General features: G+C 58.4%; 103 protein-coding genes and 1 pseudogene (1 of these 104 only partly in view). 36 read left to right on the forward strand and 68 right to left on the reverse strand.

Features of this window, described 5'->3' with window-relative positions; all coding sequences use genetic code 11:
• Window positions 1-75 precede the first annotated feature (75 nt).
• Window positions 76-1,503, reverse strand: coding sequence for an argininosuccinate lyase (gene argH / locus NHU87_RS19875; protein WP_253551811.1), 1,428 nt, complete (start codon window positions 1,501-1,503; stop codon window positions 76-78).
• Window positions 1,504-1,808: 305 nt separating this feature from the next.
• Between argH and NHU87_RS19880 the strand changes: the two genes are divergently transcribed.
• Window positions 1,809-2,774, forward strand: coding sequence for a LysR family transcriptional regulator (locus NHU87_RS19880; RefSeq protein WP_253551812.1), 966 nt, complete (start codon window positions 1,809-1,811; stop codon window positions 2,772-2,774).
• A 2-nt stretch (window positions 2,775-2,776) separates the two neighbouring features.
• Here NHU87_RS19880 and NHU87_RS19885 read toward each other — a convergent pair whose 3' ends face one another.
• The 5 genes from NHU87_RS19885 to NHU87_RS19905 form a co-directional block, all read right to left on the reverse strand.
• Window positions 2,777-3,295 carry a GNAT family N-acetyltransferase gene (locus NHU87_RS19885; protein ID WP_253551813.1) on the reverse strand — a complete coding sequence of 173 codons (519 nt, stop codon included), beginning with the start codon at window positions 3,293-3,295 and terminating at the stop codon, window positions 2,777-2,779.
• Window positions 3,296-3,469: 174 nt separating this feature from the next.
• Window positions 3,470-4,849 (reverse strand): UDP-glucose dehydrogenase family protein, encoded by a 1,380-nt coding sequence (locus NHU87_RS19890; RefSeq protein ID WP_253551814.1) that lies wholly within the window; start codon window positions 4,847-4,849, stop codon window positions 3,470-3,472.
• Window positions 4,846-5,259: a 4-amino-4-deoxy-L-arabinose-phosphoundecaprenol flippase subunit ArnF gene (arnF, locus tag NHU87_RS19895; protein WP_253551815.1), complete on the reverse strand. Its 414-nt coding sequence runs from the start codon at window positions 5,257-5,259 to the stop codon at window positions 4,846-4,848. The genes NHU87_RS19890 and arnF overlap by 4 nt, the downstream gene beginning before the upstream one ends.
• The gene (arnE, locus tag NHU87_RS19900; RefSeq protein ID WP_253551817.1) at window positions 5,256-5,600 is read right to left on the reverse strand and encodes a 4-amino-4-deoxy-L-arabinose-phosphoundecaprenol flippase subunit ArnE; all 345 of its coding nucleotides are present in this window, start codon (window positions 5,598-5,600) and stop codon (window positions 5,256-5,258) included. The genes arnF and arnE overlap by 4 nt, the downstream gene beginning before the upstream one ends.
• Entirely contained in the window at window positions 5,597-5,722 is a 126-nt protein-coding gene (locus NHU87_RS19905) for a hypothetical protein (protein ID WP_437180845.1), read from the reverse strand. Before NHU87_RS19905 ends, arnE begins: the two co-directional genes overlap by 4 nt.
• Before the next feature lie 182 nt (window positions 5,723-5,904).
• Here NHU87_RS19905 and NHU87_RS19910 point away from each other — a divergent pair, with 182 nt between their 5' ends.
• Window positions 5,905-6,843 (forward strand): site-specific integrase, encoded by a 939-nt coding sequence (locus NHU87_RS19910; RefSeq protein ID WP_437180844.1) that lies wholly within the window; start codon window positions 5,905-5,907, stop codon window positions 6,841-6,843.
• 19 nt (window positions 6,844-6,862) lie between these two features.
• Here the strand turns inward: NHU87_RS19910 and NHU87_RS19915 are convergent, their stop codons facing one another.
• From NHU87_RS19915 to NHU87_RS19945, 7 genes are all read right to left on the reverse strand, one after another.
• Window positions 6,863-7,417 carry a PqiC family protein gene (locus tag NHU87_RS19915; RefSeq protein WP_253551819.1) on the reverse strand — a complete coding sequence of 185 codons (555 nt, stop codon included), beginning with the start codon at window positions 7,415-7,417 and terminating at the stop codon, window positions 6,863-6,865.
• A gap of 17 nt (window positions 7,418-7,434) precedes the next feature.
• Window positions 7,435-9,090: an intermembrane transport protein PqiB gene (locus tag NHU87_RS19920; RefSeq protein WP_253551821.1), complete on the reverse strand. Its 1,656-nt coding sequence runs from the start codon at window positions 9,088-9,090 to the stop codon at window positions 7,435-7,437.
• Window positions 9,071-9,727 carry a paraquat-inducible protein A gene (locus NHU87_RS19925; RefSeq protein ID WP_253551824.1) on the reverse strand — a complete coding sequence of 219 codons (657 nt, stop codon included), beginning with the start codon at window positions 9,725-9,727 and terminating at the stop codon, window positions 9,071-9,073. Before NHU87_RS19925 ends, NHU87_RS19920 begins: the two co-directional genes overlap by 20 nt.
• Complete coding sequence (locus NHU87_RS19930) at window positions 9,724-10,320, reverse strand: paraquat-inducible protein A (protein ID WP_253551826.1); 597 nt, start codon at window positions 10,318-10,320, stop codon at window positions 9,724-9,726. The genes NHU87_RS19925 and NHU87_RS19930 overlap by 4 nt, the downstream gene beginning before the upstream one ends.
• Before the next feature lie 213 nt (window positions 10,321-10,533).
• Window positions 10,534-11,835, reverse strand: coding sequence for an NAD(P)/FAD-dependent oxidoreductase (locus tag NHU87_RS19935; protein WP_253551828.1), 1,302 nt, complete (start codon window positions 11,833-11,835; stop codon window positions 10,534-10,536).
• Window positions 11,832-12,920, reverse strand: coding sequence for a polyamine ABC transporter substrate-binding protein (locus NHU87_RS19940; protein ID WP_253551830.1), 1,089 nt, complete (start codon window positions 12,918-12,920; stop codon window positions 11,832-11,834). Before NHU87_RS19940 ends, NHU87_RS19935 begins: the two co-directional genes overlap by 4 nt.
• A 124-nt stretch (window positions 12,921-13,044) precedes the next feature.
• A complete protein-coding gene (locus NHU87_RS19945; RefSeq protein ID WP_253551832.1) occupies window positions 13,045-14,403 on the reverse strand; it encodes a glutamine synthetase family protein in 1,359 nt (452 codons plus the stop codon).
• A gap of 160 nt (window positions 14,404-14,563) precedes the next feature.
• On the opposite strand from NHU87_RS19945, the gene NHU87_RS19950 reads away from it, so the two are divergent.
• Together NHU87_RS19950 and NHU87_RS19955 are read left to right on the forward strand one after the other, a co-directional pair.
• A complete protein-coding gene (locus NHU87_RS19950) occupies window positions 14,564-15,490 on the forward strand; it encodes a helix-turn-helix domain-containing protein (protein ID WP_253551834.1) in 927 nt (308 codons plus the stop codon).
• Entirely contained in the window at window positions 15,487-15,810 is a 324-nt protein-coding gene (locus NHU87_RS19955) for a hypothetical protein (protein ID WP_253551836.1), read from the forward strand. The genes NHU87_RS19950 and NHU87_RS19955 overlap by 4 nt, the downstream gene beginning before the upstream one ends.
• On the opposite strand, the gene NHU87_RS19960 is transcribed toward NHU87_RS19955, so the two are convergent.
• Genes NHU87_RS19960 through NHU87_RS19970 form a run of 3 tightly spaced genes read right to left on the reverse strand, consistent with a single transcriptional unit; the run spans window position 15,795 to window position 19,502 of the window.
• Entirely contained in the window at window positions 15,795-16,844 is a 1,050-nt protein-coding gene (locus NHU87_RS19960; protein WP_253551838.1) for a DUF2955 domain-containing protein, read from the reverse strand. The two genes, NHU87_RS19955 and NHU87_RS19960, sit on opposite strands and share 16 nt — an antisense overlap.
• A complete protein-coding gene (locus NHU87_RS19965; RefSeq protein WP_253551840.1) occupies window positions 16,834-17,973 on the reverse strand; it encodes an HlyD family secretion protein in 1,140 nt (379 codons plus the stop codon). Before NHU87_RS19965 ends, NHU87_RS19960 begins: the two co-directional genes overlap by 11 nt.
• Entirely contained in the window at window positions 17,970-19,502 is a 1,533-nt protein-coding gene (locus NHU87_RS19970) for an efflux transporter outer membrane subunit (protein ID WP_253551842.1), read from the reverse strand. Before NHU87_RS19970 ends, NHU87_RS19965 begins: the two co-directional genes overlap by 4 nt.
• Before the next feature lie 305 nt (window positions 19,503-19,807).
• Here NHU87_RS19970 and NHU87_RS19975 point away from each other — a divergent pair, with 305 nt between their 5' ends.
• Window positions 19,808-20,329: a transporter suffix domain-containing protein gene (locus tag NHU87_RS19975; protein ID WP_253551844.1), complete on the forward strand. Its 522-nt coding sequence runs from the start codon at window positions 19,808-19,810 to the stop codon at window positions 20,327-20,329.
• A 7-nt stretch (window positions 20,330-20,336) separates the two neighbouring features.
• Here NHU87_RS19975 and NHU87_RS19980 read toward each other — a convergent pair whose 3' ends face one another.
• Window positions 20,337-20,969 (reverse strand): response regulator, encoded by a 633-nt coding sequence (locus NHU87_RS19980; RefSeq protein WP_253551847.1) that lies wholly within the window; start codon window positions 20,967-20,969, stop codon window positions 20,337-20,339.
• Between the two features lie 33 nt (window positions 20,970-21,002).
• The gene (locus tag NHU87_RS19985) at window positions 21,003-22,364 is read right to left on the reverse strand and encodes a cache domain-containing protein (protein ID WP_253551849.1); all 1,362 of its coding nucleotides are present in this window, start codon (window positions 22,362-22,364) and stop codon (window positions 21,003-21,005) included.
• Window positions 22,365-22,742: 378 nt separating this feature from the next.
• On the opposite strand from NHU87_RS19985, the gene NHU87_RS19990 reads away from it, so the two are divergent.
• Window positions 22,743-24,800: a carbon starvation CstA family protein gene (locus NHU87_RS19990; RefSeq protein WP_253551851.1), complete on the forward strand. Its 2,058-nt coding sequence runs from the start codon at window positions 22,743-22,745 to the stop codon at window positions 24,798-24,800.
• A 15-nt stretch (window positions 24,801-24,815) separates the two neighbouring features.
• Window positions 24,816-25,013: a YbdD/YjiX family protein gene (locus NHU87_RS19995; RefSeq protein WP_007900300.1), complete on the forward strand. Its 198-nt coding sequence runs from the start codon at window positions 24,816-24,818 to the stop codon at window positions 25,011-25,013.
• A gap of 347 nt (window positions 25,014-25,360) precedes the next feature.
• On the opposite strand, the gene NHU87_RS20000 is transcribed toward NHU87_RS19995, so the two are convergent.
• Window positions 25,361-26,263 carry a LysR family transcriptional regulator gene (locus NHU87_RS20000; RefSeq protein ID WP_253551853.1) on the reverse strand — a complete coding sequence of 301 codons (903 nt, stop codon included), beginning with the start codon at window positions 26,261-26,263 and terminating at the stop codon, window positions 25,361-25,363.
• Window positions 26,264-26,413: 150 nt separating this feature from the next.
• On the opposite strand from NHU87_RS20000, the gene NHU87_RS20005 reads away from it, so the two are divergent.
• Genes NHU87_RS20005 through NHU87_RS28505 form a run of 3 tightly spaced genes read left to right on the forward strand, consistent with a single transcriptional unit; the run spans window position 26,414 to window position 28,800 of the window.
• Entirely contained in the window at window positions 26,414-27,652 is a 1,239-nt protein-coding gene (locus tag NHU87_RS20005) for an MFS transporter (protein ID WP_367399041.1), read from the forward strand.
• Between the two features lie 58 nt (window positions 27,653-27,710).
• Entirely contained in the window at window positions 27,711-28,565 is an 855-nt protein-coding gene (locus tag NHU87_RS20010) for an SDR family NAD(P)-dependent oxidoreductase (protein ID WP_253551855.1), read from the forward strand.
• Window positions 28,525-28,800, forward strand: coding sequence for an NAD(P)-binding domain-containing protein (locus NHU87_RS28505; RefSeq protein ID WP_367399042.1), 276 nt, complete (start codon window positions 28,525-28,527; stop codon window positions 28,798-28,800). The genes NHU87_RS20010 and NHU87_RS28505 overlap by 41 nt, the downstream gene beginning before the upstream one ends.
• Here NHU87_RS28505 and NHU87_RS20015 read toward each other — a convergent pair.
• Window positions 28,682-29,716 (reverse strand): bile acid:sodium symporter family protein, encoded by a 1,035-nt coding sequence (locus NHU87_RS20015; RefSeq protein ID WP_253551857.1) that lies wholly within the window; start codon window positions 29,714-29,716, stop codon window positions 28,682-28,684. The genes NHU87_RS28505 and NHU87_RS20015 overlap by 119 nt on opposite strands.
• 83 nt (window positions 29,717-29,799) lie before the next feature.
• Here NHU87_RS20015 and NHU87_RS20020 point away from each other — a divergent pair, with 83 nt between their 5' ends.
• Both NHU87_RS20020 and NHU87_RS20025 read left to right on the forward strand, forming a co-directional pair.
• Window positions 29,800-30,591 (forward strand): AraC family transcriptional regulator, encoded by a 792-nt coding sequence (locus NHU87_RS20020; protein WP_253551859.1) that lies wholly within the window; start codon window positions 29,800-29,802, stop codon window positions 30,589-30,591.
• Between the two features lie 190 nt (window positions 30,592-30,781).
• Window positions 30,782-31,918, forward strand: a complete 1,137-nt coding sequence (locus NHU87_RS20025; protein WP_253551861.1) for a metallophosphoesterase — start codon at window positions 30,782-30,784, stop codon at window positions 31,916-31,918.
• Window positions 31,919-32,038: 120 nt separating this feature from the next.
• Here the strand turns inward: NHU87_RS20025 and NHU87_RS20030 are convergent, their stop codons facing one another.
• The 3 genes from NHU87_RS20030 to NHU87_RS20040 are packed head-to-tail and all read right to left on the reverse strand — an operon-like array spanning window position 32,039 to window position 34,923.
• Window positions 32,039-33,628, reverse strand: a complete 1,590-nt coding sequence (locus tag NHU87_RS20030) for a gamma-glutamyltransferase family protein (RefSeq protein WP_253551863.1) — start codon at window positions 33,626-33,628, stop codon at window positions 32,039-32,041.
• Between the two features lie 17 nt (window positions 33,629-33,645).
• Window positions 33,646-33,978, reverse strand: coding sequence for an MFS transporter (locus NHU87_RS20035; RefSeq protein ID WP_367399046.1), 333 nt, complete (start codon window positions 33,976-33,978; stop codon window positions 33,646-33,648).
• On the reverse strand, window positions 33,979-34,923 hold the full coding sequence (locus NHU87_RS20040) for an MFS transporter (protein ID WP_253551865.1): 945 nt from the start codon (window positions 34,921-34,923) through the stop codon (window positions 33,979-33,981).
• 1,809 nt (window positions 34,924-36,732) lie between these two features.
• On the opposite strand from NHU87_RS20040, the gene NHU87_RS20045 reads away from it, so the two are divergent.
• The 5 genes from NHU87_RS20045 to NHU87_RS20065 all read left to right on the forward strand — a co-directional run bounded on the left by NHU87_RS20045 (window position 36,733) and on the right by NHU87_RS20065 (window position 41,219).
• Window positions 36,733-37,566 carry a phytanoyl-CoA dioxygenase family protein gene (locus NHU87_RS20045; protein WP_253551867.1) on the forward strand — a complete coding sequence of 278 codons (834 nt, stop codon included), beginning with the start codon at window positions 36,733-36,735 and terminating at the stop codon, window positions 37,564-37,566.
• 13 nt (window positions 37,567-37,579) lie between these two features.
• A complete protein-coding gene (locus NHU87_RS20050) occupies window positions 37,580-37,996 on the forward strand; it encodes a RidA family protein (RefSeq protein WP_253551868.1) in 417 nt (138 codons plus the stop codon).
• Window positions 37,997-38,173: 177 nt separating this feature from the next.
• Entirely contained in the window at window positions 38,174-38,839 is a 666-nt protein-coding gene (locus tag NHU87_RS20055; RefSeq protein ID WP_253552014.1) for a TetR/AcrR family transcriptional regulator, read from the forward strand.
• A gap of 215 nt (window positions 38,840-39,054) precedes the next feature.
• Window positions 39,055-40,545, forward strand: coding sequence for a flavin monoamine oxidase family protein (locus NHU87_RS20060; protein WP_253551869.1), 1,491 nt, complete (start codon window positions 39,055-39,057; stop codon window positions 40,543-40,545).
• Window positions 40,542-41,219: a c-type cytochrome gene (locus NHU87_RS20065; RefSeq protein ID WP_253551870.1), complete on the forward strand. Its 678-nt coding sequence runs from the start codon at window positions 40,542-40,544 to the stop codon at window positions 41,217-41,219. Before NHU87_RS20060 ends, NHU87_RS20065 begins: the two co-directional genes overlap by 4 nt.
• 101 nt (window positions 41,220-41,320) lie before the next feature.
• Here the strand turns inward: NHU87_RS20065 and NHU87_RS20070 are convergent, their stop codons facing one another.
• From NHU87_RS20070 to NHU87_RS20125, 12 genes are all read right to left on the reverse strand, one after another.
• Window positions 41,321-41,983, reverse strand: a complete 663-nt coding sequence (locus tag NHU87_RS20070) for a hypothetical protein (RefSeq protein ID WP_253551871.1) — start codon at window positions 41,981-41,983, stop codon at window positions 41,321-41,323.
• A 39-nt stretch (window positions 41,984-42,022) separates the two neighbouring features.
• Window positions 42,023-42,676, reverse strand: a complete 654-nt coding sequence (locus NHU87_RS20075) for a c-type cytochrome (protein ID WP_253551872.1) — start codon at window positions 42,674-42,676, stop codon at window positions 42,023-42,025.
• A gap of 9 nt (window positions 42,677-42,685) precedes the next feature.
• Window positions 42,686-44,170, reverse strand: coding sequence for a flavin monoamine oxidase family protein (locus NHU87_RS20080; RefSeq protein ID WP_253551873.1), 1,485 nt, complete (start codon window positions 44,168-44,170; stop codon window positions 42,686-42,688).
• Window positions 44,171-44,377: 207 nt separating this feature from the next.
• Window positions 44,378-45,757: an NAD(P)/FAD-dependent oxidoreductase gene (locus tag NHU87_RS20085; RefSeq protein ID WP_253551874.1), complete on the reverse strand. Its 1,380-nt coding sequence runs from the start codon at window positions 45,755-45,757 to the stop codon at window positions 44,378-44,380.
• A gap of 11 nt (window positions 45,758-45,768) precedes the next feature.
• Window positions 45,769-47,007: a thiolase family protein gene (locus NHU87_RS20090; protein WP_253551877.1), complete on the reverse strand. Its 1,239-nt coding sequence runs from the start codon at window positions 47,005-47,007 to the stop codon at window positions 45,769-45,771.
• A 17-nt stretch (window positions 47,008-47,024) separates the two neighbouring features.
• Complete coding sequence (locus NHU87_RS20095; protein ID WP_253551879.1) at window positions 47,025-48,584, reverse strand: AMP-binding protein; 1,560 nt, start codon at window positions 48,582-48,584, stop codon at window positions 47,025-47,027.
• Window positions 48,585-48,594: 10 nt separating this feature from the next.
• Window positions 48,595-49,728, reverse strand: a complete 1,134-nt coding sequence (locus NHU87_RS20100; RefSeq protein ID WP_253551881.1) for a saccharopine dehydrogenase family protein — start codon at window positions 49,726-49,728, stop codon at window positions 48,595-48,597.
• A gap of 55 nt (window positions 49,729-49,783) precedes the next feature.
• Window positions 49,784-51,067, reverse strand: coding sequence for an acyl-CoA dehydrogenase family protein (locus NHU87_RS20105; RefSeq protein WP_253551883.1), 1,284 nt, complete (start codon window positions 51,065-51,067; stop codon window positions 49,784-49,786).
• Window positions 51,068-51,312: 245 nt separating this feature from the next.
• Complete coding sequence (locus NHU87_RS20110) at window positions 51,313-52,257, reverse strand: WD40/YVTN/BNR-like repeat-containing protein (RefSeq protein WP_253551885.1); 945 nt, start codon at window positions 52,255-52,257, stop codon at window positions 51,313-51,315.
• A 9-nt stretch (window positions 52,258-52,266) separates the two neighbouring features.
• The gene (locus NHU87_RS20115; RefSeq protein ID WP_253551888.1) at window positions 52,267-54,681 is read right to left on the reverse strand and encodes an efflux RND transporter permease subunit; all 2,415 of its coding nucleotides are present in this window, start codon (window positions 54,679-54,681) and stop codon (window positions 52,267-52,269) included.
• A gap of 8 nt (window positions 54,682-54,689) precedes the next feature.
• Window positions 54,690-56,333: a DUF1302 domain-containing protein gene (locus tag NHU87_RS20120; RefSeq protein WP_367399043.1), complete on the reverse strand. Its 1,644-nt coding sequence runs from the start codon at window positions 56,331-56,333 to the stop codon at window positions 54,690-54,692.
• 22 nt (window positions 56,334-56,355) lie between these two features.
• Window positions 56,356-57,780 (reverse strand): DUF1329 domain-containing protein, encoded by a 1,425-nt coding sequence (locus NHU87_RS20125; RefSeq protein WP_253551890.1) that lies wholly within the window; start codon window positions 57,778-57,780, stop codon window positions 56,356-56,358.
• A gap of 454 nt (window positions 57,781-58,234) precedes the next feature.
• On the opposite strand from NHU87_RS20125, the gene NHU87_RS20130 reads away from it, so the two are divergent.
• Entirely contained in the window at window positions 58,235-58,816 is a 582-nt protein-coding gene (locus NHU87_RS20130) for a TetR/AcrR family transcriptional regulator (protein WP_253551892.1), read from the forward strand.
• An 89-nt stretch (window positions 58,817-58,905) separates the two neighbouring features.
• Here NHU87_RS20130 and NHU87_RS20135 read toward each other — a convergent pair whose 3' ends face one another.
• Both NHU87_RS20135 and NHU87_RS20140 read right to left on the reverse strand, forming a co-directional pair.
• On the reverse strand, window positions 58,906-59,688 hold the full coding sequence (locus tag NHU87_RS20135; protein WP_253551894.1) for an SDR family NAD(P)-dependent oxidoreductase: 783 nt from the start codon (window positions 59,686-59,688) through the stop codon (window positions 58,906-58,908).
• Between the two features lie 163 nt (window positions 59,689-59,851).
• Window positions 59,852-61,963: a 3-hydroxyacyl-CoA dehydrogenase NAD-binding domain-containing protein gene (locus NHU87_RS20140; protein ID WP_253551896.1), complete on the reverse strand. Its 2,112-nt coding sequence runs from the start codon at window positions 61,961-61,963 to the stop codon at window positions 59,852-59,854.
• Window positions 61,964-62,586: 623 nt separating this feature from the next.
• Between NHU87_RS20140 and NHU87_RS20145 the strand changes: the two genes are divergently transcribed.
• Entirely contained in the window at window positions 62,587-63,192 is a 606-nt protein-coding gene (locus tag NHU87_RS20145) for a TetR/AcrR family transcriptional regulator (protein ID WP_253551899.1), read from the forward strand.
• A gap of 60 nt (window positions 63,193-63,252) precedes the next feature.
• On the opposite strand, the gene NHU87_RS20150 is transcribed toward NHU87_RS20145, so the two are convergent.
• Genes NHU87_RS20150 through NHU87_RS20160 form a run of 3 tightly spaced genes read right to left on the reverse strand, consistent with a single transcriptional unit; the run spans window position 63,253 to window position 68,983 of the window.
• Window positions 63,253-64,662: an efflux transporter outer membrane subunit gene (locus NHU87_RS20150; protein WP_253551901.1), complete on the reverse strand. Its 1,410-nt coding sequence runs from the start codon at window positions 64,660-64,662 to the stop codon at window positions 63,253-63,255.
• 4 nt (window positions 64,663-64,666) lie between these two features.
• Complete coding sequence (locus tag NHU87_RS20155; protein ID WP_253551903.1) at window positions 64,667-67,798, reverse strand: efflux RND transporter permease subunit; 3,132 nt, start codon at window positions 67,796-67,798, stop codon at window positions 64,667-64,669.
• Window positions 67,799-67,825: 27 nt separating this feature from the next.
• On the reverse strand, window positions 67,826-68,983 hold the full coding sequence (locus NHU87_RS20160) for a MexC family multidrug efflux RND transporter periplasmic adaptor subunit (RefSeq protein WP_253551905.1): 1,158 nt from the start codon (window positions 68,981-68,983) through the stop codon (window positions 67,826-67,828).
• 119 nt (window positions 68,984-69,102) lie between these two features.
• Between NHU87_RS20160 and NHU87_RS20165 the strand changes: the two genes are divergently transcribed.
• Window positions 69,103-69,699, forward strand: coding sequence for a TetR/AcrR family transcriptional regulator (locus NHU87_RS20165; protein ID WP_253551907.1), 597 nt, complete (start codon window positions 69,103-69,105; stop codon window positions 69,697-69,699).
• Window positions 69,700-69,702: 3 nt separating this feature from the next.
• On the opposite strand, the gene NHU87_RS20170 is transcribed toward NHU87_RS20165, so the two are convergent.
• A complete protein-coding gene (locus NHU87_RS20170) occupies window positions 69,703-69,849 on the reverse strand; it encodes a hypothetical protein (RefSeq protein ID WP_253551909.1) in 147 nt (48 codons plus the stop codon).
• 167 nt (window positions 69,850-70,016) lie between these two features.
• On the opposite strand from NHU87_RS20170, the gene NHU87_RS20175 reads away from it, so the two are divergent.
• Entirely contained in the window at window positions 70,017-71,018 is a 1,002-nt protein-coding gene (locus tag NHU87_RS20175; protein WP_253551911.1) for an AraC family transcriptional regulator, read from the forward strand.
• A gap of 5 nt (window positions 71,019-71,023) precedes the next feature.
• Window positions 71,024-72,076 (forward strand): AraC family transcriptional regulator, encoded by a 1,053-nt coding sequence (locus tag NHU87_RS20180; RefSeq protein ID WP_253551913.1) that lies wholly within the window; start codon window positions 71,024-71,026, stop codon window positions 72,074-72,076.
• A 145-nt stretch (window positions 72,077-72,221) separates the two neighbouring features.
• Here the strand turns inward: NHU87_RS20180 and NHU87_RS20185 are convergent, their stop codons facing one another.
• Window positions 72,222-72,899, reverse strand: coding sequence for a dTMP kinase (locus tag NHU87_RS20185; protein ID WP_253551915.1), 678 nt, complete (start codon window positions 72,897-72,899; stop codon window positions 72,222-72,224).
• A gap of 264 nt (window positions 72,900-73,163) precedes the next feature.
• Between NHU87_RS20185 and NHU87_RS20190 the strand changes: the two genes are divergently transcribed.
• The gene (locus NHU87_RS20190) at window positions 73,164-73,424 is read left to right on the forward strand and encodes a hypothetical protein (RefSeq protein WP_253551916.1); all 261 of its coding nucleotides are present in this window, start codon (window positions 73,164-73,166) and stop codon (window positions 73,422-73,424) included.
• Between the two features lie 114 nt (window positions 73,425-73,538).
• Here NHU87_RS20190 and NHU87_RS20195 read toward each other — a convergent pair whose 3' ends face one another.
• A complete protein-coding gene (locus tag NHU87_RS20195; RefSeq protein ID WP_253551918.1) occupies window positions 73,539-73,703 on the reverse strand; it encodes a general stress protein in 165 nt (54 codons plus the stop codon).
• Window positions 73,704-74,022: 319 nt separating this feature from the next.
• On the opposite strand from NHU87_RS20195, the gene NHU87_RS20200 reads away from it, so the two are divergent.
• Entirely contained in the window at window positions 74,023-78,855 is a 4,833-nt protein-coding gene (locus NHU87_RS20200; protein WP_253551919.1) for a M10 family metallopeptidase C-terminal domain-containing protein, read from the forward strand.
• Between the two features lie 288 nt (window positions 78,856-79,143).
• Here the strand turns inward: NHU87_RS20200 and NHU87_RS20205 are convergent, their stop codons facing one another.
• The 5 genes and pseudogenes from NHU87_RS20205 to NHU87_RS20225 form a co-directional block, all read right to left on the reverse strand.
• On the reverse strand, window positions 79,144-79,977 hold the full coding sequence (locus NHU87_RS20205) for a DUF2950 domain-containing protein (protein ID WP_253552016.1): 834 nt from the start codon (window positions 79,975-79,977) through the stop codon (window positions 79,144-79,146).
• Between the two features lie 80 nt (window positions 79,978-80,057).
• Window positions 80,058-81,533, reverse strand: a complete 1,476-nt coding sequence (locus NHU87_RS20210) for a DUF3300 domain-containing protein (RefSeq protein ID WP_253551922.1) — start codon at window positions 81,531-81,533, stop codon at window positions 80,058-80,060.
• A gap of 27 nt (window positions 81,534-81,560) precedes the next feature.
• Window positions 81,561-81,641 (reverse strand): annotated as a pseudogene (locus NHU87_RS20215) (polyphosphate kinase 2); the annotation flags it as partial.
• A gap of 16 nt (window positions 81,642-81,657) precedes the next feature.
• Window positions 81,658-82,113 (reverse strand): YMGG-like glycine zipper-containing protein, encoded by a 456-nt coding sequence (locus NHU87_RS20220; RefSeq protein WP_253551925.1) that lies wholly within the window; start codon window positions 82,111-82,113, stop codon window positions 81,658-81,660.
• Window positions 82,114-82,299: 186 nt separating this feature from the next.
• Complete coding sequence (locus NHU87_RS20225) at window positions 82,300-84,051, reverse strand: alpha/beta fold hydrolase (RefSeq protein WP_253551928.1); 1,752 nt, start codon at window positions 84,049-84,051, stop codon at window positions 82,300-82,302.
• Between the two features lie 177 nt (window positions 84,052-84,228).
• Between NHU87_RS20225 and NHU87_RS20230 the strand changes: the two genes are divergently transcribed.
• Together NHU87_RS20230 and NHU87_RS20235 are read left to right on the forward strand one after the other, a co-directional pair.
• Window positions 84,229-85,233, forward strand: coding sequence for an AraC family transcriptional regulator (locus tag NHU87_RS20230; protein WP_253551930.1), 1,005 nt, complete (start codon window positions 84,229-84,231; stop codon window positions 85,231-85,233).
• An 86-nt stretch (window positions 85,234-85,319) separates the two neighbouring features.
• Window positions 85,320-85,973, forward strand: coding sequence for an MliC family protein (locus NHU87_RS20235; RefSeq protein WP_253551933.1), 654 nt, complete (start codon window positions 85,320-85,322; stop codon window positions 85,971-85,973).
• A 9-nt stretch (window positions 85,974-85,982) separates the two neighbouring features.
• Here the strand turns inward: NHU87_RS20235 and NHU87_RS20240 are convergent, their stop codons facing one another.
• The 3 genes from NHU87_RS20240 to NHU87_RS20250 all read right to left on the reverse strand — a co-directional run bounded on the left by NHU87_RS20240 (window position 85,983) and on the right by NHU87_RS20250 (window position 88,384).
• Window positions 85,983-87,167: a patatin-like phospholipase family protein gene (locus NHU87_RS20240; protein WP_253552017.1), complete on the reverse strand. Its 1,185-nt coding sequence runs from the start codon at window positions 87,165-87,167 to the stop codon at window positions 85,983-85,985.
• 323 nt (window positions 87,168-87,490) lie between these two features.
• Window positions 87,491-87,832, reverse strand: coding sequence for a hypothetical protein (locus tag NHU87_RS20245; RefSeq protein WP_253551935.1), 342 nt, complete (start codon window positions 87,830-87,832; stop codon window positions 87,491-87,493).
• 147 nt (window positions 87,833-87,979) lie between these two features.
• Window positions 87,980-88,384: a RidA family protein gene (locus tag NHU87_RS20250; RefSeq protein ID WP_253551937.1), complete on the reverse strand. Its 405-nt coding sequence runs from the start codon at window positions 88,382-88,384 to the stop codon at window positions 87,980-87,982.
• A gap of 144 nt (window positions 88,385-88,528) precedes the next feature.
• Here NHU87_RS20250 and NHU87_RS20255 point away from each other — a divergent pair, with 144 nt between their 5' ends.
• On the forward strand, window positions 88,529-89,461 hold the full coding sequence (locus tag NHU87_RS20255) for a LysR family transcriptional regulator (protein WP_253551938.1): 933 nt from the start codon (window positions 88,529-88,531) through the stop codon (window positions 89,459-89,461).
• A gap of 53 nt (window positions 89,462-89,514) precedes the next feature.
• Here NHU87_RS20255 and NHU87_RS20260 read toward each other — a convergent pair whose 3' ends face one another.
• Window positions 89,515-89,850 (reverse strand): KGG domain-containing protein, encoded by a 336-nt coding sequence (locus NHU87_RS20260; RefSeq protein ID WP_253551941.1) that lies wholly within the window; start codon window positions 89,848-89,850, stop codon window positions 89,515-89,517.
• A gap of 287 nt (window positions 89,851-90,137) precedes the next feature.
• On the opposite strand from NHU87_RS20260, the gene NHU87_RS20265 reads away from it, so the two are divergent.
• On the forward strand, window positions 90,138-90,695 hold the full coding sequence (locus NHU87_RS20265; protein ID WP_253551944.1) for an ATP-dependent Clp protease proteolytic subunit: 558 nt from the start codon (window positions 90,138-90,140) through the stop codon (window positions 90,693-90,695).
• Between the two features lie 29 nt (window positions 90,696-90,724).
• Here the strand turns inward: NHU87_RS20265 and NHU87_RS20270 are convergent, their stop codons facing one another.
• From NHU87_RS20270 to NHU87_RS20305, 8 genes are all read right to left on the reverse strand, one after another.
• Window positions 90,725-91,009, reverse strand: a complete 285-nt coding sequence (locus tag NHU87_RS20270; RefSeq protein ID WP_253551947.1) for a hypothetical protein — start codon at window positions 91,007-91,009, stop codon at window positions 90,725-90,727.
• 115 nt (window positions 91,010-91,124) lie between these two features.
• Window positions 91,125-91,952 (reverse strand): DUF3618 domain-containing protein, encoded by an 828-nt coding sequence (locus NHU87_RS20275; protein WP_253551949.1) that lies wholly within the window; start codon window positions 91,950-91,952, stop codon window positions 91,125-91,127.
• Window positions 91,949-92,392 carry a phage holin family protein gene (locus tag NHU87_RS20280; protein ID WP_253551951.1) on the reverse strand — a complete coding sequence of 148 codons (444 nt, stop codon included), beginning with the start codon at window positions 92,390-92,392 and terminating at the stop codon, window positions 91,949-91,951. Before NHU87_RS20280 ends, NHU87_RS20275 begins: the two co-directional genes overlap by 4 nt.
• Complete coding sequence (locus NHU87_RS20285; RefSeq protein WP_253551954.1) at window positions 92,392-93,033, reverse strand: hypothetical protein; 642 nt, start codon at window positions 93,031-93,033, stop codon at window positions 92,392-92,394. Before NHU87_RS20285 ends, NHU87_RS20280 begins: the two co-directional genes overlap by 1 nt.
• A gap of 63 nt (window positions 93,034-93,096) precedes the next feature.
• The gene (locus NHU87_RS20290) at window positions 93,097-93,321 is read right to left on the reverse strand and encodes a hypothetical protein (protein WP_437180846.1); all 225 of its coding nucleotides are present in this window, start codon (window positions 93,319-93,321) and stop codon (window positions 93,097-93,099) included.
• A gap of 162 nt (window positions 93,322-93,483) precedes the next feature.
• Complete coding sequence (locus NHU87_RS20295) at window positions 93,484-94,992, reverse strand: tripartite tricarboxylate transporter permease (RefSeq protein ID WP_253551957.1); 1,509 nt, start codon at window positions 94,990-94,992, stop codon at window positions 93,484-93,486.
• A gap of 25 nt (window positions 94,993-95,017) precedes the next feature.
• The gene (locus NHU87_RS20300; protein WP_253551960.1) at window positions 95,018-95,509 is read right to left on the reverse strand and encodes a tripartite tricarboxylate transporter TctB family protein; all 492 of its coding nucleotides are present in this window, start codon (window positions 95,507-95,509) and stop codon (window positions 95,018-95,020) included.
• 1 nt (window position 95,510) lies between these two features.
• Window positions 95,511-96,476, reverse strand: a complete 966-nt coding sequence (locus NHU87_RS20305; protein ID WP_253551962.1) for a Bug family tripartite tricarboxylate transporter substrate binding protein — start codon at window positions 96,474-96,476, stop codon at window positions 95,511-95,513.
• A 238-nt stretch (window positions 96,477-96,714) separates the two neighbouring features.
• On the opposite strand from NHU87_RS20305, the gene NHU87_RS20310 reads away from it, so the two are divergent.
• The 4 genes from NHU87_RS20310 (at window position 96,715) to NHU87_RS20325 (ending at window position 101,257) form a co-directional block, all read left to right on the forward strand.
• On the forward strand, window positions 96,715-97,368 hold the full coding sequence (locus NHU87_RS20310) for a hydrolase (RefSeq protein WP_253551964.1): 654 nt from the start codon (window positions 96,715-96,717) through the stop codon (window positions 97,366-97,368).
• 48 nt (window positions 97,369-97,416) lie between these two features.
• Window positions 97,417-98,769: an OprD family porin gene (locus NHU87_RS20315; RefSeq protein WP_253552019.1), complete on the forward strand. Its 1,353-nt coding sequence runs from the start codon at window positions 97,417-97,419 to the stop codon at window positions 98,767-98,769.
• A gap of 192 nt (window positions 98,770-98,961) precedes the next feature.
• The gene (locus NHU87_RS20320) at window positions 98,962-100,116 is read left to right on the forward strand and encodes a MalY/PatB family protein (protein ID WP_253551966.1); all 1,155 of its coding nucleotides are present in this window, start codon (window positions 98,962-98,964) and stop codon (window positions 100,114-100,116) included.
• A 283-nt stretch (window positions 100,117-100,399) separates the two neighbouring features.
• A complete protein-coding gene (locus NHU87_RS20325; RefSeq protein WP_253551968.1) occupies window positions 100,400-101,257 on the forward strand; it encodes an SDR family oxidoreductase in 858 nt (285 codons plus the stop codon).
• A 210-nt stretch (window positions 101,258-101,467) separates the two neighbouring features.
• Here NHU87_RS20325 and NHU87_RS20330 read toward each other — a convergent pair whose 3' ends face one another.
• From NHU87_RS20330 to NHU87_RS20340, 3 genes are read right to left on the reverse strand one after another with little or no spacing between them, the layout of a single operon-like run.
• A complete protein-coding gene (locus NHU87_RS20330) occupies window positions 101,468-101,914 on the reverse strand; it encodes a DUF421 domain-containing protein (RefSeq protein WP_253551971.1) in 447 nt (148 codons plus the stop codon).
• Between the two features lie 7 nt (window positions 101,915-101,921).
• Window positions 101,922-102,440 carry a hypothetical protein gene (locus NHU87_RS20335; RefSeq protein WP_253551972.1) on the reverse strand — a complete coding sequence of 173 codons (519 nt, stop codon included), beginning with the start codon at window positions 102,438-102,440 and terminating at the stop codon, window positions 101,922-101,924.
• On the reverse strand, window positions 102,437-102,946 hold the full coding sequence (locus NHU87_RS20340; protein ID WP_253551974.1) for a CinA family protein: 510 nt from the start codon (window positions 102,944-102,946) through the stop codon (window positions 102,437-102,439). The genes NHU87_RS20335 and NHU87_RS20340 overlap by 4 nt, the downstream gene beginning before the upstream one ends.
• A gap of 169 nt (window positions 102,947-103,115) precedes the next feature.
• Here NHU87_RS20340 and NHU87_RS20345 point away from each other — a divergent pair, with 169 nt between their 5' ends.
• The 3 genes from NHU87_RS20345 (at window position 103,116) to NHU87_RS20355 (ending at window position 105,828) form a co-directional block, all read left to right on the forward strand.
• Window positions 103,116-103,727 (forward strand): Yip1 family protein, encoded by a 612-nt coding sequence (locus NHU87_RS20345; RefSeq protein ID WP_253551975.1) that lies wholly within the window; start codon window positions 103,116-103,118, stop codon window positions 103,725-103,727.
• 55 nt (window positions 103,728-103,782) lie between these two features.
• The gene (locus NHU87_RS20350; RefSeq protein ID WP_253551977.1) at window positions 103,783-105,129 is read left to right on the forward strand and encodes a cation:proton antiporter; all 1,347 of its coding nucleotides are present in this window, start codon (window positions 103,783-103,785) and stop codon (window positions 105,127-105,129) included.
• Window positions 105,130-105,351: 222 nt separating this feature from the next.
• On the forward strand, window positions 105,352-105,828 hold the full coding sequence (locus tag NHU87_RS20355) for a hemerythrin domain-containing protein (RefSeq protein WP_253551979.1): 477 nt from the start codon (window positions 105,352-105,354) through the stop codon (window positions 105,826-105,828).
• Window positions 105,829-105,961: 133 nt separating this feature from the next.
• Here the strand turns inward: NHU87_RS20355 and NHU87_RS20360 are convergent, their stop codons facing one another.
• The 4 genes from NHU87_RS20360 to NHU87_RS20375 all read right to left on the reverse strand — a co-directional run bounded on the left by NHU87_RS20360 (window position 105,962) and on the right by NHU87_RS20375 (window position 112,977).
• Window positions 105,962-107,884, reverse strand: a complete 1,923-nt coding sequence (locus NHU87_RS20360; RefSeq protein WP_253551981.1) for a hybrid sensor histidine kinase/response regulator — start codon at window positions 107,882-107,884, stop codon at window positions 105,962-105,964.
• Between the two features lie 101 nt (window positions 107,885-107,985).
• Window positions 107,986-108,906, reverse strand: a complete 921-nt coding sequence (locus tag NHU87_RS20365; RefSeq protein WP_253551983.1) for a zeta toxin family protein — start codon at window positions 108,904-108,906, stop codon at window positions 107,986-107,988.
• Window positions 108,907-109,033: 127 nt separating this feature from the next.
• Window positions 109,034-111,313, reverse strand: a complete 2,280-nt coding sequence (locus tag NHU87_RS20370; protein WP_253551986.1) for a helicase C-terminal domain-containing protein — start codon at window positions 111,311-111,313, stop codon at window positions 109,034-109,036.
• Complete coding sequence (locus NHU87_RS20375) at window positions 111,310-112,977, reverse strand: VRR-NUC domain-containing protein (protein ID WP_253551988.1); 1,668 nt, start codon at window positions 112,975-112,977, stop codon at window positions 111,310-111,312. Before NHU87_RS20375 ends, NHU87_RS20370 begins: the two co-directional genes overlap by 4 nt.
• Window positions 112,978-113,186: 209 nt before the next feature.
• On the opposite strand from NHU87_RS20375, the gene NHU87_RS20380 reads away from it, so the two are divergent.
• Window positions 113,187-113,411, forward strand: coding sequence for a YgdI/YgdR family lipoprotein (locus NHU87_RS20380; RefSeq protein ID WP_253551990.1), 225 nt, complete (start codon window positions 113,187-113,189; stop codon window positions 113,409-113,411).
• Window positions 113,412-113,452: 41 nt separating this feature from the next.
• Here the strand turns inward: NHU87_RS20380 and NHU87_RS20385 are convergent, their stop codons facing one another.
• Window positions 113,453-114,615 carry the 3' portion of a DUF1624 domain-containing protein gene (locus NHU87_RS20385; RefSeq protein ID WP_253551991.1) on the reverse strand. The gene runs 43 nt beyond the window's last position, so 1,163 of the gene's 1,206 nt are visible here — the last part of the coding sequence; its start codon lies beyond the right edge, outside the window — the gene reads right to left on this strand; the stop codon is at window positions 113,453-113,455.

The following is a 114,615-nucleotide window of genomic DNA, read 5'->3' on the forward strand; positions in this document are numbered from 1 at the left end:
GGGCAGTTGTAATCAGTGTTGACTGACCCACCGCCTTCGCGAGCAAGCTTCGCTCCTACAGGGTTTCGCCGTGAATCAGAGGCGGAAACCCTGATAGTTCTCGGTCCATTGCTGCTGGGCGGCGAGGGCAGTTTTCAGTCGGCCGATCTGCTCGCGCACCTGTTGCGGCGCGGTGCCGCCCCAGCCGCTGCGGGCGGCGATGGCGGCTTCGAGGGTCAGGCTGTCGCGCACTTGTGGAGTCAGGCGCGGATCGATCTCGGCCAGCAACGCCGGGGACGCTTCCCACAATTCGATGTCGTGCTTCTCGCAGGCCTGGACCAATGCGCCGGTGATTTCGTGTGCTTCCTTGAACGGCACGCCGCGCACCGCCAGCCAGTCGGCGACTTCGGTAGCCAGGGTGAAACCCAGCGGTGCCTGACGACGCAGTTCTTCGACGTTGACCTTCATGGTCGCTACCATTCCGGCCATGGCCGGCAGCACCAGTAGCAGGGTGTCGACGCTGTCGAGCACGCCGTTCTTGTCTTCACTCAAGTCGCGGTTGTACGACAGCGGCAGGGATTTGAGGGTCGACAGCAACCCCGTCAGGTTACCGATCAGGCGGCCAGCCTTGCCCCGGGCCAGTTCGGCGATGTCCGGGTTTTTCTTCTGCGGCATGATCGAACTGCCGGTGGCGTAGGCATCGTCCAGTGCCACCCAGCGAAATTGCCGCGACGACCACAGGCAGAATTCTTCGGCGAGGCGGGAAATGTTGATCCCGAGCATGCTGGCGATAAACAGGAACTCGGCAACGTGATCGCGGCTGGCGACGGCGTCGATGGAGTTTTCGCACACGCCGCTGTAGCCCATTTCCTTGGCCGACTGCTGCGGCAGACGAGCAATGGCGGAACCGGCCATGGCCGCCGCGCCGAGTGGCGACAGCGAGGTGCGCACATCCCAATCCACCAGACGCTGCACGTCGCGCAACATCGATTGAGCGTGGGCCAGCAAGTGGTGAGCGAAGACGATCGGCTGGGCCTGTTGCAAGTGAGTGAAGCCCGGGCAGATGCTCTCAATGTGCTGCTCGGCCTGATCCACCAACGCTTGCTGCAAGGCCAGCACTTCGACGGCCAGGGTGCGCACGTGATCACGCAGGAACAGGCGCAGGTCGTTGGCGGTCTGGTCGTTGCGCGAGCGGCCGGCGCGCAACTTGCCGCCCAGTGCGCCGAGGCGTTCGGTCAGCAGGCGCTCGATGAAGGTGTGGACGTCTTCGTCGTCCAGCGTCGGCGCGATGCTGCCGGCACGGAAGTCATCACCAATACGCTCCAGGGCGTCGAGCATGGTCTGGGTTTCCTGCTCGCTCAACAGCCCTGCGCGCTGCAATTCCCGGGCATGCGCCTTGGAACCGGCGAGGTCGTACGGGGTGAGGCGAAAGTAACGCTCGGGGCAACGGGACAGGGCCGCCAGAGCTTCGGACGGGCCGCTCTTGAAGCGGGCACCCCAGAGGCGGTCGGTGGTTTGAGACATTGTTGTTTTCCTCGTCGTAAAGCGAATTGAAATCGGTATGCCGAGCCCGGAACACCCGCCGAAGATCATTCGGGCGTGGTTCGGCTCAATCAATATTCAAGGGCAGGGGAAAGCGCAGTTGCTAAATGGCGAGAGCTGATCGAGGTGTCAGCTTTTAATGGTTCGAAATCAGTGAGTTGGCACTGATCTGCGGGATTTATTAACGGTTGCAAAGCCTTGTTTTCTGTGTTCATTATTATTGGCCGGCACTGTTTTTATTGTTGGGCACAGATTGTTGAATAGGGCGCCAGAGGTAAATAAGCATTATGGAAACCCCACTTTCCACTTCCGGAAACCCGCCGCCAAAAACGGTACATCGGGCACCCCTGGCGCTCAGCGGCCTGGACTTCAAACTGCTCAAAGTGTTCAAGGCCGTGGTCGAGGCCGGCGGCTTCAGTGCAGCGCAGAATGAGCTGAATGTGGGCCTGGCGGCCATCAGCAAACAGATCTCCGACCTTGAAATTCGCATCGGCATGCGCCTGTGTACCCGAGGGCGGGAAGGTTTTCACCTGACCGAAGAAGGGCGTCTGGTGTACCAGGCGTCGATCGATTTATTTACCTCGTTCGACAACTTTCGTGATCGGCTTAGTTCAGCTCAGAATGAACTTATTGGCGACCTTGGGGTGGGCGTTATTGATAATACGATCACCGACGATAATTCGCCGTTAGTTGCGGCGATTAGAAAGATAAACGAAGAGTCGCCAAAAGTAAGGTTTCAACTTCAGGCGTCTCAGTTAGATGAAGTAGAAAGAGGCGTAGTCGAAGGGCGGTTAGTAGCCGGGATCGTGCCGGTTTATCAGAAAAGGGAAGAGTTCGATTACTTCCCGCTTTATGAAGAACGCTCGTACGTATATTGCGCCGTCGGCCATCCATTGTTCTCTATGCCAGAGGCGGAGATGGGCAGCAATGTGCTGCAGGATTACGAGTGCATTAACCACCGTTACGCGATCCATCGGGACAAACTGAATTTTGCCCGCTACGACAGCTTTTCCGCCTCGGCGACTCAAGTGGAAGCCGTGGCGCTGCTGGTCAAGACCGGCCGTTTTGTGGGTTTTCTGCCCGAACATTACGCCGCAATACTGGTGGCTCAGGGGCAGTTTCGGGCGGTGCGTCCGGACCTGATCAACATCGTCACGCCGTTCAATCTGATCCTGCGCCACAACACCGTGCGCAGTCCGCTGGTGAAGGCGTTTGCCCAGGCGCTAGGGGTGGATTTGAAGGCGCCGGTTTGAGGCTATCGCAGTTTCAAGCGCATCGCACAGCGTCGCTCCCCAGGCAAACCGTGATTGACTTCGTTGTTCAACACCGTCGTTAAACGTAGGCCGATTTCATCCGGGCCCAATGTTTCAAAGCCGAACCGCCGATAAAACAGTTCATTCCAGGGCAAGTCGCGAAACGTGGTCAAAGTCAGACCGTGGAGTTCTCGTTTGCGTGCGTGTTCGAGTGCCGTTAACAGCAACTTGCGACCAGCGCCCAGGCCCTGAAACTGTTGGCTGACGGAAATTTCCTGAATATGCAGTTCATTGTCGACTTCAATGGCGCTGAGAAAGCCCATAAGTTCACCGTTGGCTGACTGGGTTACCCAAACGTCTGCCGTCTCTATTGCCCTCTGATGTTGCAGTGCGTCAGTCACCGGAGCGTCGGCGAGCCAGGCCAATGAAGGATCACAGCGAAACAGCGCTGCCGCCGAACGCTCGATGGCGGGGAGGGCGGTGGCGTCGGCAGATTGGGCACGGCGTACAGTAAAATTCATATGGGCCACTGTAGCAGCTGCCGAGCCTGCGAGGCTGCGTTCGGCTGCGCAGCAGTCGTGAAATCAGGCACGGTGGTGTTTCAGCTAAATCGCGGGTTCAGGGTTTGCGACGACTTCGTCGCCGAACGCAGCCTCGCAGGCTCGGCAGCTGCTACAAGGGATTGGAAACTGTGTTCACGCCACGACCGAGGCCGCGGGCCATTGCTGATGGGGAATCGGCAGGTTGCGCGATTCACCGCGGCCCATCGGGAAGTACAGGAAACCGCTGCGGGCCAGGCGTTCGGCGTCGTACAGGTTGCGCCCGTCGAAGATCACTGGCGCGTTAAGCCGTTGCTGGATCAGGTTGAAGTCCGGTGCCTTGAACTGCTGCCATTCGGTGCAGATGATCAGTGCGTCGGCCCCAGCGAGCACCGATTCCGGCGTGCCCATGAGCATCAGCTTCGATTCGTCAGGGTAAAGGTGTTGGGTTTCCTGCATCGCTTCCGGGTCGAACGCCCGCACATGGGCGCCGGCAGCCCACAGCGCTTCCAGCAGCACCCGGCTCGGCGCGTCGCGCATGTCATCGGTGTTGGGCTTGAAGGCCAGGCCCCACACGGCGAAGGTTCTGCCGCGCAAATCGCCTTTGTAGAAGGCGTTGATACGCTCGAACAGTTTGTGTTTCTGCCGCTGGTTGATCGCTTCCACCGCTTGCAGCAGGTCGCTGGAGCAGTGGGCCTGTTCGGCACTGTGAATCAGCGCGCGCATGTCCTTGGGGAAACACGAGCCACCGTAACCGCAGCCGGGGTAGATGAAGTGATAACCGATGCGCGAATCGGCACCGATGCCCAGCCGCACCGATTCGATGTCGGCGCCCAGGTGTTCGGCCAGCTCGGCGATCTGGTTGATGAAACTGATCTTGGTCGCCAGCATGCAGTTGGCGGCGTATTTGGTCAGTTCGGCGCTGCGCAGGTCCATGAACATGATGCGGTCATGGTTGCGGTTGAACGGGGCGTAGAGGTCGCGCATCACGTCGCGCACGTCATCGCGTTCACAGCCGATGACAATGCGGTCCGGGCGCCGGCAATCGGCCACGGCCGAACCTTCCTTGAGAAACTCAGGATTGGAGACAATATCGAACTGCAACAGCCGACCGACCTTGAGCAGGCATTTTTCGATATGCGCGCGCAGGGTATCGCCCGTGCCCACCGGCACCGTGGATTTTTCCACCAGAATCACCGGTTGTTCACGGTGACGCGCCACCGCTTCACCCACCGACAACACGTGGCGCAGGTCCGCCGAACCATCGTCCCGGGACGGCGTACCGACGGCGATGAACAACACCTGACCATGCTGCACGGCGAATTTTTCGTCGGTGGTGAACTGCAGTCGTTTGGCTTCCAGGCTTTCGCGCACCAGGCTGGCCAGCCCCGGTTCGAAGATGCTGACGTGGCCTTGTTGCAGCAACGCGACTTTGTTCTCGTCAATGTCCATGCACACCACGTCGTGGCCGACTTCAGCCAGAACGGCAGCTTGCACCAGGCCAACGTAACCGCTGCCAAATACACTGATTTTCATGGAGCTCTCCTGATAGTGGGCGCGTGAGCAGGTCGAGAGTTGATCGTGATGACACCGAGGATGACCAGCGCCACCCCCAGGGTTTTCGAAAGGCTGAAGGTTTCGTTGAACAGCGGCAGGCTGGCGGCCAGCACGTACACCAGCGCGTAGCTGATGCTCAGTAGCGAATACGCCCGACCCAGGGGCAAATCCCGCAGGACGGCGAGCCAGGTGAACATCGACACGGCATAGACGAGGATGGCGGCCAGCACGACAGCCACGGCGGTCGCATCGACGCTGCCGTTGCTCAAGGCGCTTATCAACTGTCCGGGATGGGGCAAGCGAGTCATGCTCCAGCGCATGCCCAACTGTGCGGCGCTGCCCAGCAGTACGCTGCCCAGGGCGAAGGCGAGTCCGCGACGCAGGCTCAAGCGTGTTGCCCCAGCAGCGCCACGCCCGCGATTACCAGCGCCACGCCCAGCCAGTGACGGCGGTCGATGGTTTCGTGGAAGACGAAGCGAGCGACCAGTGTAATCAACACGAAATTCAGGCTGAGCATGGGATAGGCGACGCCGACTTCAAGGCGCTGCAACACCAGCAGCCAGACCAGCAAGCCCAATCCCAGCGAGGCGAGCGCCAGCCACAGCCACGGCGAGCGCAGTTTCTCGCCCCAGCCCGACGTCTTGCCGCGCCAACTTTCCACGGCGTACTTCTGGGCGATCTGGCCCAGGCAGGTCAGCAGGCAGGCAGCCAATATCAGCAGCAGGCTCATGACACCCCCTGAGGAAAGATCAGAATCACTAGGTTGCCTTGTTCATAACGTTTGCCATCCTTGGACAGTCGCTGGTGGACTTCGAGCAGCCGCGGTTGCTGAGTCAGGATAGACGTGGCCATGTTTCAATTCGTCTATCGTGTTGTTTCCAGTCAAGCAGACGTTCGGTATTGGCGATGCCTGGTTTCGCCGACAACCCAAGAAGCCACCATTGACTTTCCAGTCCATGGTCGGCAGCGTGACGGCCCGCGGGCTCAATGAATGACGGGAGCCTGCGTATTTATCCATTTCAAGGCCCGTTTCATTGATTGACTTACCTGCTACTGAATCCCTCGTTTCAAAAGCCAACCCATTGACCCTGTACCTGGCGCGTCTGGCGCCGTCCAGCCAATTGACCATGCGTTACGTATTGCAGGACGCCGCTGACCGTCTGGACTTCGAAGACATGAACATCGAAGAGATTCCCTGGCATCAACTGCAGCCCGAGGATGTCGTTGCGCTGGTGGCGACCTTGCGCGAAGACGGCTACGCGCCGAACACCTCGTCGCTGTACGTGAACGCGGTGCGCGGGGTGATGAACGAAGCGTGGCGCATGAGCCTGATCAGTCAGGAGCACTTGCTGAAAATGCGCTCGGTCAAAGGCATTGCCGGCACGCGGCTGTCACAGGGGCGCAACCTCAAGCGCACCTTGATTCGCGACCTGATGGAGGTGTGCGCGGCCGATCCTCGGCCACAAGGGCTGCGGGACGCGGCAATTATCGGGATTCTGTACGGTTCGGGGATGCGCAAATCGGAATCGGTGAATCTGGACCTGGCCCAGGTGGATTTCACCGAGCGCAGCCTGTGCGTCACCGCCAAGGGCAACAAACAGCTGATCAAGTACGCGCCAGGCTGGGCTTTCGCCAAACTGGATGCGTGGCTGGAGTTGCGGCGTTCGCAGTTAAAAGAGGGTGAAACGGACGACCCGTTCCTGTTCAACCGCATTCGCCGAGGCAGCCACATTACCCGCGAGCGCATCACCAAGCATGCGATCTACTACATCGCCCGGCAACGCGGTGCGCAGGTCGGGGTGAAAATCATGCCGCACGATTTTCGGCGGTCGTTCATCACCCGTGTGATTGAAGAGCACGACCTGTCGATCGCGCAGAAACTGGCCCATCACAGCAACATCCAGACCACCGCCAATTACGACGTTCGCGACGACAACGAACGTCGGCGGGCGGTTGATCGGTTCGACCTTTGATAGCGTCATGCTGCTGTCGCTACTGGGCTGACGGACAGCCCCGGGAAGCTCCGGTTGCAGCCTGGCTGATGGCGGCAGCTAACCGTTTCACATTGCTCTGATGGGCCACCACCAGATCATCGATGCTCGGGCCGGAAGCGGTCTGCAACGTGCTGCGACAGTTGACCATCGCGGTATCGCCATTGCCGAGACTGCGCAGGCGCCATCTGACATCGATCAACGCATATTGGCCGGGAATCGAATCAAAACGCTGAACATCCAGACGCAACGACACTCTGCGTTGCAGGTTATTGTTGACCAATTGATCGACAAGGGCGCTGCGTAGTTCGTCCACCAGACTCGCGCCCCACCATTCTGTTTCGAGGATTGCGAGGCCGGCGTTGCCCTGGCGAATGACGATCTGCGGGCGGTCGACCTGGGGCGGCACGGTGATCGCTTCGATCTGGATTTCCGCGCTGCTGCTTGCGACGCCCGGTTGGACCGGGGTCAGGGTATGGAAATGAATCGGGTCGCTGCTGCACGCGGCGAGCAACAACAACGCAGTGACCAGTGTGATCTTCAGCGGAAAAACCATGGGTGTTGCTCCTGTGGTCAGTTGCGCGGTGGCGCCTTCATATCCATTGGTGCGGCATTGTCGGGACGACCGCGAATCAGCGATTCCGGGTTCCGGCCCAGATAATCTGAGAGCTCACGCAACGAGCGCGACATGCGCCCGAGTTCGTTCAGGGTGTCGTTCAGTTGTTCCCGTTGCGGCGAATCGTCGGCGAGGGTCGAACTCGCTGATTGCAAAGTCTTGCTGACGTCCGCCAGGGTGGTCTGCACGCCGGGCAGGGTCCTGGCGTTGAACTGTACGAGGCCTTTGCGCAGTTCAACGAGGTTGCTGTCGAGGTTGCCGGCAATGCGTTCGATTGGCAGTTGATTGATCTTGTTGACCATGCCTTCCAGTTTTTCCTGCAACTGCTCGAGGCTGCCAGGTATGGTGGGGACAATGACGGGACGGGCGGTCGGGTCGAACACGACTTTCTCCGCTTTGGGGTAGAAGTCCAGCGCGATGTAGAGCTGACCGGTCAACAGATTGCCGCTGCGTGCCTGGGCTCGCAGGCCGTTTTCGATGAAGCTGCCCATCAGCCTTATGCTTGCGGCTTCGTCGTCAGGATTATGCTTCAAGGTCTCAAGCATTTTTAAATGAGCCTGGCCGAGGCGTTGCGGGTAGATCATGATGCCGACATTGAGCGGGAAGCTGCGTTTTTTTGCGTCGAAATCCAGGTTGATCGACACGACTTTGCCGAATTCCACGCCGAGAAATTCCACCGGTGCATCGATCTTCAGCCCGCGCAAGGCCTGATCGAAACGCAGGCTCAAATACTGCCCCTTACCGTGGGGCGGGGCGAGGGCGGTTTGCTGATCCTCGAACAGGTCGAAGGTTTTATTCTCGTTGGCCGGCTGATCGTTGGGGCTGTATTCCGGTGCGCGGAACGCGATGCCGCCCACCAATAATGACGACAAGGACTCGGTACTCACCGCAAAACCGTTGGCGCCGACGTTCACATCAATACCGCTGGCGTTCCAGAACCGGGTGTTCTCGGTGACGTAAACGTCATTGGGCGCATAGACGAAGATTTCGATGTTCACCCCTTTACCCTCGGCGTCCAGCGCGTACGCCACCACTTGCCCGACCGGGATTTTGCGGTAGTAGACCGGCGAACCGATATCCAGTGAGCCGAGGTCCTGCGTGTGCAAGGTGAAGCGTTTGCCCGGCTCGCCATAGGTAATGGGCGGCGGGTTTTCCAGACCGATGAAGTGTTTGGAACGGGCATTGGCCTGACCGATGTCGGCGCCAATGTAGTCACCCGACAGCAGGGTATCGATGCCCGAGACTCCGCCAGCGCCAATGCGTGGCCGCACGACCCAGAACTGCGAATCTTCGCGGGTGAAGCTTTCGGCCTGTTTGTCGAGTTTGATCGTGGCGTTGACGCTTTTCTGATCGTCGCTCAGCTTTACTTCCGAGACATGGCCGATGACCACGTTTCGATACTTGACCTCGGTCTTGTTGGCCGTAAGGCCGCTACCGGTCTTGAACGTGACGGTGATGGTCGGACCTTCCTGCATCCAACTGTTCACCACCAGGGAAATCCCCACGAGCACTGCGACAATCGGCACGATCCACACCAGCGAAACGCTGAAGCGACGGGTCTTGATGCTGGCCTGACCGGGATCTTGCGGCCCATCAGTGGCTTGCGATTTCATCCATGACCTCCTCGTTTTGTGGTTTTTCCCGCGCATTATCCCAGATCAGCCGCGGGTCGAAACTCATGGCAGACAGCATGGTGAATACCACCACCAGACCAAAAAACAAAATGCCCAGGCGCGGTTGAATATCGCCCAGAGCCTGAAACTTCACTAACGCTGCGACCAGCGCGACAACAATCACGTCGAGCATCGACCAGTAGCCGATCAGCTCGACGAATCGGTAAAGCTTCGAACGCTCCTTGCGCGCCCAAAGGCTGCCGCGTTGCACCGTGATCAGCAGCAGGGAGAGGGCAACGAACTTGATGCCCGGCACCGCGATGCTGGCGATGAAAATGATCAGGGCAATGTCCCACGCACCGTGTGCCCAGAACTCCAGCACACCGCTCATGATGGTGCTGTCGGACCCGCTGCCGAACAGGCTGGTGTTCATGACCGGCAGCAAATTGGCCGGGATGTAAAACACCAATGCGGCCAGCAGATAGGCCCATGTGCGGGTCAATGAGTTGGCTTTTCGGGCATGCAATGGTGCGCCACAGCGTTGGCATTCGTGAGGGTTCTCGGTTATGTCGCAGGCCAGGCCGCAGCTATGGCACAGGCATAGATTGAGTTCGCTGGCGAGCGGCGGCCTGTTCATAGGACGTCCCACAAATCACGCACATCGCGCCCGGCGATGCGAATCAACATCAGGCTGAGAACGGCCAGGGCAAACAGGCCGATGCCGGGGATGACATCCAGCAACCCTGCGAGTTTGAACACCGCGACCATTGCGCCCAGCAGACAGACCTCGAGCATGCTCCAGGGCCTGAGGGTTTCCAGCCAGCGCATGCACACTTTGAAACCGGGCGAGCGCCGATGCACGAGGGCGAAGCTCAAGACCCAGATCAGCAACACAAGCTGAAAAAGCGGCGCGATGATGATGGAAATCGCTGCCACCAACGCGATAAAGGTGATCGGCCCCTGGCTCAATGCCAATACCGAGTCCCACAGCGTGGCACTGTTTTTCAGGCCCTTCATGCTGATGCTCATAACGGGATAGAAGTTGGCGAAAATCCACAGCATCATTGCCGTGAAAGCCAACGCCAGACGCTGCTCCACCGACAGTCCGTTATAGCGCTGGAGCACGCCGCCGCAGCAGGTGCACAGAGCTTTTTGATGTTTGGCGAGCGTGACTTTTTCATATACACAGTCGCAGTGCTCGCAGATGATCAGTTGGTCAGTCGTAGCCATAGGCCGCACTCGCCAGGAGACAGGAAAGTCAGAGCACCCCCTCAATATAGAGGTGACTTGCGATTGAGCAAATTAAAAAGGCGGGTAACGATCGTTCCCACGCTCTGCGTGGTAACGCCTCAATGGACGCTCCGCGTCCACTTCGGGACGCGGAGCGTCCCGGGCTGCGTTCCCACGCAGAGCGTGGGAACAATGAAGCCGTGACCAACAATCTCAACCGAGCAATTCACGCAGACGATACCAGAACATGCCAAGGGCCAGTAGCGGTGAACGCAGGGCTTTGCCACCGGGAAAGGTCATGTGTGGCACGGCGCTGAAAACGTCCAGCCCCTTGCTGTGCCCGGCATGAATCGCTTCAGCCAGCAACCGCGCGCACCAGTGGGTCACGTTCAGACCATGACCGGAATAACCCTGGGCGTAGAACACGTTCGGGTACTGACTCAAACGTCCGGCCTGGGGGAAACGGTTGGCGGTGATGCCGATCATGCCGCCCCATTGATAGTCGATGCGCACGTCCGCCAACTGCGGGAAAACCTTGAGCATTTTTGGCCGCATATAAGCGCCGATGTCCTCTGGATCGCGCCCGGAATAATGGCAGGCACCGCCAAACAGCAAGCGTCGATCCGCCGAGAGCCGGTAGTAATCGAGGCCGACTTTCTGGTCGCACAGCGCCAGGTTCTGCGGGATCAATTGCACGGCAACCTCAGGTGCCAACGGTTCGGTGGCGATGATGTAGCTGCCTGCCGGTAAAACCTTGCCGCTCAGGCGCGGTTCGAGTTCTTCCAGGTGCGCATTACAACCCAGCACCAGACTGCCGGCGCGCACCGTGCCGCCCGCGCAGCGAACCTGCACGGTGCTGCCGTGAATCAACTCCAGCACCGGGCTTTGTTCGAATATTCGCACCCCGAGAGATTCGGCCACGCGCGCTTCGCCAAGCACCAGATTCAGCGGATGCAAATGCCCCGACCCCATGTCGATCAGGCCGCCGGCATACACATCGGAGCCCACCACTTGCTGGCGGATCTGCTCGGGGCCGACAAGTCGGGTTTCATGGCTGTAACCCAATTCGGCGAGGCTTTGCTGTTCTGTCTTGAACGCCTCGAACTGCGCCGGGGTATTGGCCAGCTCGCAGAAGCCCCAACGCAGGTCGCAATCGATCCCATGCTCGCGGATGCGGTTGCCCACCAACTCCACGGACTCGATGCCTGCACGCTCCAGATAACGCACACCTTCCTGACCGACATAACGGGCGAAACCTTCGACGTCATGACCGATGCCGCGGATCAACTGCCCGCCATTTCGCCCGCTGGCGCCCCAGCCGATCCGCCGGCCTTCCAGCAGAATCACCGAAAGCCCGCGCTGCGCCAGTTCGATCGCGGTGTTGACCCCGGTATATCCGCCGCCCACCACGCAGACATCGGCCTGAAGGTCCGAGTCCAGCGTGGGGTAGGGTGTCATGCCCTTTGCCGACGCGGCGTAATAGGAATGAGTGTGTTTGTTGTCGTACTGATTCATTGGTTGGACTTCACTTTGCTCCAGGAGCGGGTCATCAGACGCATGATCGGCTGGGGCGGGGTGGTTGAGATGTAGAGCTTGTCGAGAACTGCCTGAGGAGGATAGACCTCTGGATTATTGACCAGCTCCGCGTCCATGTATTGCTTGGCCGCCGGGTTTGGATTGGCGTAACCGACCGAGGCGCTGACCTTGGCAATCACTTGCGGATCCAGCAGGTTGTTGACGAACGAGTGAGCCTCCTTCGGGTTGCTGGCGTCGGCAGGAATCGCCAACAGGTCGAACCACAGGTTACTGCCTTCCTTGGGGATCGAGTAGGCGATATTCACACCGTTCTTCGCTTCCTTGGCGCGGTTCGCCGCCTGGAACACATCGCCCGAATAGCCGAACGCGACGCAAATGTCGCCATTGGCCAGGTCCGATACGTACTTGGACGAATGGAAGTAGGTGATGTAAGGCCGGAGGGTCAGCAGTTTGGCTTCGGCCTTTTTAAAGTCCTCAGGATTTTCGCTGCGTGGGTCCATGCCCATGTAGTTCAGGACCGCCGGGAACACTTCATCCGCCGAATCCATCATCGACACGCCGCACTGGCTGAGCTTCTTCAGGTTCTCTGGCTCGAAGAACACCGCCCAGGAATCGATGCGATCGATTCCCAGCACTTGCTTGACCTTGTCGACGTTGTAGCCAATGCCGTTGGTGCCCCACAGATACGGCACCGAATGTTCATTACCCGGATCGTTTTTTTCCAGCAACGCCAATAGTTTCGGGTCGAGGTTTTTCCAGTTGGGCAGCTGCGAGCGATCCAGTTTGAGAAACGCGCCGGCCTTCACCTGGCGCGCGAGGAAATGGTTGGAGGGCACCACTACGTCATAACCCGTGCGGCCGGCGAGCAGTTTGCCCTCCAGGGTTTCGTTGGAATCGAATACGTCGTAAATCACCTTGGTCCCGGTTTTCGCCTGGAAGTCGGCGAGGGTGGTCTCGCCGATGTAATCGGTCCAGTTGTAGACGCTCACACTTGGCTGAGCCTGCACAATGGCGCTGAACAGCGACGCCAGCGCGACCGGAACCACGGATTTCAATAGACGCATATCGACACCTCTTTTAATTATTGGGTTTTTGTGGGAGCGGGCTTGCCCGCGATAGCGGTCTGTCAGTCAACGATGATGTCGAATGTGCAGGCCTCTTCGCGGGCAAGCCCGCTCCCACAGGGAATCAGACGCTTAGCAGCAGGAACTCCCGCTCCCAGGAGCTGATCACGCGCTTGAAGTTTTCGTGTTCGGCCCGCTTGACCGCGACGTAACCCCGCACGAATTTGCTCCCCAGATAACGTTCGATGGTTGGGCACTCTTCCATGCGCGTCAGTGCGTCTTCGATGGTGATCGGCAGACGCAGATTACGTCGCTCGTAAGCACGCCCCTGTACCGCGGCACTCGGCTCGACCTTTTCGACCATGCCCAGATAACCGCACAACAGGCTGGCGGCGATCGCCAGATAAGGGTTGGCGTCGGCGCCCGGCAAGCGGTTTTCCACGCGCATGGCGTCCGGGGTGGAGGTGGGTACGCGCAGGCCGACGGTGCGGTTTTCTTCGCCCCATTCAACGTTGACCGGTGCCGAGGTATCGGGCAGGAAGCGGCGGAACGAATTGACGTTGGGCGCGAACATCGGCAGCACTTTGGGAATGTACTTTTGCAAGCCGCCGATGTGGTGCAGGAACAACTCGCTCATCTGCCCGTCGGCATCGGCAAAAATCGGCTGGCCGGTGGCGATGTCCACCACACTTTGATGGATATGCATGGCGCTGCCGGGTTCGTCACCGATGGGTTTGGCCATGAAGGTGGCAGTGACGTTATGCTTGAGTGCCGCCTCGCGCAGGGTGCGTTTGAACACGGTGATCTGGTCCGCCAGATCGAGGGCGTCGCCGTGACGGAAGTTGATTTCCATCTGCGCCGGGCCGTCTTCGTGGATCAGCGTGTCGAGGTCCAGACCCTGGAGTTCGCACCAGTCGTAGACGTCTTCGAACAGTGGATCGAACTCGTTGGCGGCGTCGATGGAAAATGACTGACGACCGCTTTCCGCACGGCCGGAGCGTCCCAATGGCGCCTTGAGCGGCAAGTCCGGGTCTTCGCAGCGCTGGGTCAGGTAGAACTCCATTTCCGGCGCGACAATCGGCTTCCAGCCTTTGTCGGTGTAGAGCTGCAGCACTTTCTTCAACACGTTGCGTGGTGACAGTTCGATGGGATTGCCGAACTTGTCGAACGTGTCGTGGATCACGATGGCAGTCGGCTCGATGGCCCATGGAATGACGTAAACAGCATCGGAAACGGGCTTGCAGACCATGTCGATGTCGGCCGGGTCGAGCAGGTCGTAGTAGATGTCGTCGTCGACAAAGTCCCCGGTTACCGTTTGCAACAGCACACTTTCCGGCAGGCGCATGCCTCGCTCATGCAGGAACTTGTTGGTGGGTGCGATCTTGCCGCGAGCAATGCCGGTCAAGTCGCTGACCACACACTCGACCTCGGTAATCTTGTGATCTTTCAGCCACGTGAGCAACTGATCGAAAGGGACATTCATAAAGACCTCATCGTTGGTTTTATTGACGCCGGGGAAAACGGCTTCATCCACCGAACACTTCCCCTGTGGCGCGTTGACGACTATCTTGGGTGAGCCTTGCCGTTCCATCTATCCACTTTAAACAGCACAAAGCGCACCAAAAGAGTGCGTAAGGCGCCCCATGACAGCGTGCAATCCGTTACAGGTTCAAGCGTTCAACACCGCCGACGTGGCCGAACAAATCCGCGCCACGCCGGGGTGGGTGCAGCAGTATCAGCAAATGTCGCCGGGGCATTTCGCCGGACGGGTGCGCTATCTGGACCTGCAAGGCGTAGAGATTTACGAGGAACAGATGAACACCCGAGTCGAGCAGAATTTCAGCGCCCCAGAAGGCTCGCTGGCGTTCTGTTTCGATCGCAGCGACAACTCGCTGTACGTGTTGAACGGTGAAAGCCGCAACATCTGGATCACCCCGGAGAACTATCAGGAAATCGCCGTGGTGTTCGGTCCGGAATTCGTTCAGCGCCATGGCCTGGAGGTGGCGCGACTCGAAGGCTTGTTCATGTCGCCGCTCAATTCAGGGCAGAACGCGCTGTTCAGCCGCTGGTTGAGCGGGACATTGACGCGGCTGACGCAGTCGCTGGATCCGCCGAGCAAAGAGGCGTTGACCCAGCAGCTATTAGAGGACTGTTTGTACATCCTCGATAACGCCTGTGTGTGCCTTGATCGCGCAGGCTTGCAGCGCCGGGCAGACGAGCGAACCATCATGAAACGCGTCACCGAATGGGCCGCCGATACGCCGGAAGAAACCCTCAATTTGCTGGAGCTGTCCCAGGTGGCCGGGGTTTCGCTGCGTCAGTTGCAGCATGCATTCAAGGCGTATACCGGGATGACACCCACGCATTGGTTACGCTTGCGTCGACTCAACAGCGCACGCCGCGAACTGCTCAGGCGAACGGCCGGGGAAACGACGGTCGCGCAAGTGGCGATGAATTGGTCGTTCTGGCATTTGGGGCGGTTTTCCAGCAGTTATCGGGCATTGTTCCAGGAACTTCCCAGCCAGACGCTGGCCCGCAAACACAGTGGGCCGTGTCGGAGGTCATCATGAGTCGGTTATCGTCTTTCAGCCTGTGTGCCGTCATGTCGATGGTTTACACGCAGGTTCAGGCCGAATCGGTCGAGCCCTTGAACGGGCAGAACTCGCAACAAATCCAGCTGGATACCAATGAGTGCAGCAACGTCACGGCGAGCCAGAGCACTTCAAGCCCGCTACCCTCGGAGGGTGCTGCGGTAGATGCAGCTGCCGGGGCGACGGGGGCGGAGGTACGAGGACGTCAACATGACGAGTTTTATGAGCCGGTCGAGGACGATGTGAAACAGCACTATCACGGCTGCTTGCAAGGGCGGGGTTATCAGGTAACTCCATGAGTGTCAGTGATCGTACGCTGCCGCTGATCGAGTAGATAAACCATCAGGCAGGCATAGAGCGTGAGGGCGATAAACAATCCCATGCGCACCGCGAAGGCGGTATAGACGTCTTTTCCGGCGAGACTGTCCTGAACCGATTGACCCAGCAGGATGATCAGTGTGATCAGGCTGTTGAGCCAGAACCCCGGGGTTTGTCGGGTCGGGCTGAGGGCATAGAGCTTGCGCGCCAATAGCAGGCCGAACAGGAGCATCCAAAGAAAGAACATCCACAGGTGCACAAACAAGCTGAGCGCGCACCAGAATACAATCGCCAACAATCCCCCCATGAAGGTCGAACCGAGCAGTTCATGAGCAGCGTTGCGCGCCGTTGTCGTCGAACTCTGTTGGCCAAGGCTGACCGCTTTCAAAACGATCGGCAGATAGCTGGCCGGGTCGATCAGTGCCAACAGGAACGCCGGTATAACAATCAGGGTTGCACGCAGTGCAACCCGGTCCACTTCCTGCGCCGGCAGAGCGCTGGCTGCGGGTGGGGAGGGTGCATCGGCCGGCTCGGGAAACAACCAGTGACTGAACGCGACGACGAGGACGGCGAGAATCAAGCCCATGACCAAGGCGCCGATGACCATCATTGCCAGATCGAACTCGACGACGCCGGCTGAGGAGATCATGGTCAGGCCAATGATCAGGAAGGTCATGATCAAGGTGTTGCCACCGCGCAGGCCAAAGCCAAAGGCCAGGAACAGACTGACTCCAATCAGCAGCATGCCGGTGATCGGGTAATAACGCAGGATCGGAATCAACAACAGGCCGACGCCGGTGGTTAACATCGCAGCCAGTGCGAGAATCACCCCGGCCTTGAATGGCAGCGGCCGATTGAGCGAGGCCAATAGCAACACGGCGAGCACTGGCGAAATAAAGGGGATCGGCAGCGCCAGGCCGTAGCTGAAGGCCAGGCACAGCGCCGTGCCTGTGGCCAGACGCAGCGCCCGTTGAACACGAGGCGTGCGCTGAGTAGACACGCCCTTAATAGGCATAGCTCAACCAGCTCATCAGACCCACGAACAAACGACCGAGCAGGTTCAACGGATTGTCTTCGGTGGGGAACGCCATGACTTCAGCCTGCCCACCGGCACGGATGGCGCGGCTATCGAACAGCGTTTTCCTTGAGTCCTCCGAAAACTCGATAATCACCGGAAAGCGCTGGGCCGGACGCAGCCAGTCGCGGCTGTTCTGCACACTGGGGAGGCTGCCGGGCGCAGTGCTCGGACCGACGCTGACACCGTAACCGACACTGCGCACACGGCCTTCGAAAACCTTTCCGGGCAGGGCATCCAGAACGATCGAAACAGGTGTGCCGACCTCGACCAGGCCGAGGTTGTTTTCGGTCATGTCCGCGCTGATCCACACATCGTGGATGGCAATCAGGGTCATGACCGGGCTGCCGGCAGTGGCGAACTGTCCGACATCGGTGCGCAGATCGGTGACCAGCCCCGCCGACCGTGCGCGAATCTGCGTGTTGGACAGGTCCAGTTCGGCTTTTGACAACGCCGTGGCGGCGCTACGCAACAGCGCGTTGTCATCCTCGCTGCCGCCTTCCTGCTCCCGTGCCCGCTGGACTTCGGCATGGGCTGCGGCAACCTGACTGACGGCTTGTTCACGGTTGGCCCGAGAGACTTCGAGCAGGCGCACGGAAATGGTTCCCCGGTCTTCGCGGTACAAGCCTTCAAGGCGTTCATTATCCTGCCGGGCCTTGAGCTCGTTGGCCTGGGCCGCTCGCAATGAGGCTTGCGCGGAGGCAATGCCGGCGGTGCTGGCACCGATTTGTCGGCGTGTTGATTCCAGGTCGGCGCGTGCGCGATCGACGGCTATTTGATAGGGCTGCTGATCCACTTCAAACAGCACATCGCCCGCCTTGACGTCCTGATTGTTGCGCACATTCACACGGATCACCCGGCCGGCCACTTCGGATGCCACCGGAATGACAAAGGCGCCCACCCGGGCCTGTTGCGTATACGGCGTGAAGCGGTCAGCCAACAGGTACCAGGCCAAGCTCAGGACGATCAGCAGCATCACCCATTTGATGCCCTTTTTTGCAGGATCGGCGGCAGGCTCGGGTGCCTTGGGGGCGGGCGCCTCAGTGACGGGCGGCGAGGGTTCAGTCATCGGCTTTGACCTTCTGGCACGGGATAGGAGGCTTGTGATGGGACCGGCTCATTCAGCAGGTTGCCCCAGTCGGTGCGTTGTTCCATTTGCTGGCGGGTGTTTTGATCCACTGTCGGTTGCGCGCTGTACCACCCACCGCCAAGGGCTTTGTACAGGGCGATCAGGTTGCTCACCGCATTGCTGCGGCTGAGCAGGTAATTGTCCTGCTGTTCGAGCAATGCGCGTTGAGCATCCAGCACGCGCTGGAAGTCCGAGTAACCTTCCCGGTATTGGGTGCTGGCCAGGCTCAACGAACGCGCGGCGGCGACCTGCGCTTCACCCAGGATGCGCTCGCGTTCCAGTGATTTGATCAGGCTGCTGGCGGCATCATCGGCCTCCCGTGCGGCTTGGCGGACTTTGTCGCGATAGACCTCAATCAACTGCTGCAACCGCGCATCCTGTATACGCACGTTGTTGCTGATCTGGCCATGGTCAAACAGGTTCCAGCGCAAACTGGGGCCGCCGATCAGGTCCAGGCTGTTGGAGGTGCCGCTCAATGTGTCGGTGGTCCAGACGATGCTGCCCAGCAAGGTCAGCGACGGATAGAAGTCGGTTTGCGCCACACCGATCAGTGCCGACTGAGCAGCGACATTGAGCTCGGCGGCGCGCACGTCCGGGCGACGCAACAACAGGCTGGCCGGCACGTCTTGCAGCACGGCTTGATCCACCAGCGGAATCAGTCCCTCATTTTCGAGCAATTGGGGCAGGGCGCTGGGAGGCTGTCCGATCAGCACCGCCAACGCGTTACGGGTGCGCTGTACTTGCGCCTCAAAATCCGGAATGCTGCTCAAGGTGCCCAGGTATTGGGTCTTGGCTTGTTGCAAGTCGAGTTCGGCGCTCTGACCACTGTTGAACAGTTTTTCGGTGATCTCAAAGTTGCGTTTTTGCTGCTCGGCGTTTTCGCGGGCGACGCGTAAACGCGCTTCAGTGGTGCGCAACGAAAAGTAGGTATCGGCCACCTGAGCGCGCAGCAGTACAAGTACATCTTCATAGTTGGCTTGAGCCGCAAAGTAACTGGCATCGGACGACTCGATGGCGCGACTGAAGCGCCCCCAGAAGTCCAGTTCCCAGCCGACATCAAAACCCGCACTGTGTTGCCAGAAGTGGCTGTCTTGCGGGTTGTTGCCGCCGGACTGCTGGCGGTTGAAGTACAGGCTGTCGGCGCTGGCCTGTTGCAGTTGCGGATAGCGCCCGCTTTGCGCAATACCCAACCGGGCACGGGCTTCCATGACGCGCAGGCCGGCAATTTTCAGGTTTGAATTGTGCGCATCGGATTCGGCGATCAGCGCGTCGAGGACCGGGTCGGCGAACACTTGCCACCACTGGCGAATGTCGGGATTCAGGCTTCGTTGGCTGGCCTGCTCGAGCGCGGGGCTGCTCCAGAGTTTTGTCCAGGCTTCGCCAGGGGGCTGAAAATCGGGACCCAGGCGGACACAACCGCCAAGGCCAAGGACGACCAGCAGAAGCAACCGACCCGAGCGCGTCAGCATCGGTGCACTGCAAGTAGATCTTGGAAAAACGTCATTCGAGCGTCCCTAATATTGAATGCCAGGGCAAGATTCTGTAGGAGCGAGCGGTGCGGCGATCCGACTTGCCCGCGAAGAATGCACCGCGGTTTTCAGGTATCACGCGTCATCGTTCTTCGCGGGCAAGCCTCGCTCCTACAGGATTTGGTTTCGCTTAGGTTAGTACAGTCGGACAAATAAACGGTAAGGAAAATATGATCCGGGACCGACCAGATGCTACGCTTCTGACGTGTTATTAATTGCTGTTAAAAGAGAAGGTTAAGCACACCATGAGTAGCCCCCAGGACAATACTGCAGCCAGCTCCACCGGATGGCGTTTCAAAGTGGGTATCGCGATTATCTGCTTGATGCTGGGATCCTGGCTGATGGTGCCTCTCGCTGCCGCAGCGGATGTGTCAGGTTCAAAGATCGCGGCACTGACAGGCGTCTTGTTTATCAGTAACAAGATTCTGCTGATTCTCGCGATTGCCATTATGGGCAAAGCCGGCTTTCAGCAACTCAAGCGCAGCCTGTTTGGCTACGTCTCCACGCTTGCACCGGCAGACGTGGAAGTAGGCCCGGCGCGCCATAGAATCGGTCTCGTGATGTTTTGCCTGCCGCTGATTTCGGCATTTCTCGAACCTTACATAGACTCTCTTTGGCCGGGACTGAGACCGAATCTCTGGCAGCTCCAAGTGCTGGGCGATGCCATGTTGATCGGCAGCTTTTTCGTGCTGGGCGGGAATTTCTGGGACAAGGTACGCGCGTTGTTTATTCGCACGGCACGTGTCGTTAATACGAGTACGGTGTAAATCGCCTCTAACGCGAAATGATTCCGTGATCGATCGCGTACTTTACGAGGGCGGCGGGTTTGTCGATGTTGAGCTTGCGACGGATACTCAGGCGATGGGTTTCTACAGTCCGGACACTGATGTCCAGTTCGCGAGCCATTTCCTTGTTGTTCAGCCCCTGAGCCATCTTGTACAGCACCTGGCTTTCGCGCGGAGTCAGCTCGTTGTCGGTACTTTTATCGGCAATGAGCCGCTGTGCGATCTCGGCACTGTAGAAGGTCCCGCCACTGACAATGGCTTCGATCGCCGCAATGATTTCCCGTGAAGGTGCGTTCTTCAGCACATAGCCACTGGCTCCCGAGCGAACGGACTCACTCACGTATTCATAGTTGTCGTACATGCTCAGCACCAACACTTTGAGTGACGGGTACTGACTGCGTAACAACCGGGTCAGCTCGAGGCCGTTGATGTCCTTCAGGCTAATGTCGACCAGCAACAGATCCGGCTGGCAGCGCCCGACCATCTCGATGGCATCAGTGCCATTCTCGGCTTCTCCCACCACTTCCAGCTGCGCCATGACCGCCAGCAGCGATTTGATGCCGTCGCGGACCAGGGAGTGATCGTCGACCAGGGCGACGCGGATCGGGTAGGGCAGGTTCATCGCAGGTATTCACTCTAATTGTTATGGGGTGACTCAGCGTTCTGTACCGGGCAGTTTCATCGGCAGTAGCACGTCCAGCTCACTTTTTCCCGGCATCGAAGTCAGGTCGAATCGGCCGCCAAAATGCTCGACACGCTCGCGGATGTTGCGCAGGCCAATGCCGGCGTGACGACGTTCGACCTGGGCGACGTTGAAACCGACACCGTCGTCGACCACCGTCAACCGTACGGATTTTTCAGAACCGTGCAGGGTAATGATGACGTTTTTTGCGTGTGCGTGGCGTTCGATATTGGTCAGGCCTTCTTGCACGATGCGAAACAACGAGACGGCGGCGCCGTCGACCAGGTGACAGTCGAATTCGTTATCGTTGAAGGTCACGACCAGACCGCTGCGTTGCCCGAATTCTGCGGCCAGTTGACCGATCGCCGCTGGCAGGCCAAGGGTGTCGAGCAGCGACGAACGCAGGTCGTGAGAGAGGCTGCGAACCTCGCCAATCGCGTCCCCAAGGCGTTCCGTAGCGTCTCTTAAAATGTTCAAACCCTTGTCTTGCCCATTCTCCAGCACATGGCTGGCCAGTTCGAACTGAAACTTGATCGACACCAGGAGCTGGCTGATGCCGTCATGCAGCTCTCGGGAAACCCGCGACCGTTCCTCCTCCTGCAGGCTGACGATGCGTTGGGTCAGGCGCTGGAGTTTTTTGTCGGCCAGGCGATGTTCGCTGACGTTCAGCGTCATGCCGCTGGCGAACACAAACAGCACCGCCACGAGGGCCACCGCGGCAATTGCCAGCATGGTTTTGCGAATGCCCTGAGCCACCTCGTCACGGGCCTGCCGGGTGGCGCGCTCAACATCTTCAAGGTAGATGCCGGTGCCAAGCATCCAGCCCCAACGGTCCAGCATCACCACATAGGCGAGCTTGTCGGTTACTTGGCCGGAAGAGGGTTTGTTCCAGGCGTAACGTTGAAAGCCTTCGCCCGATTGCGCACTTTTAAGCAACGCCTGGATCACCGGCAGGCCGTGAGGGTCGGTCATGTCCCACAGGTATTTGCCCACCAGATCCGACTGACGCGCGTGCATCAGACTGCGGCCCTCACGGTCGTAGACGAAGAAGTAACCGTTAATGCCAAAGCTGAGCTTGCGCAGTTCTTCGAGCACTTGTTGCTGAGCGCGCGCGTCACCCCGGCCGTTGTCGTACAACGGCGCGATCAGACTCTGCGCCATTTCGACGTAGTTTTTCAGCTCTGCACGCTTGCTGGCCAAAATACTGTCTTCGATCAGTTGCGCCTGTTGATCACCCAGTTGGCGGTTCAGGGAAATCACCAGCGCGCAGATGACCGCGATCGCCAACACCAGCGGCAGAATCCCGAGCGCGACGATTTTGTGTTTGAGCTGCATCTCTACTCCTGGCCAGACCGAGGGAAGGCGAAGGCCCGGCATCATATGCCAAAGATACGCGCCTCCAGTAGCGGTGCTGGACCTACGGCCGTGATGAAACGCAAAAACCTGTGGGAGCGGGCTTGCCCGCGATAGCGGTCTGTCAGTCAACGGTTGATGTTGAATGTACTGGCCTCATCGCGGGCAAGCCCGCTCCCACAGGTTCTGCATTTCAACTCACAGATCGGTGGCGTCTACGTAGAACTACGTAGACGCCACGTACGTAGTAACGCGGATTTATTTGTCGACAGCATGGGCGGATATTGGGCCCGCTCCGCACTGCGGACACAATTATAATAATTACCGCCGCAGCCACTGGTTGTCGGCAGGAGACACGCTATGCCCCGTCTGGCTAAACACCTCGCCTGGTTTGCCGTGGCTGTCCTGGGAGCGTTTGCGCTAAGTGTCGTGGCCCTGCGCCGCGGCGAAGCCATCAACGCCCTCTGGATCGTAGTCGCAGCAGTCGCTATTTATCTCGTCGCATACCGCTACTACAGCCTGTTCATCGCCACCAAGGTGATGCAGCTCGATCCCAATCGAGCCACTCCCGCCGTACTCAACAATGATGGTCTGGACTATGTGCCGACCAACAAACACGTGCTTTTCGGTCACCACTTCGCGGCCATCGCTGGCGCGGGGCCGCTGGTCGGTCCGGTATTGGCGGCGCAGATGGGCTATCTGCCCGGCACGCTGTGGCTGATTGCCGGGGTGGTGCTGGCCGGTGCGGTTCAGGACTTCATGGTCCTGTTCATGTCCACCCGCCGCAACGGTCGTTCCCTGGGCGACATGGTCCGTGAGGAAATGGGCCGCATCCCCGGGACCATCGCGCTGTTTGGCTGCTTCCTGATCATGATCATCATCCTCGCGGTGCTGGCGCTGATCGTGGTCAAGGCCCTGGCCGAAAGCCCGTGGGGCATGTTCACGGTGATGGCGACCATCCCGATCGCGATGTTCATGGGCATTTACATGCGCTACATCCGCCCGGGTCGCATCGGTGAAATCTCGGTGATCGGCGTGGCGTTGCTGCTGGGTTCGATCTGGCTGGGCGGGCAGATTGCCGCTGACCCGGTCTGGGCCAAAGCCTTTACCTTCACCGGCATCCAGATTACCTGGATGCTGATCGGCTACGGTTTTGTGGCGGCAGTGTTGCCGGTGTGGCTGATTCTGGCGCCGCGTGACTACCTGTCGACCTTCCTCAAAATCGGCACCATCGTTGCGCTGGCCATCGGCATTCTGATCACCATGCCCGAGCTGAAAATGCCGGCATTGACCCAGTTCATCGACGGCACCGGGCCGGTGTGGAAGGGCGGTCTGTTCCCGTTCCTGTTCATCACCATTGCCTGTGGCGCGGTGTCGGGTTTCCATGCACTGATTGCATCCGGCACCACGCCGAAGTTGCTCGCCAGTGAAGGCCATGCCCGTTACATCGGTTACGGCGGCATGCTGATGGAATCCTTCGTCGCCATCATGGCAATGGTGGCTGCGTCGGTGATCGAGCCAGGCGTGTACTTCGCCATGAACAGCCCCGCAGCCCTTGTAGGCTCCGATGCTGTTTCGGTGGCTCAGACGGTCAGCAGTTGGGGTTTTGCAATTACACCGGAAGCGCTGCAAGCCGTGGCCAAGGACATCGGGGAAACCACCATCCTGGCCCGTGCCGGTGGTGCGCCGACCCTGGCGGTCGGTATCGCACAGATCCTGCACCAACTTATGCCGGGTGAAAACACCATGGCGTTCTGGTACCACTTCGCGATCCTGTTCGAAGCACTGTTCATCCTGACCGCAGTCGACGCCGGCACCCGTGCCGGGCGTTTCATGCTGCAGGATTTGCTCGGCTCCTTCGTGCCAGCGCTCAAACGCACCGAGTCCTGGACCGCCAACCTAATCGCGACCGCCGGTTGCGTAGCGATGTGGGGTTACCTGCTGTACCAAGGCGTGATCGATCCGCTGGGTGGCATCAACACCTTGTGGCCGCTATTCGGCATCTCCAACCAGATGCTGGCGGGTATCGCGCTGATGCTGGCGACCGTTGTACTGATCAAAATGAAACGCCAACGCTACATCTGGGTCACCATGCTGCCAGCCGTTTGGTTGCTGATCTGCACCACCACCGCAGGCTTCATCAAGCTGTTCGACGCCAACCCGGCAATCGGTTTCCTGTCGCTGGCGAAGAAATACGGCGATGCGTTGGCCAACGGTCAGGTCCTGGCGCCGGCCAAGAGCATCGAACAGATGCAGCACGTGATCTACAACGCCTACACCAATGCAACGCTGACGGCGCTGTTTTTGCTCGTGGTGTTCAGCATCCTGTTCTTTGCGCTCAAGGTCGGTATTGCCGCCTGGGGTACCAAGGAACGTACGGATAAAGAATCGCCATTTCAGGCTCTGCCGGATGCTTGATGGAGGAGGGTGCCCATGTTCAATGACCTGAGTCGCCTTGGTAAATACCTCGGTCAGGCCGCACGCTTGATGGTTGGCATGCCTGACTACGACACTTACGTTGAGCATATGCAAACCAAACACCCGGACAAACCGGTGATGAGCTACGAGGTGTTCTTTCGCGAACGTCAGGAAGCCCGTTACGGCAGCAAGGCGGGACCGAAGTGCTGTTGATACGAGACATTTAAGCGGCATTTTGCTTTAGGAGCCCGGCCTGCCGGCGATAGCGATCTTCGAGACGCTACCGTCGGCAAGCCGGGCTTTTTTCGTTGTACTTTTCTGATGCACGATAGATGCGGCGTACCCTCCTACGCAGTCGTCACCGCCCAGCAGAGCGGCGCAGTCAGAAATCCGCAATCCCAGTGAGAGGCTTAGCCAGTTGGGTGGGATAGCTGGCTGATGGTGGGTTTGGATAGAGTTCACTGCTCACGAATTGAGAAGTTGGCCATGTTCGAGACCTTTGATCAGTGCCGAATGATCCGATAATGAGCCCCTTGTGTAAGGGGCTCGTTCAAGGGGCGTTACAGGTGGGCCAATCTGATGACTTCGATCAGTTGTCGTAATCCAGGGTGGACCTGCCGGCGACTGGGGTAATACATAACCATGGGTTCACTGGTGGAGGCCCATGACGGCAATACCACCTCCAGGCGTCCATCAGCCAATTGCTGGGCCACGCGAAGTTCCAGACAGTAAGCGAGGCCCAGGCCATCGATGGCGGCGTCCAGGGCGATATCCGTTTCATTCACAATGACGGGGCCGGGAACATCGATTTCACAAGCGACATCGCCGTCGCCGAGTTCCCACTTGTAGATTGAGTTATCGCCAATCCGGATTCTTATGCATTCGTGCTGCAGCAGATCCTCCGGTTTTTCCGGGCGTCCATGTCGCTCCAGGTACAGCGGGGAGCCCACAACCACCCATTTCAAAGGTTTGGTCAGTGGCACAGCGACCAGGTCCTGAGGAACAGTCGCACCGTAACGTATGCCGGCGTCGAAGCCAGCCTTGATGATGTCGACCATGTTGTCGTCGACAATGATTTCAAGCTTGATGTCGGGATAGGTTTGGCAAAACCGGGTCACAATCGGCCCCAGCAACAAGCGCGATGCATCACGGGGCACATTGAGTCGCAACCTTCCCATGGGGGCATTGCGATACCGCTCCAGTTCACCCATGGCCGCTTCTATTTGCCCGAATCCTTGTTCCAGACCTTCTACCAGCGCACTGCCAGCAGCCGTCGGCACCACGGAGCGACTGGTGCGATTGAGCAGCTTGACGCCCAATCGATTTTCCAGATTACGCATGGCATGGCTGAGGGCTGACGTTGACACACCCAGTTCCGCCGCTGCGAAACGAAAACTGCGGCGCCGGCAGATGACGGCGAAGACATTCAAATCAGCTAGATCGGCTCTGGATAACGCTGGCATTCAGGCGACTTCTCGTGACAGGTACATGAGGGCGCGCGGAATGGCGCCTCATCGGCTCATTGAATTTTACTCAACGATACTTGCGTTATGATCATCTTGCACTGAATCGTTGAATTCAGCCTTCTGTTTTATCCAATCGCGCGAGTGTCTATGTCCCACGTTGATAGCGAACTGCTTGATGAATCTTCAGGCGATGAAGCGGCGTCGCCCCAGCAAAGACGCACGAATCAACGTCTCGCTATCCTGGCCCTTGGTATGGGGGGATTTGCCATCGGTACTGGCGAATTCGTGATTATGGGTTTGTTGCCTGATGCGGCAAAAGACCTCGCTATTACCATTCCAGAGGCAGGTCACCTTATAAGCTTCTACGCCTTGGGCGTGGTCATTGGTGCTCCCTTGCTGGCCGTTGCGGGAGGGCAATGGGCCCGTCGCAATTTCCTGATTGGGCTGATGGCGGTTTTCGCGATCGGCAACTTAGCCAGTGCGCTGGCACCTTCCTATCAGTCGATGCTCGTTGCCCGTTTACTGACAGGCTTTCCACACGGCACTTATTTTGGCGTGGCAGCGTTGGTCGCTGCTGGTTTGGTGGCGCGCGAGCGACGAACGCAAGCAGTAGCAATGGTGCTGATGGGCCTGACGTTGGCGACATTGCTCGGCGTACCGGCAACGGCGGCGTTGGGGCAGTGGTTTGGCTGGCGGACCGCCTTCCTGGTCGTAGGCGTCATAGCGCTGCTCGCGGCGGGACTGATCTGGCGTTTTGTGCCGTATGCTCCTGGAAATCGATCGTCCAGTCCTTTGCGTGAGCTTTCAGCGCTCAATCGCAGTCAGGTATGGCTGACGCTTCTCATCGGCGCAATCGGTTTCGGCGGGATGTTCTCGGTCTTCAGCTATGTAAAACCGACCATGATCGAGCTGACACATTTGCCCGAGAGGGTTGTGCCGATTGTGCTGGCTTTATTTGGTGCAGGAATGGTTGTGGGCAACCTCATCGGCTCCAGACTCGCCGACCGGGCGCTCTTGCCCACGATTGGTGGACTACTGGTCTGGGCGACTGCGGTTCTCACACTTTTTGTATTCACCGCCAGCAACCCATGGCTGGCTCCGATCAATGTGTTTCTGGTAGGCACTTTGATTGCCCTGGGCCCTTGTTTGCAAACTCGCCTTATGGATGTTGCAGGTGAAGCTCAGACGCTGGCGGCTGCCTTGAACCACTCGGCCTTCAATGCCGCCAACGCACTGGGTGCATGGCTGGGCGGGGTGACCATTTCCGCCGGTCTTGGCTGGGCTTCGACAGGCTGGGTGGGTGCGCTGCTGGCATTGGGGGGGCTGGGCGTATTTGCGGTTTCCATGATGTGGGCAAACGATACGGACAATCGCGTAGCAGTGTGAGCAACCAACTGTTTGTTCTCTTCCAACGCCGAAAATCGGCTCTAAACCAGGATTTCAAATGACTCATCCTGCATTGACTCCAGGCGCTGTTGCGGTGATTACCGGCGGTGCTGCCGGAATTGGCCTTGCTGCGGCCAAGAGCTTCGCTCGACAAGGGCTGCGCATCTGCATTGCCGATCTCAGGGCCCAGCGTCTCGCAAAAGCTGTCGAAGAAGTCAGCGTATTGGCTGCGAACGGCATTCAGGACGTTTTTGCTCTTGAAACGGACGTCAGTCGTGTCGAGGACCTGCTGCGCTTGCAAGCGGTCGTTCGAGCACGCTTCGGCGGTACGGATGTTTTGATGAATAACGCCGGTGTTCAGCCCGGCAGCGGGGTTTTCGGTCCCGCGCAAAATTGGCAGCGTGTCCTGGGCGTTAATTTGTTGGGTGCGATTCATGGCACGCAAGTGTTCGTACCCGAGATGATCAAGCGCGGTCGTCCGGGCCTCGTGATCAATACCGGTTCCAAACAGGGTATTACGAACCCGCCCGGTGATCCTGCGTACAACGTTTCGAAAGCAGGTCTTAAAGCGTTTACCGAAGCGTTGCAGCATCAATTGCGTAACACCGCGAGCGGACAGATCAGCGCGCATCTGCTGATCCCGGGCTTTGTGTTCACAGAGTTGTCTCGCAATGGCCGTAGCGAAAAACCCGCCGGCGCCTGGACGCCCGAGCAGACCGTCGACTTTATGATGGAGCGACTCGATGCGGGTGATTTCTACATCCTCTGTCCGGACAACGACGTCCTTCGTTCATTGGATGAGCGGCGCATTCTTTGGGCCGCAGGCGACGTTATCGAGAACCGCCCGGCGCTGTCGCGTTGGCATCCGGACCATGCTGCAGCATTCGACGGGTTCATCAAACAACAGCGCTGACGGCATCCGCATGACGACGCTCGCCAATGACGAAGCCGTCGAGAGCGTGGTCTACGACGAGGGCGGCGTGCTGGCGAGCCTGACTGAAGGCACGATCCACATTTGCGCGAGCACGATCAGCGTCGCCCTGTCGCGTCGACTTTCGCAGAGCCACGCATTAAAGGGACAGCGTTATGTTGCGGCGCCGGCTCTGGCCTTTTTGCATAGCGCTGTGCCAAGACGGCACAGACCATAAGTTGTATCTGATGAAACAGCATCAGCGGAAGAATGAGCACGCCGATGCTGCTGCCGGCGAACAGAACCTGTGCCATAGGAACTCCGGTGGCCAGGCTTTTCTTCGAGCCGCAGAAGAGGATGGTGATGCGGTCTTCCAGATTGAAGCCCAGCCATTTACCCAGCAGATGGGCGACCAGCAGGGCTAGAGCCAGGAGCAGGCTGCAGCCGAATATTACGCCTAGCAGTTTCAGGGCCGGGACCTGCAGCCAGAGTCCACCGATCACGGCGGAGCTGAACGCGGTGTAAACCACAAGAAGGATGCTTCCCTGGTCGACGTTCTTCAGCCAACCCTTGTTCCGGTGCACCCAGTCACCGATCCAGCGGCGGGCAATCTGGCCGGCGATGAAGGGCAGCAGCAGTTGGATGCTGATCTTGCGGATGGCCTCGATCGTTGAACTCCCGTCACTGTGAACGCCCATCAGTAGGGCGACCAGTACCGGCGTGATAAATATGCCCACCAGGCTGGAGGCAGCGGCACTGCATATCGCCGCAGGGATGTTGCCCCGGGCCAGGGAGGTGAAGGCGATGGCCGATTGCACGGTGGCGGGCAGGACGCAGAGGTATAGGAAGCCAGCATAGAGTTCAGGCCCTACCATCGGCATCAGTACCGGTTTCAGGGCAAGTCCGAGCAGTGGAAACAGGCCAAAGGTGCAGATGAATATAAGCAGGTGCAGGCGCCAATGGCCGGCGCCTGCAATCACAGCGTTACGAGACAGTTTGGCGCCGTGCAGGAAAAACAGCAGAGAGATGGCAATGTTGGTGATCCAACTGAAAGCGACAGCCACTTGCCCCTTTGCGGGTAACAATGTGGCAATAGCGACGACGGCGATCAGCGTCAGGGTGAAGTTGTCCGGGAGCAAGCGTGAGCGGGCCATGGCGTTTATCCAATAGTTGTCATTGAGGCTTTGGCTACTCTAACCTTGGCGATGGATGCCGACTAACGCGATAGGGGCAAAAAATGCCTGCAAACGGACAAAATCAATGGGGCGAGCGCCAGGTTCCCCAACTGCAACAATTGCCCCGTCCCCTGTTTGCCCGCAATGAGTCGCTGGTGAACGCAGTGGGAACTGCGCGCCACACCCATGCCTGGGTGCAGCTTTCATATGCCATCCGAGGCGTGTTGCATGTGCGCACCGCTGAGGGCAATTTCGTGGCGCCCCCGCAGCGCGCGATCTGGATATCGGCAGGGACGGAGCACGAGGTGTTCAATTCCCCTCATACCGAGATGCGCAGCCTTTACCTGAATGAAGTTTCCTCAAGCGGTGGGCTGGGTGGTTGCCGGGTCCTTGAGATTGATGCCCTCATGCGGGAACTGATTCGGCATTTCTGCGAGCTCCCAGTGGAATATGACGAGAAAGGTCCGGACGGTCGCCTGGCTCAAGTGCTGGTCGACCAGTTGCTGGTGGCCCGTGAGGTCAGCCTTTCGTTGCCCCTTCCCGGTGACCCGCGACTTCTGCGTTTGTGCCAGCGCCTGCTGGAAGCACCCGATGATTCCCGTACCCTTCTGGAATGGAGTCAGGATCTGGGCGCCTCGGAGAAGACGCTGAGGCGGTTGTTTTTGCGCGAAACCGGCCTGACCTTCCGCGCTTGGCGTCAACGCCTGCGTTTGCTCGGGTCACTGGAAGCCCTGGAACAGGGACAGCGCGTGACCCAGGTCGCCCTTGGTTGCGGCTACGACTCTACTTCTGCCTTCATAGCGGCATTCCGGCAGCACTTCGGCGTGACGCCGGGAGATTTCTTTCAGCGGTAGCCTGAAGCATTCGCTGCGGCAGTTGCTCGTTGCCCAATTCGTTTCGCGTGAGCCCACCAAGAGCCTGTTCGGCATAAAGGCGGTTGAATCTGGCTCAACGTTTCATACAGCAAAGCTAACCGGAAACGGATGTAACGCCGTGTACCATTAAGTAATTCAATGATCGTTGGTTTGCTGAGCGAGCTTTTCTGTGTTTCATCTGTACCTGGGCCTGGCCTATCTGTATGTCCTCTGGCGCTTCGTCGTCCCCCTACCTGTCTCGACAGGCTGGCGGATCCTGCTTGCCCTCATCCTGCTGGTTGTCTCCAAGTACCACCTGATCCAGATCTGGGTGTTCGGGACAATGTTCTCCCCAGAGATTCCCCGTTGGGCCGTACTGGTTGCGGGTTGGGCGTTCTGCGCATTTGTTTTGCTGTTCGTGTTTGTTGCAATCGCGGATCTTGCAAATGGCCTGCTGTCGATTCTCCGGCTACGTGCTGCCAGAAAGCTGGTAAGTGCGCACAGCCGGTATGTGATTGCGTTGCTCGCTTCGCTGTTGTCAGCGTTGGGGGTTTATCAGGCTGTACAGGTTCCTGATGTGCGCAGTATGGAGGTCAGGATCAAGAACCTGCCGCAAGCGATGGATGGGCTTCGGGTCGTTCAACTGACTGACCTGCATATCAGCCGGCTTTTTCACTCGCCCTGGGTGACGGAGGTGGTGGCTCGAACCAACGCTCTGAACCCGGACTTGATCCTGATCACAGGCGATCTCATCGATGGCACGACAACGGCCCGACGCCAGGACGTGGCAGCGCTTGGTGAGCTGAAGGCCGCTCTGGGCGTCGTCGCTATTCCCGGAAACCATGAATACTACTTCAACGAAGCTCAGTGGCACTCCGAGTTCGAAAGACTGGGCATGCGCATGCTGGTGAACGAGCACGTAGTGATCGAATCGGGCGAAGACGAGCTTGTTGTCGCCGGCGTTGCCGATGAGGCCGCTACTGCATTTGGCATGCCCGGCCCGGACCTTGACGCGGCTCTCGTGAATGCTCCCGAAAACGCTCCTGTGATCCTCCTGAAGCACCGCCCCTCTGGCGCCTTGCGCTCGGCTATAGCGGGCGTGGGACTCCAGCTCTCCGGGCATACCCATGGAGGAATGATTCGGGGTCTCGATCAGATAGCTCGCTTCGCCAATGAGGACTTCGTTTCCGGGGCATACGCGGTCGGGGAGATGCTGCTTTACACCAGCAATGGTACGGGGCTATGGAACGGCTTTCCGATTCGCCTGGGTGTGCCAGGGGAAATTACCCAATTCACTCTTCGGGCGGGTCCTGCGCCTGGACCCTGATCCTCTCGAACACGCCTGATCATCTCACTGCATTAAAGGTTCAAACCGAAAGTGGAGGTATAGCGGACTGGCTGAAGGTGATTGCATGAATCGGCCTTGAGCTAATCCGCCATTCAGTCGTCAGTACCCGGCAGCCGCTCCATTCCCTCTCGGGTCAAATGCACCTTCGAATGATCCGTTAACGAGTCGAACCGCTGCCCCCGCGTGGCCCATGGTTTCGGAGAACGGACTCAGTATTTCCACTTCGTGCCCTCGGGCGCTGAGTTCATTCAGGACCTTGTCATTGAAACGTGACTCCATTTTCAACGTGTCGGAACTTTCACCCCAAGTGCGCCCCAGCAGCCAGCGCGGCGCCGTCACGGCTTGCTGCAATGGCTGACCGAATATGGCATAGCGACTGAACACGGCGGCTTGCGTCTGCGGTTGGCCATCACCGCCCATTGTGCCGTAAACCAGAGTCCGTCCATCCTTCAGACGTGCCGCAGCAGGGTTGAGGGTATGGAAAGGCTTCTTTCCGGGCTTCAGGGCCAAGAGGTGCTGCGGATCCAGGCTGAACGAGGCGCCACGGTTCTGCCAGTTCAGGCCCGACTCCGGCAGCACTATGCCGCTGCCGAACTCGTGATAGATGCTTTGAATGAACGACACGGCCAGCCCGTCGTTGTCGATCACCCCCATCCAGATGGTATCGCCGGGGCCTTTGCCTTCGCCCCAGGGCGCGGCTTTCTGCGGGTTGATTTGTGCCGCGAATGCTTTCAGGTACGCTGGACTGAGGCAGCTTTGCGGATTGATCGTCATGTGGTCAGGGTCGGTGATATGGGCGTCGCGTACAGCAAACGCCAATTTTGTGGCTTCGACCAGGGTATGGATATGGTCGGCCCCGTCCGCGGAGAAGTCATTCAGACCGGCGTGGTCGGCAATGCCCAGAATCAACTGCGATACCAGTCCTTGGCTGGGCGGTGTCAGGTTGTAGACGGTGCCGGCGCTGTGTGCCAACTCCAGGGGGAGCACGCGCTTGGCTCGGTAGTTGGCCAGGTCCTCGCGGGTGACCGGTGAACCTGCTGCGTTCAGGTCACGGGCAATGGAGTCGCCCAGTGCACCTCGGTAGAAACTGTCCAGGCCTGTCTCGGCGAGTGTGCGCAAGGTGACTGCCAGACGCGGCTGTTTGAACAGGCTGCCGGCTTCGGGCGCAGCACCGTGGTGTAGAAAGGTTTCGGCAAAACCCGGGATGCCTTGCAGTTCGGCTTGTTTGCTGGAAGTGGCCATGTGTTGCGAAGGGGTGGTGGGGATCCCGGCGCTGGCGTAGTGGATGGCATCCTCCAGCAGCCGTGGCAACGGAGTTTGTCCACCCAGCTCAGCTGCTACGGCCAGCGCTTCCTGCCAACCGCCAACGGTGCCTGCGACGGTGAGTGCTGCGTCGGCACCACGTGTCGGGATCTTGCTCATGCCGTCGTAGCGGGCGAGGGTGGCCAGGCTGCCCGCCGGACCGCTGGCATCGATTGCGAGTGGCGCGCCTTGCGCGGGCACGATCAACCAGAAACCGTCGCCCCCCAGGCTGTTCATGTGCGGGTACACCACGGCGATCGTGGCAGCCGCAGCGACCATGGCTTCGATGGCGTTGCCGCCTTCGCGTAATACACCCAAGGCTGATTGGGCCGCCAGACTATGGGGGGCTACGGCAATGCCGCGTGCAGCAAGTGTAGTGTTCAACATACGATTTTCCCTTGTTATCAAGATTTCAGCGAATGCTTGGCGATCCAACTGGCACGCATGCGTTTGAGCACGAAAAAGGCGAGTAGGGCGGTAATGATGTCGAAGCTGATGGCAACGGCGAACACCGGGTACCAGCTATCGGTACTTTGGTGCAGCAGCGCGGCGACAGGGCCACCAAAAATCGAACCGATCCCTTGGGCCATGTACAGGAACCCATAGTTGGTGGTGGCATGACGAGTGCCGAAGGTGTCGGTGAGAGTCGAAGGGAACAGCGAAAATATTTCGCCCCAGCCCAGGAATACGACGCCAGAGAGCAGGACGAACAGTACCGGGTTATCGCTTGTCAGCAGCTAAAGGGTCATGGCGATACCTTCGAAGAAGAACGCGAAGGCCATGGTGTTCTCGCGGCCATAGTGGTCGGAGATCCAGCCGAACAAAGGGCGCGTCAAGCCATTGCAGACGCGGTCGATGGTCAAGGCCAGTGGCAAGGCGGCCATCCCCATCACCATCACGGTGGTCATTCCGAAGTCCTTGGCGAAACTGGCCATTTGCGAAGTGACCATCAGGCCTGACGTCGACATCATTGTGAACATGGCGAACATCAGCCAGAACACAGGTGTCTTGAGCACTTCTCGCGGCGGTACATCGACCACAACTTGATTCGGTTTCGACAGCGAATCAGCGCTCTGCGATGTCGGGGGCTGGCGCAGGAAGCGCGATGCCACGAGCCCCACAATGCCCAGCGCCAGGCCGAAGGTCAGCATTGTGGTTTCCATACCGACATTTTGCAGACTGTTGCTGATAGGGAAGGTGGTTATCATCGCTCCCATACCATACCCAGCGGCCACTGCACCGGCGGCAAGGCCGCGACGATCCGGGAACCAGCGCACCATCAGGCCGACGATCCCGACATAAACGATCCCGGTACCCAGACCGCCGACTACTCCGTAGCTCAGGTAAAGCATACTCAGCGACGAGGCTTGGCTGGCCAGCACCCAGCTAAGGCCGGACAGCGCACAGCCAAGGCCCACTAGCGTGCGAATGCCAAAGCGATCGACCAAGTAACCTTGCAGAGGCGAAAAGAAGGTTTGCAGGATAATCAATAATGAAAAGGTTATTTGAACCTGTGCCAGCGAAACGCCCAGTTTCGCGGTAAGTGGGGCGGTGAAAAGCGTCCAGACATATTGCGGACTGGAAATCGCCATCATGCAAATAATGCCAATGGCGAGTTGATACCCGCGTGCGCTCAATGATTTAATCTGGGCGCTTTCTATTAAATATTGTTCTCTGCTCATTAGGGATGCTCGCAACTACGTTAATATCATGATGATTGAGAGCAAGCTGCGTGCCAGAAACGAAGGTTTATTGCGACGCGTATTAATTTATAGCGGTACTTAGTTATAAGCGGGCACAACTTTCTCTTTCCGTTGAGGTCCGAAAAAATAAAGTCGAACTATATTGTTTAATAAAATAATTCATTGAGATCCTAGAGTTACACGGCAATATTATTGGCGTCTATCGCCAGGAGGTCGTCATATATCGCTAAACGGACAAGAGGATAAAGTGTAATTCCCCATCGATTTTTTTAAAGCGAACTTGTGGTGCGAATTGTTCTACCTCGCACCATTTTGGTACCTTTTGATCGAGTGTCCAGGGGAGTATAGCGATGTACGCAAGCCATACGGGAATGCCACAGGAAAAGCAGATTTTTGGAGAGTGCCTCAAGGATATGCACGCTTCTTGGCTTCGCAGGTTGATTGATTGAGGAAGTAGGGTTGCCGATTCAGTGAGCCTCACGCTTCTCTCAATTCGCGAAATCCAACCCAGTGATCGATCCAATTTAATTGTAATTTCGGTTTGTACGTGTCTTTTTTAACCGAAGAGTTATGGGGCGGAGAAGAAGCTAGTTGGAGAGTTGCGGCTCCCTTCAATACAAAGGTTGAATACAAATTAAGGTCAGTCTGGGCTTAACTTAACTAAAAGACTATTTAGTGTAGTTATATCGTTTTGTCATTAATGCGGAGTAGGGTGCGCCTAAACTCAAGATGACTTTCCAGCTTTTAATAGGGCTTGGAAAGCTTCCGTAGTGGCTTGTTCTGCTTCTTTTATTTGGCTCAGAACTGCCATAAGGAGCTGGGAAACTTCCTCTGCCATTGCCGAATTTGGTAGATCACCTAGGAGGCTCGACATCTTTGTTAGACGGTTCACTTGTGAGAAAGCATTGGCAAGCCTGTTGTTTACTGTCTCGCTGAAAATGTCAGCTTTATCTAAGAATTGAGATGGTAGAAGGCACTACATAGCATCTGAATTTTGCGATCTCTATCTGGGTGGCTCCAACGGGTGTTGTCATGATTTGTGCTAGCAGTTTGGAGCTTGCGGCTCGTTCACGTTTCCTTTGAGCTTTATCAAAGCTCCAGATAATAAGTGCGATGATTGCAGCAGCAGCCGTCGCCACAGTAGCTACAGTAGCTACAGTAGCTACAGCGTCCCAGTCAATTTTCCATTCTGTACAAAGCCCCATGCAATTTCTCCGTCAATTGGTGAGGCAACGTTTGTCGGGCAGCATTCAAGCATGCAGTGGCAAGCACCACCAAGCTGAAAGCAGGAGGCGCCGCCAGGCATTAAATCTGACCACCAGAGCCCCACAGCCCCGTATCGGACGGTACGCATAATGTATATTATGTTAAATGATGTGTCTGGGTGGAACTTTGCTATAAGCCATTCCCTATCAGCTCTCGGAACTAATGCTTTGTTCAGTTCTCACTGTGCAATGTGCCTGAAGCAATCCGTGATTTAGTAATACCCGATTGAAAACCTGAGAAGGCTCGTCGCAGATGCCAAGTGGCAGCTTTTGGTCGAGCTCTGCCGTTAGCTAGCCATCAACCAAGACCGGCTACCTGCACCCCCGTCTTTATGCCGCGGGTTCAAAGAATCTCCCGGTCACGCCACCACGCACGCAATTTACGATCGCCGGGGAGCGCACTTCAGCCCCCAGCGAAACGAGGCTATTGATGCTTCAAAATAAACATAACGATCGTTGTGTTAATCTTGGGTAATTGCTAGCATCCAGATCGCCAAGTGGCATTTTCGAGGAGAAAGCTATCATGCAACCCTCTGTGCGAAAGGCGTTCCTGGAAGACGGGGCCGTCCTGATCAAAGGTTTTCTGAACGAATTTCAATTGGCCAAGTGCCGGGCAGCCTACGACTGGGCTGTCGAGAATCATGGCCCTCATGCGACCCGAATGTTCGACGGAACTGAGCAACAATCGCACGTCGACAATGCGAATCCGGTCGCCAAGGCCTGCCTTGAAGAGTTGGTGACTTCCCTGCCCTTTGGCGAGCTGTTCGCACAGCTCTGGGGCTCGGAGCATGTGTGGTACTTCGCCGAAGAAGTGTTTCTCAAGGCCGGTGGACACGGATCTCGCACGCTTTGGCATCAGGACACGTCTTATCTGCCTTGGGCCGGAATGCAGTGGGCCAATGCCTGGATCAGTTTCGAGTCGGTGCCCAAACAGAATGCCCTGGAGATCGTCCGAGGTTCACACAAAGGACCGCGTTACGACGGCACCACGTTTCGCGACCCAAATGATCCGACGCAACCTTTGCATGGGGGCGATGCCTTGCCGCGTCTTCCTGACATTGAGGCTCTGCGCCAGAACAATCCCAAGGCGTTCGACATCATTTCGTGGGCCACCGAGCCCGGCGATATCGTCCTGCTACATCCTGGTTCGCTACACGGCGGTGCGCCGGTGGATGAAGCCTTCCCGGATCGCCATACCTTCGTCTTCCGTTTCTTTGGAGACGACGCAACCTTTCGACCTCTGCCAGAGCACAGCGCCGCCGGCTACCCGCAACAGGGCGTGCTGTTCAGTGAGGAACTGTCGACCCTGAAGGCCGGAGATCCTTTCCGCCACCCAACGTTCCGCCAATTAATATAAGAGGAGCAACGCCATGAGTACTCAAGACCTGCAGCGTCAATCGATCAACCCTGGTCACACCCAAGCCATCTACGACACCTTCCATTTTTCCCAGGCGACGCGTGTCGGGAACATGATCTGGGTGTCTGGCCAGGTTGGCATCGATGCGTCCATGATTCCTGCCGAAGGCATCCAGGCACAGTCCCATCTGGCTTTTAAGTCCTTGAAAACTATCCTTGAGGCCGCAGGGGCAAGCCTGGCCGATGTCGTTGAGCTGATGACCTTCCACACGGATCTACAGGACGAAATCCATGCGTTCGGACGGGTCAAGGACGAGTACTTCCCCGAGCGCTACCCGGCCTGGACTGCTGTCGGCATCTCGCAACTGGCCCTTCCCGATCTGCGGGTGGAAGTGCGAGCTGTCGCGGTGATCAACAGTGGTCGGGTCTGACAGGAGAACGATTGATCGCCACCCTGCCCCTGGCCCGCGTTTAGCAGCCAGGGTGCCTTGAAATCGGCAATTGTATGATCACGACATGCCACGCCAAAATGGCGTAACAACGGTATATTGACGACTCTCAAACAATCTCCAGCGGCTCAACCCTCAATCAGGGAATCACTTTCTCCCATGCATGACGCCCAAGCTCCTTCCACGGATAGCCAGCAACCGCCAAGTGACAGTGATTCCGGACACGTCGCTCGCCGAGGACGCCCCGTAGGCAATCGTTTGGAAAAACGCGGTGAATTATTGACCGCAGCCATCGAGGTGATTGCCCAGGAAGGTTATGCCGGGACCTCAATGCGCAAAGTGGCCAGCCATGCCGGTTGCACAACGGGTGCTGTGACCTACTACTTCGCCAACAAGGAAGAGATGATCACTGCTGCCGCGCAGAGCCTGTTCGACGAATTCGACAATCTGCTCAAGCCCAATCAGGAACAGGTCGATGTCCGCGCAATGATTGAGCAGTGGTTGAACCTGACGCAGGCCAATGACTCGGCCCGTTGGCTTGCCCTGTTTCAGATGCTGGCCCATGCCCGGCACGAGCCGGTTTTTGCGGACGTCATTCAGAAACGTTACTCGCGGTTCCGTCAGGATCTCGCAGTCATTCTGGCCAAGGGCCAAACCCAAGGCATCATCCGCAAGGACGTTCCTTCCGATTTGCTTGCTGATCAGCTCAGCGCACTGAGTGACGGCTGGATGATGATGCTGCCGATCGAGCCGGAACGATTTGAGCCAAAACGCAGCAAGGCATTGATGGATGCCGTCATCACACTGATCAGCCCTTCTCGATAAATTATCAGTTCCCCTACCCTGTCCTCGCACCACTAATCAGGTTCGCTTCACCGGCGAAGCGAACCCTCCCGCACCACCGACTTCTCTCCTGCTCAAGCCTCGCATCAGCTTTTAACCCCCTCCTCTTCATTTCGCTTTGCTGAATCCCGCTTCCGCTATATATTCACATAACATCTGTAATTATAAATAAAAGAACATCCTTGATGGAGGTGAAGATGGACTCGGATCTCGATCTGCTGTCGGCGCAAGCGCGCCAACGACGATTGTTGTTACAAGCGATTGGAGGCGCAGCACTGGCCGGGGGACTTGGTGTCAGTGGGCGTGGCATGGCCCAAACCGGGCCTGCTTCAGATGCCTCGATACTTGACGTGGTGATCATGGGGGCGGGGTTGTCGGGCCTTACGTCAGCCAGGGATCTGCAAGCTGCCGGCTGCGAGTCGTTCGTTGTGCTTGAAGCCCGGGATCGGGTCGGCGGCCGTACCTGCAACCATGACCTGGGCAACGGCATCGTTTCTGAAGCCGGTGGCCAATGGATCGGCCCCGGTCAGACATCCATTGCCGATCTGGCCAGGCAGCTCGACGTCGCGACCTTTCCGACTTTTTACAAGGGCAAGGCGGTCTATCTGATGGGCGATGAAAAGGTCGAAGAGGATGTCAGCGATGGCCCGAACTCCAACACCGAAATCGTCAGCAAACTAAATAAGCTGGCAGAAGGCGTTCCCAGTAAAGCCCCGTGGAAAGCAAAGGACGCTGCCGCCCTCGATAAACTCTCGGTTGGCGAGTGGCTGGCCAAACAAGGGATCAACAATGCAGACAAGATCGGATTCAACATGTCCGTGAGTCTGACCTTCGGCACGGCACCTGCCGGCATGGGACTGTTGCATTACCTGTCGATCATCAATTCCTCTGACTGCAGCCTCGAAAAACTCGAAGGCGTAGAAGGTGGCGCGCAAGAATCGCGACTGGTTGGAGGCTCCCAAGTCCTCAGTTTGAAGATGGCACAAGCCTTGGGGAATAAGGTCAGGCTGGCATGCCCGGTCCGCAAGATTGTCGGCTGGGATCGTGATGTCGTCGAGTTGCATACCGATCAGGGCATCATCCGCACGCGTCAAGTGATTGCGGCCTTGAGTCCGGCATTGTGCAATCAGATTACCTTCGAGCCACCTCTGCCCACAGGACGCGCCGAGTTGCAGCGCCGCTGGCCGGCCCATGCCCCGATGCGCAAGACCGTGCATGTGTATGAGCGGCCCTTCTGGCGAGACAAAGGCCTCAACGGGCAGATTGTGCAAGTGGACGGTCCGCTGATCTGGGCTTACGACAATTCCCCACCGGACGGCAGCCTGGGTGTCCTCAGCGGTTTCATCAGGACAGGTCAATTACCCCATGACCCCAAAGCCGCACAGGACACACTGTCGGCGATCTACGCCAAAGCCATGGGCGAGCAAGCACTGCACCCGATCCAGTTCCATGACCAGGACTGGGGCAAAGTCGACTCCTGGAGCCTGAGTTGTATTTCCCCGATGCCGCCTGGCTTCTGGACCCAGTGGGGTGAATACCTGACCCCGGCCGCTGGCCGGCTGATCTGGTCCGGCACCGAAACGGCGGACATCTGGGCCGGGGCCATGGATGGCGCGATCCGCGCTGGTCATCGAGCTGCGATGGAAGCGCTACAGGCGTTGGTTCAACTGGGGAGGAACGCCCGATGAAGCGAAGCATCGTTATCGGGGCAATCGTTGCGGCAACGGCGCTGGCTGGATCGGCAACGATCTATGGACCGGAGCTGTTGGCGGGATATCGTTTCATGAATGCCGTGGATCAGCATGACGCCGAGTACCAGGCCAATGGTGGTGCGTGGCCACAACTGCAGGACACGTGCGCACTCTGTCATGGCGCAAGAGGTCAGCCGCGGGACGCCCAGTACGCCGCCCTTGCGGGTCAGTCTGCGTCGTACATCGAAAGCCAGTTGCACGCGTTCGCTGAAGGACGTCGATACAGCGCGCAAATGAGTCCGCTCGCGGCGAATCTGACGGACGAACAAATCAAGCATCTGGCCAACTATTTCGCCGAGCAGAAGCCGGGAGTGACGCAAGTCACGATGAAAGATGATTCCCTTCAACAACATGGACAGCGCACAGTTGCCGCCAATGGATGTGCGGCCTGTCATGGCGAGAAACTCTCGGGGGGGCCGCTGGCTCCGCGTCTTGCAGGCCTGGGACAGCTATATTTGACGGATCAACTGACTGCCTTCAAGCATGGACAGCGCAAAGACCCGACTCAGGCGATGAATGCCCTGGCCGGTTCGTTGTCCGACGAGGACATCAAGGCCATGGCGCATTATCTGGCCAATCTGACGCCCTCCGCGATTTCTGGCGGTCAGTAATCCAAGCCTGCTCAGGGCGGGCAGGGATGCTCACCGCCCTCCTCCCCAAATACGCCAAAAGCCGCCAAAATGGCGGCTCCGGACTTCTGGGAACAGATCGTTCAACGTGCCTGCAAAAGCGCCATCGAGTCCTTCGAACGCTCCAGTGCGCAGTAGGCGTAGTACAGATGCACCAGCAAATAGGCCCAGGTAGTCAGTGCGAGAACGTAGAAGTTCAGTAGGACGTTGGTATCGTCCCCAGGGATTTTATAGAAGTCATAAATGCAGGCGATGGTTAACGAGGCGAGCATGCCAAACATCACCCCCATCGCGTGCAGTGACTCTCCCGCGCTCGCCAGTCTCACCGCGAAGTACACCATATAAACCGAAAAAACCCCCCACATCATCACGTAAAAATACGGCAAGAGCGTGGCCAGAACGCTGGTCGAAATCAACGCGAGTGTGCCCACCAAGGCGCCGGCAAACATCATCAGTTCCTTGCGCACCGAGGGCTTATAGGCATGCGTCACCGCCATCAACCCCAGCACCGTGATGATCGGGATTCCGAAGGCTCTGGAAAAGGCGTCGCAAAAGTACGAAATGAGATACGAATGCTCCGATCCTGTGAGGAAAAATATCAGGAAGTTTATCGCGGAAAATGCAACCACAAACCACTCAAGGGCCAGTAACAGGTTTCGCCTTTTAAGAAACCTGATTCCGTAAGTCAGTCCGCTCGCGAGCAGTAAAAAACAGGCAAGACAAAGAACGATATTTCGCAGTTCCATAACGGTAGCCTCAATGCATCTGACAGAAAATTTGATGAGTTACTTGTGTTGCGGAGTAAGCGCGGCGAGGTAGGTGGCGATCGCCTTGCGTTCATCTGGCGATAGCGCGGCGGCGATTGCTTTCATTGCACCGCTGGGGTCGTTTCGCTCACCATTGGCAAACGCGTTGAGCTGGGTCAAAAGGTAATCGTGCCCTTGTGCAGCCAGACGCGGAAACGCGTCATGTCCCATCAACTGTTCACCGTGGCAGGCCACGCATCCCCTCGTCTGCACCAGCTGTTTGCCCTTTTCCCGCAAGCCCTCGTCAGGGGCGAAAGAGGCATCTGCGCTGGTAGGCTGCCTGGCATAGAAATTCGCCAGCAGATCGATGTCGTCGTGACTGAGAGTCATCGCCAACGGCCCCATATTGGAAGCGACCCGTTGCCCACTGGCAAAACTGCGCAGCTGCGCAGAGAGATACGCGGCCGGCTGGCCCGCCAGGCTTGGATAAAGGGAATTGAGCGAGTTGCCCTTGTTGCCATGGCAACCTGTGCACGCATCGGTCAGATGCGGCCAGTTTCCGCGATCGGTCTGGTAGGCCTCAGCAGAGGTGGTGATGTAATTCTGCAGGCGATAGAGATCGACAAGGTCTCGGCCGAAAATCGCCAACAGCACGGCAACGACTGCAATGACGCCGAACATGATTTTTTTCATCTTCGTCCCCTATGCCCGACGCAAGGCGTTGAGCACCTGCAAGGCGCTGTGGTGACCGGCGCGGACGGCGCCATCCATGTAGCCTGCCCAGATGTCGGCGGTTTCGGTGCCCGACCAGAACAGATTTCCGCAAGGTGGACGCAGCGCCTCGCCATGTGTCGACCAGAAGCCTGGTGGAATTGGAGAAACGCAAGTGATCGTCCAGGGATCGAATTGCGCCCAGTCATGATCATGGTAAGAGACGGGATTGAGCGCCTCGTCCCCTAAGGCACGTGCATAGATTTCGGTCTGCACGCGTTTGGCGGCTTCAGGATCGGCAGGTGCCGCAGCATTCAAAACAAATGCATTGATGACCCCGATTTCGCCATTTGGAGGCGAATTGTCGTACGCCCAAATGATCGGCCCATCCACCTGGATGATGTGACCGTTCAAGCCCTTGTCGCGCCAAAAAGGCCGTGGGTAAACCATCGCGGTCTTGCGTGCCGGAGAGTGAGCGGGCCAGGCACGTTGCAATGCGGCCCGGCCTTCGGGCAGTGGCGGATCAAACTGCAAGCGTTGGCAGAGCGCGGGATGAATCGCCATGATGACCCGCCGGGCTCGTATCTCGCCCTGATCCGTTTGCACTCTGACGATGTCGCGGTTCCAATCGGCAATCTTGCGAACCGGACACGACAAGCGAACTTTATCGCCCAGCAGCTCGGCCATTTTGCTGCTGAGAATCTGCGAGCCACCGACGATGCGCGTTCCCTGCGCGCTGTCCTTGATGGAGTCGAGCCGCATGTACTCGCAACCGGCAGAGTTGATCATTGACAGGAAATGCAGAAAGCCCATCTTGGCGGGCGTAACGCCGCAGGTCAGGAGGAAACTGGCGTTCCACCCGGCCCGGTCCTCAGGCTTGATGTTCTGTTGAGCCAGCCATTCACCGGCCGAAAGCTTGTCCAGTTCGGCAGCCCTGGGTGATTTCCAAGGGGCTGCACTGGGCACATCGCGCGACAATTCGCTGAGCTTTGCCGCGACAGTTTCATCGGTGCCGAACGTGCCTTTCAAATCGACAGCGACACGTCCGTCACCGCCGAGGATGACTGTATCGCCCTCGTAGAAACTGGGAAACGTACCCACCTCAAGCTCGCGCGCAAGATCCGCTACGGCCGTTTGTCCCGGGCCGATCCATTGGCCTCCGACTTCAGAAATGTACCCTGAGCCCAGATCATGATTGAGGGTGCGCCCGCCTACGCGATCTCGCGCTTCGAGAACCAACAGAGATTGGCAACCCGCCATATGCAGATCGCGGGCAGCCGTCAGACCGGCCAGTCCGGCACCAATAATCACGACGTCCAGTACATCATCTGAGCTGTCTTTCAAAAGCGCATCGGTGGCATTGGCCAGGCCGATGTTTAATCCAATCGTTCCGACTGCCGCAGAAGCGCCGGCCAGTTTGAGCAATTGTCTTCGTTTTAAATCCGGCGGTGCGTCAATGCTGGACTTGATACCCATGCTCGATGCCTCACATAACTTTATTGTTGAATTAATCGCTCATTGCAGAGCGTCGATGCGGTAGTAAAAAAGCGGTGGCAGAAACGCAAAAATCCATTTTGACTTTCCGCAGATGAGCGACTGCCGGGCAAACTTCAAGGCCAGCGCCACCACTAAAAATCAGAGTGTTGTCTTCCGTTAACCCTTTATTCTTTCAGCCCGTAATCCCTAACGATGGGTCGCACGCTCAATCTTCGAAGCCTTGCGGTTTGTGTATCCGTCGAGGCTGTTTGCCAACCCCAACGCCAGGTTGACGGCGCACCATTGCAGCGGCTCCGGCAGTGTCTTGGGTGTCTTGTGGCGCAAGGCAGCAAGGAGCGGATGTTCGATGCCACCCACTCTTTCCGCCAACAGATGCCCGATCAGGGATTGGGCACCGATCCCGTGCCCTGAACATCCTGCTGTGTAGAGAATGTTGTGGTGGGTTCCGGTTTCGCCCACCACCGGCAACGCGTCGTACGCCATGCTGACGTAACCGCTCCAGCACGATTGAATGTCGATACCGCGCAAGGTCGGAAAACGTGTGTTCAGCGTGGCTGCCAACTCGCGATAGGCGATGTCATCGGGAATGTTCGGCGTTTGCGAGCCATATACGTAGCCGAGGTGTTTGGTGGTCAGCAACAACGTATTGCGTGCCGTTAAACGATGACTTTCCATAGTCCAGTGCGGCGTCACCAACCCCTCTCGTCCTGCCCAACCCAATGAAGCCAATTGCTGCTCGGACAATGGCTTGGTTTCGATTGCCGACACCCGAAATGGAACAATCTTGTCGCGCAGCAATCCGATTTGCGGCGTATAGGCATTGGTAGCGAGCACCAGCACCGGAGCCGTTGCCCGGCCGCGAGTGGTTTGGCAGGTAATCGCTGGCCCATCGCAATAGGACACCAACGTCGTGTTCTCATACAGTTTCACACCCGCCTGGAGCGCTGCCCGCCGCAGTCCCATCACATATTTGCCAGGGTCCAGCGTTCCTCCGTGTGCTTGCAGGCATCCAAAGAGAAACGCTGGCGGAATGCCCCGTGCACGTAACTGCGCCTGATCCAGAAACTCGGTGCGGGAACCGAGCTCATCGCCGACCTCCATGCTCTTGCGCAGCTTTTTCTCCTGAGAGGGATGAACACCCGCCCTGATGATCCCGGAGGCGTTGTAGTCGCAGTCGATATCCAATTCTCGCAGTCGACTTTCCACATAAGTGACACCTTCGTCGTAGAACCTGACGATGCTCTTCGCCTTATCGTGACCGACACGCTTGAGGAACAGTTCGAACTCAATGCCCATGCTACCGGCGAGATAACCTGCATTGCGACCACTGGCACCGAAACCGGCGAACTCTTGCTCGATGACGACGACGTTCGCACCCAGCGCCGTAAGCTCCAGTGCTGTAGACAGCCCGGCGAAACCGGCACCGATCACGATCACGTCAGCGCTGACATCGCCCTCGAGTTCTGGCTGCAAGTCAACGGGACTCTCGACCCACCCACCCAGGCGGCGAAAATGCCCGCCGGCAAAGTGGCTTTCCAGCTCTTGCGCTTGATAGGTCATGGACATGTGATGCGCTCCTATCGACTCAGGATGTGAATAGCGACTGCTGCTTCCTCAACACCTTGAAGACCGCCGCCGTTTTCCTGGATGGCATGCCGCGCGCCGTGTACCTGACGCGCCCCGGCTTCCCCGCGCAATTGAGTGGTCAACTCGTACAACTGACCGATCCCCGTTGCGCCGAGCGGATGTCCTTTGGATTCCAGGCCGCCGGAGGTATTGATCGGTATGCGGCCACCCAGGGTGAAATCGCCCTGTTCGGCGCAAATTCCACCCTCCCCCAGCGGCGCCAGTCCGAGATTTTCCGACTGGATGATTTCCCCCATTGCCGAAGCGTCGTGTACTTCGGCCACATGCATGTCCTGCGGGCCGAGTCCGGCGATCTCGTAGGCCTGGCGCGCAGCCAACAGGCTGACGTGCTTGTGCGGCTCATCCAGTCCACGCAAGGTGAAACTGCGGATCACGCTGGCGGCGATTCGCACACAACGTTTCGGATCGGCCCCGATGCGTTTCAGGCCCGCCTCGGTGCAAAGGATCGCGGCGGCCGCGCCGTCGGACAACGGCGCGCACATCGGTAAAGTGATCGGATAGGTGATCGGTGGCGCCGTCAGTACCTCTTCGATGGTGAACGTCTTGCGAAATTGCGAATAAGGGTTGTGCACCGAGTGTTGATGGTTCTTGGCACACACCGCCGCGATCTGCCGTTGTGTGGTGCCGTAGGTCTTCATGTGCCAGCGGCACATGGCGGCATAAATGGCCATGAACTTGCTGTACGGGCGATCAGACTCCGAGCCTGGCGGAACAACGATGCCCTCCCCCATTTTGACCAGCGTCGCGTAGTTCTCCTCGGCGGTGGAAACATCCCAGCCGGTTTCGAACAGTGCCAGTGCCCGCGACTTGTCCGGCACGTTCATTTTCTCGGCGCCCAACGCTAACACCACATCGGTAGCCCCCGAGCGCAAGCTCTGCACCGCCAGATGAACCGCAGTACTGCCCGAGGCGCATGCGTTTTCGACGTTGTAGATCGGCACCCCTTCAATGCCGATCTTGCTGCACATCACCTGCCCCGGGATGGAGAGCTGGCCTTGTAAATGGCCATTGGTGATGCCGGCGTAAAACACCGCTTCGATGTCGCAGCGTCGGGCGCGGGCGTCTGCCAGAGCACCCTGCAACGCCTCCAGAGCCAGGTCCTGAAGGCTGCGCTCCAGATGACGTCCGAATTGGGTCATGGCGATGCCGGCTATGTAAATGGATTCCATCAGTTAACTCCTCGACGTCAGATCTGCCGATCAACGCTTTGCCAGTACTGGGCACGCAGATCCTTCTTCAACACCTTGCCAACAGGACTGCGTGGCAATGCATCAATGAAATCCACAGTTTTCGGAGACTTGACCGATCCGAGCCGGTCTTTGCAGAGACTGATCAGTTCTTCGGCGGTGACGCTTTGCCCGGCACTCAGCTCGACGACGGCCTTGACGCTCTCGCCCCACTGGTCGTCCGGAACACCGATCACCGCGCAGTCCTGCACTGCCGGATGGGCCCAAAGCACCTGCTCGACCTCGCTCGGATAAACGTTGAAACCACCGGAGATGATCATGTCCTTCTTGCGGTCGGTGATGTGCAGGTAGCCATGGGGGTCGAGATGGCCGATATCACCAGTGTGCAGCCAACCATCGATGATGGTTTCGGCGGTTTTTTTCGGGTCCTTGTAATAACCCTTCATGACCAGGTCACCGCGTACGCAGATCTCGCCTGACTCGCCCTGGGCGAGAATCTCCCCGGCGTCGCTGAGGATCTCGACGCGAATCAGCGGATTGGGGCGGCCGACCGATGACAGACGCTCGTCCGATGCCAGTCGTCCACCTTGCAGATGCTCGGCGGGCGGCAGGTTGGAAATCGATGCGGGCGCTTCGGTCTGGCCGTATCCGCCGGCCATCACCGGGCCAAAGGTTTCGATAGCATGCTTGAGCTTCTCCACCGACATTGGCGCCGCGCCGTAAAGAAAGTATTTCAACGAGCTGAAATCGACCTTCTGCGCCAGATGCGGAACATCCAGCAGGCGATAGATCACCGTCGGTGGCAGAAAAGTCTCGGTGACCTTGTACTTCGGAATCATCGCCAGCATCAGCGCCGGGTCCGGCTTGGTGATAACTACCACGGTGCCGCCCCGCGAGGTGCACGGCAGGGACAGTGTGCCGGCGGTATGGGTCATCGGTGCCGCCGCCAGGTTGACCGGTGGATGCTCATCCCCATAAGGAAAATTGATCATGAAGTGCGCACAGAACGTCTGGATGCTGCGATGGGTGTTCATCACACCCTTCGGCAAGCCTGTGGTGCCACCGGTTGGCGAGATCGCCACCACATCGTCGAGTTGATACTCAACCTCGGGTGGCGTGCTCGGCTGACCTTCGATCCAGACTTTAAGCGAAGGTGCTTCGGGCAGATGTTCGTCGATGCAAATCCATAAACGGATTTTCGGCAGGCTCGGGCGCAACGCGTCGATGATGGATGCGAACTCCTTCTGGAAAAACAGCACTTCGCAGTCGAACGCATCAAGCACATGACGGTTCTCTTCGGCACTGTTGCGAGCGCCAACCGGAATCCAGCACATGTTGGCGCGCCAGAGACCCAGTGTGCACGTCCAGGCCACGGCATCGTTCGCCGACCAGATCGCGCCCTTGGTGCTCTTCGGCAAACCCTCGGCCAACAGCGCATTGGCGATACGGCATGACAAGTTGCGGACTTCGGTAAAGGTGAAAACCCGGTCATCCTGGATATACGCCGCGCCGTGCGGATTGATCCGCCAGCCACGGTCGAAGAAATCAATAATCGCCATGTCGGTCACTTCACAGTTGGGTAACGGTTGCGCGAGCCAGGCCACGCTGTTCGAGGAAGCCCAGCAGGTAGCGATGACCGAAGGCTTTCGAGGCCGAGGCAAAACCCACTTTGGTGTTGTCGTTATCCAGCAGCTTGACCACTGCTGCAGCGTGCAAGGCGCCGGTGGCGATGTAAGGGGTGATGCCGTGTACGGTGGCACGCACCGCTGTCAACTGACCGCGGCCGATCGCGAAGTCGACGGTGCGTTGCAAGGTGCTGCGCTCGCGCGGTGGCATGCTCGGCGTGGTCGACTGCACGAGGCTACTGATCACCGCGTCCTGCTGCTCTTTCGGCAGGTGTTTGTACTCGGCTTCCCACTTCTCACCCAGGCCGTGGACCATTTTCATCACCGGGTTGTCGTAGAAACCAACGCAGGACATGCAGCTGCGCACCCGGCCATCCTCCTCGAAGAACACTGGCAGCGACGTGCCGCCCCATGGCAGGCAGAACACCGACTCCAACAGATCGGGACAGACCACGTTGAAGCTGGTATTCGGCGCATATGGCACCAGTGCCTTCTCCCACAGATAGGCGCCGGGGTAGCGCATGCCTTCGAAAATGGTGGCCGTTGAACCAACGGTCACACCGGCGGCGCCGGTACGTGGCCCACGGGTCAGGGTTGCGGTTTCCAGCGAATCGACACCCGGAGTTTCCAGGGCCAGCTCGGCGGCGATCTCGGCGTAGGTGTACATGTACGCGAGCGATGGCGACAGCAGCAGCCCAGCCTGGCGGTATAGCTCGCCAAACTGATCGCGCAAGGCACGAATGTGCGCTTGCTCTCCGGCCGGATCCAGATAATGACAGCCGGCCTTCAATGCCGCTTCAACGGCGGTCAGGCCAAAATTGATGAATGGGCCGACCGTGTTGCAAACCACGCGCGCGCCTTTGAACACTGAAGCCAGCGCTTCGACCTCATGGGGGCATTCAAGGATTTCGTAAGTCGCCGACTCCAGGCCGACGACGCGTTGCGCCATCATTTCCTGGGCGCGGCCAGCGTTGCGCGCCACGGCGGTGAAAGGGATGTGCTGGTCGATCAACCAGTCCATGATCAGCATGCCGGTGTAACCACTGGCGCCGTAGACAACCACAGGATATTTGGCCATCGGGATGTACCTCATTGTTGTTATTGGATGAGTGATGTCGGGTGAATCTTCAGGGTCAGTTGTTCGCCCAGCCTTCGGCATAGAGCTGCTGAGCCAGCAGCCCCAGGCGCATGGTCAGGACACGGTTCTCGCCGTCCTCGATCAGCGAAGACTGGGTGTCGCGCAACAGCTTCTCGATGGGGTATTCGCGGGTGGTGCCGTTGCCACCGAACAGGCGGAAGGCTTCTTGCACAACGGCCATCGCCTCTTCGGTCACCGTGACCTTGGCAGCAGCTGTGGCGTAGGGATGGGTTTGCGGCGACAGGCGAGCGAAGCTCAGCGAACGCCGGGCGACAGCGCGGGCGGCCTCGACACGGCGCAGCATTTCGCCCAGGCGTAGGCGGGTCATCTGGTGGTCGATCAACGGATGACCGCCCTGACGGCGTTCATGGCAGTACTGCAGCGCCATTTCGAATGCTGCGCGCGCAACGCCGGTGAACACTTGGCTCATGTGCGTGCCGGCAAACGACCAGGAAGAGCTGACAGCGCCGTAGTAGGTATCACGTTCGGCGATCGCGAAACGCCGAGGCACTCGCACACTATCAAAGTAGATTTCGCCTTGCGGCAGAGAGCGCTGACCTATCTTGTCCAGCGGCTTGCCTTTGGAGACGCCTTTGAGATCCAGCGGAATGATCACCGCAATACCATGCGGCCGACCGTTGGCATCGTAGAAACCGTCACCGTAATCGGCGCAGATCATGCCCAGGGCGACCTGTGCGACAGCGCCATTGGACACCCATGCCGAGCTTTGACCGTTGAGGATGATTTCATCGCCAACCACTTTGGCGGTCAGGTTGCCGATATTTCCTGGCTTTCCTGCCGGCCAATCACGCGCCATATCGAAGATCTGGTTGTCGCTGCCACGGTCGGGTTGGGTTGCCATCCAGCAACCGATTCGGCCCTGACAAAGTTCTGCCAACTCGGTATTGCCAGCGGCGACGGCCATTTGCAGCGGGAAGTCAGCACAGCCAAGGGAAACCGCCAGGCCGGCATCGCCCCAACCGAGTTCTTCACCGATCAGCGACTCGATCCGCACCGCCATCTCCGGTGGCAGTTGTGCCAATAACGCCGGATCGAGGCCCAGCTTGGCGAACTCGCTGAACATTGAATAGTAAGGCGAGCCTGGAGCAACGACCTCTTCCGGTGTCATGCGGTCCAGCTCGCGACCCAACGGGCGCAACACCTCTTTGGCGAAGCGGTGGACGGAGGCCTGAATCGCAGCCTCCTCTTCTGTCAGCGGGGTTTCGAAGCCGGAGAGTCCGGCGGCTGGCAGGGTAAGCGTCGACTTGAGCGAGATCATCAGAGTACCTCCATCGAGAATGGCAGGCCGTTGCGCTTTGCAACTTCCCGCGTCTTGTTATTTGCAATCGACTCTAACAAGCAAAATTAATTAACGCAACATTCGTTATGTTTATTATTTCGAGCGTGACAGAACACCTGCGGGCACGCGAAAACCGACCGAAGATCAGCTGAAATTTTCAGAGGTGGCGAAGCAAAACGGTTGGGAAGCAGGCATTGCGCCTGCCTCCCGACATCGCGCCAGAATCAGCGCTGAGGGACTATTCCTCGTCGAGAAAACAGAATGGGTGAACCGTCGCTGTTCAACAGCAACGCCGTGAGAGAAACACCGTCGCTGCTGGATTGCTCATGAAAGCTCTGTCCGCCGTCATCACTGCGTACGATCAAACCGTCGAGTCCCACCGCGATGACTTCTCTCCCGGAGACATCGATGGCTGTTACCGAACTCTTGCTTTGCAGAGGCACGCGTTTCCAGCTCAAGCCATCTGCGGAACCGTGCAGCAGCGTGCCGCGTTGTCCGCCGACCAGCAACGAACCGTCGCTCAGGACCGCCCCCGTCCACAAAGTGCCGCTGTAACCGGTATCGAGATAGCGCCAGTGCTTGCCCTGATCATCGGAACGCAACAACTGGCCGCGTTCTGCCGTGGCATATAACTGCCCCTTCGCATCGGTAAAAAGCCCCATCAGGTTCAGGTCGGCACGACTCGATCCCGGTGGCGCATCCAGCTTCTGCTCGATCCAGGTCTTGCCACCGTCGTCGGTTGTCAGCACCAGAGACCACAGCCCCACCGCGACGCCCTGCGTTGCGTTGAAGAAGTGCACTGCAAACAATGGCCGGTCTTCTGCACTGGACAATCGTTGAACCTGCCAGACATCGCCGCCGTCGCTGGTATTCAGAATCACGCCCCAGTGTCCGACCGCCCAGCCTTGCCTCGCGTCGACGAAGGAGACCCCGGTCAACGGTGTGGACAGCGGCACGGAAGTCGCCTGACGAAAGTGCTGGCCGTGGTCGTCGGAGAGCAACACCATGCCGTGATCGCCGACGGCAACGGCTCGCTCACTGGCCCAGGTAGCACTTAACAGAGTGGCGGCACTGGCGTTGCCGGTTTGTGTCGCTGGTACGGCCGGCAAGGATGAGGCCTGTAACAACGCCGGCAACAGCAGAACAATCAGAGGAATCAGGTTTCGCATAGGGTCTCCTCAATGCACCATTGAGCCGATCAGGCGCACCGGGCGCCGCCGTGGGAATGTCCGCTCCAGCCACACGGCGAACGCCGGCAGTACGGTCATGGCCATGACCATGTTGACCAGGAACATGAAGGCCAACAGCTTGCCCATGTCTGCCTGGAACTTGAGATCGGAAAATGCCCAAGTGGCCACGCCCACTGCCAGCGTGATGGCGGTAAAAATCGTTGCCACCCCCACTTCCAGCAGCGCGTGCTCGACAGCCTTGGTGATCGGCTGCCCGAGGGCCTGATGCAGTTGCAGACGGTTGTAGATGTAGAAGGCGTAATCCACACCGATGCCGACGGCTAATACCATCACCGGCAAGGTCGCAATGGTCAGTCCGATTTGCAGCTCCTTCATGAACCAGTAACCGATGAACGTGCCCAGTGTCAGCGGCAGGCAGCAGACCAGCACGGCGCGCCAGTCGCGGTAGACGACAAACACCAGCAGAGCGATGGCGGCATAGACGTAGAGCATCATTGGCAGCTCGCTGCGTTCTACCTCTTCGTTGATCGCGGCGATCACCCCGGCATTGCCGGAGGCCAGGCGCACGCTCACGCCGGGCTGAGTGAACTCGGCGCGAAACGCCTTGGCGGCGGCGATCACCCTGTGGATGGTCGTGGCTTTATGGTCTGCCAGGAACAGGTGCACGGCCGTCATGCTGCAATCGGGGCGCATCATTCCAGGCACACGGGCCACCTCGGCTGCCATCGATGAGTAGTTCGTCGGATCGATGGGCACCGCATTCATTTTCGGATTGCCCTCGTTATAGCCCTCGTTGAACTGACGCATGCTGTTGGAAAACGAAGTGACCGACACCACCCCAGGCACGCCCTGCATCGCCCAGACGAAACGGTCCTGGTACTGGCCGAACGCGACGTCCTCGCACGCATTCGCCGGGCTTGCGTCGGAGGTGCCTGGCGTGGCCTCGAAGACCACGCTGAGCCAGTCCAGACCGATGTCATAGTTACTGGCGATGGACACCGCATCGCGATTGAAGCGTGCGTCCTCGCGCAACTCAGGTGCCCCTGCCTGCAGGGAACCGACGACTCGATCATGGCTCTGCCAGGCCGCCGTGACAAAGATCAGCACGGCCATGCCCAGTACCCAGCGCACGTTGTGCCATTCGGTCAGGCGGGCAAAGCCGTGCAACCAGCGGGCCCGGCGCTGCCGAGAGATTTCTTCGGCAGCGGCATAATCGGCACCAACGCGCAGCATCGACGCCACCACCGGCAACATCACCAGGTTCGTGATGATCTTGAAAGCCACCCCGAGCGACGCGGTGATCGCAAGCTCGCGCACCATCGGAATCGGGATCATCAACAGGGTCACGAAGGATACGAACGCGGTCACCAGCGCTAGAGTGCCGGGGATCAGCAAACCGCTGAAGCTGGCGCGAGCTGCACCTTCCACGGACTTGCCGCAGGCGATTTCACGGATGATGAAATTGATCTGTTGAACGCCGTGAGATACGCCAATGGCAAACACCAGGAAAGGCACCAATACGGCAAGCGGATCGAGCCCGTAGCCGAGCAAGCGCAGGCTGCCGAATTGCCAGATCAACGAAACCAGCGAACACCCCACCGCCAACAGCGTGAAACGCACCGAATGGCAGTACCAGTACACCGCCGCGGCAGTCAGCAGCAATGCCAGCAGGCAGAACCCGAATACCGCCGAGGCGCCATCAGCAATATCGCCAATCTGCTTGGCGAAGCCGATGATCTGGATTTCGAAGTCACTGTCTTCGAACTGTCCGCGAATCTTTTGCTCCAGCACCCGGTTATACACCACGTAATCGAGACGCTCTCCGCTGGCATCGAACTCGTTGAGGTCGACGGTGATCATTGCGCTGCTCTGATCACGTGCAACCAAAGTACCGATGAAGCCACCCTGAGCCGTCGAGTCGGCAATCATGGCAATACTGTTATCGTCGAGACTTCCAGGGGTCACTGTACCCGGTACAAGCGGGTCGGCACGAAACCCTTCCTCCGTGATCTCGTTGACAAAAGCATTGGGTGTCCACAGCGATCGCACGCTGCTGCGCGAAACATTGGGCAGAAAAATCAGCGCCTGGGTGACATCGTAAAGACGCGTCAGCCCTGCCTTGGTCCACATTGTCCCCTGGCGCGCCTTGACCACGACCGTCAGACGATTCGCGCCCAGCAAGTCATTGCGATAGGCCTCAAAGGTTTCGATGTACTCATGGCCGATTGGAAGCTGTTTTTCGAACCCGGCCTCCATACGCAACTGCACGGCAAACCAGGCCATGGCGAGGGTGAAAGCAGCCAGGCCTGCCAACGTGAGCAGGCGATGAGTGAAGAACCACTCCTCGATGCGTGGCAATATCCCACGCACCTTGGTTTGCGACATTTTCAAAGAACTGTTCACTACACGCCTCACAGGGTTCGAGAAACCACAAGACCGACGTAGTCCCGATCACGCAACAGTTGGTCGTAGGGCGTCTTGCCCCCAAAGAACTTCGCGTAATTGACGGATACCTGCCAACTCGCGGGGTTGCGGACGAAATTGAGGTACATGTTCATGCTGCTGGCATCTTCGGTGAAGGTCGCCGACAGGTTTGGCGTGCGCCCCTTGAGCGACTGCGAATAGAACACCCCTGGTGTGACCTGCCACCCTGGAATCAACGTGTTGTCATAGGTGAGACTGAGATCAACGCTGATGCCCGAGGAGGTCTTGTTGCCCTTGGCCGACGGCGGTGTCGCCGGATCCAGTTGCCAGGTGTTCAAGCCCGCAGAAATCGGCTCACCGTTGTAGCTGTTATGCAGACCGGGATATTTCACCATCACCAATTCAGTCAACAGGGTTCCCGTGCTGGCGCCGGTGAAGTCAAGCAATGTCGGGGAATTGGAGGGCGTCATGCTGTAGATGCCGGTCAGGTGCCATTGGAGCTTCTTCTCATCTTTCCAGCATTTCCCACCGTTGCTCGCACAGGCATCAATAGCCGGGTTGAGCGGTACCGCATCCTTGGGGCGATATGACAGCTCCGTGCCCACGGCCCAGTCACCCATTGGCATATTGGCGCTGACGCCATACAGCATGCGGTCTTCCGGGTACTCCCATGTCTGCGCCAGTGCAAAAGTGTCAGGATCCACCTGCATGGTCAGCGACGGCAGCTTGTCGTGATAGCGCATCACGTAGAGCCCCAAGTTCAGATCGGTGTTATCCGGCTGCCAACGCAGCGAAATGCCCCATTGGCCGCTATTGCGTGCATCCTTTTCGTCAAATCCGTAGGCACCCCTGCCCTCACCCAATGCATGGGTGGTTGACCAGTAGCTGCCCACGGGTGGCGCCTCACTCTTGTTCCAATGGAACTGCCAATAAGCCTCAATGTTGACGCCCGAGCCGAGGCCCGAGGCAAGACTCAACATCGGCGCTGGTAGCAAGGCTTCCTTAAGCTGCGTGCCCGGCCGCGAAAGCGCCATGACATCGTAGGAGTTGGTGTTGTTGATGCCGCCGGCGGCGAACAGACTCTCGCCCCAATTGATCACCTGGTTACCCAAGCGGGCACGGACGCGTTGTTCACCCACATCGAAGCTTTTGCTGACCCACAGATCCAGCAGGCGCGCCTTGAATTCAAGATCATCGCGGGCAGCGCTGGTAAGGCCATCGCTGCCAACACCCTCAGGCGTGTTGGCTGACAAGGCGCCACTGGTGTCGGTGGCGGCGAAGTCACGAATCCAACTCCCGCGTGCCATGAAGGTGTAGTCCTCGGGGAACTTCAGCAACAGCTCATGGGTTCCCTTGATGTAGTTGGTGAACAGGTCGCCCCGGTCGTAGTTCAAGTCGCCCTGATCGCCGATGCCGGCGCTGGGTGAAAGACACCCGCTGGGGGGATTGTGTCCGCCGGCGCCACTGGTGATCAGGTTGCAGCCCCGCGATTCAGTACGCAGCCCCATGCCCACGGCAATGGTGGAGTCGAATGAGCCACGGATGTTTTCGGCGTCGAAGGTAAACGCCATGGCCAGAGGGGTTGCACAAGCAATGACAAGACCTGAGGTTTGGCTAATTATTTTTTTCATGTCAGTTCTCGAAAAGCCGCGATTAGCGTTCGCTGTTAGCGCGCAGGTTGTCGGAGGTGTAGAAGTCACGTTTCAGACGTGGGTTTCCAGCGCTTTCGGTGAGCCACCGGTGGTCGTCCTTGCCCACGCCAATGGACGTCATGTCGTACAGATAGCGACCGTCAACCAGGTTGTACTGAGCCTGTGCCTCCATGTCGCAGGAGCCTGTCTCGTACACCGGGATCGTGTAGCCTTCGCGAACCTTCCAGATCTGCCCTTGCTTGTCGTAATCGACCGCCATCAGGGCATTCCAGCTGTCCTCATCGATATAGAAGAGCCGCTTTGGTGCCTGGTGCCGCATGCCTGGCCGGACTGTGGCTTCGACGACCCATACGCGATGCAACTCATAGCGACGTGACTCAGGTGCTATGTAATCGCGCTTGGCCACATCATCGATCTTGGCGGAGTTGTCATACGCACCGAAGGAGTTGTAAGGCACCAACATTTCCTGCTTGCCAATGAGCTTCCAGTCGAAACGGTCCATAGGGCCAAAGAACACGTTGGATTCATCAATCGTGTACTGGTTATCGAGACCGATTTGCGGCGCATCGTAGGAGTAGGACGGCATGCGACGTACGCGGCGCTGGCCAGGGAAGTAATAGAAAGTGGTGGCCTGCTCCCCAGCTTTGGTCGTCACCACACCGGCTTGCCCGGCAAGGGCGGCGGGATCGTAGTAGGAGAAGTAAGTAGCGACTTCCAGACGATCGAAGGATGAGAACAGCGCACTGCCCTTTTCTCCCCACGGCGTATACATGAACCAGTCCGTAGAGGTACGCAGCCAGTCGTCACTGCCCTTGCGCGGCGAGAGACCTGAAACGGTCTTGGACATTTCGAAACCGACACCCCGGTAGCGCATCTTCATGTTCCACATCACCTCGGCACCGGTGCTGGGAAGCGGGAATGGAATACCGGGAACATGGGCTTCTTGAAGCGCCAGGCCGTCGGCATCCAGTTTGGCGAAGCCGACATTCTGCTTGGTGTTGTCAGCAACAAAGTTCGGAACGCCGCAGCTACGACGAGTCGGATACACATCCATCCGATAACCCGGGATCTTCTTGAACAGTTCGACCTGACCGGGTGAAAGCTTGCTTGCATATTGGGAGACATTGCCGGAGTTGATGCTGAACAGCGGTTTGTCGTTCTTGAACTTCCAATGCTCGCCACGCACCTGTCCGTGACTCCAGCCTTCATCCTGCTTGCCGGGCGGTGTCCAGGCCGGGATTGCTCCGTCAGAACTTGCCGCGACCTCCCCTCCCAACGGAGTCAACTTCGTACCGAGCAGCGCAGGATCCTTCTGTGCAGCTTGAACCGCGCCGATAGCGGTTAAAACCGCTAACGCAACGATCAGATGCCTGGCTCCACTTCTGTTGGAGATGCCGGCGCTTGGACGCTCAAATACTTCTTTCATTGAAAGATCCTCATGGGCTTTTAACCGGCGGCGCGACCTTCTGGAAGGAAGAATCGGGCTGTGCCACACTCTTTGTCATCCGACTTGATCAATTGACCAAGTCGAACGATCAAAGCAAGTCATATGCCAAACCACGGAATCCAGCAAATTGTGTTTCTTATCAATAAGTTAGTTTTTCAGCACCTGCAACGCGCTACCTCTGCACTGGGTTACGCACCAGAGTGTGTCAGGAGGTTGCACCATTTTTGTGAATTAACGAAACAAGTGTTACGCATTATCCGCCAGTCGATTTCAGGGCCGCGGATTGGACCAAGGGACGCCTGTTATCGGAAACAGAAAACCATGCGCCGATCACATCGGCTCATGACTCGGCGAACAGTCATGCTGTAGCATCCGCCGACGTTGACGCCGAACCTCTAGCACGCGGGACAGCAGTAACAGGAGATTGCTTGAAATGGCCAGAATGGGCGCTGAATTACGCAGACAGGACTTTGTAGAGGCGACTGTCAGGGTGATTGCTGAACATGGGGTTGCCAATGCAACGACTCGACGGATCGCTGCTGCCGCAAACTGTCCCCTGGCATCGTTGCACTACGTGTTCCATACCAAGGATGACCTTTTTTACGCGGTCTACGAGTCTCTTTTCAACTTGCCCCATCAGGCCCTGGAGCAAGTCCCTGCCGGGATAACCGCCGCTGAAACGGCGGCGGAAATGCTTCGCCAGTTAATCAAATGGTTCACCTTGCATCCCGACGAGGCCAAGGCACAAAGTGAGCTGTTCTTCTGGACCATGCGCAACAACCCGGGAATGGCAACCAAGATTTACTCGGTAGCGACAGAAGTAACAGAGCGGGTCATGGATCGAGCCATAGGCGCGCAACTCGACAAGCCCTCTTTGAAAGCCACGAGTCGCCTGCTTATTCATCTGGTCGATGGGCTGATCATCGCTTGGTCTGCCCATGGAGATGTCGGGCGGCTGGAGACGGAAACCGAAACGGCATGCAAAGCACTGGCGCTGTTTGTGGCCAGTCACTGAGGCCTGATCAAGCATCACTGAGGCTAACGGCCCGATTTCGCGAGCAGGTATGAATGGGGATCTCGTAGATCCCCTTTTTAACCGATTGCTCACATACTGCTGACGAGATGACCTCCATCCACGGCCAAAACGCTGCCGGTCATGAACGCACCGGCATCGCTGGCAAGCAGTAGAAATGGTCCCTCCAGCTCGTGGAGCTTGCCCAATCGACGCATTGGAATCAGCTCACGGATATAGCTGTTACCCCGCTCACTATCGAAGAAAGCTTCATTCATCTCCGTCTTGAAGTAGCCCGGCGCTATGGCGTTGACCCGGATCCTGTAGCGCGCGAGTTCCAACGCCAGCGACTTGGTCAACTGCACCACGCCAGCTTTCGCTACACAGTAATGGCTGTAACCGGTGGCGACACGCAGGCCAAGTATCGATGCGACGTTGACGATGCTGCCGCCACGATCGGCCTTGGCCATCCGTTGTCCGGCGATCTGGGCAACGCGCCAGACTCCATCAAGGTTGGTTGCCAGCATAGCGCGCCAATCTTCTTCGTTGATCTCCAGCGGGCGCTGACCGTTGCCGATGCCGGCATTGTTAAGCACTACATCAACCACACCGAAGTGTGCTTCGGCGGCATCGAAAGCCGCCTCGACGCTGGCCCGATCAGTGACATCAAGGGCGACCGAAAACGCTTGGCCGCCCTCCCACTCAATATCCTGGGCGACCTGTTCCAGCCGTTCCACACGCCGGGCGGCTAGCACCACGCGAGCACCGGCGCGTGCAGCCAGCCGCGCCAGATGCGCACCTATGCCGCTAGAGGCGCCGGTGATCAGGACGGTCCTGTTGGCAAGGGAGAAACCCTGGGCGAAATCGTGTTTCATCGGCACACCTCGAACAGCATGCGGGCGACGGAGCGGATGGCGATGTCTGTCATGGGGATACCTTTCATGCGTGTGGGGTTCCCTCTCCCTCCGAGAGCGGGCCAGGTGAGACGATGCGTGGTCGTCCACCTGGCTCGTCCTAATACCGAAGCGAGAGGGAATATCAGATTTTTTCGATGCGGTTTTTGCCTGCAGCGACCAACCGTTCCAGCAGCGGTGCTGGCTGAAACCACATCTCGCCGTAATCACCGAGGGCATGGTGATAGTGCTGGATACCGGCCAGCACCTTTTCCAGGCCCAATTGTTCGGCGTAATGCATGGGGCCGCCGAGATGGGCGGGAAAACCGTAGCCATTGATCCACACCAGATCGATATCGCTCGCCCGCAAAGCGATGCCTTCGTCCAACAACTGGATGCCTTCATTGATCAGCATGAACAGGCAGCGATCATGGATTTCCTGATCTTCAATGGAGCGCCGGGAAACACGCAGCTCACCGGCAAGACGCTCCGCCAGTGCAACGACCTCGTAGTCTTCCTTACGGTCGCGCCCTTCATAGAGGTAGAAACCCCGCCCGGTCTTTTGGCCGTATCGCCCCAGGGCATAAAGCTCCTCGCCGAGTCGGCAGTAACTTTCATCATGGGCAATGGCCGCGCGATTCGAGTCGCGCATCAGGAAACTCACATCGATGCCGGCAAGGTCCAACATGCTGAAGACGCCCATATTCAAGTCCAGCGCGGTGAGCACCCCGTCCACCTGCGCCGGTGTGGCGCCCTCCAGTACCAGGCGATGGGCTTCGCGTGCGTAGGGTTCGAGCATGCGGTTGCCGATGAAACCAAAGCAGACGCCGGAAATCACCGGCAACTTGCCAATACGCTTGGCGATCATCATGGTGGTCGCCACAACGTCTGGCGCGGTGTCTTTGCCTCGTACTACTTCCAGCAAGCGCATGACATTGGCCGGGCTGAAGAAGTGCAGTCCGATCACGTCCTGCGGGCGGGAGACCGATGCCGCGATAGCGTCGACATCGAGCGATGATGTGTTTGTCGCCAATACGGCGCCAGGCTTGCAGATCTTTTCCAAGTTGCGGAATACCTGCTGTTTGACCTCCAGATTTTCGAACACGGCTTCGATCACCAGGTCCGCGTCAGCCAGATCCTCGTAGTCAAGAGTGCCAAACAGCAGATCCATACGCTGCTCCAACTCATCTGTGGTCATCTTCCCGCGTTTGACACTGATCCCGTAATTCTTGCGGATCTGCATCAGGCCGCGGTCCAATGCCTGCCCCTCAAGTTCTAGCAAGGCTACGGGCATACCGGCGTTGACGAAGTTCATGGCAATGCCGCCCCCCATGGTGCCCGCCCCAATGACCGCAACCTTTTCGATCTTGCGCAGCGTAATGTCTGCCTCGATGCCCGGGATTTTCCTGGCTTCGCGCTCGGCGAAGAACACATGACGCAGCGCCTTCGATTGACGGGAAGCCTCGGCATGCTTGAACAACGTCAGTTCTCGGGCGAGTCCTTCTTCCAGCGGCAGCAGGCAAGCGGCTTCCAGTGCAGAGAGCACCAGACGCGGGGCCAGCCGGCTTTTCCAAAGCGGTTCATGCTCGGCGCGATAACGGGCGAGGAAATCGTCCGGAAGGTCCTCGGCCGGTTTCGGCCATGCATCCGCCGGCCGTGCCGGGGCACAGCAGTCGATCAGCTCGTTAGCATAAGCACGTGCCTCATCAAGCAACTGCTCTGTACTGGCTGCTATGCGGTCGAGAATGCCCAGCCTGCGAGCGCGTACAGCGTCTATCTGTTCACCCGACAGAATCAGGTTCAGTGTCGACTCAGCGCCGATCAGTCTCGGTAAGCGCTGAGTTCCCCCAGCGCCAGGCAGCAGTCCCAGGTTTATTTCCGACAATCCAACACGGGTGCCGGGCTCAGCAATCCGGTATCCGCAAGCCAAGGCCAGCTCCAAGCCACCGCCAAGCGCCAGCTTGCCGATCGCGGCAATCAATGGTTTGTGGATTTCGGTCAGGCGCACCAGTGTGTTGGGAAGATCCGGCCTGGAGAAGGAGGCATCGGTGCCAAATTCAGTAATGTCGGCACCGGCACTAAACAGACCTTGCTCGCCATAGAGAATAATGGCCTGCACTTTGTCATCTGCGGCAGCGCGTTCGCAGGCACCGATGAGGGCGGCGCGCAGAGATTGGCTGAGCGCGTTGACCGGCGGATGGGCCATTCCGATCAGGGCCAGACCGTCTTCAAGGCAATAGTGGATCAGGTCGCACATTGGGGATCCTTAAGTGTCGTTACCAGGACTTCAAACTGATGCTTTGCATTTAAAAAAACGGCTCTGTTGCCGGCACCGAACAATCGCAAGTGCGCTCGTTGGTCTACGGGTATTAAAAATTTCTGAAGATTTCGCCGAAGTGGGCAAGTGGATAATTGGGCTGAGAGCTAGCCACAAGGCTTGAAATTGCTGAACCCCACGCGCCAAAGGAACCTATGGAGTAGAAGCAATAGATTGAATAGACGGCGACTGAGATCAGCGTCACGGCCAGGCAGGAAAAAAGGAATGGGCGCATCGAAAACCTCCGTCATTCGGCTGGAGCCAAATGCAGTGTCTTTTGTTATTGAGGGTTCGATTCTGGGCACTGGCAGATGCAAAAGCTTTGCAGATCACGCCACAAAATATGCAGATCATGACTCTCCAGAACGTGCGGACAGGATGATTGTCTGGCTGCTAGGTGCACGGTTGAGAGCATGGTGAAATGAGGCGAAAGATTTCCTGAGGCTTCATGTGAGCGGATAGTGTTTCAAATGATTTATTTATCTCCTGTTCCGTGGTTTTCGTTGCAGTAATGAGCTTTTCCTGCACAATTCTGGCCATTGAAATTGATCTGAGACCTCCTGATGTCCCTGACTCCCCAAGACGAAAGACTCATCAAGGCGTTGGCCCTGGCCATCGTTGATCGCCCTCGGGCGACGCTCAAGGAACTGGCTGAAGCCGCCGGAGTGAGCAAGGCCACGTTGCACCGCTTCTGCGGCACCCGTGACAACCTGGTGCAGATGATGGAAAGCCACGGTGAAACTGTGCTCAATCAGATCACCACCACGACCGACTTATTGCACGGTGAGCCTGTAGAGGCCCTGCGAGGTCTGATCAATGAGCATCTGGCGCATCGTGAAATGCTGGTCTTCCTGCTTTTTCAATATCGCCCCGACACTTTCGCGGTAAATGGTGAAGGCGACCGTTGGCAGTCTTATGCGGATGCCCTTGATGCATTCTTTCTTCGCGGCCAGCAATTAGGGGCCTTCCGCATCGATGTCACCGCGGCGGTCTTCACTGAACTGTTCCTGACCATGATCTTCGGCATGGTCGATGCGGAGCGCCGTGGGCGCGCGGCAAGTGCCAACTCAGCCAATGTGCTGGAGCAGATGTTCTTGCATGGCGCTGCCGGCGTAGCACGTCCTAAATCATCCCCCTTCTCTCCTCCAAAAAAGAGCCCCGCGACCTGACGGTCCACGGGGCTAAAAAGCAGGTTGGATGCGCCAACCCAAGGAGCTCTTGCCTGCGTCTTATCTGGCCTTTGCTTGCTGTGACCATCCCCCACCCAGCGAGCGGAACAGATCGACCAAGGCAATTTGTCGCTGAGTGCTGACCTCGATAAATCCGGTCTCGTTGACGAAGCTGGTGCGCTGGGCGTCGAGGTAACGCAGGTGACTGTCGATACCGCCTTCATAACGGGCCTTGGCCAGTTTCAACGTCTCGCTGCTGGTGTTGGCCAGCGCGCGCCGGGCGGCTTCTTCCCGGCGCAAGGTGTCGGTCGCTGCCAGTGCATCGGCCACCTCGCGAAACGCCGTCTGAATCGTGCCCTCATACGCCGCCACCGCAGAGTCCTTGCGAGCTTCGGCCAGGCTCAGCCCTGCACGGTTGCGGCCGGCATCGAACAACGGCATCGAAAGGTTCGGCACAAAGCTCCAGGACCGTGAGCCACCCTCAAACAAACCGGACATTTGCGCGCTGGAGGTTCCGAAACTGCCCGTCAGACTGATACGCGGGAAAAACGCCGCACGCGCCGCGCCAATATCGGCATTGCGCGCCTGCAGGCGATGCTCGGCGGCGAGAATGTCCGGTCGACGTTCAATCAGCGTCGAGGTGGTATCAGGTGCGATGTCCTGAACCAGCATCGGCTCCTTTTGCAACCGTTCGGGAATCGACTTCGCAGCGTCTTTGGTTCCGAGCAACAGTACCAACGCATTGAAGGCCTGCTGTTTCTGGCGCAGATTGCTTTCCTGTTCTGCGCGCGATTGCTCCACCAGCCCCAACGCCTCCTGGAAGTCCAGCGCGGTCGCCGCCCCGTTCGAGCGGCGCTGGCTGATCAGGGCGAACGAGTATTCCCGGCTGATCAAGGTTTGTTGCGTCAGATCCAGGCGACGCCGGGCGCCATCGTGAACCAGATAAGCCTGGCTGACTTCGGCAATCAGGGCGATCTGCGCGGCGCGGGCAGCTTCTTCGGTGGCCAGGTATTCTTGCAGCGCGGAGTCACTGAGGCTCTTCACTCGACCGAACAGATCAAGTTCGTACTCGGGCAGTGACAGGCCGACCTGATAGTTGCTGACAACCCCCGATCTGCCGTTGTTGGCCAAGTCCGCCGGCAAGCGCTGGCGATTTCCCGCTGCGTTCGCATTCAAACCCGGTACCTGATCGGCACGCTGGATTCGGTATTGCGCACGGGCCTGCTCGATGTCCAGAAGTGTCTGGCGCAGCGAGCGATTGTTGCCCAGTGCGATCACCACCAGGCGGCGCAGGTCCGGATCGACGATAAACGTCTGCCACACCAGTTGATTGATCGGGCTGCCCCGCTGCGCGGACTCACCCGCCCAGTTGTCTGCAACCGGCGCAACGGGACGTTCATAAGTGGGCGCCAGCGAGCAACCGCCCAGGGCCATGGCGATCAGAAGCGTAGAAAGAGCTGAGATACGCATGGAATCACTCCTGGGCCAGGGCTGGTTGTTCAACAGGAGCCGGTTTGCTGCGCAGCAATGACAGCACCCAGACAAAGCAGACCGGCACGAACAGCACGCCCAGCAACGTCGCGCTGAGCATGCCGCCGATCACGCCGGTTCCGATCGCACGCTGGCTGGCCGCACCTGCACCGGTCGCCAGCGCCAACGGCACCACGCCGAGGATGAAGGCCATGGAGGTCATGACAATCGGCCGGAAGCGCAGGCGTGCGGCCTCGATGGCAGCGTCACGCAGGCTATAACCTTTCTCCCACAGTTCTTTGGCGAACTCGACGATGAGGATCGCGTTCTTCGCTGCCAAACCGATGATGGTGATCAGCCCCACCTTGAAATACACGTCGTTGGGCATGCCGGCGACCATCACCGCGAGTACCGCTCCGATGGCACCGATAGGCACGATCAGCATCACGGTCAGGGGAATTGCCCAGCTCTCATAGAGCGCGACCAGCAACAGGAACACCACCAGGATCGCGAGCGCGAACAGTTGCGTCGCCTGACCGCTGGAGACCTTTTCCTGATACGACAGCCCGGTCCACTCGTAGCTGAAACCCGCCGGCAATTGCGCGGCGATGCGCTCGATTTCCGCCATGGCTTCACCGGTGCTGTATCCCGGCCCGGCGTCACCGACGATCCTAATCGACGGATAACCGTTGTAGCGCACCAGTTGCACCGGACCTTCTTCCCAATGGGTGGTGACGAAGGCGCTGAGCGGCACCAGATTGCCCGCGCTGTTATGCACGTAAAGTTTGAGCACGCTTTCCGGGGTCATCCGGTCGCCCTGCTCGGCCTGCACCACCACACGCTGCTGACGGCCGGCGTTGGTGAAGTCGTTGATCACCTCCGAACCGAACGCGGCTGACAATGCACGACTGATCGACTCGAAACTCACACCCAGGGTGCGGGCCTTGTCACGGTCGATCACCACCCGCAATTGCGGCGACTCGGCCAGGCCTTCCATCATTGCGTAGAGGATTTTCGGGTTGCCGTTGGCCTGCCCTAGCAACTGATCGCGGGCTGCGATCAATGCTGCGCGGCCCAGGCCGGCGCGATCCTGCAGGCGCAGCGCAAAACCACCGGAGTTGCCCAGGCCATCAATCGGTGGCGGAGGCACCGCCATCACCGCGCCGTCGTTGGTAACGGCAAATTGCTCGTTCAGCGCCATGACTTCCGCCATGGCCGATTGATCTTCACCACGCAGCGACCAGTCCTTGAACACCGGGAATGCCAGCGCCGCGTTATCGCCCATCCCGGAAAAACTGAAACCCGACACCAGGAACGTCGACTTGACCGCGTCACGAGAGGCGAGGAACCGCTCCAGCTGTTCGCCGGTGGCTTCGGTACGAGTACGGGTCGCGCCCGGTGGCAACTGGACGTCGACAATCATGTAGCCCTGGTCCTCCACGGGCACAAACGACTCCGGCAAGCGCAGGTAGAAGTAACCGAGCATCGCGATGATGCCCACGTACACCAACATCATCCGGCCGGCACGCGACACCAGCCCGTTGTTCAGGATCGAGTAACGCTCGGTAAGCCGGGCGAAGCCACGGTTGAAGGCGCCGAAGAACCCGCGTTTCTCATTGTGTCCTTGTGGAATCGGCTTGAGCAGCGTGGCACACAACGCCGGAGTGAACGTCAGCGCCAGGAAGCCCGAGAACAGAATCGACACCGCCAGCGACACCGAGAACTGCTGGTAGATCACACCCACCGAGCCGGACATGAACGCCAGTGGCATGAACACCGCCGACAGCACCAGGGTGATGCCGATGATCGCTCCCGATACTTGTCCCATCGCTTTGACCGTGGCGTCGACCGGAGACAGCCCCTCCTCGGCCATGATCCGTTCAACGTTCTCCACCACCACGATGGCGTCGTCCACCAGAATGCCGATCGCGAGCACCATGCCGAACATGGTCATCATGTTCACCGAGAAGCCCAGCAGATACATCATCAGCAGCGTGCCCAGCAAACACACCGGCACCACAATCGAGGGGATCAACGTGTAGCGGATATTCTGCAGGAACAAGAACATCACCAGGAATACCAGCACCATCGCCTCGATCAAGGTATGGATCACCTTCTCGATAGCGACATCGACAAAACGCGAAGTGTCGTAGGGGACGGAGTATTCCACGTCGTCCGGGAAGTAGGCCGACAGTTCGGCCAGGCGTTCCTTGACGGCCGTCGCGGTCTGGATCGCATTGGCGCCGGGGGACAATTGAATCGCCGCCGCTACCGCCGGTCTGCCGTTCAGACGCGAGTTGAAGTTGTAACTCTCCTGGCCGACTTCCACGCGGGCGACATCCGCCAGTTTGACCGTCGAGCCGTCCTCGTTGGCGCGCAGAACGATACGTGCGAATTCTTCCGGATTATCCAGAGTACCTTTCACCGCCAGCGTGGCAGTCAGTTCCTGCTGGCTGCTGGTCGGCGTACTGCCGAAGCTGCCGGCCGGCACCTGCACATTCTGCCCGCGGATGGCTGTGCTCACGTCGTCGATGGACAGCCCGTAACCCACCAGTTTCTGCGGGTCGATCCAGACGCGCATGGCTGCTTCAGAGGAGAAGAATTGCAGCTTGCCGACGCCCGGCACCCGGCGCAGTTCGTTGTTGATGTTGCGTGCGGCATAGTCACCCAGAGCGGTCGTATCGCTGTGCTGGGTGCCTTCCTTGTAATTGAGCGCATAGATCAGCAGGAAACCGGCACTGGTCTGCTCCACCTCCAGCCCTTGGGTAAGTACGGCTTGCGGCATACGTGCTTCGGCCTTTTTCAGGCGGTTCTGCACATCCACCTGGGCCAGCTGCGGATCAGTGCCGGGCTGGAAGGTGACCACGATCTCGGCGATGCCGTTGGAGTTGTTAGTCGACTCAAAATAGAGCAGGTCCTTGGCGCCATTGAGCGACTCCTCGATCACGCTGGTGACCGAGTCCACCAACACTTTCGCCGAGGCACCAGGATAGGTAGCCGTTACCCTGATTTGCGGCGGCGCGACATTGGGGTACTGCGCCACCGGCAGCATCGGGATGACCAGCAGACCGGCCAGAGAGATGAACAACGCCACCACCCAGGCAAAGTTCGGGCGTTTGATGAAAAACTGAGACATCGGGAAATCCTCGCGGCGACTGCGCCCTTACTGTTTCGACTCAGGCAACTGAGCCTGGGCGTGGGACTGGCCAGGCGCGACCTTTGCACCCGGTTGCAGGCCGGCAAGACCGCCGACAATCACTTGATCGCCCGCCTTCAATCCCTCACTGATCTGCCAGCGAGAACCCTGCATGGCACCGGTGACCACATTGCGTGACTTGACCCGGTCGTCTGCGCCGACCACCATCACCTGGGCGCCGCCATCGCTGCCGCGTTGCACCGAGCGTTGCGGCACGAGAATGGCCTGGTTGTCAGTGCCTTGTGGTGTGCGCACACGCACAAACATGCCCGGCAACAGGACGCCATCGGTATTGGCAAACTTGCCGCGCAACGACACCTGGCCGGTGCCACGATCCACCGCGACATCGGTAAACATCAGCGCACCCTGGCGCTCATAAGCGGTGCCCTCGACACGAATCGACAGCGCCTTGTTGTCGTCGGCGGAGAGTTTTCCGCCCTTGAGCGATTCGCGCAGACGCAGCGCATCGGCCGCCGACTGCGTGAAATCGACATAGACCGGATCAAGTTGCTGAATCCGCGCCATCAGCGTGGCGTCACCCTGGCCGACCAGCGCACCTTCGGTCACCAGCGCACGGCCGACGCGTCCGGAAATCGGCGCAGTCACTGAGGCGTAACCCAGGTTCAACCGCGCACTTTGCAAATCGGCCTGGGCCGAACGGGTTGCGGCCTGAGCACTGCGCAGGTCTGCCGTGGCACTGTCGAAATCCTGTTGGCTGACCGCCTCGATCTTCACCAGCGGTTCATAGCGTTTGACCCGCGCCTGTGCCTCATGCACGACAGACTGGGCGCGGGCCAAATCACCCTCGGCGCGCGATAAAGCCGCTTTGAGCGGTGCCGGGTCGATCTGAAACAGCAGGTCCCCGGCTTTGACGTCAGCGCCCTCTTCAAAACGCTTTTGCATCACGATGCCAGGCACTCGTGCGCGCACTTCAGCGACCCGCATGGGTTCCACCCTGCCCGGTAGCTCCGAAGTCAGCGCCAGAGGCTCAGTCTTCACTGCCAGCACTTCTACCGGGCGCGCCACTTCGGCGACGCTCGCTTGTTCATTCGCCGGCCCACACCCGGCCAGCGCAATGGCTGCTGCCAGCGAGCCCGCCATCCCTACTGAACGTAAATTGCCCATAACTCACCCAAGGCTTGATTGAATTTGGTGCGAATGCTACTTTCGAAACCCTAATGAGTCAAATATGTCTCATATGAGAAATGTGTGAACCTTCTATGAACATCGCTTGAGGCTTGGTGATGAACCCGATTTCCCATGATGAACACCTGCTCAAGACGCTTACCGTGGCCGTCGTCAGCCGGCCGCGAGCGACGATGAAGGAGCTGGCGCAATTGGCAGGCGTGAGCAAGGCGACCCTGCACCGCTACTGCGGAACACGGGAAAACCTGGGGCAACGACTGGAGGAATACGCCGAGGGCACGCTCAATCTGATTATCAGGAGCGCCGGCCTACAGCATCTGGAACCGCTGGACGCACTCCGTCGACTGATCCGGGAACACCTCGCCCGTCGCGAGTTGCTGGCTTTTCTGATGGCGCAATACCGTCCTGACTTCCTTGACTTCGAACGGGGTGACACACGCTGGCAGTTTTACCTGGAGGCGCTGGATCGGTTCTTCCTGAGAGGCCAGCAAAAAGGGTTGTTTCGCATCGACATCACCGCGGCCATTTTTACCGAGCTGTTCATCACACTGGTATACGGTCTGGTGGATGCCGAACAGCGCGGGCGTGCCGCCAACGCCGATTCGGCACGAACGCTGGAGCAGATGTTCCTGCATGGAGCGCTGTCATGCGGTGAATTTTGCGAGCACTCGCCTGTGCAGGAAACAACGCTTTAGTCCTCAGAAATGCGTGAACACGTCGCTGATGCTTGCAATGGGTGGGTGATTGGGATGATGAACAACAGTGTGGCTAGCAGGCTGAGGCTGAAAATAAATCGCACCCGAAATCAGGACGACCACCAGGAAAGCGAACAGGAACCGACGCATCGAATACCTCCATCGTCCAGCCTTGGGCGGAACGCAGGTCTTTTGTTATTGGTCATTGGAGTCTGGTCGTGGGACGGGAGTAAAAGCTTTGCAGATCGCGCCAGAGATTGTGCAAATTCTGCCAGCGCACACCCAGCCACACCTTGTGATTCATTCGAGGGCTTGAGATGACATCGACTGTCCGTGGCGCTGCCCTACTGGGTTTCAAGGAATTCGCTGGCAGTCTGGGGATCGATCCGGACTTGGCGCTGGCTGAGGTTCATCTGCCCGCCAACCCGTTGAACGGTCAACTTTCCGGCGCTCAGTTCAACGCCTTGGTCGAGTTGTGTGCCGTGCGTTCGAACAATCCCCTGTTCGGCTTGCGGTTCGGCTTACGTCAGGGTGCGCAAGGTCTGGGACCCCTGCTGTACGCCATGCGCAGCACCGGCAACGTGGGTGACGCACTGACGCTACTGACACGTTATTTCCATGTGCATAGCGATGGCGCGCAAGTGCGTCTCGAACGACAGGCTGGCAGCGCCCTGCTTTTATATGAAATCACCGATGGAGAGTTGACCTCGGTACGCCAGACTGTGGAATTGGCGATGGGGGTTGCCGCCTGCTTGCTCCACGAACTGATGGGGCACGCCTGGAAGCCGCGAGGCCTGATGTTGCGCCATTGTGCAGCGGTAAACCGCGGTGCCTACCGCGCGCTGCTGGGTGTGCTTCCGCGCTTCGACAGCCCCGTCAATGCCTGGGTGTTCGATGAGTCATTGTTAGCGATATCGCTGGGGCCGACGAATGTCAGGTGTCAACAATTGGCCCAGCAACATATTGATGAGCTGGCCCGCGTGACGCTGCAAGAGCTGCCGTCTTACGTGCAAAAACTACTGCGCAGCAGGCTTGCCAGTGGTCAAGTCACGATTCGCCAGGTTGCCGAGCACATGATGATCAGCCCCCGCACCCTGCAACGCTATCTTCTGGCGCAAGGCACAGGCTTTCAGGAGCTGTTGGACAACACGCGTCAGGCAATGGCCACGCGTTACATTCACGACTCGTCGATCAGCCTGACCCAACTGGCAAGTCTATTGGGTTACGCCGATATGAGCGCATTCTCCCGGGCTTTCACTCGCTGGAACGGCATCAGCCCGCAAAAGTGGAAACAGCGTTTGCATCAAACTCATCGGTAAAAGACATGGCTTCCAATCCTTTCATTCGTGCACTCAGCCTTACGGGATTCGATCAATTCGCCCGCGGTAATGGTCTGGACCCAATCCAGATGCTACGCCAGGCCAATTTACCCGTGGCATCGCTGCGCCGTCCGGAAGATATTCTGGCCTTTCGTCACTATTGCGCTTTGCTGGAATTGTGCGGGCAGCGGTCAAACAACGGGTTGTTCGGCCTGGAATATGGGCTCTACCAAGGGATCGACGTCTTCGGTGATATTTTTTACCTGATCCACAACACCAAAACCATCGGTGATGCATTGCGAGAGCTTCGCGCCAACTTCGTGTTTTACAACGGCGCGGCGCAAATCGACCTGGAGGTAGTGGATGGCCTTGCTTTGCTCAGTTATCGAACCGACGAGCAGGTGATAGACGGATTGCCTCAGGCAGAAGAACTGGCCTGTGGGGTCGGTATGCAACTGATGCGCACCTTGGCAGGAGGAAAATGGCGGCCTGAGGCGATAATGCTTCGCCACGCGCCCATTGCAGATGAGTCAGTCTACCTACAGGCGCTGAGCATCGCGCCGACCTTCTCTGCGGCGCATACCGGTCTGCTATTCGACGCTTGCGTGCTGGCACAGCCACTGGATTGCGCCAACGAAAACCTGTATCAGCTCATCGCTCAACATCTGTCCGGCATGGAACGCTTGTCGGCAGACGAGATGCCTGGCTACGTCAGGCAATTGCTGCGCAATCTGTTGCCCAGCGGTCGTGCGACGATCGAAAGAGTGGCTGACTGCATGGCACTTAACCCTCGTACCTTGCAACGTAGACTGGCGCAAGAAGGCACGTTCTTTCAGCATTTACTGGATGAGACACGCCAGCAGTTGGTGCGCAATTACTTGCAAGTCCCGACGATAAGCCTGACACAAGTGGCACAGCTGTTGGGTTACGCCGATGTCAGCACCTTCTCACGCGCGTTCCATCGCTGGTTTGGTGTGTCCCCGCTGGAGTGGTGTAGACAGGCGGGGTTGCGCAGGCAGCCGTTGCTGCTACAGAACCGATTGAAAGGTCGGTCGTGAACGTATTCCGGTGAACATGCGGTTCGCATTTTACAGGTCAAGTAACTGCTTTTTAAAGGTTTAAGAATACGGTGAACATCTGACATCGCCAGATCAAAGCATCAGCCAGCTACCGCTGCGGCGACACATCACCCCTTCGATCCTGCTAACGATCTATATCTACGGCTATCTCAACCGCATCAAGGCCGGCGCAGCGAACTTCGCCTACGGGGCATCGAAGGACTCTATAGATCTCAGAAATCACCTGCATCGTTGCATCTTCGATCGTTCCTTCATTCCGGCATAAAACCCAGCCGTGATCTGCAATCGCTCGCTCGAACGCCTCGGTACAAGCAACATGTTCTTCCAGCTTATGGATCACAGTACTGCTCAGCCCACGCCGTCGTGCCGCTGCCCTCGCCCATGAAATTTCAGGAGCGGTGACAACCCCGACATGCAGGTCTGGCACTCGCACGTTCCGATCAATGTTCAACTGTAGAATCTCTGCAAACGGGACTATCCGGCGAAACGCGGCATCAGACGGGTACCAGCGATCGATCAAGATGATGCTGCCTGGTGGCTGTTTAGCCAGCACGTGCTGGGTAATCCAAGTACGGCTATCAGCAAAGCGCTCACAAACCTCCAACTCCAAATCCCGGGTGGGATTTCTGACGAGTTTGTTAACGAGGGTCATTGTTTCACCCCTATAGGGATCGCTTTTTTTCTCGCAAAGTCGGATCACCTTTTTGTTGTCTGCCCGCAGTACTTTCGTAACGGCCTCCAACAGTGTGGTTTTGCCGGCTCCCTTGGGCCCATCCAGAGAAACAAACAGCGGACGATTCATTCTTCACATAACGATTGATATACGGTTTTTTTGCCCTGTTCGTTCGCTGGAACCGCTTGGCGCGATTACGCGAATCGAGTGGAGGGACCTTAGGAACTGAACACTCTAACTTGGTTTCTGGCTGACGGGTCTCAAAATCCAGGGTTACACGTCATTGCCGTGAAACAGACCGTCAGCCTTTAGCGTTGAACTCAACGTCGCACGTGCCGTCTAGCGCATAGGCGGGGCCAACACTCAGGCCCTGTACGTATCAAGGACATCGCCATGACTGCTACCACCGCACGCTTGAATTACATACATGACACCCTACTGGGCCCAATCGCGAAAAGCGCTCAATGCAATGTCGTCATTACGCCCATCACGCCGGGCGCTTTTCAGGTACAGGTGCTATCCCCAGTGCCAGAGGACCTGCACAAAGCGGATGCCTTGACCATTTTTCTTTCATCAAAAGAACACCTGACCGGCACAGTCGCTCATACGCGAAAACTGGATAACGGCGATTTGGAATTGCAGATCGATGTATGACAATCCATCTCCAGGGCGTCTGCAATCAGCCATTGAGTGCGCAATGGTGATTGCATTTGCCACGGGCTGGACTGCGACCTGCTGACTTAGGCATCAGCAGGTCGAGCAGGAATATCATCGTTCGCCGCGTGTTCCCCCATGACTATGCTGCCCGCCGATTCGAGCTTTCTCCGCCTTGTCGGTTGCCACATTGGCGTTTTGTTCGCTTTTACGCCCCGCCTCTTTAACTTTTTGAGGGTCGTCGGAAAAGCCGTGATGCGGTTCTTGTCGCTTGGTCATGTCCAATCTCCTTTAAGAAAAAACAATCGCCTTCATTGGAGCGGCGCCCTGAACCTTTGTCCCCCCGGCGCGACCAGCGGAAATCACCCCGCCATTACGGTGAAAAAACGCGATTCTGCCCACCTAAGCAAGCGTCAACAGAACGTTATTTTTTCAAAACGCCTCAAAGAACCTCACAACCGCTAATCAGTTAGTCCGGTTTTTTGACACTTCCCCGATACGCGGTCACAACTTTTGCCCTCCGTTGGGTCATAAACGGTGGCTGTCGATGGAATATTGGCATCTACCCGAGGTTTTCGCCTGATACGGAGATAAGCTCATGATTTTCAATGTACAAAATTTTGGCGCCAAAGGAGATGGCATCACTGACGACACGGCGGCGATACAAAGTGCAATTGATGCGGCGGCCGCTGCAGGCGGTGGGCAGGTGTATATGCCGACCGGAACTTATATCGTTTCGGGAGGTGAGGAACCCTCCGACGGTTGCCTGATGCTCAAGAGCAACGTCTACCTGTACGGCGACGGCATGGGCGCAACCACGGTCCAGGTGGCTGACGGTTCCGACACCAAGATCACGGGGGTCATCCGCTCCGCCTATGGCGAGGAAACCCACGATTTCGGCGTCAGCAACCTCACCATCGACGGCAACCGTGACAGCACCACGGGCAAGATCGACGGTTGGTTCAACGGCTACATTCCCGGCGAAGCAGGCTACGACTCCAACGTCACCCTCGACAGCGTCGAGATCAAGGATTGCTCCGGGTACGGTTTCGACCCCCACGAGCAGACCGTCAACATGGTCATCAAGAACAGCGTGTCCCACGGCAATGGCCTGGACGGCTTCGTGGCTGACTTCCTCAGCGACAGCACCTTCGAAAACAACATCGCGTACGACAACGACCGGCACGGTTTCAACATCGTCACCAGCACCCACGACTTCACGCTCACCAATAACGTCGCCTACAACAATGGCGGCAATGGCATCGTGGTGCAGCGCGGCAGCGAGGACATCCCCTCCCCCAGCAACATCACCATCACCGGTGGCGAGGTGTACGGCAACGGCGCCGAAGGGGTGCTGATCAAAATGTCCAGCGAGGTGACGGTCAGCGGTGTCGACATTCACGACAACGCCAGCGCCGGGATACGCATCTACGGCAGCAATCACGTCGAGATTATCGACAACACGCTCACCAACAATTCCCTGGGCAGCCCCGTACCGGAGATCATCATCCAGTCGTACAACGACACCCTGGGCGTGTCCGGCAAGTACTTCAACGGCAGCGATAACACCATCCAGGGCAACATCATCATCGGCAGCGACCTGTCGACCTACGGCGTCGCCGAACGCAACGAAGACGGCACTGATCGCAACGCCATTATCGGCAATACCATTAGCCATACCAGCAAGGGTGCCACGCTGGTCTATGGTGACGGCAGTTACGTCAGCGCCACGGTGCCGATGACCACCGTGCAAGGTACGGCTGGCAACGACACCCTGCTGGGCAGCGCCGCCAGCGAGATTTTCTACGGCGTTGCCGGCAACGACACCATCAACGGCGGGGCCGGTGGCGACATTCTGGTGGGCGGTGCAGGCATCGACAAACTCACCGGCGGTACCGGCGCCGATACGTTCCGTTTCGCCGCTCAGTCCGACAGTTACCGCAACGCAACCACAAGCTTCGATGACACCATCACCGACTTCGACGTCACCCAGGACAGGATCGACCTCGCCGGTCTCGGTTTCACCGGCCTGGGCAATGGCCGTGGCGGCACCCTGCAGGTCAGCTACAGCGCCAGCGGCGACCGCACCTACATCAAGGACTACGATGCTGACGCCAGTGGCAATCGTTTCGAACTGGTCCTCTCGGGTAACCTGACCAGCACCCTGACGGCCAATAACTTCATCTTCAATCGTGTGGTCACCGGCACCAGCGGCAGCGACTCGCTGTTGGGCAGCGATTCGGCCGACACCCTCCTCGGCCTGGCGGGCAACGATAGCCTCAGTGGCGGCGCGGGCAACGACAAGCTCGACGGCGGTGCCGGCATGGACACCCTCACCGGTGGTGCCGGAGCGGACACCTTTGTGTTTGCCAATCGCCTGGACAGTTACCGCAACTACAACACCGGCGGTGCCAACCTTGGCGACCTGATCACCGATTTCGATATCAGCGCCGACAAGATCGACCTCTCGGCCATGGGTTTCACCGGCTTGGGGGATGGCAAGAACAACACCGTGTACCTGGTGCTCAACAGTGCCGGCACCAAGACTTACATCAAGTCCCTGACCGCCGACGCCAATGGCAACCGCTTCGAAGTGGCACTGGACGGCAACTACCTCAACAAACTGACCAGCGCCAACTTCGTCTTCGCCACGTCGTCACCGACCAACCAGACGCCGGTGCTGGCCACGCCCCTGCCGGATCAGAACGCGACCGAAAACACCCCGTTCAGCTACGCGGTGCCGGCCACCAGCTTCACCGATCCGGACAATGACAGCCTCAGTTACACCGCGACCCTCGCCGATGGCAGCGCCCTGCCCGCGTGGCTGAGTTTCAATGCCACCAACCTGACCTTCACTGGCACGCCGACCAGCACCGCGTCCGGCAATTACAACGTGCTGGTCAAAGCCACGGACCCGGCCGGTGCTTCGGTGAGCGATAGTTTTGCCCTGGTAGTGGGCGATGCGCCCGCCAACACCATCACCGGCACCAACAATGCGGAAACCCTCAACGGCACGGCGGGCGCCGACCTGATCCTCGGCCTCGGTGGCAATGACACGATCAAGGCCGGCACCGGCGCGGACACCGTCGACGGCGGCGCCGGACGCGATTCGTTGTACGGTGGCGACGGTGCCGACACCTTCCGCTACACCAATGCACTCGACAGCTACCGCGACTACGACACCGGTGGTATCACAGTCACCGACACGATTTATGACTTCACCGCGGGCGTCGACAAGATCGATGTTTCAGGCCTGGGCTTTGTCGGCCTCGGCGATGGCCACCATGGCACGTTGTACATCACCCTCAACGCGGCCGGCGACAAGACCTACATCAAGTCCGCCGAAGCGGATGCCGATGGCAATCGTTTTGAAATCGCCCTCAACGGCAACTACCTCAACACCCTGACCGCCAGCGACTTCGTGTTCGGCGCGAGCACCCAGCAGGACATCCTCTACTTGCCCACCCTCGGCCAATCCAATGCGCGCCTGCTGCGCATGACGGAGGACGACAATCAGTCCGGCACCTCGATGCTGGTCAACGACCTGGACCGCTACACCTCCTACGACGTGCGCAGTCAGTTCACCGATGCCAATGGCAACGGCATCGACATCGCGGTGGGCGGCAGCACGGTCACCGGCCTGTCGACGCTCAGCGCCGAGGAACTCAAGTTGTGCTGGTGGCTGACCGACACTAACCAACCGGGGGCTGCGCTGTTGCGTGCCGTGACGCTGCTGCGGGACCAGCGCACCGAACTGCAATCCATCGATAACGTCACCATGGGCATCGTTTGGGGCCAGGGCGAGGAAGCCGCCCAGGAGATCGCCCGCGCCACGGACAAGGCAGCGGCAGCAGCGGCCTACAAGGCCGCGACCCTGAAGGTGTTTGATTATCTGCATGCCCAGTTCGGCAACTTCAACGTGTACATGATTGAAACCGGTCACTACGAACAGGACGCGGCGCGTGCCCGTGGTTATTCGGAAGAAAAGATTGCCTCCATCGTCGAGGGGGTTGGCTATGTCCGCGCGGCCCAGGAAGCCATCGCCGCCGAGCGCGCCGACGTCAAGCTGGCGGTGGACTACACCGACCTCCCCTTGCGCTACGAAGTCGATCCGCTGGCGTATCCCGACGACGTCTGGCACCTGCATGAGGAGTCGGCGGAGATCGTCGGCCAGCGCTTGGCCGACTACATTGCCAATGACCTTGGCTTCCAAGGCAACCCCAACGACAACAACAGTGTGCAGGACATCTTCGACAACGCGCAGAACATGATTACCGGTACCGACCAGGCGGATACCCTGGTGGGCAGTTCGGGCAACGACACGTTGGATGGCGGCTTGGGCGCCGACACCATGACCGGTGGCAATGGCAACGACGTCTATGTGGTCGATAACGCGTCAGACCGCGTAGTGGAAACCAACACCTCGACCTCGCAGATCGATACGGTGCAGGCCTCGGTCAGCTGGACCCTGGGCGCCAATCTCGAGAACCTGGTGCTCACCGGCGTGTCGGCCATCAACGGCACCGGCAATGAGCGCCCCAACTTCATCACCGGCAATGCCGCTAATAACGTGCTCAATGGTGCCGCAGGGGCCGACAGCATGAGCGGCGGTGATGGCAACGACACCTACTCTGTCGACAACGCCAACGACACCGTGATCGAGACCAACAGCAATGCGGCATCTGGAGGAATCGACAGCGTGCACAGCAGCCTGGCGGCCTATACCCTCAGCAACAACGTCGAGCATCTGTATGTCGATAGCACTGGCGCCGCCAATGGCACGGGCAACACGCTGGACAACACGCTGTTCGCCGGAGCCGGCAACAACGTGCTGGACGGGCGCGATGGCAATGACACGGTGTCCTTTGAGCGTGCCCAGTCCGGCGTTACCGCAAACCTCTCGACGTCAGCGCAACAAAACACCGTGAGTTCCGGGCTCGATACCTTGAAATTCTGCGAAAACCTGACGGGAAGCGCCTACGCCGACACTCTGTCGGGCAACAGCGCCGCGAACGCTCTGAACGGTGGTGCGGGCAACGATACGCTGGTGGGCGGTTCGGGCGATGACCGGTTGATCGGCGGTGCAGGCACCGACAACCTCACCGCTGGCACCGGCGCGGATACCTACGCGTTTGGTGCGCTGTCTGACATGAGCGTCGGGGCTTTGCGCGATGTGATCAACGGCTTCAAAAGCACCGAGGGCGATCTTCTGGATTTCACCGGCCTGGACGCCAAACCGCTGACCACTGCTGTCGATGCCTTCACCTTCATCGGCAGTAATGCCTTTGACCCTGCCGACGCTACCGGCCAACTGCGCTTTGCCGATGGCATTCTCTACGGCAGTGTCGATACCGACGCCACCCCTGAGTTCGAAATCCAACTGGTGGGCGTCCAGGAGCTGCATGCCGGTGATTTCACAACCTTGGGTTAGGCCCACATCCTAGGAGCGGGCTTGCCCTAATGCGAGTCAGTTAAGCCGTAATGCGATCTGTAGCAGCTGGCGAAGCCTGCGTTCGGCTGCGTAGCAGTCGTGTATCCGGCTGATGCGGTCTGCCTGACATACCGCGATCTCTGATTTTACGACTGCTTCGCAGCCGAACGCAGCCGAACGCAGGCTTCGCCAGCTGCTACAAAGAGTGCGTCGCGGCTGAAATTGCTTAACTGACTGGAATTGGAGCTTGCCCGCTCCCACAGGGGATTTGCAGTGCCGCAGGTAGAGCTACTCTTGACCTACAGAAACCACCTTCCAACTGTCATCGGGATCAAAGCGCTTCATTGACTGCGCCAACTTGTCACCACCGGGTCCCAAGTCTTTCTCGAACACCTGTCCTTCATGACTGATCATGAAACTCATCACCCCGGTGTCATCGTATTTCGCCGGCCAGGCGATCAGGGCAAAGCCACGGCTCATCTTGTCACCGATGAGGTAGCTGTAGGCGCCGCCAGGTGCCGAAGGACCTTGGCCATCAAGGATGCGGAAGTGGTAACCGTGCCAGTCTTCGCCGGCAATGGTTTTGCCGAACAAGGGCCCCACCGGGCTGATCTGACCGCTATCGTCGTCCGCCCAATAGAGTCCGTCGTGCTTGCCGGCAGTGCTGAAGATTTTTTGCGCGTAGGCGAGTGCGCCGTCACCGTTACGATCCACTGACGCATAGTCCATCTGGGCGTCGTGATAGGCCAGCACCGATTGCAACGCGGTGAGTTCGTTGCGGCCAATTCGACGTGCACGGACTTCGGCGCTACCGGCCTTGATGTCGAAGCGCCAACCGTTCGCGTCTTTTACCATGGGTATTGGCAGTGTCCAGTGGTCACTGCCCACCGACAGGAGTGCCTTGCGGTCGCTGGTTTTTTCAATGCGGTGTTGCTCGTGGTATTGCTTCAAAAACGCATCCACATCACTGCGCTGCACGCCTTCGAGCGGAATGAAGCTGTGCCATTCATTACCCAGCAACGCTGTCAGGCGTGCCTGATCGGCGTGCTCCGTACCCAGTGCTTCGACGAACGCTTGCGCGGCGTTTTCTGGCGTTGGAAATGCCTGCTGTGCCGTCACCATGCACGACCACGCCAAGCCGGCAGTTATCACCAGAACCTGCGGGAGCAAGCCCGTGAGTGCTTTCACTCGAGGATTGTTTTTCAACGACGGCCCCCTCTTTGACGCGCTGGTGGACTGGAGGGGCGACTGACTTGATGGCCGGCTGATCGCGAGGCACTGGGGCGCTGGGCGGACGCCAGGCTGGCCCGGCCACGACTGGCTTGTGCGTTGGTCTGGGACGGTGAGCGGGCGCCGGCGAATGCATTGTTGCGAGCACTGCCCGTACTGGCGGACGGCCGGTTTTGCGTAGCTTGGCGCGTCTGCGAGGTGCCCTGTGCGCGCTGATTCACCTGAGCGGTCTGTCTGGCGGGCGGCTGACTCTCCCGAGTGTTTCTGGTGGTGCCCTGGTTTCTGTCAGACGTTATCGGCCTGTCTGCACCTGCTTGCATCCGATTGTTGGCCGAGGTTGCGGACTGAGCTTCGCGTGCTCGATCACGGGCCTCGCGGTTGCTGGTGGCCGGTCGTTCGATACCGTGCTTGTCCATTGAACTACGGGCTTTTTCACGCGCCTGGGCCCGTTGGGCATCGTCCCCTCGATAGGCCTCACGCTGATTGGCACCGCCCAGTTGTCGGCCGTACTGTTCGCGGCTCTTGGAGTCTCGATAGGGAACGCCATCGCGGTGAACGGTGTTGTGCTGCCACGTGTTCTGATTGTTGGTGATCTGGTTGTTGCGATTGATGTTGTTGTAGCGATCGACGTCGATGTCGATGTCGTTATTGTCCCAGTCACAATCACCCCACAACGAGCCAATGATCGCCACACCGGTACCAAATGCCAGGCCGGCCATCAATGCCGAACCGGGGTAATAGGCTGGCGGCGGCGGATAATACACGGGAGGCGACGCAGGATAGGGCCAGGTGCCATAGGTGGTTGTCGGGTTATAACTGGGTACGTACACCACCTGCGGATCGGAGGGCTGAATGATGATGGTAGAAGTGCTGCTGGCGGGGGCCGGCGCCGCAGACGTGGGGGCCGGTGCCGGTGCCGCAACAGCCTGAACCGTCACGTTCTGATATTGGTTGCTCTGCAGGTTGCCAGCCGCTTGCGCCTGATGACGCAAGCGTTGCACGCCCTCCATGACATCGTCGGGCTGCGCCAGGAAAGCATCACCCAGGCGTTGTACCCAGACGGGATCCTGCCCCAGCGTTGCCAGAACCTGGGGGAAGGCAACCAGCGCCTGCACACTCGGATCCCAAGGCTGGCTCGCCACTTGTTTGACCGCATCATCGCCTTTGGCGTCCGGGTGCGCTTTAGACCAGCTTACCGCCTCGACGACTTCTCCGGGGTACGTCGTGGCCATCAGCACCTGTGCCAGCAACGGGTCCGGGTAAAGCGCAATGGGCGCCAGCATTTGATCCAGCTGCTCCTGGGTAAATACGGCATCTTTGGTCGCCGCCGTGGCGGGCGCTGTGTCGGCAGCTTTTGCGCTCGCGCTCGCATCCAATGACTGCGCCAGGCAGGAAGATCCGCTCAAAAACAGTACAGCGGACACCGCGTAAAAAAATGGAATGCGCATTGCACCCCCCTGTGGTCAGGCAGACTTGAGCGCCTTGATCATTCCGCCCTTCCCTGCACCGTCGCGCCCTTCAAAGACGATACAGATCTTGATGCCCTTTGCTTTCACCTACTTTTGCAACGGTTCAAGGGGTTATCTGGTAACCCCGTTGCTGCATGCAACTGCTGTAGGCGGACGCAGTGGCAGCCGGTTCTGCCCGGCGATCCTCACGACGATCCTGACGTTGCCGGGACCCACCTACAACCGCACCTGCCACGGCAGCATCCTTGGCTTTGTTCTGTCGATATTCCTGTTTGACATCGTCATCTACCTTGTCATAAACCTCGTCATGCTGACGACCGCGCGCTCCGGCAACCGCCGCACCTGCTACTGCACCAGAAGCGGCACCACGGGCACGTCCACCTGATTCAGGCGTTGAGCTGGTGCTTGCTGTGTTGGCGGCCTGAGCCTGGCATGAACTAATGTCCTGCTGAATGATTTCGGGAGACTGTCCTTTGAGCGGCGTTACGGTCTCGGCGGAAGCGCAAAGGCAGAACACCGAGACAATCGTAGCCAGACAGGGAGAAATGGACCTTTTCATAAAGCCTCCACTGCTATCAGTGTGCTTTGGATCTTTGAGTCTAGCTCAGCGTCTGCGACTAACCCTGGAACAATATTCTTAGGCTGCAACCTTTAATTTCTTTTGGATCTCTACTCCCTCGAACTGGTGTGGGTAGAGTCGCCCTGGGGTACAACTTACCCGGCGCTGGTCAAGCGCCGGATAACCTCAACGCTCCAATATGTAATGGCCCGGGGCAGCATACAAAGGCGGATATTTGCGTGAGCCGAGTTTGCGCGGTGCTGGCTGGCTATCTCCCGACCGTTGCTCGATCCACTGGCGCCAATGCGGCCACCAACTGCCGATGTGGCTCTCGCCTGCGTCTTGCAGCCAGCTTTCTGGATCTGTGGCGGTGGCAGCGGCGGCGTAGAAATACGACTTCGTATTGCCCGGCGGATTGATCAAGCTCTGTAGATGGCCGGCATTGGAAAGGACGAAGGTGCTGTCCTCGCCGAACAGTCGGGCGGTCCCGTAGCAGCCCTGCCAAGGTGTGATGTGGTCGGTGGTGCCGCCGATCACATAAGCACTGACCTTGACCTTGCTCATGTCAATCGGCTCTCCAGCGATCAGCAATGCCCCCGGGTTGCTATAGGGATTGTGCTGGGCCAGATCGAGGTAGTCGGCATGCAGTTTTGCCGGTAGACGCGTGGAGTCGTTGTTCCAGGCAAGAATGTCGAACGCCGGCGGCTTGTTGCCCAGCAAATAGTTGTTGACCCAATAGTTCCAGATCAGGTCGTTGGGCCGCATCCAGGCGAACATACGCGCAATGTCTTGGCCACTGAGAGTGCCCTTGCACTGCGAGCGGGTCTTCGCCGCGCGCAGTACCGCCGGCGTGGCAAACAGGCCGATGGCGGTGTCACCGAAGAGCGCGGGCATATCGAGCACGCACACCGCCCAACTGGTGTTCGCCACCTTGGCGCCTTCGCCGCGCGCCGCCAGCCAGCCGAGATAGGCCGCGAGCGTCAAGCCACCTGAACAGGAACCCCACATATTGACATCCGCGCTACCGGTGATTCCTCGCGCGACATCGACCGCCTGGTCAAGGCACAGCGCATATTCGGACAAACCCCAGTCGCGGTGCTGGCTAGTTGGATTGCGCCAGCTGACGACAAACAGTTGCACACCGCTGTCCTGTATCCATTTGATCAGACTCTTGTCGGGCGACAAGTCAATGGCGTAGTACTTGTTGATCTGCGGGGGTGACATGACCAACGGGCGGGCATGCACGTTTTTCGTGGTTGGGGCGAATTGCAGCAGTTCGAACATCTCGGTGCGCAACACTACCTCGCCCTTCGCCGTGGCGACATTTTCTCCCACCTTGAACGGTGCGCTATCCACCTGCATCGGCATCCCGCCGTTGTGGCGCAGGTCCCGGGAGAACTGCCCGATCCCTTTGACAATGCTCATGCCGCCCGTATCGAGCAACTTGCGCAACGCTGTCGGATTGGTCAGCAGCAGGTTACTCGGCGCCAGTGCATCACCCAACTGTGCGGCAATGAACCGGGCACGGCCCTTGTCTCTGGCGTCGAGTTGGGCCTCCTCGATAAAACGGCTCAGCTCGTCATTGCCAGCCAGGTAACTCTGCAACAGGCCGCGCAACAGGGCATTGGATTGCCAGGCCGGATCGCAAAAACGCTTGTCTTTGGGATTCGGTGCCACGCTGGAGCTGCCGGCGACAATATTGCCCAGCTCCTTGAGGAAACTGCCAACATGCCGTGCTGCCTTGACTGGCGTCTTGCCCACGGCCTTGAACAGGGCACCGGACGCGCCAAGCAGATCGACCGGGCGCACCCTGAGCAATGGCGTGGCAATCGGTGCAGGGCTCACTGTTTTGAGCGGCTCTTGAAGAGCTTTTGGCGCTGCGCGGCGACGCTTGGCAGGCGTATCCGTTGATCGAGTGATACGAGGTGTTTTATTCATGGCCATTCTCTTGTTTTTGTACGCAAGCCTTGAGGGCAACGAGCAATCCCCACCTTATCGATGCAGGCACGGCGGGAAGTGACGCAGTGTCGCGCGGCTGCCGTCATTCACCTTGACTTGGCGGGACAATCAAGCTGCTAAGCTGATAAATCGCTGTCCCGGATTAAGAGATCATCCATGAGTGGCCTCGTTCGCAGTGCCAGCTTGACCAACTACGTGGAAATCGCCCGATCGCTACACGTTGATCATCTGCAGCAATTGCGCCTCGTCGGCCTCGATCCCCAATGCCTGCTTCAGCCAGACTTGAAGATTCCCAACGAAGCTGTAGCACGGCTGCTCGAAAGTTCGGCGCGCGAAGCGGGTGTGGACGATTTTGGCTTGCGTATGGCCGAAACCCGCAAGCTCTCCAATCTGGGGCCTCTGGCGCTGCTGTGGCGTGACGAGCCGACCATCCGTTCGGCCCTGAAAGCGTTCCGCGATTTCCTGTACCTGCACAATCAGGGGCTGGTGTTGAATATCGAGGAAAGTGGCGGCGTGGTGGTTTTGCGCATGGAACAGGTCACGGTGGGAAACCTGCCGGTGCGTCAGGCGATGGAACTGTCGGTGGCGGTGATCCACCGCCTGCTGAAAACCTTGCTGGGGAACCACTGGCACCCTTCAGTGGTTTGCTTTCGTCACGCAGCGCCGCTGGACGACAGTCGACACCGCCGCGTATTCGCCACCTCGGTGCAGTTCAATAGTCTGATGGATGGCCTCGTCTGCAGCAGTACCGACCTGGACAAGGCACTGCCCAGTGCCGATCCGGACATGGCCCGTTATGTTCATCAATATCTGCACAGTATCCGCGAACAATCCAAAACAGCTTTACTTGAACAAGTGCGCCAGATGATCTGGACAGTACTGCCCACAGGCCATTGCTCGGTGGAGCAAGTGGCGGCCAATCTGGGATGGGACAGGCGAACACTGCATCGCAAGCTTGCACAGGAGGGTGAAACATTTTCCTCGCTGCTGGATCAGGTGCGTGCAGAACTGGCAATGCGTCACTTGGCACATTCCAATCAACCTTTGAGTGAGATAGCCGGGGTTCTGGGGTTTTCCGAACTTAGTGCTTTCTCCCGCTGGTTCCGCCGGCACTTCGATTGCAGCCCCTCAACCTGGCGAGCTCGCCAATCCAATCTGTAATACGGCCTTATACTGCGATACACCCAATGCGAACAAATGACTGTTCAACGGATCAATAGATCCCACAGCAATCCGGGTATCAGGTAATGAATCAAGCCAACAAGAAAACACTCACCGGTCTGCTCGCTACCAGCGTGTGTGCGGCGATGAGCACCTGTGCAAATGCTTCGCCCGTCCTCCAGACCAGTTTCGACTGCGCAACGGCAAGGGCATCCGTCGAAAAGCTTATTTGTCGCGACCCACAACTGATGCAGATGGATATTGAATTGACACGCCTTTATCGCCTGGCGCTCACGGATGATCATTCAGTACCGCGCCCCGACAAAGTCATGATCGACCAGCAGTTCTGGATCGGCGCGCGCAATCAGTGTGCCTCCGAGCCTGCGCCCAAAACATGCACGATCCGAAGTTATGCCGAGCGCGCGCACCAGCTACGCCAAGGTTCGGCCATTGTGAGAACCAAGGATCCAGACCGACTCACCGAAGGCCCCCTGGCTTTTCGGTGTACAGGGTTTAACCCGCTGATTGCCGCCACTTTCTTTAACACGCAGCCTGGTGTCGTGTACCTGAAATGGGCGAACAGCTCGATCACCCTGAGCCAGGTGCTGAATGATTCGGGAACCCAATACACTGGCAAGGATTCCCTGGGGAGCTACAGCTTCTGGCAAGACGGCAACGTGGTGCTTTTCCAGAAGCCAGGCTCAGGGGAAATGAGTTGTACGGTCGAGCCTGTCAGCTGAGACCGTCGCTCACGTACTCGGCGATTTATGCCATGGATAGCCTTTGGCACTGAGTTCAAAGGCGTATTCGAACAAGCGCTTCATGTACTCGCCATCGAATTTATGCAGGCGAGAAACGTGAAAGTCGGAGCCGATGTACGCCAGATTGAAGTCCGCCCCATCCTGCTGGGCAATTCGGTAGATCCGGTCCAGATCGCTGATTCCCTGATTCTGGATCAATGCGCTGATGGCTCGACCGCCGATGTTCAAGGTTCGGCGCTTGGTTCCGGACCATTGCAGTTCCAGCTTGCCGTTGCGAATCACATAGAAATGCCGTTCACGACGCAAACGCGCCCCGGGCACCTGGTTCAGCGCCATCACGGTGCCGGGTGGGTAAAGGAACACCTGCGTAAGGACACCTCCGTCCACGTGCATTTCCTGAAACGGGTGGCCATTAACGTCCACATCAATCATGACGGGTGAGACCGCTCCGGGAATACTCATCGACGCGATCATGATGTTGCGAAACAGCTCGAGCGCTCCCGGTGCCTGGCTGGAGGCAATAGCGCCCATGTTCCAGGTGACCGGGCGCCCTGAATCAAGGTCGGTTGTGCCGATCATCAGGAGCCGTCCTTTGGCGTATTCCGCCGCGATTGCCGCAAGAATCCCGGCGGTGACGTGCTGTGCAATGAGCCGCGACAATGGCTTGCTGTGCGCCATACCATCACTGGCAAGACGGGTCAGCATATTGCGCGCATGGAAAATGTCTTTTGGACCGACTGCATTGCAGATACGCACAATGACATCGTCGTACTGGGGCCCCAGGTAGGCAAACGGGGCGACAAGGGCGCCAGCGCTAATGCCGGTGACAACTTTGAACACCGGTCGAGTCCCATGCTGGGTCCATCCCGCAATGATGCCCCCCGCAAATGTGCCGGCGTCGCCGCCGCCCGAAACCGCCAGCAAATTTGCCCGCGGCAGGGTGTCGTTCGGTAGCCCTGCCCTGGCGAGCGCCTCAGCCTCTCGAAGGTTGGCCTGGCTCACATCCCGAATGAACGGAGTCAGGTCCTGGTCCAGCCAGTAGCGGGCATTCGGAATGCCCGGAATGAGCGCTTTTTCCGTTAACGTTGGCGGCACCGCATCACGGCGTTGCAGGCACGCTTGACGCAACATGTTCAGGGTTGAGGCGCTAGGTCTGAGCTGGAATGGTTTCAACACGCCTCCTCCGGCCCCTGCAATTGACAGAGCCCGTCACGCACACCTCTCGATGGCGAGTGGCCTGAACATCTTTCATGCTAGCGCAAGCCCAGACAGTCATGAGGTTGGCGGGACGTCCGGTCTGTCCTGGAGCTGATCCTCCACCCATAGACGCTCATTAGAAAACGCCAGCAATCACCACAGTCTCGCGGGGCTTGGCAGCTGCTACGCATAACATTACGGCTTAACTATCTGCACGCAAAAAAATCCCGCGACCGAATAAGGCGCGGGACAAAAAATTGGTTGGTTGCGGCCAACCAAAGGAGCATTTTTAAAAGCGGTTACAGGCATTCCTGCGCGGCACGTTCGAAACTCGAAGGCATGAAGTTCGACGCCAGCAAGTGGCGTTCATACAAAAACACCTTGCCGCCATTCGGGGCCTTGTAGGCTTCGAGAACGTTGTCTGCCGCGATTCTGCTCGGCACCACGATCCGGTAGCTGCGCTGGGTTTGCGAGACCGTCGGGTTCAGTGCGCTGCCCTGCAACTTCGGCACCACGCAGTCGGTGTACTCGGCAGGCGTTTTTTTCGTCTGCAAGGTCAGCGTCGGATCATTCGGTGCGGAGGCGCAGCCGGCCAGCAGCAAGGAGGCGAAAGCCATGACAGGAACAAATAAAGGGCGCATCGGTGAAGTCCTGAAAATAAAAAATCGGGGTCGTTGAGCGTCTTCGATGGAGGCGATTCTCCGACTTTGCCCGACAAAGCAGAACTTGCGTTTCTTGATTGTCACTATTACTTGAACCGATAGTTGCGCCCCGCTTCCCTGGTCAGCTCATCTGTTGATGGCGTCAGGAAGCCTGGCGATCACCTTGATCTCGAACTCAAAGCCATACAGCCACGTTACCCCGACAGCCGTTAACGTCGGGTGCGGTGCATTACCCCAGAACTCCGGCACGACCTTCCAGATCGTTTCGAACTTCTCTTGCGGATCGACGATGAAGACCGTTATGTCAATTACGTCGTCGAAGGTGCAACCCGCAGATCTCAGGATCGCGTTCAGATTGTTGAACGCGAGCCGAACCTGAGTTTCCAGGTCGGGCTCGGGTGAGCCGTCTTCGGTACTACCGACTTGCCCCGAGACGAATAAAAAGCCATTGGACCGGATAGCCGGCGAATAGCGATTGCGCTCATAAAGCGCTTGGCGCCCGGGTGGAAAAACAACATCACGCTTGGTCATAAAGTACCTCCATCAACAGGTCAAAGCTGACCCGTAATTAACGATGAAAATGACTTTAAGGACTTGTGCCTGCCTGATAAACAAGCAACTGTAGCCATCACTGTTTGTAAAAACCAAACAATCCGATAGATATCCGGGGCAGAAATGGACCGTTTCGATGCGATGCTGGCTTTTGCGCGGGTGGTGGAAACAGGCAGCTTCACCAAGGCGGCCGAAACATTGCATATGAGCAAGACCAGCGTGACGCAACTGGTGCAGCAGTTGGAGGCCCGGTTACGCGTCAAATTACTCAACCGCACGACGCGCAAGGTTAACGTAACAGCCGATGGCGCCGTCTATTACGAGCGCGTGGTTCGGCTGCTCGCCGACATGGACGATGCCGAGACTAGCTTGTCCAGCGCCTCCGCCCTGCCTCGGGGCCGACTGCGAGTGGATGTGCCCAGCCCGTTGGCCAGCATGATTCTGGTGCCGGCGTTGCCTGCGTTTCATGCTCGATACCCTGACATCCAGATCGACATGGGCGTCAGCGATCGCATCGTGGACATGATCGGTGAGAATGTAGATTGCGTTGTGCGCGGCGGCGAACTAACCGACCAGTCTCTGATGGCCCGGCGGGTAGGCGACCTGCAGTTGGGCGTTTTTGCGGCGCCAAGTTACCTGGAACGCGTCGGTACGCCGTCGCATCCGCAAGAGCTGGAAGATTCGCATCATCGCATCGTCGGTTTCCTGTGGGCACGCACAGGCAAAGCCGTGCCCTATGCCATGCGCAGCAACAGCGAGAGCGTCCATATCAAGGGTCGCTATGTGTTGGCGGTCGACGATGGCAATGCCTACATCGCGGCCGGTCTGGCCGGCCTCGGCATTCTTTGGCTGCCAGACTACATGTCCAAGCCATACGAAGCGCGTGGCGAATTGGTTCGCCTGTTTGAGGATTGGCGCCTCGATCCGATGCCGATCTACGTGGCCTTTGCGCCAAACCGGCATATCAGCTTCAAGTTGCGCGTCTTCATTGATTGGGTCGCTGAGCTGATGGCAGAGCATGCGCCCATCATGAGCCGAGGGGTGTCAGCAATCTGATGTGGAAAAACCAAGCCCCGCCATAAGCGGGGCTTGATGTGTTTCACACGGCATCAGGGTTTACGCCCGCCGCCGGGATTTTGCCCGCCGCCAGGGTTTTGCCCTCCACCTTGATTTTGCCCTCCTCCTTTTCTACCTGCTTCAGACGCTTTATCCCTGTCGTCGGCAAAGTTGCCCGAGCGGCCTCCTCCCTGTTCGCTGCCGGAACGATTGGTATCGCTGGATTGACGCCCCCCTGAGGCCTGTCCACCTTTTTTGCCGGCGTCGGAGGTGCGTTGCGGATCGTTCATCATCCCGCCGCCCGACTCCCCGCCTTTTTTGCCAGCTTCGGAGGCTTTCTCAGGGTCATTGGCAAAATTGCCAGGGTTCTTGTTACCGGTGTTAGCCATTTTCGTTCTCCTCATTGTTTCTCGCGAACCTTTGTCGGCTCGTCTTATTCCGAGGTTTTCCGGGATTGAAAGTTTGAACGGATACGGCATTCTTGCGACCAACGGATTGGGGCTATTAGTTCCAGAAAACTCCTGCTGCGGCGACTAATGGGAGTGAGTCAAACGAATATAAAAACGGGTTGCGCTTATACAAATTGATGAAAGAAAAGAGCGTTGAGGTCTGGCATCATTCAGGCAGTTACGCTTTATCGTCAGCTCTCTAATTTATCCCGTATTGAGGTACGTCGATGACAGAGCACATCATCCACTTTCATTGCCAGATCGATCAGGGCACCATGGAGCGCTTCAGGGACTGCTGCCTCGATGCCATCGACCAAGGCGCCTCATCCTTGCTGCTGAATCTTTCCACCAGCGGCGGCAGCACCAACTTCGGCTTCGCCCTCTACACCTTCCTTAAATCCCTGCCGGTGCCGCTATGCGCGATCAATGCCGGCAACATCGAGTCGATGGGCATCATCATGTTCCTGGCCGCCGGCCGGCGAATCACCGCGCCCCATTCGCGGTTTCTGATTCACCCCATGAATTGGTATTTCAGCCAAAGCTCGGTCGACCATCAACGCCTGCGCGAATACCTCTCGAGCCTGGATAACGACCTCGCGCGCTATGTACAGATCTTTGCCCTGGAAACTGCCAACGCAGAGACCAAACTGGATATTTTTCATTGCCTTTCAGCGGAAGAGAAAGTCATTGCCGCGCATGAATCCCTGGCCTACGGAATCGCCCACGAAATGCATCAGATGGTGTTTGCCGATAACGTCAAACACTGGAAAGTCAGTGGCAGCTGACGCGGCCTCGGGTTTTTCGTTCCGATGAGTCAAGTGCCAGCAATGGGATGAATCTCCAGGGTCATTCCGTCACTCAGCGTGAGTTTCAAATCCTTGACAGTGCCGGCCACTCGGTCCTTGAACACCGGTTCGCCCTCGGGATCGAGTTCATCGTAGATAAAGCGGTTGCCCTCGAGCCAGCCGATGGCCGTTTGCAGTTCGGGCGTGAGGTAATACTTGCCGTCCAGAAAAAAACCGGCAAACGGTTCTACCCTTTCCCGGTTCTCGATTTCGTAGCGTACGCCGGGGGTCATGCCTGTGGATTCATCAATCATGATGCGTACCTCGTCAGGGTGCCTGATCTGGAAGTCCCGCCTGTTTCAAGGCGTCGACAAACCGGGCTCGACGGGACGTCTGCGCATCAGACCTCCCGTCTTGCCCTGATAGCTATCAAGAAGTTCCCAATCCACGCGACAGATCGGCTGAGGTTTCGGACGAGGTCTTGCGCATCTCGCCCGTTTCTCCAGCGATTGTCTCGTGGGACTCCGTGGGTTCCATCACCTTTTCGCGCACCGCCTCATAGCCCTCCCGTGCTTGCTGTTTGACCTTGCCGGTGAGGCTTGCGCTGGTCCTGCCCAGATAACGGCGCTCCGTTGCGGTGGTCGGTAACGCCGCGCCCAGCAACGCTCCCACCGCGATACCCATCGCCGCCATCAGCAGGGGCTGCTCCTTGAGCAGATGACTGAACTGGTCGCCCATTTCATGAGTCCTGCGCGCCAGGCGATCACTGGTGTCATGGACGGCGTGGCTGAGCTGATCGGTCTTCGCCTGCAGGCTGTCGCTCAGGTGCGCGGCCTTACCCTTGACCGCCTGATAGCTGTTCTTGAGCGAATCGGTGGTGTCGTGCAGACGCTGTCGGGCGCTGTCCATGCCCTCGGTGAGCCCTTCGGCCAAGTCATCGGTCCAGTCGACATCCGGCTCCTCGACGCGATATTCCCTAGGCGTTGGCGGGCGATTCTGGCTCATCATCAACCACATCAGGCCGACCGAGGTCAGCACCGCGGGCACGGGATTGTTACGCACACTGGTGCCCAGATTGGTCAGAAAGGTCGAGCCGTTGCTTTGCATCATCAGCAGCGCCTGATCGAACATCTGGCCAGGGGTGAACTTGCTTTCCAGCGCGTCGACGATATGCCCGATGTTCTCCCGTTGCGCATCGATTTCACGCTCGATGGTTTCCGGGCTCTTGGCCGCTTCGGTTTCAAATTCTCGGTTCATGACACTTTCCTCCGCAGGGCTTCCTGGTCTTTGTTCAGCGCGTCCAGGGTGCGATCAGGCTTGAAGTGGGAAGGCTCGAATTGTTTTTTGCCTGCTTGCAGCATCACAAACCCGATAATCATTACCACGGCGCCGACAATCAGCGCGGCCAGCCAGGGCGCCATCACCAGGCTCAAGGCATAGACCACAGCCATCAGCAGAATGATGAACCCGGCGAGCAACACAATGGCGCCGCCGGCGACCCCGGCAATCCCTGCTTTCAATGTCGTCAGGCTGGCCTGCAATTCCGCCTTGGCCAAGGCCAGCTCCTTGGTGAATAACGCCGGAACTTCCCGAGATAACTGACGCAATAAACCGACCACGGAAGCGTCATGATCAGCCGTCGTGACCGACGGCGTGACGGGCTGTGTGCGTTGCAGTTCTGGATCGTCTCTGTTCATTACCGTTCTCCTGTGAAGGGGCTGGACCCCGGCATTGAGGAAGCATCGCCACGATGGTCGGGCGCGTTCGGCGAGGACGGCGTGATGCCAGTGGCCAACCCGGGCGACAGATCGCCTCCGGACGGCATCGAAGTTTCATAGAGTCCTTGCGAGCCCTCGCCGCTGAACGTGGATGCACTGCTTTGGGCATCGAATTCACGGTCGGTTGTTGTCGGCGTAGTCGCCGTGCCCGCTTTCAGGAACCGCGACAGACCGAACCCCACCGCGATGCTGCCGACAATGAACAATCCCGGATTGTCGCGCGCAAGGTCTGCGCCATCGTGCAGAAGCTCTTCGGCACTTTTGCTACGCAGTTTCCCCGCCAGGCTGCTCATGCTGTCGGCCATGTCCGCCAGGTAGTCGGACATCCCGAACGTATCGTTCGTCCTGATCTCGGAAACGACTGACTGGGCGCCTCTGGCCAATGCTTCAATCTGGTCCGCTGCGGTATCGCGGTACTGGCCGAACTGCTCATCGGCCTGGTGCCGTGCACCGCCTATCGCTTCGGTAACCTCCTCCTTTAAATGCTGAAAGTTTTGTTCGGAGCCTGCGGGATCCCGAGGGGCATCCGGTTGTCCGGTTCTGCTATCTGGAATAGTCATGTCATCCATCGCCTTCGTAATGAACACGTCAGGAAGTGGCCGCGGTGTGCCCGCGGTGGTGCTTCATTGCAGATGACGAGGGGGGCTGGCTGGGAGTTCCACGCAGATGATGAAGTGATAAAAAAGCGCACCCCAGGAGCCGGATTGCCGGCCTGCTCGCGATTGCAGGTCACAGTCGGAAATGCCTTGGAGGTTGAGGCTGGACAAGGTGTCGGTCAGATCGCGAACCACGGTGAAGCGGTGCATGGCGCAAGCGGCCAAGTCGCTGAGTTCGATGATCGTTCCCACGCTCTGCGTGGGAATGCAGCCCGGGACGCTCCGCGTCCCATCCAGAGCCGAACGCGGAGCGTCCGTTGAGGCATTCCCACGCGGAGCATGGGAACGATCTACGTGAGGATTCTTGATCCATGCTCCTAGGGCAAAGCATCGTCAACCCGGCTCGCGAAGCGCTCAATCATCCTCATGCAATTTGATGCCGCGTTTATGCAACAGGTACGGAACCAGCAACACCAACAACGTCAATGCCAGCAGCGAGGCCGCGATGGGTTGCGTCACAAATATCATCCAGTCGCCCTGGCTGATGGACAAGGCGTTGCGCAGTTGTTTTTCCGCCATCGGCCCCAGCAGCATACCGACGATCACCGGGGCGACGGGGAAGTCGAAACGCCGCATCAACACCCCGGCCCAGCCGATGCCCAGCATCAGAAACAGGTCGAACGTCGAGTGGCGCATGCCGTACACGCCGATGGTGGCGAACACCAGAATGCCGGCGTTCAGGTACGGTCGTGGAATCTGCAAGAGTTTGACCCACAGCCCCACCAACGGCAGGTTCAGCACCAGCAGGATGGCGTTGCCGATGTACAGCGAGGCCACCAGTGTCCAGACCAGCTCGCCCGAGGTCTGGAACAGCAGCGGCCCCGGTTGCAGGTTGTAGTTCTGGAACGCAGCCAACAAGATCGCCGCCGTGGCGGAGGTCGGAATGCCCAGGGTCAGCAGCGGCACCAGCGAACCGGTGGCGCTCGCGTTGTTGGCCGCTTCGGGGCCGGCAACACCCTCGATGGCGCCCTCGCCTTTGCTGGCGGCAAATTCTTTTGGGTATTTGCTGAGTTTGCGTTCGGTTGAATAAGACAGGAACGTGGGAATTTCCGCGCCACCGGCCGGAATCGAGCCAAAGGGAAAACCGATCAGGGTGCCCCGTAGCCAGGCGGGAACCGAGCGTTTCCAGTCGGCACGGGTCATCCACAACGAGGTCAGGCGGTGGCGGCCGGCCGTTTCTTCCTTTTGGTAGAGCACGCCGTACAAGGCTTCACCGACGGCAAACAATCCCACCGCGACGAGTACCACTTCGATGCCATCGACCAGTTCGGGCACCTCCAAGGTGTAGCGGGCAATGCCCGAAGTCGAGTCCAGGCCGATCAAGCCGACGGTCAGCCCGATACCCAATGAGGCGAAGCCACGCAACATTGACGAGCCGAGTACCGCTGATACCGTGGTGAACGCCAGCACCAGAATCGCGAAATACTCCGCCGGCCCGAACTTCAGTGCCAACGTCGCTACAAGGGGAGCGAACAAAGTCAGCATGATCGTCGCGATGGTGCCCGCCACGAATGAACCGATAGCGGCCGTCGCCAACGCCGGGCCTGCCCGCCCGTTGCGGGCCATGAGGTTGCCTTCCAGGGCCGTGACCATGGAGGACGACTCGCCGGGGGTGTTGAGCAGAATCGAGGTGGTGGAGCCACCAAACTGAGCGCCGTAATAGATACCGGCAAACATGATCAGCGCGCCGGTAGGATCGACCTTGGCGGTAATCGGCAGCAGCAGTGCGACGGTCAGCGCCGGCCCGATCCCCGGCAAAACACCGATCGCGGTGCCCAGCAGGCAGCCGATAAAACCCCACATCAGATTGATCGGGGCCAACGCGGCACCGAAGCCGGTTGCCAGACTCGCAAGAATGTCCACCTTGTCGACCTCCTTCGGCCAGGAATCAGATCCAGGCGTTGACCAGGGGCGGAAGGGAAACCCCTAGCCCGGCGGTGAAAAGCCAGTAAATCGGTAAGGTCAGGGCGATGCCGATGGCCAGGTCCCGCAGCGGGCTGCGACTGCCAAAACCGCGCGCCGAACAGGCAAACAGCAATGAGGCGGCCAATACGAAACCGATGTAGGTAATGAGCAAGGCAACCCCCACCAGCCCCGCCGTGACCCAAGTCGCCCCGACCTTGCCGCCGGGCTCAGCCTGGGTGGTCTCGTGGTTGTCGGCAAGGTTACGAAAACCACCGGTGAGCGCCTGATAGCACATCAACAGACCGACGACGCCCAGAAACGCCGCGACGGCATAGGGGTAGACGTAGGCCGCCATGATGACGAAGCCCATTTCGGCAGGAAACCGCGAGGCGCCGAACGCCAATACCGCGCTGATGGCGACGACACCTAAACCAATCGCCAGTTGGGCCGGCATGACTCTCCAGCGCCCAGCCATCTCAAAGCAGTCCGACCTTGACCAGCATCGCGCGCAGGCGCCCATGTTCTTCTTCGACGAATTTGCCGAAGTCATCCCCGGTCAGAATGCTCGGGGACCATGCATTGGTTTTTACGTTTTCTTGCCAGACAGTGCTTTTGGTCGCGGTCAGGACGGCTTCGGTCAGTTCTTTGCGCTGGTCAGGCGTCAGGCCCGCCGCGCCGTAAACGCCACGCCAGTTACCGATTGTCACGTCATAGCCACTTTCTTTGAGCGTCGGTGCATCGATGCCTTCTACGCGGCTGGGTGCGCCGATGGCGAGTAAGCGGAACTGCTTGGATTGCACGTATTTGGCAAGCTCGGCATAGCCGCCGGTGATCACCGTGATGTGGCCCCCCAGCGTCGCGGCGACGACTTCGCCGCCCCCCGCGAAGGCGACGTAATTCACCTTGTTGACGGGAACGTCCATTTTGCTCGCCAGTTCGGCGATGCCAATGTGGTCGATCGAACCCTTGGAGCCACCGCCCCATTTGATACTGGCCGGGTTGGCTTTGAAGTCTTTGAGCAAGTCGTCCAGGGTTTTGTACGGGGAGTCGTCACGCACGGCAATCACGTTGTATTCGGTAAACAGCCGGGCGATTGGCGTCACGTCCTTCAAGGTGATTTGCGGTTTGTTCTGCTCGATGGACGCAACCATGATCGCGCCGACCACGAGCAGGGCATTGGCGTCGCCCTTGGTGCCGTTGGCAAATTGCGCCAACCCGAGGGTGCCGCCCGCGCCGCCCTTGTTCTCGAAGGTAACGGACTTTGCCGTTTTCGCCTCGACCATGGCTTTGCCCAGGACGCGTGCGGTCTGGTCATAACCACCACCGACCGAACCGGGGGCCATGAACTTGACGGTGTCCAGCGCAAAAACCGGTGATGCGAGCGCGGCGGCGGTAATGAAAACGGCGAGGTTGCTGCTGAATCGACGGGCCAATGCAAACATGAGTCGTCTCCGGATAGCTGTTCTTGTTGTTTTCGATCAGGGAAGAGCCCCTGTTCGGTGAACATGCGTCTGGGAATAAGCGTAGGTCATAGTTGTATTTGTTGGCGGTATTTCAATGGCCTGCTTGCCGCCCTTATTCCTGCGAAAAAAACAGCACACCGCCTCAATATTCCCGCCCGAATCTACGCAAACATGGCCTCGCGAATCACCCCTCACTTAATCCGTAAGGACATTCACCATGGCCATCGCAAAAGCTGTTCCCGGCAAAACCTTGCTGACCCCGACCGACCACACCCTGATCATGATCGATCACCAGTCGCAGATGTCGTTTGCGACCAAGTCCATCGATGCCGTCACCTTGCGCAACAACGCTGCCCTTGTCGCCAAAGCCGCTAGGGGCTTCAAGGTCTCGACCATCCTCACCACCGTCGCCGAGAAGAGTTTTTCCGGCCCGATTTTCGACGAGATCAAATCGGTATTTCCGGAACACAAGGTGATCGATCGCTCCAGCATGAACACCTGGGAGGACGAGCGTATTGCCGTCGAAGTCAACGCTGCCGGCAAGCAGAAAATCGTTCTGGCCGGCCTGTGGACTTCCGTGTGCATCGTTGGCCCGGCCCTTTCGGCGATAGACCAAGGCTTTGAGGTCTACGTGATTGCCGACGCCTGTGGCGATGTCACCACCGAGGCGCATGAAATGGCCTTGCAACGCATGATCCAGATCGGCGCCCGTCCCATGACATCGCTGCAGTACTTGCTTGAACTCCAGCGCGATTGGGCACGGACCGAGACTTACGACGAGACGGTGAAAACCTCCATCGCCAACGGTGGTGCCTATGGTCTGGGCCTGATCTACGCCAAGACCATGTTCAACGCCTCTGAAGGCCATTGAAAAAAACAGCGTCTGTGTGGAGTCGCTGTTTTAGGGGGGCGATCAATGATGTTTTCTTTGCAAGCCCTCCCGCTGATTCCCGGTCGGAAGGACGTACCCAAAACGTCCTTCTGGCTCTGCGTGCTTTTCGCCGGAACGGCCTTGGCGGATGAGGTGCCGGTGGCTGCGCAAGGATTTATCGAGGGCGCGACACTTGAAGTACTCAGTCGAAATTTTTTCCTCAACAGCGACTACCGTTCATCGTCGCCGACGGCCAAGAATTACAAACAAGAGTGGACTCAAGGCTTTATCGCTTCTTTTGAATCCGGATTCACGCCCGGCACGCTAGGCTTCGCCGTCGACAGTCATGCCTTTGTGGGCCTGAAACTCGACGGCGGCAAAGGACATTCGGGAACGGGATTACTGCCACTGGACAGTGACGGTCGTAGCGAAAGCAACTATTCCAGTGCCGGTGGCGCGCTGAAAGTCAGGGCTTCCCGAACCACCCTGGCCTTCGGTGAAATGACCGTGGAAACCCCGGTATTCGACTCCGCCGACAAACGCCTGCAACCGGAATACGCCACGGGTTTTCTGTTGAACAGCGGCGAAATCGACGACATGAATCTGGTGGCCGGTCATTTCACGGCGTTCAAGAATCAAGACAACACGTCCGGCAAGGGCAACTTTTACGGCTACGGTGCCAACACCGAGGCCGGTGGTATCACGCTTCTAGGCGCCGACCTGTTCACCCAACATCCTGTCGGCGGTGCCCTGTATGCCTCCGAATTGAGCGACACCTGGCGGCAGTACTACGGCAATCTGCACCTGAAACGGTCCGGATTGTTCCTCGACGCCAACCTGTATCGCACGCAAGACAGCGGCAAGGCGTTGGCCGGTGTCATCGATAACACCGCCTACAGCCTGTCGGGCAAATACACCGTTGAGGCTCATGCCTTTACCCTGGCCTGGCAACGCATCAATGGCGACACACCGTTCGACTTCGTCGGTGGCGACTCCATTTACCTGGCCAACTCGATCAAGTACGCCGATTTCAATGGCGCCCACGAACGCTCCTGGCAGGCACGCTACGACCTCGACCTCGGCGCTTATGGAATTCCCGGTCTGAGCTTCATGACGCGTTACGTCAAGGGCAGCGCCATCGACGGCACCCGTGCGCCCAAGGGTGGGGCCTACAACCCGTTCGACCAGACTGTCGGTGAGTACGTGCCTCAACAAGGCGATGGCGGGCGGCATTGGGAGCGCGACATAGACGTGCGCTACATCGTGCAATCAGGCGCCGCCAAGGGTTTGTCAGTGCAACTGTCCCATGTGTCTCACCGAGCCAACAGCGCCCAGGCGGGCGATGATATCGACAGGGTGTACGTTGTCATCCAGTACCCGTTGACCTTCGGGCACCGATGATCAGCGACACGATGGAAATGGCGGAAGGCAGCCGGACACACAAATTGAGGGAGCGAGCCTGCTCGCGATAGCAGTGGACCAGGCAACATCCATGCTGGCTGTGATGGCCTCATCGCGAGCGGGCTCGCTCCCACAGAGGTTGGCGCTTATCATGGTCGCCGGATTAACCCCCTGCCTTTTATGAGACTGAGCATGACTTTCGATTTTGATCAGGTGTTCGACCGCCATGGCACCGGCAGTACCAAATGGAGCCGCTACCCGGCCGACGTGTTGCCGATGTGGGTGGCCGACATGGACTTTGCCGCGCCGCCAGCGATCATTCAGGCACTGCAAAAACGCCTGGAACACCCGATGCTCGGTTACAGCGTGGCTCAGGATGACTTGCGTGACGCCATCGTCGCCGACCTGTGGAACAAATACGCTTGGCGTGTGCAACCTCAAGAACTGGTCTTCCTGCCGGGTATCGAGTCGGGTTTCAACATGGCCCTGCATGCGCTGGTTCAGCCGCAGCAGAACGTGGTCGTGCAAACGCCAAACTACCCGCCGCTGCGCCATGCACCGGGCCACTGGCAGTTGAACAAGGTCGAACTGGACTTCGACGCGTTGGCCGATGGTACGTATGCGACGCCACTCGATGCCTTGCGCGAGGCGCTGCAAGGGGGCGGCGCGCTGCTGCTGAGCAACCCGCATAACCCGCTGGGCAAGGTCTTTGCGCGCGAGGAACTGCAAGCGGTCGCCGACATTTGCCTGGAGCAGGATGCCTGGATCATCTCTGACGAGATCCACTCCGAGCTGTGCTTCGACGGGCGCGTGCACATTCCGACCGCCTCGCTCAGCCCGCAGATCGCCCAGCGCACCATCACCCTGATGTCGGCGAGCAAGGCCTACAACATCGCCGGTTTGAAGACTGCGTTCATGATCATTCAGGACGCGGCACTGCGCCATCGGGTCAACAACGCCCGCTGCGGCATGGTCGACAGTGTTAACCCACTGGGCCTGGAAGCCACCCGCGTCGCCTACAGCGAAGGCGGCCCATGGCTGACCGAGCTCATGGCCTACCTGCAAGGCAATCGGGATTATCTGGTGGAGGCGGTTCGCACGCGGTTGCCGGGTGTGACCATGAACATTCCTCAAGGCACTTACCTGGCGTGGCTCGACTGCACGGCGCTGGGGCTGGACAACCCGCAGCAGTTCTTCCTCGAGCAGGCCAAGGTCGGGCTGAGCGCGGGGCTTGATTTCGGCGATAACGCCCAGCAGTTCGTGCGCTTGAACTTCGGCTGCCCGCGGGCACTGCTGGAAGAAGGGATCGCGCGGATGGAACGTAGCTTGCGTAATCGCCTAGCCTGATTCCAGACCACATTCCCTGTGGGAGCGGGCTTGCCCGCGATAGCGATCCGTCAGGAGAACTGATGTTGCTGACACTCCGCTATCGCGGGCAAGCCCGCTCCCACAGGGGATTTGTGTGCTTTTGCGTATTGCGGAAATCCAACCGAACTCAAGGCAAAAGACCAGGGTCAACCCCAATGTAGGAGCCAGGCCTGCCGGCGAAGACGCTTTCAAGGACGCCTTCGCCGGCAAGCCTGGCTCCTACGAAAAGCAGTCTTTTGCCTTGAACAGAGGAGATTTCCCGATGACTGACTATCCAAAACCACCCTTCCCTAAACAAAGCCAGCCAGTCCCCGGGGCCCAAACGAAAATGGACCCTTACCCGGATTGTGGCGAACAGAGCTACAAAGGTTCGGGTCGGCTGGAGGGCAAGATTGCCCTGATCACCGGTGCCGACAGCGGCATCGGCCGTGCGGTGGCAATTGCTTTCGCCCGGGAAGGCGCGGATGTGGTGGTTGCCTATCTGAATGAACAGGAAGATGCGCAGGAAACCGCACGCTGGGTCGAACAGGCCGGTCGTCAATGCCTGCTACTGTCCGGCGATCTGGCGCAGAAAGCACACTGCCAGGCGCTGGTGGACAAAACGGTCGAGCGCTTCGGCCGGATCGACATTCTGGTGAACAACGCGGCGTTCCAGATGACCCACGAAAACATCGAGGACATCCCGGACGAAGAATGGGTGATGACCTTCGATGTCAACGTCACGGCCATGTTCAGGCTGTGTCAGGCCGCGTTGAAACACATGAAGCCCGGCAGTTCGATCATCAACACCAGTTCGATCAACTCCGACATGCCCAAGCCGACATTGCTGGCCTACGCGACCACCAAGGGCGCGATTGCCAACTTTACCGCCGGCCTGGCGCAAATGCTGGGGCCAAAGAACATCCGGGTAAACAGCGTGGCACCGGGGCCGATCTGGACGCCGCTGATCGTCTCGACCATGCCCGAAGAAGACGTGCAAAACTTCGGCTCGCAAACCCCGCTCGGCCGTCCCGGCCAACCAGTGGAAGTCGCGCCGATCTATGTGCTGCTGGCCTCGGATGAAGCCAGCTACATCACCGGGCAACGGTATGGCGTCACGGGCGGCAAGCCGATGCTCTGACGCGCGTGGCTGCGTTCGCCTGTAGCAGCTGTCGAGCCTGCGAGGCTGCGTTCGGCTGCGAAGCAGTCGTAAAACCAGACATTGCGGTGCGTCAGACAGACCGCGTCAGCCGGGTTCACGACTGCTTCGCAGCCGAACGCAGCCTCGCAGGCTCGACAGCTGCTACAGCTGCTACAGCCAAACGCAGGTTCGGCAAGGGTCGCGGGTGAGTCAGGGCTCTTGAGCAATTATCGAGATCTTGCCATTGCGCTCGATGATGGCGAATTTAATCTGCTCAAGGGTTTCAATGCCCTGACTCGAACGCGCAGCCTCCATGACATCGGCTTCGACCAGTCGCGCATGGCGCAGGCGTTTGTGCAGGATCTTGCCGTTCTCGACAATGATCGTCGGCCCGCCATCGATCAGCCGCTGCACCCATTGCGAGCGCTGTTTGAGCAATGAAAGCCCGACGTCGATGGCAATCAGCGTGATGATCACCAGTATCGAATTGGTCAGGGAAAAATCATTGCCCAGCAGCGCTTGTTGGGTTGCCTCGCCGATGATCATCAGTAACACGAAATCAAACGTCGTCAGTTCGGCCAGCGAGCGCCGACCGGCGATCTTGAACAGCACCAGCAACGCCAGGTACATCACGGTCGCGCGCAATACCGAATCCATAAGTCACCTAAGGGAAAATGAATTGATCCACCTTGACGGGGGCTGCACCGGGCGAGGCGATATGGCTGCGAAACAGGCCCAGCCCCTCGCCACGCAAAGTCAGGTAAAGACTGGCCTGCCCTTGCGCGTCCGTTTGTACCCACAGTTTCATGCCCTGCTCGCCACTGAGTGCACGCACAGGTTCTGGTTGCAGGGTTTCGATTTCGAAGCCCTCCAGCAGTTTTCCGGTCAGTTCCAGCTCAACCGTGGCATCCGGCCGGCCGATCACACTGACCTTCATCGGGTTGGTCGAACCATGACGGTGGAACATCTCGTACTCCACCCGCACTTTGCCATCGCTGCCGTGAACGTCCCGGGAACTGAGCGGGCCACGGGAAAACAAGCCGAGCAATGCCAGCACCACCAGCAGCACCATCGCGTACCAGCCCCAACGCTCGAATCGCCAGACCTTGACCTGATAGGCCATGTCTTCGCGCACCGGAAAATCGCGGCTGTGGTATTCGGTGCGGCGGGATTCGTCGTTCATTGATTTACCTGATCTTGTTCGGCTAGCGCACGTTTATGAAAAAACGAGATCCGCTTCAAGGCATGTTCTGCAGCCAGTAACTGGACCTTGCTGCGGGATCCGAAAAAGCGATGCTGTTGGGTGAATACACATTTCCCTTGCTCAGTCTGGTAGGCCCAGGCGAAACAGACGGTGCCGGCCGGAATCCCGTCGACATCCTCCGGCCCCAGGATACCGGTGGTGGCCACGGCAACGTTGGCGGTGCTGTCGAGCAAGGCGCCCAAGGCCATTTCGCGAGCGACTTCGCAACTGGTCAGGTTGAACGTTTCGATCGTATGGGGGCTGACGTTAAGTAATCGTTGCTTCGCTTCGGAAGAATAGACCACGTAACCGCTCTCGATCAGGTCCCCGCTGCCCGGCACTTCGGCGAGCAAGGTCACGATCTTTCCGGCGGTACAGGACTCGGCCGTCGTCAGTCGCAGGTCGTGTTGGCGCAAATATTCGACGACAGTTTGGCTGACGTTCATGGCAAGGCATCCAGGCAAGAGGAACTGCTCGGTTGACCTTCGACGCTCGCAAACATTCCCTCGGCCAGACAGCCCATGCCCTCCGATAAAAAATGAACCCCCGGCGATGGACGCACCTCAATACGTTTAGGGGCCCCTATGCCGGGCCGCTCGCTATCTGGAGGTCGACATGTCCGCACCCTTCGTCAGGCTGTTCACTCAGCCCAATTTCGTTTGGACAGATATTCGTAAGGAAGAAGAAGCGAATCCGCGCCATTACCTCGCTCATTTACTGCTGCTCGCGTTGATTCCCGCCGTGTGCCTGTTTATCGGAACCACCTACGTCGGCTGGAGCCTGGCCGAGAACGAAACGGTCAAACTCAGTGCCACCAGCGCCCTGCAACTTTGTGGGCTGCTGTACCTGAGCATCATTGTCGGCGTGGTGCTGATGGGGCTGTTCATCCGCTGGATGTCGCGCACCTTCGACTCACGCCCCACCGTCAATCAGTGCATCGGTTTTGCTGCCTATACCGTCACCCCGTTCTTCCTTGCAGGTATTGCCGGGCTCTATCCGAGTCGCTGGCTGGCGATCACCGTGCTGGGGGCCGCCTCCCTCTATTCGACGTTTTTGCTGTTCGTCGGCTTGCCGATCTTCATGCACGAGCGCAAAGAGGAAGGTCTGCTGAATGCGGCGAGCGTATGGGGCGTCGGGCTATTGGTGCTGGTGACTATCCTGGTGGAGATGATTCTGCTCTGGTTCAACTATCTGGGACCTGAGTACGTACGCGTGACCGGCGTGTGACTCTCCTGATTCCGCCATCCGCCGGCGGTCGGCGGCATACCTCCGAGAACCGGGCATGAGCTTCATTGTATGGGTGGCGGTGTTGGGCGCGGTGCTGCTGACCCTGGCACTGACCTCGTCTTATCTGCGCTGGATGCCGGTGACCACATCCGCGGTGTGCCTGGCGCTGGGCGTGGCGATCGGTCCGGCGGGCCTGGGCCTGCTGAAACTGGACATCAAGGACGCGGCGATCTGGATGGAGCACCTGACGGAAGTTGCGGTGCTCTTTTCGCTATTTGTCTGCGGACTCAAATTGCGCCTGCCGCTGAAGGACCTTCGATGGCGGGTGGCGTTCGGCCTGGCGGGACCGGTGATGATCTTGACCATCATTGGCGTCTGCCTGCTGCTGCATTACGGTTTTGCTCTGGCCTGGGGGCCGTCGCTGCTGATCGGGGCGATCCTGGCCCCCACCGATCCGGTCCTGGCCTCGCTAGTGCAGGTCAACGACGCCAGGGATTACGATTCGGTGCGTTTCGGGCTCACCGGTGAGGCTGGCCTCAACGACGGCATCGCCTTCCCTTTCGTGATCCTCGGCTTGCTGTTCGTGCAACAGGGCGGTGATAGCGATGCCTGGCTCGGTGAGTGGGCACTGAAAAGTGTGCTGTGGGCCGTGCCGGCCGGTTTGTTCATCGGTTACTGGATGGGTCACGGCATCGGTCGCTTGACCTTGTCGATGCGCATCCGCAATGCCGACAGCACCATTTCTCCCAACGACTATCTGACCCTGGCCCTGATCGCCCTCGCTTATGTCGCGGCCGAAGAGCTCCATGCCTATGGCTTTCTGTCCGTTTTCGCCGCCGGCCTCGGGTTGCGGCAGGCCGAAGTCAAATCCACCGGCGACGCGCGGATCCCCGCCGAACATCTGGTGCAACCGGTGGTCGGCCACCAGAACGTCGAACCTGCGGCTGCCGTCCACGGCGACGTGGCGAACTTGCCTGAAACCCAAGTCGCGGCGGGCATCATGATGGGCGACATGCTGGCCTTCGGTAGCCTGGTGGAACGCGCCATGGAAGTGTTTCTGGTCACCCTGCTGGGCGTGGTGCTGGTGGGCCACTGGGATTGGCGAGCGTTGGTGGTTGCACTGGTGTTGTTTTGCGCCATTCGCCCCTTGTGTGTATCGCTCATGCCCTGGGGGCGCTTGCTGGACGGGCGCCAACGGCTGTTGATCAGCTGGTTCGGGATTCGCGGGATCGGGAGTTTTTATTACCTGTTCTACGCCTTGAACCACGACCTCGGTCCGGCCGCGGCGACGCTGTGCACCGACCTGACGTTGTCGGTGGTGGCGCTCAGCATTCTGGCGCATGGCATCAGTACTCAACCGATGTTGGCTCGTTATGAGCGGCGCAACAAGCCGGACGCCTGACACCTTCCGGGTGACTCACTCCTTCGGTCAACCTGCACTGAACAGCAACGGATATTCATGCAGGTTGCACGACAAACGCTGTTTTAATTCGATTACAACTCACTGTTTTTACAGGTTTTTTCTATAATGTTGAAACAGGCACGGGAAATGCTCCAGCAGTGTGAGCGACAACGGCAGGAAGACCGTTTGCGCATGACCCGTGACTAAACAAGAGGTTTGACCATGAACGCCATTGACCTGTTGAAATCTGACCATGAACGCGTAAAAGGCATCCTGGCCCAGTTGAGCGAATCCACTGAGCGTGGGGTTAAAAAACGCACCGAGTTGCTGGCCAAACTGGAAATGGAAATCAAGATCCATACCCGTCTGGAAGAAGAAGTCTTGTACCCGGCCTATAAAAAAGCCGGGGGCAAGGAACAGGACGTGATGTATTACGAAGCCAAGGAAGAACATCGCACCGTTGATACCTTGGTGCTTCCGGACCTGAAAACCACTGATCCTTCTACCCTCGAATTTGCCGGTCGAGTGAAAGTGGTCAAGGAGTTGCTGGAACATCACATTGAGGAAGAGGAAAAGGAAATGTTTCCTCAGGCAAAAAAATTGCTGGGCAACACGACACTCGACGAATTGGGTGCCGAAATGGAAAGCCTGAAAGCCCGCTACAAAAAAGAACTGGGCGCGCCCATTCTTGCTGCTTGATAGAGTTAAGTTAAAACGCGCATAGCCTGTAGGAGCGAGGCTTGCCCGCGAAGAATGCACCGCGGTTTTTCAGGTATTACGCGTCATCGTTCTTCGCGGGCAAGTCGGATCGCCGCACCGCTCGCTCCTACACTCACTTCATCGCCAAGGCAATGACTTCCACCAGATTGAGTTGGGTAAAAGGCTTGGACAGGCGCGGAAGTCTGGACGCGAAGCCTTCCAGGCGCTCGGCGTAACCGGTGGCGAGGATGATCGGCAGGTGCGGCCTCATGACCCGAATAGCCTGCGCCAGTTGCGCACCACTCATCTTGGGCATGACCATGTCCGTAATGACCAGGTCAAACTCATGCTCGCTGTCCAACAACTCCAGTGCCAGCGCACCGGACGCGGCACTGATCACCCGATGGCCCAGGTCTTCAAGCAACAGGCTGGTACTGGTCAATACCAGGCTGTCGTCGTCCACGACCAATACACACAAACGTGGCACCCGCGACACGGCGGTATCCTCGGTAACGGGATCGATAGTCGAGCCGGCGATAGCGACGGGTAACCAGAGTTCGGCCGTAGTGCCGACGTCCTTCTGGCTTTTCAGAATAAAGCGCCCACCCAGTTGCTCTGTAAACCCATGAACCATCGACAACCCGAGGCCCGTGCCTTTGCCGACGCCTTTGGTGGTAAAGAAGGGGTCCATTGCCGAGGCCAGGGTAACGTCATCCATGCCCTCCCCCGCATCCGTGACACTCAGGCAGACATAGCGGCCAGGCGAAAGGGACAATTTCGATTGATCGTGGATTTCTTCTGTTTGGGCTCTGATGACAAGTTTCCCACCGTCGGGCATGGCATCGCGGGCATTGGTCGCCAGGTTCAATACCGCCAGTTCGAGCTGATTGACGTCGGCCACGACCGGTTCAAGTTCAGGCGAAAAGCGGGTTTCTATGATGACCGCAGGCCCCAGAGAACTGCGCAACAGCCCGGTAATCCCTTGTATCAGCGACGGTATCTCGACCGATTCGGTCTTGAGCTCCTGACGCCTGGCAAACGCCAGCATGCGCTGAGTCAAGGAAACGCCGCGCAAGGCGCCTTGCGTAGCATTGTCGAGCAAGCGGGTAATTCTTGGATCGTCCGCCGCACGTTTGCGAACGACTTCCAGATTGCCCAGGATAACCGTCAGCAGATTATTGAAGTCGTGGGCAATCCCCCCGCTGAGTTGGCCGATGGCCTGCATTTTCTGCGCCTGAAACAACGCTTCGCGGGTTTGCTCGAGCGCTTGCTGGGCTTGTGTGACCTCGGTGATGTCCCGAGTAATCTTGGCAAATCCCAGCAACGTACCCGTTTCGCCCCAAATCGGGTCGACCACGACATGCGCGAAAAACCGCGTCCCGTCCTTTCGCTGGCGCCAGGCCTTGTTTTCGAATCGCCCCTCGCGTGTAGCAATCTCCAGCGCCCGTTGCGGTTCACCGGCTTCACGGTCTTCAGGGGTGTAAAACATCGAGAAATGTTGGCCGATGACTTCTTCGGGCCGGTAGCCCTTGATTCGCTGAGCCCCCAGATTCCAGTTGGTCAGGCGTCCATCCGGGGCGAGCATGTAGATGGCATAGTCACTGACGCTTTGCACCAGCAACCGGAACTGCTGCTCGCTTTGCTTGAGGGTTTCTTCGGCCATTTTGCGGTCGGTCAAATCCCGGGTGATCTTGGCAAAACCCAACAACTTGCCCGACGGATCGAGAATGGGATCGATGACGACATGGGACCAGAAAAGCGTGCCATCCTTGCGAACCCGCCAGCCTTCGCCCTCGAAACGCCCTTCGTTAATGGCGGTATCAAGAGCGCGCTGGGGCAGACCGGTTTTGCGATCCTCCTCGGTATAGAAACGCGAGAAGTGCTGACCGAGAATCTCCGCCTCTTCATATCCCTTGAAGCGTTTGGCACCGGAATTCCAACTGGTGATAATGCCATCGGGGTCAATCATGTAGATTGCGTAGTCGATCACAGCATCGATCAGCAGACGAAAGCGCATCTCCTCGATGGCGTTGGTCCTGGTCCGGTCATCGCTCATGGCTCCCTTCCCTTAGTGTTGTTCTTCTGGAGTATGCGACAAACCGCACGCTTGGAAATTCAAAAAACCAATACGTTGGTGTGTCGCAGTGACTCGACGGATTATCGGTACACGTATTTGACGATGTAGGCGTACAGATCGTTGTAGACAAAGTCAGGGACATGTTTAGCGTAGGTTTGGGTTTTGAGCAGTGCCAGGTGACATTCTTTTATCATTTCGTCGCGATCACTCATGGTGTAGATGTGATTGTCGATGATCGTCCCATAAGCGCTGTACGTATAAGGCGCGTTTGTTCCTGTGATGGTCAAGGCCCCGTCGGTGGCTTTGGTATAAGTGCTTTGAGCGCGCAAGGTTCGTTCCTTCAACGCTCCGAACCCTCGCTCGTACAAGGTGATTTGCGAGCCGCTGACCGCTTTGGCGGCCGTTTCGAAGGCAAGGATGATCGCTTGCGCGTTACTCATGCTGGCATTCAGCATCGACACCGTGACGAACCGTTCCATTTCCGTCTTTTCCAGGCTGTTCAGCGCTCTTTTGATGCTCGATGTATGAGCAAACTCTTGATTGCAGCCAACGATATGAGTCTCGAACTGGTAGCCGGCTGTCGTTGCCGTCGGTGGAAAGGCGGCGAAATCGATATTGTCGAAGGCACATTCCATGATGATGTTGTATTTACACTTGAATGCCTCTTCGAAGATCTTCGCGCAGACCTCCCGGACAAAGGCTTCCGTATGCTCATAAGCGTGTAGAACACCGAGATTGATCATCTCGGCGTATTGAGGGTGTTTTTTTCGATAGTCGGGCAAATACAGACGAACATAGTTGTCGTAGCGTTTGGAGGGCAGAAGGGTTTTTTCCAGCAGATACGTTTTACCTGACCCTTGCAGCCCGGCAACAATTAGCATTTTCGGGATTGCCTCGGCGGTGATGCCGGTGAATAGCGTCGCGGTGATTTCAGTGAATGCTGCAGTGACCTGCTCTGGGGTGTAAGTGTATTTCGGGGCTACATTCGGGGCTGCTGACATACCTTGATTTCCTTATCAAAGATTCGCTTGAAAGTGATTGTTGCCCTTTGAATAAAGCGCTGTTTCGTTGTTTGTTCAAATGAGCGTGTCTTTCAAGATATGTCGCTGTTTTATAACGTAATAATTCCTACAAAGCAGAAGGAAAATGCGCTGGCTCAACAGACCACCAACGCGGCAGCAATTGCTTGACCTTGCTCTCGCCAAACCGGTCATCGATCAGCATCACTACCCCTTGATCCTGCTGAGTGCGGATCACCCGCCCCGCTGCTTGCACGACTTTCTGTACGCCAGGAAACAGGTAGGTGTAGTCATACCCGGCACCGAAAATCGCCGCCATGCGCTGTTTCATCTGTTCGTTGACCGGATTCAGTTGCGCCAACCCCAGGGTAGCAATGAATGCACCAATCAACCGCGCGCCGGGCAGATCGATGCCTTCGCCGAACGCTCCACCCAGTACCGCAAACCCTACGCCCTGACTATGGACGGTAAATTGATCGAGAAACGCCTGACGCGGCCCTTCCCCCATTCCCCGAGACTGCGACCACAACGTGATGTGCGGATGCCGCTCGGCGAGTAACTGCGCCACTTGCTGCAAATAGTCGAAGCTGCTGAAAAATGCCAGATAATTACCGGGGCGCTGGGTGAACTGTTTGGCGATCAGCTCGACGATGGGCTCAAGCGACGCCTGACGATGGACGTAGCGGGTCGAAATCTGGCTGACGATATGCACTTGCAGTTGTTCGGCGCTGAATGGCGACTCCACATCAATCCATACCGTGTTTGCCGGTGTTCCCAGCAAGTCGGCGTAGTAGTGCCGAGGGCTCAGCGTGGCGGAAAAGAGCACAGAGCTACGCGCAGCAGTCAGGCGTGGGCGAATGAAAGCGGCGGGCACCACGTTGCGCAGGCACAGTTGCGACAGGTTGCGCTTGCGCTCGAGGTCGCGTTTGCTGATGTCGAACAGGAAGTGCTCATCGAACAGTTCAGCCACGCGGCCGAATTGCAGCATGTCGAAGTAAAAATTCCGCAAGCCGCTGTCCAGGCCCTGAGGGTAATCGTTCAGGTAGTCGCCGATGCTCGCGAAGCACAAGGACAGCGCCTGAAGCAGTTTTTCCGGGGCTTTGTCGTAGGCCTGATAGGGGCTCAGTTGCTGATCATGCAGGGCGTTCCATTCGCGATTGACCCGTTGCAAGGATTTCTTCAGCGGTTCAGGCGCGGTTTTTCGCACGCTGTTCAATGTCGCCTGGTCGAGGCTGGCGCTGTACATCTGCCGGCCACGCTCCACCAGGTTGTGAGCCTCGTCCACCAGTACCGCGACTTTCCAGTTATTGGCCTGGGCCAGCCCGAACAGCAATGCGCTGAAGTCGAAATAGTAGTTGTAGTCGGCGACGACCACGTCCGACCAGCGGGCCATTTCCTGGCTGAGGTAGTAGGGACAAATCTCATGCTGCAGGGCAACCTCGCGCAAGGCACTCTGGTTCAGCAGGCTCAGTTGGCTGGCCGCCTGACGCGCGGCCGGCAACCGATCATAAAAACCCTGGGCCAACGGGCAGGACTCGCCATGACAGGCCTTGTCCGGGTGCTCGCAAGCCTTGTCCCGGGCGATCATCTCGAGCACTCGCAATGGCGGAGCATCGGCGCTGTCGAGGATGACCTGAGCGGCGTCCAGCGCCAATTTGCGCCCCGGGGTTTTCGCCGTGAGGAAAAACACCTTGTCCAGTTGCTGCGGCGCCAGGGCCTTGAGCATCGGGAACAACGTGCCAACGGTCTTGCCAATACCGGTCGGCGCCTGGGCCATCAGGCAGCGACCGGTGCTGACAGCCTTGAACACCGATTCGGCCAGATGCCGTTGCCCGGGACGAAAATCGGCATGGGGAAATGCCAGCTGTTGCGCCGCCAGATTGCGTCCTTCGCGATGGGCCATTTCCTGCTCGGCCCAGTGCAGGAACAACCCGCAATGGTGTTCGAAAAACAGCTGTAATTCGGCGGCGCTGAAGGCTTCGACCAGACAGGTTTCCTTTTCGCTGACGATGTCGAAGTACACCAGCGCCAGATTGATCTGCTCCAACTGCAGTTTCTGGCACATCAACCCACCGTAGATCTTCGCCTGCGCCCAGTGCAGTTGCCGGTGGTTGGCCGGTTGTTTGCTCAGGTCGCCACGGTAGGTTTTGACTTCTTCAAGGCAGTTTTGCGCCGGATCGTAGCCGTCTGCCCGGCCCTTCACCGTCAAGGTTCGATACTGGCCCTCGAGCGCGACTTCATTCTGGTAACCCTCGCTGCGCCGTGATGCCACGGTGCGATGCCCGACGATGCCTTCCAGCGCGGTTGGCGAGGGGGTGAAACGCAGGTCGAGGTCGCCGACCTTGGCGGTGAATTCACACAGCGCCCGCACCGCAATGCTGTAGCTCACGCGCCCTGCTCCGCCCATTGCACGTAGCAGACGGCGACCGGCATCTGGTGCTCGTGACAGAATTCCAGCCAGCGCAATTGATTGTCTTGCAGGCGATCACCGGGGCCTTTGACTTCGATCATCCGGTAGGTTTTGTCTTGCGGCCAGAACTGAATCAAGTCCGGCATGCCAGCGCGGTTGGCCTTGATGTCGAGCAGCAGTCGATTGAACCAGTGTTTGAGGTGTTCGGCGGGCAGACAGTCGAGCGCCTGCTCCAGCAGTTCCTCGGTCAGCGCGTCCCAGAATACGAACGGTGACTGCACGCCCCACTTGGCGCTGTAACGCTCGCGAACCGTGTGCACATAACGTCCGTCATCGAGTTCGGCGAGGCAGGTCTGGAACAAATCCGCGCGCCGCGCATGAAAATCTTCGTTGAGCAGGTCCACCGGCCCACGCTGGAACGGGTGAAAAAACGCCCCCGGCAAGGGCGCGAAGATCGCCGGCCAGCACAGCAACCCGAACAGTGAATTGATCAAGCTGTTCTCGACGTAATGCACCGGCGCCGAATCGTCCGCCAGGTGCGCCTGAACACAAGACTCCACCGACAACGCCGGATCGTGCCGGGGCAGCTGCAGGTCCAGGCGTTGCATGGCGCGAGGGGCTGGCCGCTTGATAGGCGGCCCACCCAACTTGCGCCGCAGTCTGGGCAGCACACGTAATAAATGCTGATGCTCGGCGGCGCTTTCCGGGGCTTGCTCGGCGTGGGCGGCCAGATCCATCGCCAGTTGGTATTCAGCGCAGCGCTCTAGCACGCGGATCAACCGCAGACGCGCGCCGGGGTAATCGCACTTGCGGTAGAGGCTTAGGGCAGTAGAAAAATCCGCGACGCGTTCGCAGTACTGACCGATCTGGAACAGCAGTTTGCCCCGACGTTTTTGCAGCCAGGGATTGTCGAGCTGCAGCCCGTTGATCTGCTCGACAATTGCCGCCACATCTTCACCGCCCTCGAAACGCTGCTGGCAGAAGTGCAGAAACAGGCAGGCATCGACGTCCTCGCGACTGCGCAACCCTCGGGACTCGGCGCAGAACTCGACTTTCTCGTAGGTAAAGATGCCGAGGTCGGCCAGCACGAATTCCGACCAGTCCTGGTAAAGGTTGCCGAAGAACATCAGCCGCAGCCGGTCGCACAGGCCCATGACGGTCAGGCTGAACAATCGGTCATTCAGCGGCGGACACCACTGGGCAAAACTTTGCGCTTCGGGAAACTGCTCGCTCAGGGGCGGCAGCCAATCGGTCTTCTTGCCTTTCGGCTGATCGATGACACTGCCAAAGCACTGGAGAATCTCGGCCTTGAGCAATACCTCGAACAAGTCCTCGATGTGCAACGGCGACTGATCATCGACCCAGCCCGATGCCAGCAGCGGCGCCGCAGCGTTGTCGATGTCGCCAATCTCGTCGTAATTCAGTTTACCCGCCCTGAAATGCACGCCCTTGCGCATCACCAGCCTGACCAGCAGCGCTTGGGACTCGCGGGGCAGTCGATTGAAGTCGCGGATGAAATCCTGTTCCTCGACGCTCAATACATCGGCATAACGATGTTCAAGCCAATCAAGCACTTGCATGAAGTTGTTCAAGTAATAGAACGGGTCATCGAGAGGATCTACAATCACGGGCAAAAGGGCCATGGCAAACGAGTACTGGTTATGCGTACAGATACCAGTTATGCCCTACTCGGTGCAAATGGAAAAGGATCAGTGGCGACGCTATTCGGCAATTTTCGGGTGGCCATCGAACTTTCTGCCATTCCATCGCACCAACGGCGTTAGAGGCACAGTGACGATCGATCTCGAGCGAGGCGTTCGCGCTGTTTTTTTTGAGTGATGGAGAGGTGTGTATGAATATCAAGACGCTGGGTTTGCCCCTGGCAGTAGCGGCCTTTATGGCCCTGGCCGGTTGCTCGACGCCAACGGTTGTGACCCTGCAGAACGGCACCCAGTATTTGACCAAGGACATGCCGAACACCAAGACCGAGGATGGCTTCTACGAATTTGAAGATATTTCCGGGGCGAAGGTGAAAGTCCGGGCCGATGAAGTGGCCACGGTTCGCAAGGAAGACTGATCCCCTGGTTGCCCGCGTTGTTGTCAACGCGGGCAGTCCAATCAGAGGTATTTAAGAATCGCGATGTCGCGACGGCGCTGTTTGAGATTGGCGAACCAGCGCGTCGGGAAGAACAACAACACCCCGAGGATCACGCTCCATAGCCAGACCATGGGCAGGCTATCGAAGCCATAATAAGTGCCCTGATTGGTGCCCCAAATCGCGACGGCCACCAAGTACATCGCCTTGAGCACGTACAGGTGCAGCAAATAGAAAAACATCGGCGCACCGCCGTAGATCGCCAAGGTCGCGGTGGACCAGCGATCCTGGGCTTTCTCGAACAACGCCAGAAGAATCAACCCCAGACCCAGCGTCGGCATCAGGAACATCAGCGACGGTGGGTACTTCTTCGCACTCATGAAACTCATGAACGTGCGCAGCGACTCACCGGTTTGCACCCAAGGCTTCTCGCCATAAACATTCAAGTAGCGGATGAACACGAAGGCCACCAGCAGGCCGCAGCCGACTTTCAGCAACCGCGAAATCCGCTCCGCCGATGCCATGTCCTTGCCGAACCATGGCCCGATGGCCCAGCCCAGCAGAATCACCCCGATCCACGGCAACACCGGATACGTGGTGCGGGCCCGAGTGAACTCGGTGAGGTCGATGAACACGCGCTGATGCAGGATTGACCACGGCACGAAGAACGGCGACTCCGGCCCTGCGGTCACACCGTCGAGCAGGTTGTGCCCGGCGACAATCGCTACCCCGAGCACTATTAACCAACCGCGCTTGAAGTGCAGCAACCCGGCGAGCACGATCATGCAGATTCCGATGCACCAGATCACTTGCAACCACAACGTCTTGGGCGGGAACTCGGCGTTCCAGGCGAAGCACACGAACGTAAGCTCCAGGAACACCAGGAACAGCCCGCGCTTGAGCAGGAACACCGACGTCTCGTTGGCCGTATGTTTCTGGCTGTAGAGCCAGGCCGACAAACCGGTGAGGAAGATGAACACCGGGGCGCAGATTGTGCTCAGCAGTCGGGTGAAGAACAGGTCCGGGGTCACGCTCAAGGCATCGATCGGGTCGGTCACCTGGCGGTGCAGCAAAAAGGTTTCCCGCACATGGTCGACGAGCATGCAGAGCATGACGAAGCCGCGCAGGGCATCGATGGCGAGCATTCGGGTGTTGGTTTTTACAGCGCTGGAGGCAAGCGCAGAAG

The organism is Pseudomonas mandelii (genome assembly GCF_024138395.1).
GTDB lineage: Bacteria > Pseudomonadota > Gammaproteobacteria > Pseudomonadales > Pseudomonadaceae > Aquipseudomonas > Aquipseudomonas mandelii_E.

Excerpts from the sequence above, each read along its gene's own strand:
- NHU87_RS20135 (WP_253551894.1), bottom strand. The coding sequence starts at position 59,688 with ATGAAACACGATTTCGCCCAGGGTTTCTCCCTTGCCAACAGGACCGTC.
- NHU87_RS19940 (WP_253551830.1), bottom strand. The coding sequence starts at position 12,920 with ATGCGTCTATTGAAATCCGTGGTTCCGGTCGCGCTGGCGTCGCTGTTC.
- NHU87_RS20075 (WP_253551872.1), bottom strand. The coding sequence starts at position 42,676 with ATGAAAAAAATCATGTTCGGCGTCATTGCAGTCGTTGCCGTGCTGTTG.
- NHU87_RS20185 (WP_253551915.1), bottom strand. The coding sequence starts at position 72,899 with ATGAATCGTCCGCTGTTTGTTTCTCTGGATGGGCCCAAGGGAGCCGGC.
- NHU87_RS20340 (WP_253551974.1), bottom strand. The coding sequence starts at position 102,946 with ATGAACGTCAGCCAAACTGTCGTCGAATATTTGCGCCAACACGACCTG.
- NHU87_RS19970 (WP_253551842.1), bottom strand. The coding sequence starts at position 19,502 with ATGCTGACGCGCTCGGGTCGGTTGCTTCTGCTGGTCGTCCTTGGCCTT.
- NHU87_RS20195 (WP_253551918.1), bottom strand. The coding sequence starts at position 73,703 with ATGACCAAGCGACAAGAACCGCATCACGGCTTTTCCGACGACCCTCAA.
- NHU87_RS19915 (WP_253551819.1), bottom strand. The coding sequence starts at position 7,417 with ATGGTTTTTCCGCTGAAGATCACACTGGTCACTGCGTTGTTGTTGCTC.
- NHU87_RS19995 (WP_007900300.1), top strand. The coding sequence starts at position 24,816 with ATGTTCAATGACCTGAGTCGCCTTGGTAAATACCTCGGTCAGGCCGCA.
- NHU87_RS20170 (WP_253551909.1), bottom strand. The coding sequence starts at position 69,849 with ATGCGTCGGTTCCTGTTCGCTTTCCTGGTGGTCGTCCTGATTTCGGGT.
- NHU87_RS20125 (WP_253551890.1), bottom strand. The coding sequence starts at position 57,780 with ATGAAAGAAGTATTTGAGCGTCCAAGCGCCGGCATCTCCAACAGAAGT.
- NHU87_RS20165 (WP_253551907.1), top strand. The coding sequence starts at position 69,103 with ATGAACCCGATTTCCCATGATGAACACCTGCTCAAGACGCTTACCGTG.
- NHU87_RS19950 (WP_253551834.1), top strand. The coding sequence starts at position 14,564 with ATGACAGCGTGCAATCCGTTACAGGTTCAAGCGTTCAACACCGCCGAC.
- NHU87_RS19905 (WP_437180845.1), bottom strand. The coding sequence starts at position 5,722 with ATGGCCACGTCTATCCTGACTCAGCAACCGCGGCTGCTCGAAGTCCAC.
- NHU87_RS20375 (WP_253551988.1), bottom strand. The coding sequence starts at position 112,977 with ATGGCCCTTTTGCCCGTGATTGTAGATCCTCTCGATGACCCGTTCTAT.
- NHU87_RS20345 (WP_253551975.1), top strand. The coding sequence starts at position 103,116 with ATGTCCGCACCCTTCGTCAGGCTGTTCACTCAGCCCAATTTCGTTTGG.
- NHU87_RS20280 (WP_253551951.1), bottom strand. The coding sequence starts at position 92,392 with ATGAACAGAGACGATCCAGAACTGCAACGCACACAGCCCGTCACGCCG.
- NHU87_RS20045 (WP_253551867.1), top strand. The coding sequence starts at position 36,733 with ATGCAACCCTCTGTGCGAAAGGCGTTCCTGGAAGACGGGGCCGTCCTG.
- NHU87_RS20230 (WP_253551930.1), top strand. The coding sequence starts at position 84,229 with ATGAGTGGCCTCGTTCGCAGTGCCAGCTTGACCAACTACGTGGAAATC.
- NHU87_RS20155 (WP_253551903.1), bottom strand. The coding sequence starts at position 67,798 with ATGTCTCAGTTTTTCATCAAACGCCCGAACTTTGCCTGGGTGGTGGCG.
- NHU87_RS20180 (WP_253551913.1), top strand. The coding sequence starts at position 71,024 with ATGGCTTCCAATCCTTTCATTCGTGCACTCAGCCTTACGGGATTCGAT.
- NHU87_RS20050 (WP_253551868.1), top strand. The coding sequence starts at position 37,580 with ATGAGTACTCAAGACCTGCAGCGTCAATCGATCAACCCTGGTCACACC.
- NHU87_RS20020 (WP_253551859.1), top strand. The coding sequence starts at position 29,800 with ATGCCTGCAAACGGACAAAATCAATGGGGCGAGCGCCAGGTTCCCCAA.
- NHU87_RS20005 (WP_367399041.1), top strand. The coding sequence starts at position 26,414 with ATGTCCCACGTTGATAGCGAACTGCTTGATGAATCTTCAGGCGATGAA.
- NHU87_RS20040 (WP_253551865.1), bottom strand. The coding sequence starts at position 34,923 with ATGAGCAGAGAACAATATTTAATAGAAAGCGCCCAGATTAAATCATTG.
- NHU87_RS19920 (WP_253551821.1), bottom strand. The coding sequence starts at position 9,090 with ATGAAATCGCAAGCCACTGATGGGCCGCAAGATCCCGGTCAGGCCAGC.
- NHU87_RS20350 (WP_253551977.1), top strand. The coding sequence starts at position 103,783 with ATGAGCTTCATTGTATGGGTGGCGGTGTTGGGCGCGGTGCTGCTGACC.
- NHU87_RS19990 (WP_253551851.1), top strand. The coding sequence starts at position 22,743 with ATGCCCCGTCTGGCTAAACACCTCGCCTGGTTTGCCGTGGCTGTCCTG.
- NHU87_RS20150 (WP_253551901.1), bottom strand. The coding sequence starts at position 64,662 with ATGCGTATCTCAGCTCTTTCTACGCTTCTGATCGCCATGGCCCTGGGC.
- NHU87_RS20300 (WP_253551960.1), bottom strand. The coding sequence starts at position 95,509 with ATGGCTGGGCGCTGGAGAGTCATGCCGGCCCAACTGGCGATTGGTTTA.
- NHU87_RS19925 (WP_253551824.1), bottom strand. The coding sequence starts at position 9,727 with ATGAACAGGCCGCCGCTCGCCAGCGAACTCAATCTATGCCTGTGCCAT.
- arnE (WP_253551817.1), bottom strand. The coding sequence starts at position 5,600 with ATGAGCCTGCTGCTGATATTGGCTGCCTGCCTGCTGACCTGCCTGGGC.
- NHU87_RS20360 (WP_253551981.1), bottom strand. The coding sequence starts at position 107,884 with ATGAGCGATGACCGGACCAGGACCAACGCCATCGAGGAGATGCGCTTT.
- NHU87_RS19955 (WP_253551836.1), top strand. The coding sequence starts at position 15,487 with ATGAGTCGGTTATCGTCTTTCAGCCTGTGTGCCGTCATGTCGATGGTT.
- NHU87_RS20175 (WP_253551911.1), top strand. The coding sequence starts at position 70,017 with ATGACATCGACTGTCCGTGGCGCTGCCCTACTGGGTTTCAAGGAATTC.
- NHU87_RS20315 (WP_253552019.1), top strand. The coding sequence starts at position 97,417 with ATGTTTTCTTTGCAAGCCCTCCCGCTGATTCCCGGTCGGAAGGACGTA.
- NHU87_RS19945 (WP_253551832.1), bottom strand. The coding sequence starts at position 14,403 with ATGAATGTCCCTTTCGATCAGTTGCTCACGTGGCTGAAAGATCACAAG.
- NHU87_RS20225 (WP_253551928.1), bottom strand. The coding sequence starts at position 84,051 with ATGAATAAAACACCTCGTATCACTCGATCAACGGATACGCCTGCCAAG.
- NHU87_RS20260 (WP_253551941.1), bottom strand. The coding sequence starts at position 89,850 with ATGGCTAACACCGGTAACAAGAACCCTGGCAATTTTGCCAATGACCCT.
- NHU87_RS20100 (WP_253551881.1), bottom strand. The coding sequence starts at position 49,728 with ATGGCCAAATATCCTGTGGTTGTCTACGGCGCCAGTGGTTACACCGGC.
- NHU87_RS20270 (WP_253551947.1), bottom strand. The coding sequence starts at position 91,009 with ATGATTGATGAATCCACAGGCATGACCCCCGGCGTACGCTACGAAATC.
- NHU87_RS19935 (WP_253551828.1), bottom strand. The coding sequence starts at position 11,835 with ATGAATCAGTACGACAACAAACACACTCATTCCTATTACGCCGCGTCG.
- argH (WP_253551811.1), bottom strand. The coding sequence starts at position 1,503 with ATGTCTCAAACCACCGACCGCCTCTGGGGTGCCCGCTTCAAGAGCGGC.
- NHU87_RS20365 (WP_253551983.1), bottom strand. The coding sequence starts at position 108,906 with ATGTCAGCAGCCCCGAATGTAGCCCCGAAATACACTTACACCCCAGAG.
- NHU87_RS19885 (WP_253551813.1), bottom strand. The coding sequence starts at position 3,295 with ATGAATTTTACTGTACGCCGTGCCCAATCTGCCGACGCCACCGCCCTC.
- NHU87_RS20030 (WP_253551863.1), bottom strand. The coding sequence starts at position 33,628 with ATGTTGAACACTACACTTGCTGCACGCGGCATTGCCGTAGCCCCCCAT.
- NHU87_RS20160 (WP_253551905.1), bottom strand. The coding sequence starts at position 68,983 with ATGGGCAATTTACGTTCAGTAGGGATGGCGGGCTCGCTGGCAGCAGCC.
- NHU87_RS20275 (WP_253551949.1), bottom strand. The coding sequence starts at position 91,952 with ATGAACCGAGAATTTGAAACCGAAGCGGCCAAGAGCCCGGAAACCATC.
- NHU87_RS19930 (WP_253551826.1), bottom strand. The coding sequence starts at position 10,320 with ATGGCTACGACTGACCAACTGATCATCTGCGAGCACTGCGACTGTGTA.
- NHU87_RS20255 (WP_253551938.1), top strand. The coding sequence starts at position 88,529 with ATGGACCGTTTCGATGCGATGCTGGCTTTTGCGCGGGTGGTGGAAACA.
- NHU87_RS20090 (WP_253551877.1), bottom strand. The coding sequence starts at position 47,007 with ATGGAATCCATTTACATAGCCGGCATCGCCATGACCCAATTCGGACGT.
- NHU87_RS19980 (WP_253551847.1), bottom strand. The coding sequence starts at position 20,969 with ATGAACCTGCCCTACCCGATCCGCGTCGCCCTGGTCGACGATCACTCC.
- NHU87_RS19960 (WP_253551838.1), bottom strand. The coding sequence starts at position 16,844 with ATGCCTATTAAGGGCGTGTCTACTCAGCGCACGCCTCGTGTTCAACGG.
- NHU87_RS28505 (WP_367399042.1), top strand. The coding sequence starts at position 28,525 with ATGCTGCAGCATTCGACGGGTTCATCAAACAACAGCGCTGACGGCATC.
- NHU87_RS20105 (WP_253551883.1), bottom strand. The coding sequence starts at position 51,067 with ATGATCTCGCTCAAGTCGACGCTTACCCTGCCAGCCGCCGGACTCTCC.
- NHU87_RS20205 (WP_253552016.1), bottom strand. The coding sequence starts at position 79,977 with ATGGTGACGGCACAGCAGGCATTTCCAACGCCAGAAAACGCCGCGCAA.
- NHU87_RS20095 (WP_253551879.1), bottom strand. The coding sequence starts at position 48,584 with ATGGCGATTATTGATTTCTTCGACCGTGGCTGGCGGATCAATCCGCAC.
- NHU87_RS20265 (WP_253551944.1), top strand. The coding sequence starts at position 90,138 with ATGACAGAGCACATCATCCACTTTCATTGCCAGATCGATCAGGGCACC.
- NHU87_RS20335 (WP_253551972.1), bottom strand. The coding sequence starts at position 102,440 with ATGAACGACGAATCCCGCCGCACCGAATACCACAGCCGCGATTTTCCG.
- NHU87_RS20140 (WP_253551896.1), bottom strand. The coding sequence starts at position 61,963 with ATGTGCGACCTGATCCACTATTGCCTTGAAGACGGTCTGGCCCTGATC.
- NHU87_RS19985 (WP_253551849.1), bottom strand. The coding sequence starts at position 22,364 with ATGCAGCTCAAACACAAAATCGTCGCGCTCGGGATTCTGCCGCTGGTG.
- NHU87_RS20210 (WP_253551922.1), bottom strand. The coding sequence starts at position 81,533 with ATGCGCATTCCATTTTTTTACGCGGTGTCCGCTGTACTGTTTTTGAGC.
- NHU87_RS20285 (WP_253551954.1), bottom strand. The coding sequence starts at position 93,033 with ATGACTATTCCAGATAGCAGAACCGGACAACCGGATGCCCCTCGGGAT.
- NHU87_RS20070 (WP_253551871.1), bottom strand. The coding sequence starts at position 41,983 with ATGGAACTGCGAAATATCGTTCTTTGTCTTGCCTGTTTTTTACTGCTC.
- NHU87_RS19880 (WP_253551812.1), top strand. The coding sequence starts at position 1,809 with ATGGAAACCCCACTTTCCACTTCCGGAAACCCGCCGCCAAAAACGGTA.
- NHU87_RS19975 (WP_253551844.1), top strand. The coding sequence starts at position 19,808 with ATGAGTAGCCCCCAGGACAATACTGCAGCCAGCTCCACCGGATGGCGT.
- NHU87_RS20330 (WP_253551971.1), bottom strand. The coding sequence starts at position 101,914 with ATGGATTCGGTATTGCGCGCGACCGTGATGTACCTGGCGTTGCTGGTG.
- NHU87_RS20380 (WP_253551990.1), top strand. The coding sequence starts at position 113,187 with ATGAATATCAAGACGCTGGGTTTGCCCCTGGCAGTAGCGGCCTTTATG.
- NHU87_RS20245 (WP_253551935.1), bottom strand. The coding sequence starts at position 87,832 with ATGCGCCCTTTATTTGTTCCTGTCATGGCTTTCGCCTCCTTGCTGCTG.
- NHU87_RS20055 (WP_253552014.1), top strand. The coding sequence starts at position 38,174 with ATGCATGACGCCCAAGCTCCTTCCACGGATAGCCAGCAACCGCCAAGT.
- NHU87_RS20310 (WP_253551964.1), top strand. The coding sequence starts at position 96,715 with ATGGCCATCGCAAAAGCTGTTCCCGGCAAAACCTTGCTGACCCCGACC.
- NHU87_RS20325 (WP_253551968.1), top strand. The coding sequence starts at position 100,400 with ATGACTGACTATCCAAAACCACCCTTCCCTAAACAAAGCCAGCCAGTC.
- NHU87_RS19965 (WP_253551840.1), bottom strand. The coding sequence starts at position 17,973 with ATGACTGAACCCTCGCCGCCCGTCACTGAGGCGCCCGCCCCCAAGGCA.
- NHU87_RS20060 (WP_253551869.1), top strand. The coding sequence starts at position 39,055 with ATGGACTCGGATCTCGATCTGCTGTCGGCGCAAGCGCGCCAACGACGA.
- NHU87_RS20200 (WP_253551919.1), top strand. The coding sequence starts at position 74,023 with ATGATTTTCAATGTACAAAATTTTGGCGCCAAAGGAGATGGCATCACT.
- NHU87_RS20080 (WP_253551873.1), bottom strand. The coding sequence starts at position 44,170 with ATGGGTATCAAGTCCAGCATTGACGCACCGCCGGATTTAAAACGAAGA.
- NHU87_RS20235 (WP_253551933.1), top strand. The coding sequence starts at position 85,320 with ATGAATCAAGCCAACAAGAAAACACTCACCGGTCTGCTCGCTACCAGC.
- NHU87_RS20145 (WP_253551899.1), top strand. The coding sequence starts at position 62,587 with ATGTCCCTGACTCCCCAAGACGAAAGACTCATCAAGGCGTTGGCCCTG.
- NHU87_RS20250 (WP_253551937.1), bottom strand. The coding sequence starts at position 88,384 with ATGACCAAGCGTGATGTTGTTTTTCCACCCGGGCGCCAAGCGCTTTAT.
- NHU87_RS20110 (WP_253551885.1), bottom strand. The coding sequence starts at position 52,257 with ATGCGAAACCTGATTCCTCTGATTGTTCTGCTGTTGCCGGCGTTGTTA.
- NHU87_RS20320 (WP_253551966.1), top strand. The coding sequence starts at position 98,962 with ATGACTTTCGATTTTGATCAGGTGTTCGACCGCCATGGCACCGGCAGT.
- NHU87_RS20130 (WP_253551892.1), top strand. The coding sequence starts at position 58,235 with ATGGCCAGAATGGGCGCTGAATTACGCAGACAGGACTTTGTAGAGGCG.
- NHU87_RS20000 (WP_253551853.1), bottom strand. The coding sequence starts at position 26,263 with ATGCCAGCGTTATCCAGAGCCGATCTAGCTGATTTGAATGTCTTCGCC.
- NHU87_RS20010 (WP_253551855.1), top strand. The coding sequence starts at position 27,711 with ATGACTCATCCTGCATTGACTCCAGGCGCTGTTGCGGTGATTACCGGC.
- NHU87_RS20190 (WP_253551916.1), top strand. The coding sequence starts at position 73,164 with ATGACTGCTACCACCGCACGCTTGAATTACATACATGACACCCTACTG.
- NHU87_RS19890 (WP_253551814.1), bottom strand. The coding sequence starts at position 4,849 with ATGAAAATCAGTGTATTTGGCAGCGGTTACGTTGGCCTGGTGCAAGCT.
- NHU87_RS20305 (WP_253551962.1), bottom strand. The coding sequence starts at position 96,476 with ATGTTTGCATTGGCCCGTCGATTCAGCAGCAACCTCGCCGTTTTCATT.
- NHU87_RS20085 (WP_253551874.1), bottom strand. The coding sequence starts at position 45,757 with ATGTCCATGACCTATCAAGCGCAAGAGCTGGAAAGCCACTTTGCCGGC.
- NHU87_RS20220 (WP_253551925.1), bottom strand. The coding sequence starts at position 82,113 with ATGAAAAGGTCCATTTCTCCCTGTCTGGCTACGATTGTCTCGGTGTTC.
- NHU87_RS20120 (WP_367399043.1), bottom strand. The coding sequence starts at position 56,333 with ATGAAAAAAATAATTAGCCAAACCTCAGGTCTTGTCATTGCTTGTGCA.
- NHU87_RS20065 (WP_253551870.1), top strand. The coding sequence starts at position 40,542 with ATGAAGCGAAGCATCGTTATCGGGGCAATCGTTGCGGCAACGGCGCTG.
- NHU87_RS20355 (WP_253551979.1), top strand. The coding sequence starts at position 105,352 with ATGAACGCCATTGACCTGTTGAAATCTGACCATGAACGCGTAAAAGGC.
- NHU87_RS20015 (WP_253551857.1), bottom strand. The coding sequence starts at position 29,716 with ATGGCCCGCTCACGCTTGCTCCCGGACAACTTCACCCTGACGCTGATC.